This is a genomic window from Paenibacillus sp. Negev47 (assembly GCF_058313655.1).
Window position 1 is genome coordinate 1,672,473 of sequence record NZ_CM177754.1, and the last position, 115,343, is coordinate 1,787,815.

Consider the following 115,343-nt stretch of genomic DNA (forward strand, 5'->3'; position numbering starts at 1 on the left):
ATAGATGCGTTTCTTCAGCCTGGTGCTGCCACCGATGGCATTCTCGCAAGCGATAATATGCAGTGGAGCCTGATTATTGTTTTTCATGCGAAGTTGAATGCCTTTGGCGATCGGCTCGGCGATATCTCCGAGTGCAGATACGCCCACGGCGGTTGTGATCAGATCGGCTGAAGCGATCTCTTCAGCAACCAGATTTTGATCACTTACATTGATAGCCGTCACGTTGTTAACAATCGTTGTATCCTGATCGCTATTGGCAAGTGTAATCGGATATTCCTGTCTCTCTTGAAGCAAGGAGATTTTCTTCGGGTTACGTGCGACAAAGCAGACTTCGTAATCGGAAGCGGACAACATATGACCGATAAAACCGCGGCCTATATTGCCCGCACCAAAATGTACAGCTTTCATGTGTGAACTCCCCCTTTAAGGATTGAATCGCGAAATTCGTGCAGGACCTTAGACGGTAGTGACGAGTGGCTTCGAAATCAAATCATTAAATGTAAGGTCAGTCAAGCAAGACAGCCGTTGGTGAGGCATGTCGAATTCCAATGTTCCTGTAATGGTATTCGAGATGACTACGCAGTGTATACCAGCCGCAGCAGCTGCACGCGCGCCGTTAGGTGAATCCTCAATCGCTACGGCTTCGTCTGCAGTTACTCCAAGGGCTTCAAGCGCTTGATTGTAGAGTTCCGGGTCAGGCTTCACGTTCGCAACATCATCTGCCGTACGGATAACTTCAAAATAATCTTTCAGTTTCAGTTGTTCCAGATGCTGTTCTACCCACTCTCGTTTGGAGCTGGATGCTACAGCAAGTTTTAGTCCAGCTTTACGCGCTTCATCAAGATAGTTCTGAATACCCGGACGAATCACCTCTTTGTTCATCAATGCAGCGTGCTGCAACTGAACGGATTCCCTGAACGCTTCCCGATCGATCGGAAGATTCAAATCTGTGATGAGGTACTCATACGGATTAAATGTTTTCAGACTGGTACCGATGCATTGTGAATACATCTCCAGGGTTAAATCCACGCCGTGTTCCTTGTAAGCATCACGAAAAGCAATATACCATGCTGTTTCTGTATCAATAATCGTTCCGTCGAAATCAAACACCAGTGCCTTAATCATAAATTTGTTCCTCCTGTTTCAGAATTAGTTTTGGGATAAAAATGAAAATTTTCTGCAAATTCATTCCCGTGCATTCATTAACCTGCGGGATATTAGTTGACGCAATAAACCGGAAATGAATATTGATTTGGGAAAAAATAAGCGTTGAAGCTAATAAAACCGTAACATAGGACAAACTGAAGGGTCAAGCACGTCATGATAGTTTACATTGAAAATTTTCAGATGGATGACGTTTTTTCTGAAAATGATGGACGTTGCAAACCGTTAACCCCTTTACATGTAAGCGGTGTACTGAATAAACTGTTTTTTCAGCATAATAAAATAAAACTTTTTTTATGAAAATTGGATGATTTGACCGTTCAACAGCTTTCGACACTTTTATAATAGAAGAAACCATGCCGTGTGCTTTTGTTTTTATTAGCTTTACGCAGGATTAGAGCATGTGGGAAAATGGAGTAAAAGATCTTGAAAATCAATGAAATAAGGGGGGATATCGTCATGCTTCAAAGGGATCGTTTCGATGGATGTTTGATCGGGCTTGCAGTAGGTGATGCGCTGGGAACTACTGTAGAATTCAGTAGCCCAGGAACGTTTGAACCTGTTACCGATATCGTGGGAGGCGGTGTATTTGAGCTGGAAGCAGGACAGTGGACCGATGATACATCCATGGCTCTGTGTCTGGCAGAAAGTTTGGTGCGCCAGGCAGACTTTGATCCTGCAGATCAGATGCGCAGATATACCAATTGGTACAAAGTCGGGTACATGAGCAGCACAGGTAATTGCTTCGATATTGGTGGGGCTACACGAAGCGCCTTGGAGAGGTTTGGCTTAACCGGAGAAGCCTATAGCGGGTCAACCGACCCGATGACGGCGGGCAATGGATCTATTATGAGGCTTGCTCCTGTCGCGATGGCTTATGCCAATCGTCCCCAAGAGGCAGTTCATTATGCCGGGCTTAGCTCCCGAACAACACATGCCGCAACGGGAAGTGTGGAGGCCTGTGAAGTGCTGGTCGCTATACTTGTTGCTGGCCTAAGCGGAGCGGACAAGAGCGTCATGCTGATGCCGGAAACATGTCGACAGTGGAGGGAAGATCCTGCTTTTTCACCCGCAATTGAAGAGGTTGTCATGGGTTCGTATCAGAGCAAAGAGCCGCCCGAAATTAAGGGCAGTGGCTATGTGGTTCGTTCACTTGAAGCCGCATTATGGGCTTTCCATAAGTCCTCAAGCTTCGAGGAAGGCGCGTTGTTAGCTGTTAATCTGGGTGATGACGCGGACACCACGGGAGCCGTATATGGACAAATCGCAGGTGCTTATTATGGACTCAGCGGCATTCCGGCACACTGGCGGGACAAGCTGGCCATGCGTGAAACGTTCGATCAACTAACCGATGCATTGTGGTTGAAAGTGACAGGAAATCATTGATAAAGAGACAGAGGAGAAGAGAACATCTATGAGCAGGGCAGAACACATAACAGAATCAAAAGCTTCGCAGTCTGGTAAACGAGGGGCGTTTCCATTATCCCTGTTTTGCCTGACGATTGGGGCTTTTGCGATTGGTATGACTGAGTTTATTATTATGGGCTTACTGCCCAATGTAGCGACAGACCTGAATGTAAGTATTCCACAGGCGGGACAACTCATTACGGGATATGCGCTTGGTGTAGCAGTAGGTGCGCCGATCTTGACCGTGTTCACGCACAAGATTCCGCAGAAAAAACTGCTAGTGCTGCTGATATGCATTTTCATTATCGGTAACGCCTTGTCTGTCATTGCTCCTACCTATGGACTGCTGATCTCGGCACGGATTCTGACGGCATTTGCCCATGGTACGTTCCTAGGTGTAGGTTCGATCATGGCAACACGGCTCGTTGCACCTGAGAGAAGGGCAGGAGCGGTATCGGTTGTTCTCGCAGGGCTCACGATTGCCAACATTATTGGCGTTCCATTTGGTACATTTATCGGGCAACAGCTTGGATGGCGGTCGTCCTTCGGGGCAATCACCATTCTAGGCATTATCTCGTTGATTGGTATCATTCGTTTCATTCCCGTTATCCCGCAAGGCCCACCAGCGAATCTCGGGCAGCAGTTCCGAAATCTGGTTCGTCCACAGGTATTATTGGTTCTACTCATTGGCGCGTTGGGCTGTGGAAGTCTGTTCGCCGTATTCACTTACATTACGCCGATGCTTGTAGACATTAGTGGTTTTGCCGAGCAGAATGTGACCTGGATTCTGGTGCTGTTCGGTTTCGGTGTGACACTTGGCAACATGGTTGGCGGTCGTCTGGCAGACTGGAAGCTGATGCCTTCCTTGATCATCAACTTCGGCATCCTGGCCGTTCTTCTAGCTGCACTTACGCTTACGCTGGACAATCCTTATCTGGCGGTAATTACCATATTCTTCTGGGGTGTTGCGGCTTTTGGCATTATGCCAGGATTGCAGATTCGAATCATGAACATGACCCGAGAAGCACCGCTGCTGGCGACGACCTCAAGTCACTCCGCGTTTAATCTGGGTAATGCAGGGGGAGCCTATCTGGGCGGGTATGCCATTACCCATACGGGACTTATATCCGTACCTCTGTATGCAGCAGTCATTGCCGCATTGGGGTTAGTGGGTTTGTTCGTCAGTTTGATGATGGACCGTAAAAAGCGTTTGCCGGAGATTCCGAACGTTGTGGAGCCAGTATCGGTGAACTAGAACATGGCATGTGAAGCCTTTGCTCCTGCATCGACATGTGGGAGTGAAGGTTTTTTTCTAATATCGATTCGTGTGATCTCATTGCCTTCTTTATCTGTTTCACTTCGGTCAGAGGTAAAATTCTTCAGATTGTTTCAAAGAGGGCAGATGTAATAGCATCTCAATCTTTATAACAAGAGTATTCCTGCCTGCTTAGAACGTGATTCTATAGGTTATTGTGAGTATATTGGTTAAAAAATATAGTGACTGAGATTTTTAAGAACCGCTTGTTCACTTTTGTTTATAAGTTATCTCTATTAGGGAGTCGGTGACATGTTTTATTATAAAGGTGCGTTTCGGGAAACGGATAATTTCATCTACTTCAAAAGCGATGTTCCATTAGCTGAGAATGATGTCGTCATATTCGGTGAGAAAACATATTTTATTCAAAGTGTAGAGAAGGAATTCCTCCTTCTTCAGAAGGTGGGCTCGATTGTTTCCGTAAATGTGTGAAATCTTCACAAGAGTATTTCCTTTTTCAGGTGTACGTGCACTTCTGGGCCCCTGCCTACATACAATAGATCGACCCTGTTCCCCCACACGTGCTCAGGCCAGATCGTTGTAAAACTGCAGGAGGTGTCATCTGTGCCCGGATTGTTTACCGCTATTGCTCTATTCATTAAGGAGTTAACGTTACTCGTCTCGTATGTCAAAAATAATGCGTTTCCCCAGCCCCTGGCTGAGGATGATGAAGCCAAACATTTACGCCTTATGGCTGAAGGCAATGCTCACTCCCGCAATCTGCTCATTGAACACAATCTGCGCCTCGTCGCGCATATCGTCAAGAAGTTCGACAATACGGGTGAAGATCAGGAAGATCTGATTTCCATCGGAACCATTGGTTTGATCAAAGCCATCGAAAGTTTTCAACAAGGCAAAGGAACCAAACTTGCCACATTTGCAGCGAGATGTATTGAAAACGAGATACTTATGCATCTGCGTTCCCTGAAGAAAACACGCAAAGACGTATCCCTGCACGATCCCATCGGTACGGACAAAGAAGGCAACGAAATCACACTGATCGATATCCTCGGAACAGAAGCCGACGACGTTGTAGATAAAGTGCAGCTCAAGATCGAAAAAAGCAAAATTTATCGCAATCTCGATATTCTTGATGATCGGGAGAAGGAAGTTGTGGTTGGTCGATTTGGTCTGGAAGCGGGCGGGGAAGAGCGTACCCAGCGCGAAATTGCGAAAGAACTTGGAATTTCACGCTCTTATGTATCGCGAATTGAGAAGCGGGCGTTAATGAAGCTGTATCATGAGTTCTACAAGCAAAAATAGTATAGCTTAACAGATCAGGGGGCACCTTCATCGGGAGCCCTTTTTACTATACAATGAAGTATTCTTAATAATAATTTAAGTTGGATCTAACTAACATTAAATCTTTTGATTTATAACCTAAATAAAGGAATTTATCTCTGAGTTGAAGAATTTCTTATAAACATAACAATTTAATACATAAGGAGTATAAATTATAATGAAGCAGCTTTTACAGCAGATGCCACTCTGGTATTGGTTGGTCTGAATCGTTGGGATGATTATGATCACGTTTAACATGTTTCAATCGAACTCGGGTATCATTAACTCGCTTGCGCTAATCATTATTAACGTTGCTAATGCTATTCGAGTTTGGAAAAAAGAACGTTCATTAGCGATTGCCTTTTTAGTTATTGCTGCTCTATGCTTAGTCTTAATTTTAAAATATTTCTATAGATATGTATCATAAACATGATATGAGATAGCATGAAAATAACGAAAGATCGTACATAAGCGCTGTATCAATTCCACTAGTACAAGCTTACAAGTACACCAACAAGAGCACAAAACCAGGAGGGCGCCTTGCACAAAGGTGCCTTCTTTGCTGTGCAAAAAAATATATAAAAGAGGGATATGTATTCTGGGCAGATTATTATATGATGAATAATAATATTTTGCATCGTAGAGAGCATGTGCAGAAAGAGAGTGGTGGTTTATCATGCAGCAAGAAACGTTAACAAGGGGATTAAAGAACAGGCATGTGCAGCTGATGGCCATTGGAGGGGCGATCGGAACAGGTCTGTTTCTCGGAGCAGGCAAAACGATCCAACTGACAGGGCCATCCATCTTGCTGGCCTATATCATCACGGGTGTTGTATTGTTCCTGATCATGCGTGCATTGGGGGAACTGCTGCTTAGCAACTTGAAGTATCATTCCTTTGTCGATTTCGTGCGCGATTACCTGGGAAATATGGCGGCATTTATTACAGGGTGGACTTACTGGTTCTGCTGGATTTCCATTGCTATGGCTGACATTACCGCCGTTGGATTGTATACGCAGTTTTGGTTTCCGAATGTACCTCAGTGGATGCCGGGGTTAATTGCGTTGGTCATATTGCTAATCATGAACTTGGCGACGGTCAAGCTGTTTGGTGAAATGGAATTCTGGTTTGCCCTAATTAAAGTCGTGGCCATTCTGGCACTTATTGTTGTTGGTTTATATATGATCTTCAAAGGTTTTACCACGGATCAGGGTCCAGCGAGCTTCAGTAATCTCTGGAGTCATGGGGGATGGTTCCCGAATGGACTGCATGGATTCATCATATCGTTCCAGATGGTGGTATTCGCCTTTGTAGGCATGGAACTGGTGGGGCTGACAGCGGGGGAAACCGAGAACCCGGAGAAGGTTATTCCGAGAGCGATTAACCAGATTCCGATCCGGGTACTGCTCTTCTACGTTGGCGCATTGCTAATTATTATGAGCATATACCCGTGGAACGCCATTGTGCCTACGGAAAGTCCGTTTGTACAGGTGTTTGCCGCTGTAGGTATTGCGGCCGCTGCAGGGATTGTGAATTTCGTTGTGTTAACATCAGCGGCTTCGGCGTGTAACAGTGCCATTTTCAGTACAAGCCGTATGGTGTTCTCCATGGCAAAAGATAACAACGCGCCTGAGTCGTTTGCACGACTGAACAAGCGAAAAGTCCCTTCCAATGCGCTGTATTTCTCTACAATCGTTATTCTGATCGCGATTGTGCTGAACTATGTGATGCCGGAGGGCGTATTTATACTGATCACGAGCGTGTCGACTGTATGCTTCATCTTTGTCTGGGGCATCATGGTGATCTGTCATCTCAGATATCGTCGTACTCAGCCGGAACTGGCGAGTCGCAGTCGCTTCAAGCTGCCACTATATCCGTTCTCGAACTATTTGATTCTGGCGTTTCTGGTATTTGTGCTGGTGGTGCTGGCATTGGCCGAGGATACACGTGTTGCACTGTTTGTTACGCCGGTGTGGTTTATTCTTGTTGCGGGGATCTATCTTTTTAAAAAGAGAAATTTGAGTAATAACAGACAGTAGGTCTTACCATCATTGCAAAATAAAGCCGCCCAATGATATTGGGCGGTTATTCGTATTTAAATTCTTGCAGCCTCGTTGCCTTCACGAATGCTCGCATAGATGGCATCACAGATATCGGTGGTATACTGGCCCGACATCCCTTCAAGTGCCGTGTTGGTGAATGCTGCAACAGTAAGTTCTTCTTTTGGATCAACAAACCAGGAATGACCGTACGTTCCACCCATTCGCCACGTACCCGCTGATTCCGGTGTACCGGCTGCGATAGGATCTTTAAGTACGGTAAAACCAAGGCCAAACCCTCTGCCTGGCCAGTATGGCATCACGAGATCACCGATTTGATTGGTAGACATCTCAGCCGCAACGGCTTCTGTAAGGAGAGGCTGTCCTCCTTGTCGCAATGCTTCAAGTAAAGTAAGAAAATCTCCGGTACTACCAACCATACCCGCTCCGCCTGATAAGTAAGCAGAAGTATGATTCGCACGATTGGGTGCCAGTCGGAAGCCAGCAGTACCCTCAATAAAAGGAATCAGCTCCAACTCGTTATGAAGGAGACGCGGTTCTTCAGAACCATCAGCGTAAGCGGCTGTCAATCGATCCGAATCCACCGCAACAAAGTCAGTGTCGGTCATGTGGAGTGGATGAGTAACCAGCGTTTGAACAGCTTCTCGTAGTGACATCCCAGTTACCTTTTCGATAACGGCACCAAGTACATCTGTCGCAATGGAATATCTCCACATGTTTCCTGGCTCATACAGAAGAGGAGCAGAAGCTATCCTTTGCAGATTCTCCTCCAGACTAATTTCAGACCAATCCATTCCGTCCGATACTCCTGCAAGCTCATAGGTTCCCTGGCCTTCTTGGAAGAAACGGTATGTTAAGCCTGCGGTGTGCGTCATCAACTGATGTACTGATATTGAAGCGTCCTGACCATTGGCAAGTTTGGGCCGGAATGCAGGAAGCCAGCGGGTCACCGGATCATGCAGACTCAGCTTTCCTTGTGAGATTAATGCCAGAGCTGCTGTCGATACAATAGGTTTGGTTACGGAAGCAAGTCGAAACAGAGCGTTTTCCGACATGGTGCGCTTTTGCTCCCTGTCTGCGAAACCAGCAGCCCGGCTGTATACCAGTTCCCCTCCTAATGCAACCTGTACAACTGTTCCTACGATTCTTTTTTCGCTTAGAGCGCGGTCAATGGCTTCATCCACATAAGTATGCAATGTCGTCATGTCTTCTTTTCCCATGTTTATCTTCCTCTCACCAACTGATGTATTTGATTTCTCGTGTTAACTGTGTTTATTATATAAATGATTGATCTTGTATTACATGGTTTGTTAAAGGCATTATAATGAATTAACGAATATACTTAAGGTAATTTCTGAATATATCTTATGTAATTAAAGGAGTGGATTATATGGATGAAATAGATCAGCATATCCTGTTTCACTTGGAGAATCAGGCGAGATTATCCATGACCGAACTAGGCAAACTGGTGGGGTTATCTCAGCCGGCCGTTACTGAACGAGTCAAACGAATGGAAGAAAAGGGAATCATCGAGGAATATCGAACCGTGATCTCCCCCTCCAAATTGGGCAAGCAGAGCACAGCCTATGTACTTTTTCGTACCCGGGATTGTTATCCTTTCCTGGATTTCTGCCGTGCGTCACCTGAAGTTGTGGAATGTTATCGGATAAGCGGGGAATACAATTACTTGCTGAAAATCCTCACAGACACCATTCAAGGACTCGAGGAGTTTGAGAACAAGTGTGATCCGTACGGCACTTACATGACTTTAATCACCATGTCTTCTCCAATTGCACATAAGAATCTCGTGGAAGGACCAAATTTGCTGGCACAGGCAGAATAAGATTCTGGTCTTTATAATGAAAAACAGAAGAGGAGTGCACATCAAGTGCACTCCTCTTTCTCCTGCTGTAACACATGCAACATGTCTTCCTGTTAATTTGCTCTGGTAAATCCATATTTATAAGCACGCATAGCTACAAGCAACGCAGGAATGAGCAAGATAAACAGCGCCCCAGAAAGGTATCCTGCTCCAAATACTTCAAGAAGGATGCCCCCGATGATGCCTCCTCCGCCAATCGCCAGGTTCCATGCTGTAACCAGCATCGATTGGGCGACATCTGTGCTTTTGCCTCCGGCTTGAGCGATGGCAGTTTGTAACAGTGTCGCGGCTCCGCCAAACGTAAGTCCCCAGATCATGACGGCAAGAATAATAATGACAGGTTGATGAGTACCGATTCCCATCACGACAGAGGCCAGAGCGAATGATGCCAGGCTGATGATAACCAATCTCCTCAAAAACCGGTCAATGAGCATTCCGGTTAACCAAATCCCCACAATGGAAATAATACCGAAAATGAGCAAAATCAAGTCTACTCTGTTAGCAAATACGGTCTGGGTAAGGTAGGGAGAAATATAGGTGTAAAGGATATTATGCGCAAGCATCCAGGCCAGAACAACAAACAGAATGGGCCTAACTCCCGGAATTAAAAACACCTTATGCAGCGGAAGACGTTCCCCAGCGGGCTCTCCGGCAAAATCCGGCATTTTCCAGAGAACCCATACGATTAAAGCTACGGTCAGAAGAGATACTATCCCGAAGATGAGGCGCCAGCCGATATAAGAACTAAGAAAACTACCGATTGGAACACCAAGAGCTAGTGCCACGGGGGTGCCGACCATAGCCACAGCCATGGCTTTACCTTTTAACGAGTCGGGGACCATTCGACGTGCATAACCTGCTGTCATTCCCCATAACACACCCGCAGAGACCCCGGCCATGAAACGAGCGGCAAGTGTCAGGATATAATCCGAAGATAAGGCGGTAACGGTGTTAAAGACAAGAAAACCGCTAATGCATACCAGCAGAAGAGGCCGGCGTCTCCATCCGCGTGTAGCAGCAGTCAAGGGAATGGCAGCAACAAGTGATCCAATGGCATAAAGAGTCACCAACTGTCCGGTAAGAGCCTCTGTGATCCCCAAGTCTTTTGCAATTTGCGGTAGCAGTCCCGCAGGCAGACTTTCAGTGAGGATGCAAATGAATCCCGCCATGGCTAATGCAAGAAGCCCAGCCCACGGAAGGCGTTTTGAAGATATGGAAGGAAGCTCCCTTTGGTTTGGGAGGGTTGTGTGAGCGGTCATGAACAAAACCTCATTTCTTATATTTTAATCCTATCCAGAACTATGCATATAAGCTTATCTGAAAAAATCAAACTTTTGCATACAGGATTAAAGGTAAGAAGGAGGTTTTAACATGATATTTAATTTATTTATTGAGTTTATTTGTTAATTCAAAGGAATGTTGTCTGTGTAACCATTCAAGGGTGATATCGACAGCTTCCATGTACCGTTGGCCTACCAGTATGCCCGTATGGGTCGTATCCCACAGTCCGGCATATTCAGCATCCAGCTGCTTGGCAGTTAATTTGCCTCTCAGATCTTCGTCTTCGCAGGATACAGCCTTGATCACCAAGCTGGGGCAATGGATCAGGTCGCCATTAATGGATACACCGCCATCTGCTCCAAACATAACGGAAAAGGTGCTAAATGCTTTCGAAGACTCCATCTGAAGATATTTACGCTGAAATGCAATGTCATCTGCCGTCTCATCTATACTGGTCAGTTCATCACGGACAGGTGCAGGAATGATGATCCCAGGTGTGATACGATCGCTTTCCGGGTAGGGTATTAACCCATGAACTTCCTTGCTCAGACTGCTGTCAATTACAATCAGGCTTGCCAGAGTAGCGGTTTCTGCAATCTTTTGACTGAGAATCCCACCCATGCTAAAGCCGATAAGAACGGGAGATTCGTTGAACTCAGCTAACACTTCACGAATATCCTCCAAATAATCGTCAAACGTAATCTTTGTCATGTCCATGACCCGACTCTTGTAATGACTTCTCAAGTTCATGACATAACAGGTCCAACCGTGCTGGGCAAAGTGGGGGATGTATTTGCTCCACATCCAGCTGCCTGTGTATGCACCATGAACAAACAGGAGTGGTGGCTTCTTGGTCTCTGTTTCTTCGTCATGAGGTGGGGTTCCTTCGAAAATTTCCAAGTGTAAATCATGTTCTCCGATCTTCTTCACCTCATGTTCAGGTAACAATTGGATGTAGTCCGTCATACCCAAAACCTCCTCTAATATATTGGTTTGATGTCAAACTATTTCTCCAAAAAAAATTAGAAGTTACCATGAATTTTCATTAAAATTCGAAGCAGTTCTTTTTTCTCCGCTTCCGTAACGTCCGCATAAAATGTGTCTAGCACGCGCTGCGATATATCTTCGAAGACCGGTTTTAAATCTTCGCCTTTTGCAGTCAAAGCCACATGAACAACTCGCGAATCTGTTGCATCACGCTCCTTGTCGACGTATCCTGTCCGCACCAATTTGTCCACAAGTGCGGTCACCGTGGATTTATCCTTGCCAATTTTTTTGGCGATCTCGGCCATGGTCATCCTGTGATTGTTATACAGGGCATAGATAATATCCCCATGGGACGTAGCGAGTTCCTGGATTCCCTGCTCAGCCATCTCGGCCAGGATGAAGCGGTTGGCCTTCTCTTTAATTTTGGATATGAGTGAAATAGCGTCTCTTGTTTTCATATGTGTAATATAGTTTGTTATCAAACTAATGTCAAGCCTTGTTCCGTGACGATCTGCCCAAGTTGTGCAATATCGCTGTACAGGCTATCGAGTGTGCCTTTGTGATTCGTCGTTTGCAGGAACGTACGTATATTCATGTCATTCAATCCATCGACGGTACCCACGCCCCAGTCTGCATCAGCGAACAGGTCGCCCCGTCCGAGTACCAGATCCGGACTTGCACCTACAACCAGCTCTTTACCTACATGAAATTCTCAATCGTGAGCGGGTACGTTGTTTTATTTGTATTCTCAGCAGGAGCAGCTGCTTATGGATGTGAATTTAATTGCACGATGAACCTCTTTTCTATGTGTTTTTTTAATTGACAAAGATAATCATTCTCAATTATAATCCGAGAAAACACATTGTAAATAGCTAAATTCAATTTATTTTACATTTTACGCGAATTAATGGGGGAAGAGATGGCACAGACAGTTCAGGTTCAGACACATCGTATGGGGAAAAGAGAGTCTCTGGTTCATAGTAAAGCCGGGTTTTCTTTACTGATTGCAGCTTTAATCATTATTACGATTATTTCTGTAGGGATCGCGGTTTCGATTGGACAGGTCCGTATTCCGCTTGCGGAGTCATATCGTATTCTTTTAACCAAATTAACGGGATTTCAGTGGGGGGCAACACCCATTGAGGCAGGCTCATTTACCGATATTATCTGGCAGATTCGTTTTCCACGTGTGCTGATGGCGATGTTTATCGGTGCAGGGTTGGCCTTGTGCGGTGCTGTTATGCAGGCTGCTGTGCAGAATCCGCTAGCTGATCCTTACATATTGGGTATATCCTCAGGCGCCTCACTCGGAGCAACCTTTGCAATTCTCATTGGATTTGGCGCGATTGGCTGGCTGGGTCAGACCGGTGTGGCTTTCTGGGCATTTGCCGGAGCGATGGGAGCTTCTTTGCTGGTACTCACCCTTGCGGGGATTCGGGGGAAAATGACGTCGGTCAAGCTGGTGCTTGCCGGAATGGTCATTAACGCGCTGTGCAGCGCCTTCTCCAATTTTATTATTTATTTTGCCAACAACGCCGAAGGAATCAAAACGGTGACGTTCTGGACCATGGGTAGCCTGGCGGCTTCCGGATGGAACAAGCTTCCGTTGGTTGGTATCGTCGTGTTAGTAGCGATTCTATTCTTCCTGTTGCAGTCAAGAGTTCTCAATACGATGTTATTGGGGGATGAAGCAGCCGTTACGCTGGGCATTAATCTGAGTGTGTATCGCAGGCTGTACATGCTGTTAACGGCTTTGGTGACAGGTGTCATGGTGGCAAGCTGTGGCATGATTGGTTTTGTCGGATTGATCATTCCGCATATTGTTAGAGGTCTGGTGGGTTCGGACCATCGTAAAGTGATGCCTGTATCTGTGCTGTTCGGAGCCATTTTCCTCATCTGGACGGACGTGATCGCACGATCCCTCATATCCAGCGTGGAGTTGCCGATCGGTATCATTACGGCCATGATTGGCGCGCCGATGTTTATGTATATGCTGGTCAAAAAAGGCTACGGCTTTGGAGGAAATTAAACATGAAGCTGAACGTAGAAAATGTATCCATTTCTGTGCTGAACACGGAGATCATCAGGGACATTTCCTTACAGGTGAACGCCAAACAGTTCGTTGGGCTCATCGGGCCGAATGGTTGTGGCAAATCAACGCTGCTCAAGAGCATCTATAAAGTGATCAAACCGCAGCAAGGCAAGGTTTTTCTGGATAATACAGATATCCTCAAATCCAGCCCGAAGATCGTTTCCAGACATATGGGCGTTGTCGGCCAATTTAATGAATTGAGTTTTGATTTTACGGTGCGCGAGATGGTCATGATGGGTCGTACTCCACACAAAAAAATGCTGGAGACAGATAATGAACGGGATCACGAAATCGTGGAGCAAGCTCTGGAAAAAGTACATCTGACTGGACATGCGGATCGCAATTACGTGTCCCTGTCTGGTGGAGAGAAACAGCGTGTGGTATTGGCTCGTGTCCTGGCACAGCAACCTGAATTCCTGATCCTGGACGAGCCGACCAACCATTTGGACATCAAATACCAACTTCAGATTCTAAATATTGTTCGTGGACTCGGCATTGGTATACTTGCAGCGCTTCATGATCTCGAACTCGCCGCAGAATATTGCGATTATCTCTATGTGGTGAAAAAGGGCCAGATTGTGGTGCATGGCAAACCGGCTGATATTCTGACTCGTGAGATGATAGGTGAGGTATTTGATGTAGATTGTGAAATCTATAAGAACCCGGTAACGGGTGGATTGGGTATTGCTTACCTGAGTACACGGTGATTAGGACCGTACCTTGTTTAGAGCACTGTTGATAAGTGCTTACAGGTGCGGTCTTTTTTTTTGTAGTGTGAGGACGTAGCTATTGAAGTTTCGGATCGACGGGCTGAACATGAGCACCTTTGCTGACTTCTTCGAAAATATCTGAGGAGTTATCGCTGGAAGACTTGCTGCTGTTCTGGAGATGGAGGAATTATGCAGTTGGCTGAATCCGTAGCTTTCATTACGCCTACCGGATCGTATACAATAGGGTATTGATTGAAGTGAACAAAGGAGCGGGTCACAGTGGCGAAACAGAAATACTATGTTGTCTGGGAAGGTAAGAAGCCAGGCGTGTATAGCACATGGGCAGATTGCAAAGCGCAAACGGACCATTATACCGGAGCAAAATATAAATCCTATGAGTCCAAAGCGGCCGCTGAAGAGGCGTATCGCGCCGGATGGAAAGGGAACTGGGGATCGAGTGCCGGCGGCAGTGGGTCGAAGACGAAATCGGTTAGTAGCGGAAGAAGCGCAGGTATGGAAACGTCGGAGGAAGTGGATTATGACAGCATCTCTGTTGATGTGGGTACACGCGGTAACCCTGGACCTGTAGAATACAAAGGGGTGGACACCCGCACAGGTGAGATTATTTTCTCCGTTGGACCGATCTCCAAAGGCACGAACAATCTGGGCGAATTTTTGGCCATTGTACATGCCCTCGCACATCTGAAGAAAGAAGGCAGTACCAAAACGGTGTATACCGACTCGGTCAATGCCATGAAATGGCTAAAGCAGAAAAAAGTAGCTACGACATTAGCACGGGACAACTCCACGGAAGAGATCTGGCTGATGATTGACCGGGCGGAGCAGTGGCTCCAGACCAATACGTATAGCAATAAAGTGTTAAAATGGCAGACAAAACAGTGGGGCGAAATCAAGGCGGATTACGGCCGAAAATAAGTATTTTTCTATAATATGAGCCCTTAATTTCTTGTCTATTATAATCGATATTTACAATTTCCAGTTTCCGCTCTATAATCATCTGAATATGATTAGTTAAACATATGGAGGAGCCTGTCATCTGCAGGCCCTCTTTATCTTTTTGGTCCATTGATTAGCAAGTCCATTCACTAGAATAAGTTATTTGAGTATATATTGCAGGAGGCAGACATGAGTTCCATTTATAGAAGTGAAGAAGGCAAGAGTAGCATTCTTGAAGAGTATGAGATTTATTTGAATGAGTTGGGTGAGGGATTTACACGGGAGTATGTGGAGACACGTTTTGGGAAGACGCATGTTTTATTGACAGGTCCTCAAGATGGCAAACCCTTATTTATTCTACAGGGCGGTAATTGTGTGAACCCGATGACGTTGTCATGGTTCTCTTCCTTATTTAAAGATTACCGAATTATTGCTCCTGATACCATCGGTCATCCCGGCTATAGTGAGGAAGCCAGCATCTCGACACGGTTTGATAGTTTGGCATTATGGGTATCGGATCTGCTGGACCACTATGATATTGAAAAGAGTGCGTTTATTGGTCCATCCTTTGGAGGAGGCATCATCCTCAGACTGGCTACCTATATTCCGGAACGCATTTCGTGCGCCGTATTGGTTGCTCCTGCGGGTCTCGCGGTCAATTCCAAAATTAAAACTGCTCAAGATATTACACTGCCGCTCGTCAAGTACCGTATGACTTCTTCACCCTCTTCTTTGCAAAAAATTACGGACAACATGTCTTGCAACTGCATGAAGGAAATGGATAAAAACATTATCGGCAAACTTTTCAAGTATGTCAGTATCGAGCAGGATCTGCCTAAGCTCACGGATCGGGAAGAACTGGTGAACTATACATCACCAACCTTGTTATTAGTCGGAGAGAAGGATGTCTTTTTCCCCGCGGATAAGTGCATTGAACGGGCTCAAAAAATTATTCAGAATGTTCAAGCCATCAAGTATGATACTGGACATTTTCCTTCACAGGACGTATTGGTTCAGATGAATGAGGAAATACAGCAGTTTTTACAAAAAAATTATTAAAAAAATCTGCAAGAGCTGGACGGAGAAAATGTTTTTTTCCAGTTTAATAAAGTAATTCGCTTTATCTGTCGATAGAGTATATAAGAGATATTTTCTTCTATAGAAGAGCTTGATATGGATTAAGGAACAGATCATAGCCAGTGTGGTATGATTAATATTTAAATATTTCGTGTTAAGGTGTTTCAAATTGCATCATTTGGTTTATATGTATAGTTGGCGATGAATTGCTTACGGGTTGAACCAGATGATGCATTTATGCGGAAAGTCTTCCGATCGACAAGGTTGAAAAGAGGTCTGTTATGAGAAAAGACAATTGCAAAATGGCATTGCAGCGCAATGTGATTATAAATGATACATATCAGGTAAGACAGGTATTAGCCAGCAGTGAGTTGGCTATCGTATATGCAGGACGAGATCGGAACACAGGCGCCAAGGTAGCCATTAAGGAATTTTTCCCCCAGAGAATAGCTGAACGTCAGGCAGACAAGCGGGGTGTATTTTGCTCTTCGCGTGGATACGGTGGGCAATACCAGGAATTGCTTGATGTATTTCTACTCGAAGGTGAACTGTTATCGAAACTGAATCATCCTCATATTGTTTCGTATATGGATCATTTTGAAGCGAATGATACGGGTTACCTCGTTATGGAATACTGCACGGGCATTACGCTAACCGAGTATCTGAATGAACATAATCATGCTCTTGATGCTGCCTTCATTACAGAAACGCTGCTTCCACTGGTGGATACGCTGGATTATATACATAAACAAGGAATTCTTCACCGGGATGTGAAACCTTCCAACATTATGGTGATGGAGGACGGTACTCCGAAGCTTCTCGACTTCGGCTCGGCTACCCGCTGGCCTATGCAATCTGGTGAGAAACAGGCGATATTTACATCGGCAGGTTATTCCCCACTGGAGTTCTATTCAGAGAAATCCAGTCAGGGACCCATGTCGGACATCTATAGCCTGGCGGCACTGCTCCATTATTGGACATGTGGGCAACCTCCCATGGATGTGAAGCAGCGGTTATTCCAGGATGAATTGCCATCTGTTCGCTCACATAACGAGTATGTAAATCCTTGGCTCGCTCGTGTTATTCATTGGGGGCTGACGGTGCGTTCCGAGAAACGCTGTGCTTCCCTGGCCTGGGTCAAAAGCTCGCTGCGAGTTCAAGCCTGGGTGTGGAAAGTGCGCAAACCAGGTACAGTGGAATGGTCTTTTGCCGAGAATGAACACACACAGGTCTATGAAGCGCCGAAGAAGCAACATGAGACGGCATAAGCAGGCGTGATTTTTCTAACGAAGAAGAGTTTATTTTATCGATGCATATCAAGTGAAGGTGAGCCAAATCAACTCGTGATCGGGGGATTTGGCTTTTTCTTATCCTAGTCTAAACAGCAGGCCGAAGTGAATCGATAGAATTTGATACGAATACCCTATCTCCGATACAATGTTCTCATAGAGTATGAGAGATGAACCAAATACGGTGCAGGAATGGAGAAATACAATATGACTGATTTTATCAACGCTGACGATATTAATGACGTAATCCTGGCTGCCGCGGCAAATGAGCTGGAGCAGATGGTGGACAAAATGTGTGAGCTGATCGGCACACCCTTGGAACAAACGACGGAACTGGAGCGTCAGGTGATGGCTGCTTTTGGGTTTGGTGCGGTGTATGGCATTACGAACAGGGATCAGCTGGCGGAGCCACAAGCGCATGCACTAAGTATCCGGATGCTGATTAAGCCGTTTAACTACAGTGAGCAGCAGGCCGTCGACTTTGCCGACGATCTGATTCGGGTGGCTTCCGATCGGGAGGTTCATCCGGTGATGAATACGATTATCCAACGTGGGATTGATGGACACCGCCAATTCAATCAGGAAGACGATGAGGGATTGGCACGTAACATTCAGGAGATTTTAACAGCGGTTCAGTCGCAGCAATAGACGAGTTTTATTAGATTGGGGAGATGATTGCATTGGATCTGATGAAACTAAGCAAGGAACTCTCATACGCTCTGCGTCACGCCCCATGGGAATATGGGCTGGAGCTGGACGAAGAAGGTTGGGTGGAAATCTCGCAATTGCTGGTGGCTCTACATGAAAGTCCACAGTGGAAGGAAGTAACGGAAGCCGATCTGGAGCAGATGATCCAAGCTTCGGAGAAAAAGAGACATGAGATCCATTCTGGCCGTATTCGGGCATTGTATGGACATTCGACTCCGCATAAGATATCCAAGTCATCTGCTGAGCCACCGGAAACCCTTTACCATGGTACCCCGGCACGCGCAGTAAATTCTATTATGGAACATGGCTTACAGCCGCGGCAAAGGCAATATGTACATCTGTCCGCAGATATCGATACGGCCACTCAGGTGGGACGAAGACGTGATGATCAGCCTGTTATTTTGAAAATTAATGCTGCCCAAGCGGCTATAGACGGAATCCTCTTTTATCATGGAAACGAAAATATCTGGCTAGCCGATCATATTCCCGCACGTTATATTCTTGAGCCATGAACTATTGATCGTTAGCTACACCAAAAAGGGACGCATCCAACATTCGTTGGTGTGTCCCTTTCTCATATCCAAAACTTACTTGCCTACCATCGCTTTAATACCTTCGCTCAGTGGCTGAGCCGGACGGCCAAGCAATGTCTCCAGTGTATCACTCTCTACAGCCAGTGCGCCTTCACGGATGGCACCTTGCATATCAACGAGCATTGATACGACAAAGTCCGGTAGACCTGCGCCTTTCATGATGTCAGCATAAGCGGCATCGTCCACGTTTTGCACGCTGATATCCTGTCCGAGCACTTCACCAACAATGGCGGCCAGTTCAGCTTGAGTGCGCAGTTTGCCGGACAACTCATATACGGTATTTTCATGTCCTTCACCTGCAAGTACAGCTGCAGCAGCATGAGCATAATCACTGCGGGTAGCCCAGCCTACTTGGCTATCGTTGGTGGCATGAACCCAAGGTGCGCCTTGCATAGCCGCTTGAACGCTACCTGCTTCATTTTCCAGATACCAGTTGTTGCGCAGGAAGGAATAAGGGATGCCGGATTCACGAATAGCTTGTTCCGTAGCGCGATGAACTTCAGCCAGGGAAAGGGTGTTTTTCTCTGTATTCACAACGCTTGTGTATGCGATGAAGCCCACGCCTGCGCTCTTGGCAGCGTCAATGGCAGCCTGATGTTGGCGAATACGCGTTTCATTGTCACCATCGGTGGAGATGAGCATCAGACGATCTACACCCGCAAAGGCTTTTTCCAACGTCTCCGGTTGATCGAAATCACCGTGACGAACGTCAACACCTTGAGCGTGGAGAGCTTCCGCTTTCTCCGGATTACGTACACTTACTGCCAAATCCTTGGCAGAACCCGTTTTTAACAATGCTTCTACGACCAGTGAACCCAATTGACCTGTTGCCCCAGTAACCAAAATTTTCATCTTCTATTCCTCCTATAATATGTGTTGTGGTTGGATACGCCTTACTTAACCCAGCCCGTATCCGTATATTGCATATGGATGTAATCAAAGGTGTTATAACAGGTGTGATTACAACGAAAAGGTTAAAAAAAGCTCGCAATGAGCTTTTTTTATTCAGAGACATGAACCTGATCCATCATCTGTTGTATCGTTACACGATTCAAACGCTGTTCCATAGCTTTCTGAGCCTCAATGAGTTCGGCGCGCAAGGTGTGTTCAATCATATTACCAACCGGACATTGCGGGTTCGGGTGTTTGTGGAAGTTAAACAGTTCTCCATCCTCCACGACCTCAAGCGCTCGATATACATCGAGAAGGGTAATATTCGCCGGGTCTTTCAACAAGGAAGCACCGCCCACACCGGGTCTGACGTCGATCAGACCAGCCTGTTTCAGCTTGGACATAATTCGCCGGATAATTACGGGATTCGTATTCACACTCTGAGCGATAATATCTCCGGTGCATTCATTGGGCATAACAGCGATCAGGGACAGGGTATGAACCGCGATGGAAAAGCGACTGCTGATTTGTTTCATTGATGATCACCACCGTTGTAACCATAATAGTTACAAAGTGATCTTTTGTCAAATCCTATTTTTATTTCTTCTTAAGTGAAATCGGGCATGCTTTAAAAACTTTATAGCTGGCTTTTCTAAGTGAATCTAGCGATAGAAAAATAGAAAAATATGTTTTAATTGACAATTAAAAATAGAGTTATATAATCTGGCTAGATGTCTCGTAGTGAAATGAATTGCGTTGGTTTGGAATAACCTTGTATGAAAGGAGCTGGGCATGTATTTTGCCAGATAAATAGGAACAACTTGTAGATGAGAGGAGCCATGTCCGTTTATGCTGCTACGAATGCTGAGAAACGATATAACGAGAAAAAAAGGGATTACGGCTGCGTTATTTATTTTTGTACTGCTGGCCGCCTTGCTGGTATCTTCGGGGTCACGAATGATTATGGAACTGACGAGTTCCATCCAATATCTATTTTCTGAATCCAAAACACCACACTTTGTGCAAATGCATGCCGGAGAACTCGATCAGGTCAAAGTGAACACATGGGCTGAAGAAAATGCCATGGTCCAGCAGCATCAGATTGTGGAAATGGTCAACATTGACGGCTCTAATCTGTTTCTCGGAGCAGAGTCCGAAAAGAACAGTGTTATGGACATTGACTTTGTTACACAGAATCAGGGTTTCGACTATTTGTTGAATCTGGACAGTGAGATTATTCAGGTTAACGATGGCGAGATCGCGGTTCCGGTATATTACATGCAGCAAAATAAATTAAGCGTGGGCGATCAGGTTCGGATCGATAATGGTCAATTTGAGCGTTCTTACACCATCGTTGATTTTGTCCGTGATGCTCAGATGAATCCATCGGTTGTGCACTCCAAACGTTTTATTGTGAGTGATGGGAATTTGCAGGAATTGAAGCAGAGCATCGGAGAGATGGAGTATCTCATCGAATTCCGGTTGACCGATCCCGGACTGACGAGTGAATTTACTCAGGCTTACCAAAATGCTGGACTTCCAAACGCGGGTCCAGTCGTAACCTATGGGCTGTTCCAGGTACTGAATGCCATGACCGACGGAGTCATTGCAGCCGTTATTATTCTGGTCAGTCTTGTACTGATTCTGATCGCGATGCTCTGCATCCGATTCACGATGCTTGCGACCATCGAAGAGGATTATCGTGAGATTAGTGTCATGAAAGCGATTGGGATCGCAGAGAAGGATATTAAGAGACTGTATCTGATGAAGTATGTATTTATGGCCGGATTCGCATCCGTGCTTGGTTACATTGCATCACTTGGCGTTAACAGACTATTTGTTTCCAACATCATGTTGTATATGGGAAAAGCACCTGCAACCCTGTTGCATTTCGCGATTCCGTTATTAGCCGCTGGAATAATATTTGCAATGGTTGTTCTGTTCTGTCGAACGGTACTGCGACGTTTTCGTTCCATCTCCGCGGTGGATGCTCTCCGTACCGGGAGCCTGGGAGATACACAGATCATTCGAAACCGGCTCAGTTTGTCCCGCAATCGCTGGTCTTCCGTACCTGTCTTTCTTGGTCTGAAGGAAGTGATACAGCGAATCAAGATGTTCCGATTATTGTTGTTCGTCTTTGTAGTCAGTTCATTTATCATGATTGTGCCGGTCAATTTCCTGAACACTTTGCAGGCGCCAAGTTTTATTTCTTATATGGGTGTTGGACAAAGTGATATTCGCATTGACTTGAGGCACACAGACGATGTGGAGCAGCGTTATGACAATCTGGTTGCCCAGATCCAAAAAGATAAAGACATCAAAACGTATTCCCCATTGGTAACAAGCCAGTTCAAGATTAAAAATGCGGAAGGAAGTTACGACAATCTGAGTGTAGAAACTGGGGATTTCAGTGTTTTCCCATTGTCTTATGTTAGCGGTAATGCGCCAACTACCGAAAATGAAATTGCGTTATCTGATGCAAACAGTAGCGAGCTGCGCCTGAAGACTGGTGAGCAACTTACCTTGCTGGTTAATGGCAAGGACCAGATGATGACGGTCAGCGGAATATACCAGGACGTTACGAATGGTGGGAAAACGGCGAAGGCCTTATTGCCCTACAACGAGGATAGTGTGTTGTGGTACGTGGTCAGTTTGGATCTGAATAATCGTGGGGACATGGCTACCAAAATTGCTGAATATGAGGTTGCTTTCTCGCCAGCCAAAGTAACCGATCTTCAAGGTTATCTGGATCAGACGTTAGGCGGAACCATCCAACAATTGAAATTGGTGACGATGCTGGCCTTGGTCATCGGTGTCTTCATATCTATTTTAATTACAGCACTGTTCCTTCAGATGTTAGTAGCCAAGGACAACAACGACATTGCTGTACTGAGAAGTCTTGGGTTTGCCTTGTCTAAAATCAAGTTCAAGTATGTCGTGATGTCACTTGTCATATTAATCTTAGGGGTTGTTACTGGAACGATATTGTCCAATACGTTGGGTCCGTTGCTGGTTAGTGCCATTATGTCGACGTTCGGAGCTTCCAATATTGTTTTTGTTGTTAACCCGTTACAGGCATATATATTGTGTCCATTGTTACTTGCGGGCACGATTGTTCTGACAGCATGGATTAGTATCCAATCGATCAAGGAAACGAGCATATCCAAAATGATTGTGGAATAGGGAGGATCAACGATGACAACTATACTTGAGGCTAAAGACGTGAATAAATCCGTAGCGATCGGCGAGAATGAAGAACATAACATCTTGAAAGATATCAACCTTCAATTAAAAAAGGGAGAATTTGTTTCCATCATGGGGCCGTCTGGCTCAGGCAAGTCTACCTTACTGTACAACATAAGCTGCATGGATCAGATTAGTGCTGGAAGTGTCTATTTTAATGGTAAAAAAATATCGGCATTTCAGGAGAGCGACCTGGCAAGTCTACGTTTGACCAAGATGGGGTTCATCTTTCAGAATATTCATCTGCTCAAGAATCTGAATCTGTTAGACAATATCGTACTTTCCGCGTATCTGGCCAAGAATAGCAGCAGAGAAACGATTAATACACGGGCGATGTCATTAATGAAAAAAATGGGGATTGATGAGCTGGCTGGGCATAACATCACCCAAGCCTCAGGGGGACAGCTTCAACGTATTGCCATCTGCCGTGCGCTGATTAATAATCCGGATATTTTATTCGGCGATGAACCAACGGGGGCGCTGAATTCCAAATCAACGTATGAGATCATGGATATTCTGGGCGATATTAATGCAACGGGTACAACCATTCTGCTTGTGACCCATGATGTGAAAGTCGCTGCCAGATCGGAACGTGTACTGTTTATGATGGACGGTAAGCTGGTTGCAGACAAAAATATTGGAAAATATGCAAGAGAGGGTCAGGATCTAAAAACTAGGGAAAGCCATTTGGCGCAATGGTTGACTGAAATGGGGTTCTAAAAAAGGAACCTCATGACTACAATAGACCGACAGTCGGTCGATGTATTGGAGGCCAGAATATGAGATTGATAAAGAACCCGGAAGAACGCAGGAATGAGATTTTGAATGCAGCCGAGATTCTGTTCGTGACAAAGGGATATACCAAAGCTACGGTCATGGATATCCTTCGGGTATGTAATATCGCGAAGGGCACATTTTATTATTATTTTCAGTCCAAGGAAGAGGTTATGAACGCCATTGTCATGCGTTTTATTCTGAGCGGGGAGGCATCAGCCAAGGCCATAGTGTTAGATCCCAAACTGAATGCCCATGACAAAATTTTTCGCATCATGATGGCGCAGAATCAGCCAGACGACAGAAAACATGATCTCATCGAGCAATTGCACAGTGTTCATAATGTGGAGATGCACCAAAAGAGTCTTGTAGAGACGGTAATTCGATTAAGTCCCATCTTGGCCGAGGTGGTAGAGCAGGGCATTCAGGAAGGGGTATTTCATACGCCTAACTCAAAGGAATCCATCGAATTCCTGCTCGTATCGTCACAATTTTTGCTGGATCGAGGCATCTTTCAATGGGAGGAGGAAGAACTCCAAAAAAAGGTTGAAGCATTCACAGATATTTTGGAACGTGTTCTGGGAGCAGAAAAAGGAAGCTTCGCCTACGTCACTCGTCTTTATTTTCCGAATCAAGCTTAGCCGAGAAAGGAGTATCATCCATGGAACATACCGTTCAAAAATCATTTAAAAAGTTTCTGGTAGTATGGTTCGGTCAGCTCATCTCCATGATTGGGATTGGGCTTACAGCCTTCTCCCTGGGGGTGTATGCCTTCGAAAAAACGAATACGGCAACAAGTGTTGCACTGATTACCTTATTCACGTTTCTGCCGAATATCCTGCTTCGACCTATTGGAGGGGTACTGGCAGACCGATTCGACCGTCGAACGATGATGATTATCGGCGACCTGGGGGCGGCAGCCGGTTTGATTTTCATTCTGTCCATTATGCTCACAGGTGATATCCAGTTATGGCATATCTATGTGGGAGTGGCCTTTAGTTCCGTGTTTTCCGCGCTGCAGAGCCCGGCATATAAGGCCTCTGCTACAGACTTGCTGGATAAGGATCAATTCTCAAAAGGAAGCGGTCTTGTACAACTGGCTGAATCCTCGAAGTTTCTGTTTTCACCCATCATTGCGGGCATTCTGCTTAGTATAACAACCATTGAAGTCATTCTGGTCATTAATATTCTGACATTCCTGGTTGCCATTCTGGCTGTGCTGGTTATTCGGAAGAGCATGAAGGTGGAACGAGAGGATCAAGAAGACAAAAATTGGATCACTGATATTCAAGAGGGCTGGAGGGAAGTTGTAACCAACAAGGGAGTACTGTTGCTGGTGGTGATTATTTCACTTGTCACCTTTTATCTAGGATTCCTGGAGACACTCATTGGTCCGATGCTTCTGTCATTCACGGATGCAAAGACACTTGGAACGTTTCAGTCTGTTAGCGCTATCGGCATGCTGATTAGCAGCTTGTGCATCGGCATATTTACAATAACAAAGAGATACGCAAGTGTGCTTGTGATGGGTCTGATTTTGTGCGGTTTGTCCTTTTCGCTTCTGGGGATATCCACCAATATTTATTTTATTATCTTCGCAGGCTTTCTGTTCCTGTCATCGCTGCCGTTTGTCAACATGAGCGCAGATGTGCTGGTGCGAAACAATATCGCCAACGAAAAGCAGGGCAGGGTATGGGGAATCATTGGTATTCTGTCACAACTCGGGTTTATTATTGCGTACAGTTTGGCTGGATTTCTGGCCGACCATGTGTTTAATCCGTTGCTGATGGAGGGGGGAGCACTGGCTTCGTCTGTTGGTCAAATTATTGGAACTGGGCCAGGCAGAGGTATTGCCTTTCTGTTTATCATCGCGGGTCTGTTTGTTATTCTGATCGCAATAATCACATCCCGCTTGAAAATGATCAAATCTCTGGAGCAGAGCCCAGATATAACGGCTCCATCCGATGTTGGCGGGTTGGCGCACGATTAATTCGAATCCAACAGCGTAGGCCCTTGTCCGCAGCAGCGTGCAATACTTCTTCTGTACGAAGAAGTTATTCACACTATGAGCAGACAAGGGCTTTTAGTGCTGAGGAGTCAGCAGATGTATTTATACAAGATGCGTTTGTGAATTTGGATTGTCGGTGGAGCTTACCCTTTAACCGCCCCTGAAGTTAGGCCTCCTACAATATACTTTTGCCCAATGAGGAACACAATCAACACAGGCAATGACGTAAGTACAATATCTGCGCTGACCAGATTCCACTGGGCACTGAATTGTCCGAAGAAGTTATACACAGCAAGGGTCATCGGCCACATCTCCACTGTATTCAGCATATAGAGTGGGGCAGTAAACTCATTCCAGACACTCAGGAAATTAAGAACAAATACCGTTACCAACACCGAGGTTAACAAAGGTACAATGATTCTCAGGAACAGCTTGATCCCATTACATCCGTCCATGATCGCGGCTTCATCCAGCTCCTTCGGGATGTTAGACACGAATGCATACGTAATGAACAGCGAGATCGGAATCCCCATAGCCGTATAGAGCAGAATCATGCCGAGATGTGAATTGATCATGCCCATCGACTTCATCACTTCCATCAGCGGAATGTAGTTAAGCGGTAGGGTGATGCCAAGAATCAGGAAGAAATACAGGAACTTGCTGAGCCTCGAATGGTTACGGGATAACGTGAAGGCCGAGAAAGCCACAACAAAGACCAACAGCAAGGAAGAGGCCCCGGAATGCAGCAGACTGTTGAAAAAAGAACCTCCCAAGTGTCCTTGTTCATAGACGATTTTGTAATTTTCGAAGATAAACTTCTCGGGCAGCGTCAGCTTCAGCACTTTGGCCTCGGCGTCCGACTTGAATGAATTCAGTACAATGACGACAAAAGGAATCAGGACCACCAGGCTAAGCAGCCAGGCGAGTACATTTAACCCGATGGAAGCCAATCTTTTTTTCAATCGCATGTCAGTATTCCACCTTTCGGTTCATCAAACGGATGATGAAGAAGGAGATGATCGCCATGATGACAAACAGAATGGTAGATAGGGCGCTACCCAGTCCCCAATACCCTTTGGCAAAAGAGGAATAGACCGCCGTGTTAATCACATCTGTGGCATTACCAGGCCCACCATTAGTCAGCACGTATACGGCATCGAATACCCGTAATCCATACGTAATATTGAGCACCGTGGCAATGGTAATCGTAGGCATCAGCATCGGAATCGTGATCCGGAACAGCTTTTGCCCGAACCCGGCGCCGTCAATGGACGCTGCCTCGTAATAATCGCGGGGGATGGCGAGCAGTCCGGCGATGAACAGCACCATGATGTACCCCATGCCTTTCCACGTGTCCACTGCCATGATGGATGGCATGGCCCAGGTTAGGGAGCCCAGCCAGTTCTGGGCGAGAACATCCAGCCCTAATGAACGCAGGGTCACGTTAACGAACCCGTTGTTGGGGTCGAGCAGACTTTTGAACACAAGCCCAACAATGAGGAACGACAGCACCTGCGGGGAGAAGATGATCATCCGGTGCAGATTGGCGGCCTTTACACCGCTAACCAGGAGTAGAGCCAGGAACAAGCCCAGAACGGTCTTGGCGATGGAGGTAACGAGGGTGAACAGGACTGTGTTTTTAATAAAAAGCAGATAGGTCGGATCACCCGCCAGAATGGTGCGGAAATGCTCCAGACCGATAAAGTTCTTCTCCGAACTGTAGCTGTTCCAATCGGTGAAGGAGTAATAGATGCCCAACAGGGCGGGAGCGACGATGAACAGCAGATATAATACAATCGCTCCGGATGAGAAATACCAGGGATAGATTTTGTTCGCATTCATAATCCGTAACACCTTTCCTTCCTGCCAAAATACATGAGCGGGCATGTGCCCGCTGCATGTAACGCTGTTCAGCGTTTATGTTTATCTGAGATTTGCGCTGTTATTGCCACGCTTCATCCTTCAACACTTTGGCTTGTTCAGCCCGGCGTTTATCAATATTTTGCAGAATCTGATCCGGTGTCATTGCGCCAGCGAACATGCCTGACAGGTCCTTGCCGATATCCATCCATTGTGGATCAATGTATTTCACAGCGGCCTGCATGACCGTACCTTTTTCATGATTTTTCTCATAATCAATATAATCCTGTGTCAGCTTGGGTTCGATTTCTGGCCAGCAGATTGTCAAGTTACCTTCACCTTCATCGAACACACGTTGAAGATGATCATGCTCGGTGATCCAACGGAAGAATTTCAGCACTTCTTCGGGATGTTTACTGTTTTTGTTACCGAACATGGCAGCAGAACCACCCGGGTTCACCCCAATCGTCTGATTGTCTCCCCAAGGCATGACGAAGAATCCCATATTGTCTTCCATCGCCGGATACGCTTCGGACACTTCTTTTTCAGTACCTGGCACCCGCAGCAGCATAGCCGCTTTCTCCTGACCAAACGCTTCAATTCCCGCTTCTACCGTATTGGACAAGAAGTCTTTGCCGAAATAACCGAGATCCGCAAATTCCTTCAACTGCTCAATGACCGTCTTGAGCTGTGTCATATCGGCCACTTTCATCTCATTATTGTTCAGTTTCTCGTACGTTCCCGCTGTCGTTTGCTCATAGTTAGGTCCCGTTTCGAACAAAGGCAGAACCTGATACCATCCACTGGCCGGTGCCTGATAGAACGGAATGATATCTTTATCCTTGATTTTCTGGCTGATTGCCTTGAATTCCGCATAGGATGTAGGAGGCTCAATGCCTAAGTCTGCGAAGATACGTTTGTTATAGTACACATACCAGATTTTCGACGGGGCAAAAGAAACCCCGTACACCTTGTCATTGTGACTGACAGTGGGCAAAATCTCTTCGGACATCCGACCTGTGAATTCCTCATTGGTCAGGTCAATGGCATTTTCCTCCGGTCTTACGTTGGCCGGCATGCTCAGTGGGTCCACATCGACATTGAAAATGTCAGGTGCTTCGCCAGAAGCGAGCTTCACCTTGATCAGGTCACGCCACTGTGCGTCAGGTACAACCTGAAAGTCAATTTTGACACCCGTCTCCTGCTCATATTCCTTGGCCATTGTCTGCATGATGCCTGTACGCGGAATACCGGATTGGCTCGTTCCAAACGTGAGTGTCACCTTACCCGAACCTTCCGCACTTTTCCCTGAGTTGCACCCGGCAAGTAGCAGGGTGGAGAGCAGGAGCACACTTGCAAGCGAAAATAGAAATCGTTTTCTCATCATTGAACCTCCCGGAATATAAAGAAAATTGTCACTTGCCGAATCGCTTAATGTAAGCGTATTCTTATGTGGATAACTTTACGGCGAACAAGGGATGCGCTCAATAGACAAAAGCGTTCTGTTGGGTGGACATTTTCGATGGATGTAACAGATATGATCATAGGACGAGGTGTGTGGGGATTGAGGTATCGATTTGGAACGCTTCAGCAAAGCCTGTTTGCCTATTACTCTGCGGTATTTATTATCTTTTCTCTCATTGTGGCGGGGCTTCTGTACGTATTTCTTGCGAGTGACATTCGTCATCGAAGTGAAGAGCAGCAGAAGCAACTGGGAGTATCGATTGTCGGCAATCTGGATCAGGAAGTGGTGAAAATGAATAATTTCTCCATGAATATCGTGTACTCCAATCTGGTGAAGGAACACTTCAGTCATTATTTGGCACCAGCGGAGGACAGTGAGCGGACAATGACGAGTGATCCGGCACTGTACAAAGATACAACCACACTGATTGACGTCATTCTGGCGATCATCAGCAGCTCCAATACAGCCAAGCAGGCCAATATCTATGACGTGAATGGCAAGATGTTGGGAGCGGGTGCATTCAACGGTCAACTGTCGGTGGATCTGACTCAGCGACCGTGGTACAAGGAAACATGGGAGCGGAGTGGCTGGCGGGTGATCCGTCTGTTAGAGGGGGGAGCTTTGCCCATGCCAACAGGAAAGGGGAAATCGGATCAACCCTACATTTCACTTACCCGGGTATACAAAGATGGCAATTATGTCAGCCAGGGTGTAGTTGAGATTTTGCAGGATGCCGGAACTCTGTTCCAGCATTTGAATGATTTGCAGGCGAGTAACGACGATCTTCGCATCTATGTGATGGATGAACAAAATACACGGTTATATCCACTTTCTTCGGGTGCCGATGCTTCCCAAGCAGGCTATTTCGATGATGTGGATTTGATTCAAAATCGTACATTTCCGCCCGATACCATGCAGGAAGTGACTGATCCTCTGAATCATTCCAAGCAAATGATGACCTACATGACTTCACAGGAGACGGGATGGACCGTTGTTGTCATGCAGTCCAAGCAGTCCCTTTTCGCCAATCTGAATCGGATGGCTGTGATGTTTATCGGTGCCACGTTAGCTACCCTGATGTTGATCTTGATCCTTTCGTATCTCATCTCCAAACGGGTCACCTTGCCACTGCATCGCTTGCAGCGCATTATTCAGAAAACGGGTGAGAACGATCTGGTATCGGGTCAGGATTCCGGCCAGTTATTCAAGCTAGAGCATCCCGGTTCCATCCGGGAGATGGATGAGCTGAATGATACGTTTATCCGGTTGAATCAACAGCTTGTACAGTCTTTTCAGGACAGGCTGGCGATGAAATCTCAGGAGACAGAAGCGAGATTGCTGGCGTTGCAATCCCAGATGAATCCGCATTTTTTGTATAACAACATCACAAATATTAGCATCATGGCGGAAGAAGGCATGAATAAACAGATTGTCGCATTCTGCGGAAATATTGCGTCCATGCTTCGTTATATCTCTACTCCGGGCAAGAATGGCGTTCCACTGTCCCAGGAATTGGATTATAGTGAGCGGTATCTGGAGTGTATGAAGATTCGGTTTGAAGATGACCTGCACTATGAGTTCCATATTCCGCCTGAGATGCAACATATTCAGGTTCCAATGTTAATGGTACAACCACTACTCGAAAATGTCATGAAATATGGACTGAGTGATACGCCCCCTTGGAAACTGGTCGTTACTGGAGAGTTGGATACGGCAGAGGAGACCTGGCAGATCCACGTGGAAGACAATGGGCCTGGCATGGAACCCGAGGCACTTGCCAAAATGCTGCATTATATCGAACAGTCACAGGAGTGGGAGCGTATGCCTGAGCTTGAGATTAACGGGATGGGCCTCAAGAACATCTGGGTCCGCTTGAAATTGTGGTATGGCACGGCAGCTCGGATGCAGATTACGAACAAGTCCTCCGGCGGTGTCCAGATTACAATAGGTGGTTCCATTCGAAAGGAGCATGACTGAACCCGTGACGAACAAATATAGAACGATTATTGTGGAGGACGAGGCCTTGATTCGCCGTAATGTCTCGCGCAAATTCAGAGAGCTCGACAGCCGTTTCGAAGTGATTGGTGAAGCGAGGAACGGTCAGGAAGCTTTACAATTGATCGAACATTCCGTACCTGATCTGGTCGTAACCGATATTCAGATGCCGGTGATGAACGGATTGGAACTGGCCAAATATCTGTATTTTGCCTATCCGCATGTGAAGATTGTGATTCTAAGTGGTTATCATGAATTTGAATATGCACGGCAGGCGATCAGTTACAAAGTGGAGGATTATCTGCTCAAACCATTGTCCGAAGAACAGCTTCGTACACTGCTGGATGCGATGGAACTGAAGCTCGGGAGCGCTACGGATTCGCTTGCCCATGTCAGTGCTGTGCTGGATGAGCAGGTGAAGCCAGAGGATATTGCCGAGGCCGTTAAGCTGTATCTGAAGCAGAATTACATGCATGAGATTACACTCCAGGATATGGCGGGGCAGATGCATTTTAGTGTGGACTATGTGGGGAAGTGCTTCAAGAAGGTGACGGGGGAGACTCCGCTGAAATATATGACAGGCTTGCGAATCAATGAAGCGAAACGCATGCTCGTTACACACGAGAATATGGATATCAAGACGATCGGCGGAGCGGTAGGGTATAGTGATTCCCATTATTTCAGCCGGATTTTCAAAAACAAAACGGGGATGTATCCTAGCGAGTATCGATTGAGCTTACAGCAACGAAAAAAAGCCCTGTCCATGGATGATGGGGATCCAGATGACCTGAGCTAATTTATTGAAGTAAAGCTTCTTCAGTTATTTTGCGAATATCAAACGGGGATCGAATACCTTCTTCGATGATATCAGGCAGGATGTGATTGAGGAAATAACGGACACAGTGGAGATCGATGTTTTTGATCTTGACGAGAGCGTAACGGTACATGACGATGAACTCTTTCTCCGTGTTACCCCGTTGCAGTTCCGCAAAAGCTTCATACACTTGATCCATCTTGTCTGCAACTTCGAGAATCAGTCCTTCGATCGATTGGTCTTTGCCTTCACGCAGTTGTCTGCGGAAAATTTCTTTGAACTCTTCCGGGATATTCTCGTTAATAAAATGTTCAACCATACCTTCTTCCACCTGCTGAAGCATGGAACGAAGTTCAAGTGAATAATGTTTGACCGGGGTCTTGATATCACCGATGAAGATTTCGCCATAGTCATGACTGCTGGTAATCTCGTATAGCTTTTTCCAATCAATGCTTACGCCTTGCTGTTCTTCAATATCGGCCAACGTTTTGGCGTACTGAACCACTTTCCAGGAATGGGCGGATACACAATGTTCTTCGAACTTGAATTTGCCAGGGGTCCGAATAATGCGTTCAAGATCATTCAGTGATCTGAAGTACGTATGAATTCCCATAAGAAGAGATCATCCTTTACAAGTTTAAGTGGTCGTATACACTGACTATACTTCAGTTATATTAACCACGGATTAACGATGTATGCATTGAATGTAAAATGAAGCCAGAAAGCCACGATGGATGACTAAACGTGAGTTCGTCATCCATCGTGGCTTCATCTGTGCAAATGTTATGCTACCTAACGTAGATAAGTGCAGTTGGGTCAACGATTCATGCTTTTTTTCGCACCGGCGAAGTGTACCAGTACGCCATTCCGACAAAGAGGGCACCACCGATGATATTACCAAGTGTCACCGGAATCATGTTGTGGAACCAGCCTGCCATAGTGATCGTATCCGGGTGGTTCGGCAGTAGCCAGGATAAAGACAGTAATGTCATATTGGCAACACTGTGTTCATAGCCACTTGCGATAAATGCATACAGACACCACCAGATGAGAACAAGTTTGGCGATATCCTCTTTGGAGCGAGCGGCCATCCAGATTGCCAGACAGACGAGCCAGTTACAGAGAATGCCGCGGAAGAACAGCTCAGATACGGGAGCGGCCATTTTTTTGGCAGAGACGACAAACAGCAGATGTTCCGGCGTAGCCGTCTTGAACAGGCCGCTACCGACTATAAGCAAACTTAGCAGGATGGCACCGAGCAGGTTACCGATAAAGACGAGCCCCCAGTTCTTCAACGTTTCGTTAACTGTGGTTCGGCCTGCCAGCGTACTCATGGTGAAGAACATATTGTTACCTGTAAACAGTTCCGATCCGGCAAAGATGACCAGTGTGAGCGCGAGTCCGAAGGACATGCCCATCAACATGGTTTGCAGTGGTGACTGCGCCGCAAGGAGCGGAGCACCAATACTGAAGATCAGAACGATGCCAAGTCCTACATAAGCACCAGCCATCAAGGCAGCAACCATGTACCGTGGCAGGCTTGCATTCATTTGATCCCGTTTTTTAACCGCAGCTTCAATAATTCCCTCAACACTTGGTGTATACATCACGGTTTCCCCCATTATTTTGCATCAATCTGTGAATGTTTCAATGGAGCTATATTGCAATCCAGACCTGGCCGTTCTCTACTTTCACTGGATACATCTGTACTTGACCGTTGTCCGGTGCTTGCACAAAACCGGTAGTCAGGTCGATTTTCCAATCATACAGTGGATCGTACAGATAGTGTCCGGACACGATACCTTCAGCCAGCGGCCCACCCTTAGGGTGGGGGTTGTGATTATCCGCAGCGAAGATGGTGCCATCCGATGCCAGAAAGACAGCAAGCTGATGATCCTTAATTTCAACTACTCTTCCAATGCGTGGCAGGAAGTCTTCAACTACTCCGGCAGGGAAGTAGGTACCTGATTGTTTTGTCGTCATCTTGAACCACTCCTTTTATCTAATTAACATTGATCCCGATTCATCTTGCCAACTTGCTTATGGACGAGCTGACACTTCGATGCCGTGGAACATTTTACTTTGGCCTTCTTCATTGCGAATCGCTTTTTGCCAAGGTTCTTCAACATGCTCAAGTGCAAACTCAATCCGCTCCATCAAAGCTTTTCGTTCTTCGAGGTTATCCACGACAACCGAGCGAATATGTTCCAGACCCATGCGTTCCACCCATTCGGAAGTCCGTTCCAGATAGTTACCTGTCTCGCGGTAATATTGCATGATGGCTCCGCACAGTTCGATCAACTCTTCATCCGTTTTTACTTTGCATAGGGAATCAGCAAGTCTTGCTTTAATACCGCCGTTGCCGCCGATAAAGATTTCCCAGCCCCCGTCGTTACCAACGATACCGATATCTTTTGTACATGCTTCGGCACAGTTCCGCGGACATCCGTTGACGGCATATTTAAACTTGGCTGGCAGATCCAGACGTTCGAATTTGCGTTCGATTCTGGCGCCCATAGCCATGGAATCCTGTGTACCGAATCGGCAGAATTGGGAGCCGACACATGTTTTGACCGTGCGCAGCGATTTGGCGTATGCATAACCTGAAGGCATATCCAGTTCAGCCCAGACTTTGGTCAGATCTTCTTTTTTGACACCAATCAAATCGAGACGCTGACCGCCAGTCACTTTGACTGCTTTAACATCATATTTGACGGAAACGTCAGCGATGCGTTTGAGGTCTGCCGGTGTAGTCACCCCGCCATACATCCGAGGTACAACCGTATACGTTCCATCTTTTTGAATATTCGCGTTCATGCGTTCGTTAACAAAACGGGATTCCTTCTCATCTTCGTGCGTATCTGGTGCAATCATGCCAAGGTAATAGTTGATTGCCGGACGACATTTGGAACAACCTTCTGGCTGACTCCATCCAAGTACATTCATGACCTCTTTGGTCGTTTGCAATCCTTTTTGACGGATCTCGGCTACAATCTCATCCCGACCCATAGATGTACATCCGCAAATGCCCTGTTTGGCTCCAGTACTGAAGTTGTCTCCAAGTACATATTGCAAAATCTGTTCCACAACCGGTTTACATCCACCACAAGAGCGGGTTGCACCGGTACAGGCTTTGATTTCATCTACAGTGGTCAGGCCCTGGTTTGTAATTACATCGACAATAGTTCCTTTAGTCACCCCGTTACAACCGCAGACGATCTCGTCCTCGGGCATCGTTTCAACAGAGGTAGCTTTCTTATGACCACCACAGCCTGTGCCCATGAGCGAACCGTACAATTCCTCGGTCATTTCGGTTTGATTTTTGATCAACTTTTGCAATTCGGCAGAATCCGTAATGTCACCGAAGAGCACGGCACCAACCATTTTATTGTCACGAAGCAGAATTTTTTTGTAAGTCCGTTTCCAGTCATCTTTGTGTGAAATGACGGTATGCTCAGGACTGTCGATGAATTCACCAGTTGAAAAGACGTCCACACCGGAAATTTTCAATTTCGTGGATACAACAGAACCTTCATAAGGAGCCGTCTCAACCCCGCAGATATGTTTCGCCAGAATCATGCCTTGTTCGAACAATGGGGCAACGAGGCCGTAACATACCCCGCGATGCTCTGTACATTCCCCGACCGAGTACACATTCTCAAGTGAAGTCTGCATATAGTCATTTACGACAATGCCCCGATTCACTTCCATACCGCTTTCACGGGCTACATCTGTATTGGGTTTAATCCCTACAGCCATGACAACAAAATCAACATTCAGTACGGAATCATCAGCAAAACGAATCCCTTCAACCCGTTCGCCGCCCAGCAATTCGGAAGTCTGCGCACCCATCTTGAACCGAATACCCTGACGTTCCAATTCAGCTTTCAACATGGCTGAAGCTTGCGGATCGAGCTGACGTTCCATCAGATCTTGCATCAAATGCACTACGGTAACTTCCATGCCGAGCTGTACCAACCCTTTGGCAGCTTCAAGGCCAAGCAGTCCGCCCCCGATAACGGCCGCTCGTTTATACTGTTTAGCAGCTTCCAGCATGACATTGCAATCGGCGATATCACGGAAACCGACGACACCTTGTTTGTCATGTCCAGGTACGGGGAGAATAAAGGAGTTAGAGCCAGTCGCAATGATGATTTTGTCATAAGGGAAGCGAGTTCCTTCCTCCGTCACGACCTCATGGGTCTCCGAATCAATGCGGGCTACGGTTGTTCCTGTATGGAGGGTAATACCATAATCCTGATACCAGTGGAGATCATTCAGTACGATGTCATCCAGTGTTTTGCTTCCTTCCAATACATAGGACAACATAATGCGGTTGTAGTTAGGGTAGGGCTCTGTGCCAAAAACGGTAATATCAAATCGCGATGTTAATTTCAAAATTTGTTCTACAGTACTGATTCCTGCCATTCCGTTACCAATGATAACGAGTTTCTCTTTTTTTCCGTTCATGAGTGTATGCCTCCTTGGATAGACGCTGTACATTACCAACAATTTTAGTGGTTTATATTTGAAATTATACAAGTAGTTGAGGACAGTTTATGTGATTTAATTCACTAATAACGATAGAAGAGTCATAAATATAATGATGTGAGCCCCATCACAGAAAGTGATATTTATTTTCATGTAAATAAGAAATACGAACTATTGTTCTTGTTTTGGTTTCGTTGTACTATCAAAAGTGGGCTATGTATGTTCCCTATTTCTTCGAAAGGAAGTTTTTGCACCATGATGGGAAGATCCCACCTGATGATCGGGACAGGCGTATCACTTTCTGTACTTCAGTTGGCTGGTATGCCGGTGACTGCACCGGCAGTTACAGTTGCTCTGATTGGTTCCTTATTGCCTGACATCGATGAGCCGAATTCGCTGCTGGTATCGAGAGCATTGCCTAATAGCCTGATCAGGCTGTTACAGACCATTCTTTTGCCGACAGCTGTATTTGTGTACTTTTATGTTCATGCCAAACCGTGGAACCTGTTGCTTGCGATCCTCATTGCACTTGTGTCATTTCTACCCTCGCGTTCACTACGCAAAGTGCTGATGTTTGCGATTGGACTCGGGCTCGTTTTCTATGGTCACTCATTTGCGCCATGGAATCTGATTGCAGGCAGTCTGTTAATGCTCTGCACCACCCTAACTCACAGGGGGCTGACACATACCCTATATGGAACCGCAATATGGGCTGGCTTACTTTACAGCACGACCCAGCAGCAGGGACCGGAGATTTGGGTAGCGGGAGGTACGGCATATGCGATGCACTTGTTGGCTGATTCTTTGACCAATCGGGGCATCCGTCCGTTACCACCGCTCAAGTGGCGGATACGAGCCAATCTGATGAGTACAGGAACCAAGCGTGGAGCCATTGTAGAGAATGTCTGCATTGTGCTTACTCTTATTTTGGCCTGGATTGTATTCTCACCGCTATTTTTATAGCCACCAAAAACGCCAGCCCGCATATTGTGGACTGGCGTTTATAGTTATGCATTTCATAATGAATGGAGCGTAATACGTACGCCAATTCAGGATTGAGAAGGTGAATCGGTTAGATCGTCAATATCGGAAGAACCAAATACAAATAAAACAACAAGAATGACAATGATTAATAGTTCAGCGAACCCATTTCCGTCAAAGTCAGACATCACTTCAACCTCATTTCTTGGCCTTAAGAATTGATTCTCTGTTGGAAAGCACGTATAACATCATTCAACGTCATATCCCCACCAATCTCATTCAGGAATTGCACCAGTTTGTCTTGATTCGACGGTGTAATATTTTGTAACGTTTTATATTGACCGACCAGTTCAACGACCAAAGTAGCTTCTCGAAACAATGTGACCGCATCCACTCTTAACTTCCCGCTTACCAGTAATGCTGCAACGATAAGTTCCAGATTTCTCCCTTTAAGGTTGCCATTGAGAAGGGTGTTGGCGGCATTTGTTTTCTTGGAACCTTTATTTGATTTTCCATTCCTTCTCACTGCCATAAACAGGTCCCCCACTGCTTGGTGTTTGAATCATCTACCGTTATTGTATCTTATGTGTAATTCCCTATAATGTTCGGCCTATTAATCCTCCGTGTAAATGTGTTCAACTGATATCGTTGTGAACATAAAAAAGAGACCTCCCGATATAGTTAGGAGGTCTCTTATCAACTGCTACGCGTTATTAATGATGGTATTCATCGTTGTCCGATCCAGACCTTTCACCAGCTTCACAATCAGCTCCTTGGCAGCATCATAGTCATCTGTGTGAATGATGGAGGAAGAGGTGTGAATATAACGGGCACAGATACCAATTACCGTTGAAGGTACACCAATTCCACTCAGGTGAACTTGACCTGCATCGGTACCGCCTGGCGAGATGAAATACTGCATTTTGATCTGATTGGATGAAGCTGTGTCTTGCACATACTCCACCATTCCGCGATGGGTGAACATACCCGGATCAAAAATACGAAGTAATGCCCCTTGTCCGATATGTCCAAATGACTGTTTATCCCCTGTCATATCATTCGCGGCGCTACAGTCGAGTGCGAAGAAGATATCCGGTTGAATCAGATTGGCTGCTGTACGTGCACCGCGAAGCCCCAGTTCTTCCTGAACCGTTGCACCAGCATAGAGCGTATTAGGCAGTTTTTCCTTGTGCAGCGCTTCAACCAGTTCAAGGGCAAGTCCAACGCCATAACGATTATCCCACGCTTTAGCCATAATTTTCTTCGGATTGGCCATGGGTGTGAATTCACAGATCGGCACGATCTGCATCCCCGGATGAATGCCCCAGGATTCTGCTTCGGCCCGGTTGTCCGCTCCAATATCGAGATACATGGTGTTCAGATCTACAGGTTTGCTCCGTTGGGATTCGTCGAGCAAGTGCGTAGGTGTAGAACCAACAACCCCCATAATTCGGCGATCAGGTGTGATAATTTCCAGTCGTTGAGACAGTACAGCCTGACTCCACCATCCACCGAGTGGACGGAATTTGACCATACCCGTTTCCGTAATGCCCGTAGTCATGAAACCCACTTCGTCAAAGTGTCCGGCTACCATAACTTTAGGGCCGGATTCCTCCCCGCGTAATACACCAAAAAGACTCCCAAGACGATCCTGTACGAATTCATCCGTATAAGCGGACAGTTGCTCTTTCATCCAGCCCCGAAGCTCACGTTCAAAACCGGATGCGGAAGGGAACTCCGTTAACGTGCGGAACATATCCATCGTTTTTTCATTCATGTGTCAACAACTCCTCTGTTGGTATGTAAATCAGGTCACAGTAGAACGGCTACCCGCCTGTTGTCCTTTAAATGTAGTTCATAAAGTCCACTTTTGATTACGAATCATGCCTAACGGCATGATCAGCATCGAATATGAAATTCAGCCGAAATGTCCGTTGCTCACGTAGTTTTCCTACGCTCCGCTACTCCATTTCTATCTTCATCCCATCTTCTTGGTACTGAAAACTAGACTTTTTGAACATGCACTTTAATATGCTGAGGACTTGTTATTTAACCACTGGTCACATTACAGTATGAACCTTGCGCAAGTGATTGTCCATGTTTATGTCACGTATTTAAGGCATGTTTTGGGCGCTTACCTTTCCAATTTTCATGACTCTATCCGCTGTAGTCGTAACCCTGATGCCACTTCAATGAATATGAATATATGGAGGAGATGTCATCATTTTGTGATGTTCTTTTTGTTCAATATTTGTTGGTCTGTTTATTAGGAAGGAGCTATATATCCAATGAAGCCTCCAGAAGAGGGCACGGAAAAAGTACTGTTTATCGTTCTTTTTATCTTGCTCGTGATTGTTCTTCTTTATTTATAGAACGTATCTAAACGTCCTCAGCACCGGCGTATTCCCATCCTGCTTCCACAACATGATCTTGTTGGAAACATATGCTGTCTGTCGCCGGATACATAACCTTCTGATTATTAACAAACAATGAATATAGGATTACACACATAGGCATTCATCAGCCGCAGCTGTTGATTCATTCACATAAAGGAGGTCTTGTATTTTGCCAGCTCAATCTGCATCCGGAAGCTCAAAAAAATCATCGTCTCTGTCCATGGATGAAAAGGAGTACAAGAAAGTCGCGAAAAAACATGAGCCGCCTCGGCCGATCCTGAAAAACTGCCTCAAGGCATTTCTGGTTGGTGGAACCGTCTGTTTGATCGGACAGGCCATTCAGGAGGCTTTTATGGCTGGCTTCGACATGACATCGAAGGAAGCATCCAGTCCAACGGTTGCTGTCATGATCCTTATAGCGGTTATTCTGACCTGTCTGGGCGTTTACGATAAAATGGCTCAATGGGCAGGAGCGGGTACCGCTGTGCCGGTTACCGGATTTGCCAATTCCATGTGCTCTGCCGCACTGGAACATCGTGCTGAAGGACTGGTGCTCGGTGTAGGGGCCAACATGTTCAAGCTTGCTGGTTCCGTTATCGTGTTCGGTGTCGTGGCAGCATTTGTCGTGGGCATTGTTTACGCCTTTTTAGGATTCGGAGGTGGGCACTTATGAAACGATTGGGTCGCCAGACGTGGCAGTTTGAGAATCGTCCGCGGATCATCGGTAAAGCTGCAGTTGTAGGACCAGAAGAAGGCGAGGGTCCATTGTCATCTGATTTCGATTATGTCTATGACAACCTCGAGATCGGCGAGAAGACGTGGGAAAAGGGAGAACGCAAACTGCTCGAACAGGCCTCCCAACTGGCTTTGGTTAATGCAAATATCACCAAGGAAGAGCTTCACTTTTTTGTTGGTGGAGATCTGATGAATCAGATTATCAGCAGTTCCTTTTCAGCACGAAAACTGGGAGCACCTTATCTGGGTGTCTTTGGTGCTTGCTCCACATCCATGGAAACATTAGCTTTGGCCTCCATGATTGTTGACTCGGGAGCTGGAGATTATGTCCTTGCAGGAACGGTGAGCCACAACTGTACGGTGGAGAAACAATTTCGGTATCCGACGGAGTATGGCTCCCAAAAGCCGCCTTATGCGCAATATACCGTCACAGGATCAGGGTGTGGTGTGGTCTCCCGTACGGGTGACGGTCCCGTTGTTACCAAAGCCACAATTGGACGAATTATGGATTTGGGCATCAAAGATCCCTTTAATATGGGTTCAGCCATGGCTCCAGCAGCAGCCGACACTATAATCTCTCATTTCAGGGATACGGGATTGGAGCCCGGCTATTATGATCTCATTGTGACCGGGGACCTGGCTTCCGTCGGTCTGCCGATTACGAAAGAACTCCTACAAAAAGAAGGCATTCCCATGGAACAGACGGTTTTTAATGACTGCGGCCTGATGATCTATGATCGGGAGAAACAACCTTATGTTGTTGCCGGGGGAAGTGGCTGCGGATGTTCTGCCACCGTAACCTATGGTCATATTTTGAACCGAATGCAGAAGGGTGATCTTAAGCGGGTGCTCGTCGTTGCTACCGGGGCACTGTTGTCTCCAATTTCGTACCAGCAGGGTGAAAGTATTCCCTGTATTGCTCATGCCGTAGCCATAGAAAAGGAGGGATAAAGGTAATGCAGTTCTTGTGGGCATTTATTGTTGGCGGTTTGATCTGTGTTGTCGGACAGCTTCTAATGGATGGGGTTAAACTGACGCCAGCTCATACCATGAGTACACTTGTTGTAACAGGTGCGCTTGCGGATGCATTTGGCCTGTATGACCCCTTGGTTAAATTTGCAGGTGCGGGTGCTACCATCCCCATCACAAGTTTCGGTAATTCCTTGGTGCACGGGGCATTGACGGAGCTGGAAAAAGAGGGATGGCTGGGTGTGATTACAGGGATTTTCGATCTGACTGCGGCGGGGATTTCGTCAGCGATCATCTTTTCTTTTCTCGCGGCATTGGTGGTTAGACCAAAAGGCTAACATAGAATGGGGAAATCTACTTGAACATATTGCGATTCAGCAGAGGCTTCGGATAACTCTATCCGGGCCTTTTTGTCGTATTCATGCGTGAACTGCGGTGAATCTGACGGGTTGGAAACAAATTGTGAGTTCCTTCGAGTGTACTCGTGACCCCGGATCATGTACAATAAAAGGAAATCTGTATGCTTTTTTAGGAGGTTAGACCACATGCCTGTGCGCAAAGAGTCGATCCAAATCATATCCGCAGTTCGTTCGAATCTGGAATCCTGCATTATGGGGAAATCCTTTGAAATTCAACTTTTACTTACAGCTTTGCTTGCAGGCGGGCACGTTCTGATTGAAGACGTACCAGGAACTGGCAAAACGCAGTTGATCAAGGCATTATCGAAATCCATGCGCGGAGAGTATCGACGCATTCAATGTAATCCTGATATTTTACCAAGTGATATTACGGGTGTATCTGTGTTCCATCCGAAGGATGAGCGTTTTTATTTCCGTCCAGGCCCCGTCATGACCAACATCTTGCTTGCTGATGAGATTAACCGGGCAACAACGAAAACCCAGTCAGCTCTGCTCGAAGTCATGGAGGAGCGCAGTGTAACCGTTGATGGCGATACGTATGATCTGCCACACCCGTTCATGCTCTGTGCAACTCAGAATCCGATTGATTTTGAAGGTACGTACACATTGCCGGAAGCGCAACTTGACCGGTTTATGTTGAAAATAAGTCTCGGTTATCCCGATAAAGAAATTGAGAAAACCCTGCTGAAGACGCATCAGTTGGGCCAGCCTGTAGATCGGCTTGAATCCGTAACCCATATGGATCAGATCTCGGCAATCCAACAGGAGATCAAGGAAGTCTTTATCGGTGATCCTGTCATGGACTACCTGCTGGATGTTGTTCGTCAAACCCGCTCCCACCCATCTGTATTGCTGGGTGCCAGCCCACGGGCAGCCATATCCTTTATGATGGCCGTGAAGGCCTTTGCTTTCTTGCAAGAACGTGATTATGTGCTTCCGGATGATGTGAAGACGATGGCCCCTTATGTGATCTCTCATCGTATTGTGCTCCGTCCCGAATCGAGATTGGACAGTATGAGTTCCGAGGCCGTTCTGAATGCCGTACTTCAGCAGGTTCGCGTGCCCGTCTCCATGGGGCAATAGTTCATGAAGCCGCTTTTGAGTACAGTGAACAGAGGACTGCGCCACCCACGCGTATGGAGCATCGCAATGGTGTGGATGTGCTGTCTGGCTTATGTTTTGTTTCAGGGCGGGAAGACATCCCTCATGTTGCTGTCGATGGTGACCCTGCTCTGTGTGTATCTTGCCATTGCCGGATTTAGCGGAGTGAGACGTGCTCAAGGAGTGCGAAAGCTATCCTCTGGCCCGGACCACGAAGGATTATTGCATGCAGGTGATCAGGTTCAAGTACAGCTGAGTCTGACTATTCCGGGATTCCTCCCGCTTCCTTATGTTGTAGTACGTGAAATGCTGCACCGGCATAACGGGGAATCCTGGTCGTTCAAGGAAAGTTTGATTCCCAATATGCGAGGAAATGGCGAGTTGTCTTTCCAGACACCACCACTTGAGCGGGGCAAGTATTTTTTTTCAGAAACAGAATGCGCCAGCGAGGACATATTTGGATTGATTGAACATCGAGGAAAGTTTAAGGCCAAAGGTGAGTTTCGAGTACTGCCAAGAACGGTATTTATTCCATATTGGCAGCTATACGACCGCAAATCACGGTTATCCGGTCCTCAGACGGCTCTAACCCGCTCGCGAAGAGAGACGACCCAGATTAATGGTGTGCGTGACTACGTATACGGAGATCGACTTTCCCGCATTCACTGGAATGCAACGGCGAAGACGGGGAACTGGAAGTCCAAGGAGTTCGAGCATGAGTCGGTACCCAAAACCATTCTGGTTCTCGATGGGCTAACATCAAGTTATGAACATGGGGATGCATTTGAGATTGCCGTGTCCACAGCTGCCTCTCTGCTGGAGTATGGTGCCAGAGAACGAATGGGAATGGGTTTGTTGACATTGTCAGACGAGACATCCTTCATGGCCCCCAGTGAAAGTCTGTTGGAACGGCAGAAGATGATACATCATCTGGTGGATATTCAACATAACGGGCAGGATACGCAGCTGTTGCCTGGCGTGGAAAGAATCGCACGTCAACTGCCTCAGGGAGCTTACTTTGTCGTGATTTCTCCCCAGAAGGATGAGAAAATATTAGAACTGTTGCGCTGGGCCGATACGCGGGGCATGACTCCATGTCATATTCTGATCGATACCAGTGAATCCCGCCGGAGTGCCGAGTGGAATGCCATGTTGCGTGGAAGAGGCACGAGGTCATTCACTGTTTCTCATTTGCAGGAGCTTCCAACGGTGATGGGGGGAGGTTCTGTATGAGTACAAAAGGAAATGAAAGTGTTACAGGCAAACGATCCTGGTATCATGCAGCATCATTGCTCTGGATTTTCCTCATTGGAATGCAGTGGATTTCATTTACACAGGAATCGTGGTATACAGAAACGACTTCTCTGGTGTTATGGACACTTGCAGCGGTCTGTGTGCTGGAGGTCATTCTGCCCATCAAAACGATATATCGCACGATCATCAAGGCGGTTGTCGTCGGTTACATTTTGCATAAAACACTAATTGATTATACGGTATACATCCCTTATGGCTCTTTAACGGATCGAGCGGAGCAATTTATATTGCATATGGCGCCGTACATCTGGTTCTCACTGTGTGCATGGGTGATGCTTGAAGTTGCCCTTCGCCTCGTGACCACCACACGTCGCATTCTTGTTTTTCTGGGTGTCAACATCATTTCGATGGGCATTCTCGATTCTTTCACCCAGATCCCACTTTGGATTGAAATCGCGTGGGTGATGTTTGCAGGGATGGGATGGCTCGTATGTCAGCATTTCCGCAATTATCAGCTACAGTATCCACAAGGTTGGAAGCGAATCATCCGTCATCCTTATAAAGTCCTAGCCAATATTGCCATTATCTTTTCTTTAATTATTGTGGCCAGCGTCAATATGCCGGAGATTCCACCCACCTTGACAGACCCATATACGGCGTGGCGTAACTATACCGGTACTTCCACAAGTCAGGCTGGTAACGGCAACCTTGATATTCCGGCGGCTACCGAATCGGGATACAGCAGGGAAGACAATCAGCTTGGTGGAGGGTTCAACTTCGACTATACTCCTGTCATGTCTGTCACCACCAATGAGCGTAGTTACTGGCGCGGTGAGACACGTGCAGAGTATACAGGTACGGGCTGGGATGACCGGGGACGGGGTGCGACAGAGAATGTTGAAGCAGGACAGCCTCTGGAGAATGATGAATCCGGAAACGTGAATACCAAACAAGTAACCCAGAATGTAACGATGCTGAATGATAATGTTTATCCGATACTCTTTGGTGCGTATTCGATCGCTGAAGTGAGTTCGATTAACGGTGAGGACAGAGCAGAACGTATGTTGTGGAATGCTGAACAGGCTGAACTGCATGTGGTGACAGACCGTCAGCAACCACAGTATCCCAAGACGTACACCATCGTATCGGAAGCTCCTGTGATTGTGGAGGATGAGCTGCGTACAAAGTCTTTTGAAGATCTGTACAACAGTAATCCGGCAGACGATATGTACTTGCAGTTACCATCCCGTTTCCCTGACCGGGTGTCAGATTTGGCAACTGAAATAACGGCATCTGCGAATACCCCGTATGAAAAAGTAGCATTACTGCAAAACTATTTACAAACCAATTTTGAATACACGAACAATCCGGATTTATCTCGAAAAGTAAGCAGCGACTTTGTGGAAGGCTTCCTGTTTGACATTATGGAAGGCTACTGTGACTATTTCTCCACTGCGCTGGTAATGATGGCGCGCTCGGAGGGCATCCCTGCAAGGTGGGTTAAAGGTTATGCGCCTGGACAATTGTCCCTGAATTCGGACATGCAGGCTCCACGTCAACCTGGCGCGGAGATTGAGACGACTTACACCGTTACGAATGCAGATGCACACTCTTGGGCAGAGGTCTACTTTGGTGAGTATGGCTGGATTCCTGTTGAAGCAACGCCGGGCTTTGATATGCCTTTGCTCACGGAACAACCTGATGTACAGCCTGTAGATGAGCCTGAAGAACAGCCAGAAGAGGAGCCGGTACAAGAGGAAGAGCAGACTCCTGCACCAGAGCAGGCCTCGTCCACCATCCCGACTTTTGTCATCTGGGCTGCAGGAGCCATCATCGTATTGTGGATAGCATATATGTTCTGGCGTAATCGCTTCTCCTTACGATTCCTCCTGCTTCGTTTACGGACAGGTGGACCGCTCACCCCTGAACAGAAGGTGGTGGCAGAGACCGAGCGTTGGATACAATATGTGAAACGCAAAGGTCTGACCCGGAGCGGAGACGAGACACTTCGTGAATCGGTAAACCGCTGGAGCCAGGCCAAACCAGCTGCAGAAGCTACATTGCATGAGCTTCTCATGAAGTTTGAACAGACTCGCTACAGTCCGGCTTCCGTAACTGTTGACGACTGGAAGGGTATCTATCAGACAGCCTTGAAGCTGCGGAAGGAACTGAAAGCGGAACGGGCATAGTTGCAGCCCGTCCCGTTTTTCCTTTTTTCCTACGCCATCAGGCGCTGTATGCATTTTCAGGAAAGACGGATTTGTGATATAGTGTGTCGTATGAAACTGAGGTGACTTCTTTGTTTAAAATGTTAATGCCCAAGCTGCGTGTAGACACGGTTTTTGACATTAATCTGGAAGAGCTGTACGCTCAAGGCTACCGTGGAATTATAACTGATCTGGATAACACACTCGTTGGAGCCAAAGCCCCTGACGCTACGCCCGAACTGATTGAATGGTTTGCACGTGTGAAAGAGGCAGGTTTCAAGCTGATGATTGTGTCCAATAACAATTTGAATCGTGTATCCCTGTTTGCTACCCCGCTGGATATCCAGTTTGTGCATAGTGCACGCAAACCATCGAATGTACCGTTTCGTAAAGCAATGAAAATGATGGAGTTATCTCCTGAAAAAACGATTGTAGTAGGCGATCAGATGCTTACGGATGTCTATGGAGGGAACCGAATGGGGCTATATACCGTTCTGGTACTGCCAATCTCCATTGGGGACGAAGGCTTCATGACCCGCTTCAATCGACGCGTGGAACGAATTGCTCTAACGAGTTTACGCAGGAAAGGCTTATGGCTTGAGGAGGAAAAGAAGAAATGACAGAACCGCATAACGGCAACCTTGCCGTAAGGTGCAGCGGATGCGGCGTGCATCTGCAAACAGAAAATTCGGAATTACCAGGGTTTATCCCCGAGAAGGCACTGGATCGTGAACCGGTTATATGCCAGCGCTGTTTCCGTATCAAAAACTACAATGAGTCATCATCCGTTACGGTGGATCAGGACGAATTCCTGGCTCTGCTTAGCAAAATCGGGGATAAGGATGCACTTGTCATCCATATCGTTGATTTGTTTGACTTTGATGGCAGTATTATCTCCGGTCTGCAACGTTTTGTAGGTAACAATCCGGTCTTGCTTGCTGTGAACAAAACGGACTTGCTTCCGAAAGTAACTAACTGGAACAAGGTTCGGAATTGGGTACAAAAGCAAGCCAAAGAACAAGGTTTGCGTACAGTGGATGTAGTCTTGTGCAGTGCGAAGCAAAATCAGGGATTCGACCGACTGCTTGAGTTAGTTGGAACCTATCGCGAAGATCGTGATGTGTACGTGGTTGGCGGTACCAATGTGGGCAAATCCACACTGATTAACCGTCTGATCCGTGATTACAGCGATCTGGAGCAGGAACTGACCACATCCCGTTATCCGGGAACGACTCTGGATATGGTGAACATTCCGCTGGATGATGGGAAATATATTATTGATACGCCTGGGATCGTGTATCCATGGCGTTTCAGCGAGATTGTTTCCCGTAAGGATCTCGCTGCCATCATGCCTGAAAAACCGCTTAAACCGGCTGTTTATCAGTTGAACTCTGGTCAGACGCTGTTCTTTGGCGGCATGGCTCGATTTGACTTTGTTGAAGGAGATCGCCAATCGTTCACTTGTTTCATCAGCACTGCGCTTGATATTCACCGGACGAAGCTGGAGCGTGCAGATGACCTGTACCGCGACCACTTGGGGGAATTGTTATCTCCGCCAACCCGTGAAGATGCAGCAGAGATGGCTGAATGGACAAGACATGAATTCCGTATCAAACGCGGCAGTCAATCGGATGTATTTATCTCTGGTCTGGGCTGGATTAAGGTGAATGGCGATATTGGAGCACTTGTTGCTGTGCATGCTCCAAAAGGTATTCGTGTACAGATCCGCCCATCCTTAATCTAATGTAATCTCAGAACCTGTACATCAGAGCGGATCGGAGGCGGACCTATGTTTGAGGAAAAAAAGTTCGACCCTTCACTTCCCGTGTTGCTTGGCGTTATGGGTAATCCTATTGCTCATTCCAAATCACCGGCAATGCACAATGCGGCCCTGCAGGCTGCTGGAGTGAATGGAATGTATATGCCACTGCATGTTCATCCTGATCAACTGGAAGCAGCAGTTCGGGGAATTGTGGCATTGGGCTATTGTGGTGTCAATGTCACCATCCCGCACAAAGAGCAGGTGATGCAGTACCTGGATGTGATCGATGAAAGTGCTCGCCTGATTGGTGCGGTGAATACCATCGTCAATGAAGGTGGAACACTGACAGGGTACAATACGGATGGTATTGGCTATGTCCGATCCCTGAAGGAAGAGGCTGTGCCGGAGCTTGCGGGCAAACGTATTGCTGTCCTGGGAGCAGGTGGAGCGGCGAGAGGTGTTATATACGCACTTGCATTGGAGAAGCCTGAGCAGATCCATATTCTGAACCGTACAGCGGACAGGGCTATTGCACTTGCTTCGGATTTACGGGGCCATGGCTTGGGAGAAATCTCGGGCGGTGGCATGGAAGACGCTGCGACGGTCTTGGCTACGGCTGATATTGTGATTAACACTACGGCTGCCGGAATGCATCCCCATGTTGATGACGTACCGGTTGATCCTGCACTAATTCGTGAAGGCGCAGCTGTGAGTGATCTGATCTACAATCCGCTGGAAACCCGCTTGCTTCGGGAGTCGCGGTTACGTGGATGCACAGTGCACGGTGGTCTGGGAATGTTTGTATACCAGGGCGCTGTAGCCTTTGAACATTGGCTCGGCATTCCGGCTCCTGTGGAGACGATGAGACGTGCAGTGTTAAAAAGTTTTGAAATGTGAAAATATAATTGAACGGTCAGGTCCGGACAGTCTTTGAACTGTCAATCAGGGCCTGCTCAATATAAGGAGTATGGAGTATTCATGTTAAACGGTAAACAAAAGCGCTTTTTGCGGTCACAGGCACATCACCTGACCCCTGTATTTCAGATTGGTAAAGGTGGAACAAACGAGCACCTGTTCCGTCACATCGAAGATGCGATTGAGAAGCGCGAATTGATGAAAGTGCAAGTGTTGAACAACAATGACGAGGACAGAAAAGAGATGGCAGAAGAAGTTGCCCGTGAAACGGGAAGCGAGCTTGTACAAGTCATCGGTAACACAATCATCCTGTACAAAGAATCGCGCGATAACAAACAAATCGAACTACCTAGATAAGGGAGCGTGACGCGGGTGAAGATCGGCATCATGGGTGGTACGTTTGATCCGATCCACATGGGACACCTCCTGGCAGCTGAAGCGGCAAGGGATTCGCATGCACTGGATGAGATCTGGTTCATGCCCTCCCATGTTCCACCTCACAAGCGCGGAGCCGGAGCTTCGGGACAGCAACGTCTCGACATGACGGAAGCGGCTGTGAAGGGTGTGCAGCAATATGAGGTGCTCGGCATCGAGATGGAACTTGGAGGAGTGTCTTATACCATCGATACGATGAAGGAACTGTGGCGTCGCTATCCTGAACATGAGTTCTATTTCATTATCGGGGCGGATATGGTGAACTATCTTCCCAAATGGGAGCAGATTGAAGAGCTTGCAGAACGCTTAACCTTTATCGGAGTTGGTCGGCCGGGCTTCCAGTTACATCTGGATGATTTACCAGACGAGTTACAGGATCGGGTCCTACTGGCCGAGATGCCCTTGGTCGATATTTCATCGACAGCCGTGCGCAGACGTCTCGCCAAAGGACATTCGGTACGCTTCATGATTCCTGATGAAGTGCACCAATATATTGTAAGGAGCGGTTTATATGGGACTAAGCCGTGAGGAACTGATTCAAGCCGTATCCGGACAAATGCCGGAGAAACGCTGGAAGCATACACTGGGTGTAATGGAATCGGCAGTGATGTTGGCTGAAAAATACGGTGCTGATCCTGTAAAAGCGGATCTGGCAGCGATTTTGCATGATGTGGCGAAGTACTGGCCCGTATCGGAGATGGAAGCGGTCATCCGTGATAATGGATTAAACCAGGAACTTCTGCAGCATGACAAGCAGCTCTGGCATTCCGAAGTCGGTGCTTTTGTAGCCGAGCGTGATTACGGTGTTGAAGATTCTGAAGTTATTCATGCCATCCGGTGGCATACCTCGGGTCGGGTGGGCATGAGCCTGCTGGACAAAGTGGTATGCCTTGCCGATTACATTGAACCGGGACGAGATTTCCCGGGAGTGGATCACATTCGCGAACAGGCTGAACATAGTCTGGAGGAAGGTTTAATTGCCGGATTCGACTCGACGATCAGCTTGTTGATCTCGCAGCGCCGTGTCATTTATCCTTTGACCATGCTGTCGCGGAATGACTTAATTGCACAATTATAGAGGTTGTTCAAAAAGTCCACTTTTGATTACGAAGGATGCCTAGCGGCATCATCAGCATCGAATATGAAATTCAGCCGAAATGTCCGTTGCTCACGTAGTTATCCTACGCTCTGCTACTCCATTTCTAGCTTTATTCCATCTTCTCGGTACTGAAAACTGATCTTTTTGAACACACAATTATAGATTATGGAGGTTGGTTCATGACAGTATCATCGAAAGAACTTATGAATATGGCGGTTGCTGCCGCTGACGACAAAAAGGCATCCAATATTGTAGCTTTGGATCTGATTAATATTTCCCTGGTGGCTGATTATTTTGTTATTTGTCACGGGAATTCCGATACACAGGTACAAGCCATTGCCACTGAAATTCGCAAACAGGCTCATGCAGCCGGAGCGACGATCAAAGGTATCGAAGGTATGGATTCCGCACGTTGGGTACTGATGGACATGGGCGATGTCGTTGTTCATATCTTCCACCGCGACGAGCGTGAATACTACAATATTGAACGTCTATGGTCTGATGCCAAAGTGGTGGAAACCGTATGAGTTTGATTGCTGGAACAGTCGTCTCTTTGCCGGTTTCACGTGAAGTGTCTCCGTTTGGCTTCTTTTTGACGACAGGATCGGAAGATGTACTTCTTCACTATACCGAGTTAACGCGGGATGTTAAGATTGGCGAGACGCTTGAGGTCTTTGTATTCTTTGATACAGAAGACCGTCTGGCCGTAACGATGAAAAAGCCTTATCTCATGCTCGGCGAAATGGCACGACTGGTTGTGGCTGATGTTCACCCACGACTGGGCTGTTTCCTGGAAATGGGACTTGGCCGGCAATTGCTGCTTCCTATTCGTGAACTGCCTGAACTGGAAGAACTGCGTCCTCAAGTAGGGGATGAAGTCTTTGTAATCATGGAACATGACAAGCAAGGACGTCTGCGTGCCAAATTGGCCGGGGAACGTGAGCTTTCACCACTGTCTTTCCATGCTCCAACTTCATGGTTAAACGAGTGGGTTGAAGCGACGGTATACAAGCCACTGCAGATGGGTACTTTTGTACTTGTAGAGGGCGGTGTACTGGGCTTTGGCGCGATTGGTATGATTCATTCATCTGAACGCAGTCATATGCTGCGTCTTGGTGAGAAAGTTAAATGTCGGGTGACACTGGTACGTGAAGACGGACGTGTGAATCTGGCCATGACTCAACTAAAACAAGTTGGACGTAACGAAGATGCAGACAAGCTGCTCGCCTTTATGAAAGAACGTCCTATGGGCGGCATGCCATACTCGGATGCAACTCCGCCGGATATCATCAAGCAGCGCTTTGGCATCAGTAAGTCTGCTTTCAAGCGTGCCTTGGGCAAATTGATGAAAGACGGACTGATCGTGCAAAAGGAAAGCTGGACGTATTTGTCCGAATCTGCACCTGCGGATCAGAATGATTCGAAGTAATTGAAATGGATTAAGTGTATGTCATATTGAACTCGCAGAAGGCAGGGTTAGGCTGGGTAAACACCGGATGCCCCTGTCTTTGCTTTTGTTATATAAATTGAACTAAACATTTACGCGAAACGGAGAGGACAGAAAGAACCTGAAGAAGCGGAGCGTTCGCCTTTATCCCCGGATTTACTCCTTTATAAAAGGAATCAAAAAAATCTGGGGATAACAGCGATCGGAAGGTTGTTCTGTCATTGGAGTGTCCAGTGTAAATAATCCTTAGTGCAACTTGTATAGACCAGGATTGAAAAATGAAATTGAAAGTGCGGTGCCTGACATGTCTTACCGGAAATTTGCCTATGTCTATGATGAATTAATGGAAGATATGCCTTATCCGGACTGGATAAGGTTTGCAAGAACAGCCTGGGAACATCATGGAATGCCCAAAAGTGTTGCTGAACTTGGCTGTGGAACGGGCTCGATTACGATCCCGCTCGTGAACTCCGGTTTTGAAGTTACAGGCATTGACCTCTCAGCAGATATGCTGTCGGTTGCGCGCAGTAAGATGGAGGCCACGCCTCAGGGTCATCGCTTGTACCGCGAAGGCAGTGTACGTTGGGTGCAGCAGGATATGCGGGATTGGCGAGTTCCGGAGCCTGTAGACTCCGTTATATCTTTCTGTGATTGCGTCAATTATCTGCTCGAACAAGAAGATGTCGTTCGTACATTCCAGCGCACATATGAGATGCTGAAACCTGGTGGAACGTTCCTGTTTGATGTTCATCATCCCAATACCCTTATTCGTTATGATGAGGAACAGCCTTTTGTGCTGGATGAACGCTCCGTATCGTATATTTGGACCTGTGGATTGGATCAAGATCGATGTGAGATTGAGCATCATCTGAGTATCTTTTCGCGTGTGGATGATGGTAGCAAAGATATGTATCAGCGTTTTGAAGAAGTCCATGTCCAGCGTGCATATCATCCGGACTGGATGAAGCTGGAGTTATCCAAGGCAGGCTTCAGAGACGTAAAGGTATATGCCGATTTTGAATGGGAAGAAGCCGGAGACAGCGCACAGCGCTTGTTCTACGTTGCTGTGAAGTAAGAGCGAATGATGGGAGCTGTCCTTATGGTACATAAGGGCAGTTTTTTGTTTGATTTTCCATGGAGCATGAATAACAAGCTTCTGTAATAGGCAAAAGGAAATGCGAGGAAGACTTACGAGCGTGACAAAAAGTATTGCTAGTTATAGGGAAGGAAGCCATAATGGTTGGATAGAAAGCGTTTTCTAACCGAATTAATTGTCAAAGTGAGGTGCAGTAATGGAAAGTACATATAAAACAAGACTCACGCCGGAACAGCTGAATGCCATAATCAAACAACATTTCTCTACAAGTATACAGGATTATAAGGAGATGGTGGATGGCTGGGCCAATCATGCATATCTCATTACCCTAAGTGATACACAGCGGGTGGTACTCAAAATTGCCCCGTCGGCTTCGACAAATCTGATGCGCTGTGAGCAGGACCTCATGATTGCCGAGGTTGAGGCATTACGCCTCATTACGGAATTACAGGATGTTCCCGTACCGCAAGTGCTGGTTTATGATGATTCGTTAACCATTGCTCCAGCGCGTTATTTTATCATGGAGTATATGTCTGGAACACCCTACAATCAGGTCAAGGATCAATACGCGCCGGAAGAGCAGGAAGCTATTGAACAGCAGCTAGGTCGTTATAACCGTCGGATTAATGAGATCAAAGGCGAGAAGTTTGGATATTTCTCGGAGCAAAAACAGCGTTATTCCACTTGGAAAGAAGCATTTATCCATCTGATGGATGACATTCTTACCGATGGGGAAGAAGCTGGTATTACATTTTCGATTGAATACGCTGAATTGAGACGCTTGGTTGAAGAAAAATCGGATGTGTTGGACGATGTAAAAGAACCTGTACTTGTCAGTTGGGATCTGTGGGATGGCAATGTTCTGGTAGACGCAGGTCGTATCACAGCTATTATTGATTTTGAACGTTCTCTGTGGGCAGACCCTTTGATGGAGCATTACTTTAGTCATTTTAACTATACTCCCGGATTCGTGAAGGGATACGGACAAACGATTACGACTGAAAGTGAGCTGATAAGAAGAAGTCTATACGACTTGTATTTTGATCTGGTATTACGCATTGAGTGCGCTTATCGCCAATATGATAATCAGGAACATGTGAATTGGGCCATTCATAATCTGGAGGAAGGCATCGAGCGTTTTCGTTTATCCTGAACAGCAACGAGTGTCATTGATCGGTACGAACCGTGTGCCTCAAAAGGGTGATTATAATGTATAACATTGACTTTGGGCTTGCTTTTTTATATAATGTTCCCGATATTGTATACATATTTCGATGATAAGGATCAGTAGTAATTCCTGTACATAACAGAGAGCCGGCGGTTGGTGCAAGCCGGTTGACAGTGATTTGCGAACTCGCCTTGGAGAAATGCGGTGATTACACCATTCTGTTTAACCTACTTGTAAAAGCTTGGGCTCAGGAATGGAAATCCGCATCGGTTAACCGCCGTTACAGGTCCAAAGGGAGTGGATGACGAAGCACGTTCGTCCGCTAACTAGGGTGGTACCACGGGAATTCAACCTCTCGTCCCTAGCGCTGCAAACGCTACGGGATGCTGAGGTTTTTTTGTTGCAATTAAAATGCGAATAACCTGAAGGAGGAACAATAGATGAGTGAGAATAACCAGCCGAAACACGGCTATCAGCCACAAGTCATGGAAAAAAGTTGGCAGCAATACTGGGATGCAAATAAAACGTTTAAAACGGGTGAGGACCCTGCTAAACCGAAATTTTATGCACTGGATATGTTCCCTTATCCATCCGGTTCAGGTCTGCACGTAGGCCACCCGGAAGGATACACGGCAACGGATATCGTATCACGTTACAAGCGTATGCGCGGTTACAATGTATTGCACCCAATGGGTTGGGACGCTTTCGGACTGCCTGCTGAGCAGCATGCACTGGATACAGGTGAACATCCACGGCATATTACATTCCGCAATATTGATAATTTCCGTCGTCAGATCAAATCGCTCGGGTTCTCTTACGACTGGGATCGTGAGATCAGCACAACGGACCCTGAATACTATAAATGGACGCAATGGATCTTTATCCAGCTGTACAATAAAGGCCTCGCTTATGTGGATGAAGTGGCAGTTAACTGGTGTGAAGCACTTGGAACGGTACTGGCTAATGAAGAGGTTATTGATGGCAAGAGTGAACGTGGTGGACATCCGGTTGTACGCAAACCGATGCGCCAGTGGGTCCTGAGAATTACCGAGTATGCGGAGCGTTTGTTGGAAGACCTGGAAGAGCTGGATTGGTCTGAAAGCATCAAGGATATGCAGCGTAACTGGATCGGTAAATCGACAGGTGCAGAAGTTGTTTTTGCCATTGAAGGTCACGAAGAAGTTATCAAGGTGTTCACAACCCGTGCAGACACATTGTTCGGTGCGAGCTTCGCGGTTCTTGCTCCGGAACATGAACTGGTAGAAGCAATTACGACCGATGAACAACGTGAAGCTATTCAGGCTTATCAGGAGCAGGCTTCTCGTAAGAGTGATCTGGAACGTACCGACTTGGCCAAAGATAAAACGGGTGTATTCACAGGAACCTATGCCATTAACCCGGTTAATGGTGCAAAACTGCCAATCTGGATTGCCGATTATGTCCTTGCTGGTTACGGTACAGGTGCAGTTATGGCCGTTCCAGGTCATGATGCACGTGACTGGGAATTTGCCAAGCAGTTCGGTCTGGATATCATCGAGGTTATTCAAGGTGGAGACGTTACACAAGAGGCGTATTCTGGTGATGGCGCGCATGTAAATTCTGACTTCCTGAACGGACTGAACAATGAAGAAGCGGTTGCCAAGATGATTGCTTGGCTGGAAGAGAACGGCAAAGGACAAGGCAAAGTAACCTATCGTCTGCGCGATTGGCTGTTCAGCCGTCAGCGTTACTGGGGTGAGCCAATCCCAATCCTGCATCTGGAAGACGGAACGATGAAGACCGTACCGGAGGATCAACTTCCACTGCTGCTGCCTGATATCGACCAGATCAAACCTTCGGGTACTGGAGAATCACCACTGGCGAATGTTACGGAGTGGGTGAATACGGTAGATCCGGAAACGGGAATGAAGGCACGTCGTGAGACTAACACTATGCCACAATGGGCGGGAAGCTGCTGGTATTACCTGCGCTTTATCGATCCGCACAATGACAAGGAACTGATCTCCAAGGAGAAGCAGCAACAGTGGCTGCCAGTTGATCTGTACATTGGCGGAGCAGAGCACGCCGTGCTTCACTTGCTGTACGCTCGTTTCTGGCACAAAGTGCTGTATGATCTGGGTGTTGTGGATACCAAAGAGCCTTTCCATAAACTCGTGAATCAAGGTATGATCCTGGGTACGAATAATGAGAAAATGAGTAAATCCCGTGGTAATGTCATTAACCCGGATGAAATCGTTAATGAATTCGGTGCAGATACTTTGCGTCTGTATGAAATGTTCATGGGACCATTGGAAGCAACAAAACCGTGGAATGCTAACGGGGTTGAAGGCATGCACCGCTTCCTGTCACGTGTATGGCGTCTCTTCATCAATGAAGACACAGGAGCCATCAATGACAAGATTACGGTGGACGGTGGAACAGACGAGTTCAAGCGGACGGCTCACAAAACGATCAAAAAAGTTACGGAAGATCTGGAGCATCTGCGTTTCAACACATCCATCAGCCAGCTGATGATCTTCATCAACGATGCATACAAAGCCGATACACTGCCTCGTGAAGCGATGGAGAACTTTGTGCAGCTGTTGTCACCACTGGCACCGCATATGGCAGAGGAACTGTGGAGCCGTTTGGGTCATGAAGGTGGAATCTCTTACGTGGCTTGGCCTGAATATGATGAGTCCATGACAGTGGATGCGGAAGTAGAAATCGTTGTTCAGGTAAACGGTAAAATCGTAACACGTGCTACAATCGCGAAGGATCTGGATGCACAGGGTATGCAGGACTTTACGATGGAGCTGGCACCTGTTAAGCAGGCGCTGGAAGGCAAGACCATTCGCAAGGTCATTGCCGTTCCAGGCAAACTCGTTAATATTGTTGCCGGTTAATCTCACCGGCTCGGAATAGTTCATCCAGCTTTAACAAATCTTCATCATACTTGTCATGCGTTGTGTGGATCAGGCTGTCGAAAACGCCGTCGAGGCTAACCTTCAGCAGTGCAAGTGCCTGAGCGGTTATACCGCCAGGTACAGCGACACGAGCCTGAAGTTCTTGCGGCGTGTAACCTCCTTCGGTGAGCAGCTTGCCTGTTCCCAGGAGCATTTCGCCAGCCAGAGCACAGGCATCTGCCCTTTTGATGTCTGTCAGCTTCACTGCACTTTCGATCCACTGTTCCAAGAAGAACGATATGAATGCTGGTCCGCAGCTGGAGAAGTCGGATGTAATTCGTGTACAGGCTTCATCCACTTGGTACGGCCTGCCTATATGACTGAGCAGACTTTCTAACACAACACGGTCTTCACTGGTCATTCGTTCACCGTGTATGCACAGGGACGCTCCGCTGCCGACCTGGTGTGTGACGCTGGGAATAACCTTGGAGACTTTGCAAGGAAGTGAAGATTCCAGATGGCGCAGCTGCACGGGACTGGTGATCGAGACAATTATATGATTGGGATTCACGACAGGCAGGATGTCTTCAATGACATGTTTGAATTCAAGCGGTTTCACGCACAGGAAGATGATATTGCTTCGGATCACCGTTTCCCGATTACTCTGGGATTCATGCAGACCAGGGTAACGGAGGGATAACTGACGTACTTTGGACGGGGTTCGATTGCTGGCGGCGATCTGCCGGGGCTCGAGTGCACCCGATTGGATCAGGGCATAGATCAGCAGGCTGCCCATGCTGCCGGTTCCGATAAATCCAACCTTCATTGTTTCAGGCCTCCTTTCATGCTTTACGGTACTGGCGCAGTTCATTCCCTCTATATCTATGCGTGAGGACCTGTTTCACATGACATGAAAAATGCACAACTTGTTTCATCAGGAAAGTTCAACGGTTCGGAAGCACCGCCCGTATTCGAAATGAATGATTTTGAATTCAGGGAGAGGTGTGGAAGAATGAGATGGAATAAAGGAATGACCATCGCTGCAGCGGTGGTTGGAAGTATACTCATATTATGGTCGGGCAAAAGTGAACAACCACCTAGTGGCTGGGAACCCTTGCAGCTCGGCACCGAGAAGCCGACGATAGAGCAGGAACTCCCTGCTGTACAGTCGGCTACTTCGGTTCAGGGCAATACAGGAGCATCTTCGGGAACGGATGCAAGTGGGATGCAGACTGGGAAGGATGCACAGGCAGGAGAATCTAAAGAGCTTTCGAACGCAGGAGTTGAAGGTGATTCTGTATTTCAAACTACAAACCAGACGAATGATAATGCAACGGATGCCTCTGGTTTGACTGAACCGATTGTACCAAGTACGAATTCGAATCCTTCAGTTAACTCCGAGACGGCTTCAAACAGTAATCCATCTGTAGTTCGTGAGGAACCTGGAGACAATGGCAAGATTGATGTGAATACTGCACCTGTCTCCAAGCTTACAGAGCTTCCCGGAATCGGGGAGAAGAAAGCTCAGGCCATAGTGGACTATCGGAATGCACATGGTCCTTTTGCGAAAGTGAGTGATTTGACGAAGGTCAAAGGAATCGGCATGAAGATGCTGGAGAAGATGGCACCGTATGTGCAGATCCGGTAATATTAGAATAAAATTTGTATTGAGCGGGAGGAAAGCAGCATGAGTACAGAGGTACGCAAGGACTGGGATACGTATTTTATGGACATCGCATATATGGTCTCAACCCGTTCCCGCTGTTCGCGTCGTCATGTGGGTGCCGTGCTTGTTCAGGGGAAGAAACTGCTGGGAACAGCCTATAATGGTGCACCCACGGGCGTCCCGGATTGTTCTGAAGCAGGTTGCATGATATCGGAAGAATATGAGTTAGTCGTGACCGATGGGCAAGAAGAAATGGTCAAAAAGCAACGCTGCATTCGCACAATCCACGCGGAGCAAAATTTGCTTTTATTCACAGACCGAATTGACCGCGAAGGCTCGTCCGTGTATGTGACCGACGAACCTTGCTGGACATGTGCCAATATGCTGGCGAATAGCGGGATTACAGAGATCGTATTTCATCGCCCTTATCCTAAAGATACCGGCAAGGTTACGAATATGATGCAACAGAAGGGCATAACGTTTCGCAGGTTGGAGAATTACCAGCCTCCGCGGGAAACGATGATGACCGTGAGCAACTAATACGAATATGGTCTAATATGCGAGGGAGAACCTCCGGCAAGCCTGAATCGGCTTTCCGGGGGTTTTTCTGCGTTCAATGGGTGAAATGAAGGAGGGGAAGGAATGAAAGGCAGACCGTTACTAAGTTTTACGATTTGCTGGTTATGCGGGAGCGGGATGGCATGCGCATTAACAGGCTGGGCTTTGATCTGGGGGTTCATTGGAGCGCTGGCATGTCTGCCACTTCTACTTCGTTTTCTGGATGTGCGTGGATGGTCTGTTTTATTCTTACTCGCTGCCTTTATTGGAGGTGCTGCATATTGGGAGTGGAATGACACACGCAATCACAGCAGTCTGCCGGAGACCATGCACATCGCTGTTGATGCGCTGGACGGTTGGCCAGCCGAAATTCAGGGTGAGCTAGTGTCAGATGTACGCATTGATGGAGACCGGGCTGACTTTAAGATACAGATGTCTTCAATATTACCCATATCGAATTCATCAACAGATGCAGATCTGGCAACATTATCTGGATTCAAAATAGATGAACAATTGATGGTGCAAGTCAGATTGGCGGAGGAAGAAGAACAGCAGGTAGCGGCAGGTTGGAAGAGGGGCGATTCAATCACGCTTAATGGTTCTTTTGCCCTTCCTGGTGAAGCCAGGAACTTTGGCGGGTTTGATTATCGCAGCTATTTGCGAACCCTGCACATCCACTGGTTGTTCAAAGTGAAGGGAGCCAGTTCAGTAACAGCAGCTCCCCCTGAAGGGGTTGGACAATTTAACGTACTACGGTGGACGGATTGGACGAGGCATACGTTGGGTTCAGCGGTCGAACGGTTATTCCCCGAGCCTCATGCAGGGTATATGAAGGGTCTGATTATCGGAATGGCTAATGATATCGATCCAGGTACCTATGGTCAGTTTTCACAACTGGGTCTAACGCATATCTTGGCAATCTCCGGAACTCATGTCGCTGTATATGTAGCTTCTCTTCTCCTTATTCTATCCTGGCTAAGGCTTACCAGAGAGACGGCACTCACGGTTGTTCTGATACTGGTACCAGCTTATGTTTTGTTGTCCGGTGGTTCACCTTCAGTGATTCGGGCAGGGATTATGTCCATGATTGGGTTGTATATGGCTCGTCGTGGTCTTGCCAGAGACGGCCTTCAGATGATTAGTGCAGCTGCGCTACTGATGATGTGGTGGGATCCGTACTTTTTGCTAAGCGTTAGCTTTCAATTATCTTTTCTCGTGACCGCAGGTTTGATGATCTATATGCCTTTGATTAACCGACTGTTCAGCAGTTTGCCGAAATCTCTGGCTGCAACAGCATCCGTTGCGGTGACAGCTCAACTGATTTCGTTTCCGGTAACCATCCTGTATTTCAATCAGTTCTCATTGCTCTCATTTGTGGCTAACTTTCTGCTTGTTTCTTTGATTAGTACCATTGTATTACCTCTGGGGACGGTCGCCATGCTGTTGTCTTTCATATGGGTTCCCTTGGCGAACCCCCTTGCATGGGTTGCAATTCAACTGAATCAGCTGACATTTACAAGCGTAGAGTGGATGAACAGCCTGCCGGGTTTTGTACTGATCTGGGCTACGCCTTCCCTGTTGTGGATTGCTGCGTATTACGCCGTGTTGTATGCTCTTTTGTATCTACTTCATCAGGGCAACGGTACACAGCAAGAAACAGTGGTTACTGAGGAGGATACGGCTCCTCTTGTCATGCGACAGCCTTCTGTTGCAATGGGGAATGTGGGTATTCGCTCTTCGATGTCTACCGGGGAACAGTATCAAGGTAAGAACCGTCTAGATAGAAAAGAAACTTCATTAACAACTTTAGGAGCCAGTATCGCATGGCCGGAGTATACGAGTGCATTTACTGCACGAGGTGCAGGTTATTATGCGCATCAACGAATGAGTAAAGTTCAACGATGGTTGTGCGGCTTGCTCGCGATCAGCTTTGTTGCTGGATTGTGGTGGGCATACCAGACTCCGAAGCCTGCTGGAACCGGCATTGTGCAATTCTTGGACATTGGTCAGGGAGACAGCACGTTGATTACAACGCCAGAAGGCAAACATATTTTGGTGGATGGCGGAGGCACGGTGAGCTTTGGGAACACCGAACAATCATGGAAAACAAGGCGTGATCCTTATGAAGTGGGAGCTAAGGTCGTTGTTCCTCTATTGAAAAAGAGAGGCATCCATCAACTTGACGCTGTAATTGTAACGCATGCTGACCAGGATCATGCTGGAGGACTACAGGCTGTGCTGGAACAGATTCCGGTTAAACGATTCATGTTTAATGGCACAACCAGTGGTAAGGAAAACTTTGATAAATTACTGAACACAGCCATGGAACGGAAGATTCCACTTTACGCCATCCAGCAGGGCATGTCTTATAAGGCTGACAAGGAGACGGTTTTACATTTTATAGCTCCAGACCTGGAACACATGGTAGCAGAAGCATCTGGCAGTTTGCCTGTGTCTGAACATCAGAATCATGATTCCGTTGTCTTTTTGCTGGACATGGCTGGGACATCCATGTTGTTCACTGGGGATATGGATGCAGCGGCCGAACAGGACCTGCTCTATACGATTCAAGATGGCTCGCTCGCTGAAGCGTTTGAACAGAGAGGTGCAGATCTTGGAGTTACAGAGGGCGTTGTACAAAGGGTACTTACACGCCCGTTGCAGGTTAATTCAAATAATGTTTCATCAGCATCTGTCTCTATTGACGTGTTAAAGGTCGCACATCATGGTAGTAAAACGTCGTCCACCGAAGCCTGGCTTCAATACTGGAACGCCAAAACCGCGGTCATATCTGCGGGTGTTAACAACACATATGGTCATCCCAACTCAGGAGTGATGGAACGTCTGGAAGCTACCGGGTCAGAGATCTATCGAACAGATCAGATGGGTGAGGTCCAGATGAGAGTGAGAGATGGGAAGATTGATATTCGGTACAAGTTGGTTGACAAGGAGGGATGAGTTTTGGCTGGCCTAAATCGTTTTTCTGAATGCCTTTGACTATTATGGATTGATATCCTGTATAAGATCGAATTCAAAGTGCCCATCACCTATAGCATGATGGGCACTTCTTCTTTAGGAAATTTCTTTACCGTATCTAATTGAATTCGACGATCTGATTGATATCTGTTCCTTCAGTATTTTTGCCCAGTAGTCGACGGAACAAGAACTTGGCCATCTTGAACTTGTTGCCGGTATCCCAATACTCGGCAGTTTCGGCTTTGACCTTGATGAGAACGAGGTTCGGATCATCATACGTGGTTTCTAGTACGTTCTCGTAGACCGGGCTCCAAAATTCCTTTATCTTCTCAGAGCTTTCCACGAGTTCGGCTTCGCCACGGATGGAGACGAAAGATTTACCCGCATATGCGATGTTAACTTGCTGGTTGTGAAGCAGTTCATGAAATTTGCTCGTATCTTTCTTGGTCAGGAACCACAGGTTGCTGTCGAACTCGACATCCTGGGTTTTCATTGGGCGTGAAACTAGCCCTTCTTCTGATACCGTTGTAAGCATCGCAACGTCGATGTCTTTGATCAATTCCTGAATTTTCTCGATTGCTTCTTGGTGATCTGAAGTTGGATTCATCGTGTGATTCATCCTTTCGATGTGTAGTATTATCACTATTTCCCTCGCTAGGCTTCGCCAAACCTGAGGGCTTAAGTTAATACCCCGTTTACATGGCGGTGATACCAAACGAATATTAAAGCTTTATCATTTAAGATGACAAACGAGGGAATGAGGACTAAATCATGAAGAATTATCCCATCATCGCCTCCATTACGGTAGACGAGCAAATTTCTCAAGCTATAGCAAGCGATGTGAAGAGAGTTATTCTGATGACAGGCAACATCACCAATCTTGGTTCAATCATAGACAGTCTGCATCAAGGCGGCAAACAGGCTTACGTGCATACCGAGATGGTCTCCGGGATTGGACGAGATGCCTCCGCCATTCAATATCTTGCTGATGTGTTTAAAGTCGATGGGATCGTGACGACGAAGAGCAATGCGGTTTCAGCGGCAAAGCAAGCAGGCATATTAAGCATTCAGCGCATATTTGCCATTGATTCAGCTGCAATTGAGACTGCAGTTCGGATGATTAAGAGCTATAAGCCTGATGAGGTTGAATTGATGCCGGGACTTATGCCCCGAGTTATCCAAGAACTGAAAGAACGCATCACGCAGCCGTTGATTGTTGGAGGACTTATCCGGCATGAGGAAGAAATTCAGGAAGCATTAAAGAGCGGGGCAGATTTTGTTTCGATAGGCCATGAGAAATTCTGGACTTAATTTCATACATTTATCCTTGGGTGGAGACGACGAGAAAACCCGGTGGTAAGTAAATCGATAGAACCTTGATGTTGAAGGAGGGTGATTTGCTGCTGGGTTTTTTGTGTTGTCCATAAAATACAACGGGAGGTAACTTTAGCATGACCATTCAAGCAGTTGCTCATCGCGGATACCCAAAGAAATATCCTGAAAATACGATGTCTTCCTTTTTAAAAGCGGTGGAGCTTGGGTTCACACATCTTGAACTGGATGTACATCTCAGCAAGGATGGAATCCCGGTTGTCATTCATGATCATACGCTTGACCGCATGACAAATGGGACGGGCAGGGTAGCCGATTATACAGCTTCGGAGCTGCAATCTTTTAAAATAAAGCAAGATGAGCATATTCCAACCCTTGAAGAGGTGCTGCGTGCTTTAAAGGGTAAGATTGGGCTTAACATTGAGCTTAAGCAAATGGGTAACTATTACCCTCAGCTGGAGGAAAAGGTACTTGAAGTTATCAAAGAATTCAACCTGCTGAATCAGGTAGTCATTACGTCATTTGATTTTGATGCCTTGGAGAAGATCAGGCAATTATCTAGCGATGTACGCATCGGTCTTATTACTTTTGGGTGTTCGAAGGCTATTCTTGACTGGTCGTTAGAGATGGGGGCGACATTCTTGTCCATGCACCATGCCTTCGTGACCGAAGATTACATTCATCGATGTCAAGAGCTAGGAATTCAACTGATGGCTTGGACAATAAATGAGACTTCCATAATGGAGAAATTTCAGGAATATCCGTCCGTATGGGTCTGTACAGATGAGCTCGAATGCTTCATGAATGTATTGGAGTTGTCCAGCTCAGTGTGAGTGGGCAGGGTTAAGGTCATGGAGGATTTGTATGCTTACGATGCGTATTGCTTCGATTTAGACGGGACGATTTATGTCGGCCAGATGATGCTCCCTGGCGTAAATAACTTAATTAGTGGCTTGCGATCACGAGGCAAGCGTCTCTTGTTCCTTACGAATACTCCCGTTCATACCAGGGAGGATTGCTACAAGCGGCTGCTGAATTTGGGTGTTTCGTGCCAGCTTGATGAAATTCTGACCGCAGGCTACGTGTCAGGAATGTATTTTACAGAGCATGCCCCGGACGCCAAGGTGCTGGTTGTCGGTGAGGAGGCTTTGCAGAGAGAACTTCGTGCAATCGGGATAGTCATTACCGAAGATCCGTATCGATCAACGCATGTGTTAGTTGGCATGGATCGGCAGTTTCATTACGATAAGCTTCATTTAGCGGCAAAAGCAGTTCGTCATGGGGCGGTTCTGCTCGCAACGAATCCGGACAACTGCTGTCCTGTGCCAGGAGATATCATTCCGGACACTGGAGCCATTCTAAGCTCGATCGAGGCAGCTAGCCAGCAGAAAGCATCGGTCGTGATTGGCAAGCCTTCCCGCTATTATGCAGAGAAGGCGCTCGAGCTTTTGGATGTGGATAGCAGCAGATGCCTCATGATAGGTGATCGGCTGGAAACGGATATTTTATTTGGGCAGCAGAATGGAATGAAGACTGCGCTCGTGCTTACGGGTATCTCCTCAAGAGAGGATATCGGAAAGACCGGTATCATTCCGAATTATATATGGCCTTCCTTCAACGAATGCATCATGGAGCAGGATGACCATTTAAAGCCTTCAGATGTGTTGCAGGTGGAGAGAGCTTGAGCAGCAAGGTGTCCAAAATAAAGATGGAGGTGGCGTTTAATGCGTCTGGCGTTACTAGGTGATTTTCACTATTCAAGTATGAGTCACGGGACCGAGGAAATGAAGGCTGCGAGAGTCCGGGCATACGAGCATATGCTCGAGGCTTTTCTGAAGGAAGAGGCGGACGTTCATATCTCTATTGGCGATTTAACGCATGAAGGAACGGCTCAGGAACTTCGATCGATTTACTCCATTCTTGCAAGAAGTGAACGGAACTTTATTCATGTACTGGGCAATCATGATACCTATTCGATACCAAAGCATGAAATTTCCACGCTAACAGGTCAGGATCGCTATCGAACGATTGACACGCCTCATGCCAAGCTGGTTTTTCTGGATACTACCCAGGAAATGAACCGTGAAGATTGGGGAGGAGAACTGGACGGAGAGCAACTGGCATGGCTCAAAGACCAGCTTGCCGATTCGCATAAGAAGCAAGTACTCCTCTTCGGGCATCATCCGGTATTCGATACAACTGCGCGTTCGACGCTCGATAAGCTGTATGTCCGTCCGGAGGATGAACTGAAGAGCATATTCAATAGTCAGCCAGAAGGAGGCATCTATTTTTGCGGGCATAATCACATAAACTCCATCGTTAAGCAAGGAAAATGGCATTACGTACAGACCGCAGCTTGTCTCGATGTACCCGCCTACCGCGTTATTGAAGTTCACGAGGGAAAAGTAGCGATAACTCACCGGCTTATACAGGGTGCCGGTCTCATCGACGATATTCAGAGCTTTTGTAGTGATATGCCGGGCTTTGGACCTGTCGCTGATGCATTGGGAGAAGAAAGCGACCTTGTCTTATCCATTCAATTAGCATCGGCCGCTCAGTAATGTAAAGAGAAGGAGGGAATGTCATGGCACAAATTGTGTTGAAGCAGATTGAAAAAAGCTTCAAGCAGGATAAAGTCATCGAGGGTCTCGATCTGACCATTGAGGATGGTTCCTTTACCGTATTGGTAGGCCCGTCCGGCTGTGGAAAATCGACGACACTCCGCATGATCGCAGGACTTGATAAGGAGTCGGGCGGTGAAATTTGGATCGGAGACCATTCTGTCAATGGATTGGAGCCGGGCAAGCGCAATGTCGCCATGGTATTTCAAAACTATGCATTATATCCAATGATGACGGTCAAGGAGAACATCGAATTCGGATTAGTGAATCGCAAGGTTCCCCGGCCCGAGCGAGAGCGGCTCGTTAAGGAGATCACCGAGGTCGTCGGCCTAGCCGAGTATTTGCACAAGAAGCCGCAGGCTCTGTCCGGAGGTCAGCGTCAGCGGGTTGCCTTGGCTCGGGCCATGGTGAAGAAACCCGCAGTCTTCCTGATGGACGAACCATTGTCCAATTTGGATGCCAAGCTTCGCCATCAGATGCGAACGGAGCTAATCCAGCTTCACAAACGACTAGGCGCAACCTTTGTCTTTGTTACGCATGACCAGGTTGAGGCCATGTCCATGGGAGATCGTATCGTCATCATGAATAAAGGGCGTATTCAACAAGCAGATCGTCCAATGAAAATCTACGATGATCCGGATAATGTTTTTACAGCCCAGTTTATCGGTACACCGCCGATGAATGTAATTAATCGTGAACGTATCCTGCCTTATTTGAATGGGCAGCTTCATGACGACATTGGGCAGATTGGCTTTCGACCAGAGAAAGCAACGATGACACTTGAGAATAGACCGCAGACGGGACATGTTCAATTCACGGCCCAGATCATGACACGCGAGACTCTAGGTGCAGAAATTATCTATCAACTGGATTCGGCGCTTGGACCTGTTGCCGTGAAGAGCTTTTTGAAGCCTTTGGAGTCAGCCTCCGAGGTAAACATCACGGTCTCTATGCAGGATCTGTACTATTTTGATCGGAACGGAGTCCGTGCTCGTCAGCATGAGCGGTCTGAAGCTAGAGAGCTCATTGTCCTGGGAGGGAAATCTTCATGACCGTTTGGTCCAGATTCCGTCCTTATGTGATGGTGGCTCCTTCCATCGTGGTGTTCTCCATTTTTTTCATTTATCCGATCTTCTATATGATCTTCCTAAGCTTTTATAACTGGGATTTCATTAATCCGGTTAAGGAGTTCGTGGGCTTCAACAACTTTGTTGAGTTATTTAAGGATAGTGCATTTCTTCAGGTGCTGAGCAATTCCTTGAACTATACGCTTCTTTCCGTATCCTTATCCATTGTGATTTCGCTACTGCTAGCCATATGGCTGAATCGGGAAGGAGCATGGTATGGGTTTGTTCAGGGTGCACTATTTAGTCCACATATTGTTTCGCTTGTATCTGTATCCCTGGTGTGGATGTGGCTAATGGATCCCAAATTCGGTTTGCTTAACGGTTTGTTGGATATGGTTGGCTTGCCCAGGCTGGAATGGCTGAGTAGTCCCGACAGTTCATTACTGTCGCTAGTACTTGTTTCGGTCTGGAAAGGCGTGGGCTACAACGCTCTCATCTTCATCGCTGGTCTCCAAAGCATTCCGAAGGATGTGTATGAAGCCACAGCTCTGGACGAGGCCAATTGGTGGCGGAAGTTCTACAAAATTACGCTGCCCATGCTTTCGCCGACTCTGTTTTTCTTAATTATCATTAATCTGATCAGTTCATTCCAGGTGTTTGAGACCATTGCCATTATGACCAACGGGGGGCCGATCAATTCAACTAACACGCTCGTCTTTTACATCTACGAGTACGGATTCCGCTACTTCAAGATCGGTTACGCTTCTGCAGCGGGAGTTATATTGCTCGTTGTCGTCGGTTTGCTTACGTTAATCTACTTCAAGTTGCTGAGCCGCAAGGTTCACTACCAATAGAAAGGAGAAGGGAAATGTCATGGCAAGGAAGCCAGTGCTGCGTATCCTGAATGTTACTGCCACGGTCGTATTGGTTGCGATTTTTGCTATCCCTTTTCTATGGATGATTTCAACATCATTGAAGTCTTACCCGGAGACAGTGATCTTTCCACCCAAATGGATTCCCTCCAAGGTGATGTGGAGCAACTTCCAAGCGGCGTGGGAATCGGGGCCTTTTTTGAAATATCTAATGAATAGCGTTGTTGTATCGGTCAGTATACTCCTTCTTCAATTTACAACCATTATATTGGCTGCCTATGCGTTTGCAAGGTACTCCTTCAAAGGAGACAAGCTGTTATTCGGGATAACGATGGTGACCTTGATGATTCCTGGTCAGCTTATTTTCCTGCCTGTGTATTTGTTGCTCAGCAAGTGGGGACTCATTAACAATTTGTTGGCACTTATTCTTCCTTTCTCTTCCAGTGCCTTTGGCATATTCATGCTCCGGCAGTCATTCAAGCAAGTACAGGAAGAGCTCATTGAAGCGGCACGGCTTGACCAAACACCGGAATGGAAGATCATTCTCAAAATTATGGTGCCCATGGCACGGCCAACGCTGGTGACCTTTGCATTGTTCAGCTTCATTGCACACTGGAATGATTATTTCTGGCCGCTCGTAATGACGACCTCCGATGCAGCAAGAACGCTTCCGATTGGGATCTCTAAGCTGCGCGAGGTCGACGGAGGAGCCGCCTGGCACATTTTGATGGCTGGAAACATGATTTTGGTCGTTCCGATTCTGATTGTTTTCTTATTTGGACAACGGCAAATTATTAAAGCATTTGTCTATTCGGGTGTGAAGTAATCTAATTCATAGGGGGCTTTATCCATGAAAAAATTTGGGTCAATTTTGTTAGCAGCAACGCTTGCACTTGCAGTAACTGGTTGTGGTGATTCCAATTCCGCGGGTTCAACCGATAATGCTGCTTCAGGTACTTTGAATGGCACGGCCAATAAACCGATAGAGATTACATATTGGTACTCATGGGGGGACAAGATCGCCGAGAACAATGAAAACTTGGTTAAAATGTTTAATGAATCCCAGGATGAAGTCATTGTGAAGGCGGAATACCAGGGATCGTATGCAGATCAGCATTCCAAGGCACAGGCTGCTTTTGCAGCAGGCAATGCCCCTGAAGTTTGGCAAAATGAAATTGCTTCAGTTGGTGTCTTTGCTGAATCTGGCATGACTCAGGAATTGACTTCATTTGTTGAGAAAGATCAACTTGATATGAAGGATTTTATTCCAGGACTAATGGGAAATTCTTACGTGAATGACAAGCTGTATGCACTTCCTTATTTACGAAGTACACCAATCCTGTATTTGAACCGTACAATGCTGAATGAGGCGGGACTTGATCCTGCTGGACCGAAGAATTGGACGGAATTTGAAGATTATGCACGCAAGCTAACAGTTAAGGATCAGCGTTACGGTATCTCGATGCCTGTTGATATTTGGTTCTATGAGGCTTTTGTTAGACAGAGCGGAGGAACAATGATTAGCGAGGATGGGAAAAGTGCAGCATTCAATAATGAAACCGGAATTGAACCAGTGAAGTTGTGGCTGAAGATGAAGAATGAAGGCATCATGAGCATCGGTACGACTGATGATGCAGGTACACAAGCGAAGACGGATTTCCACAATCAGCGTGCTGCGATGCTCTTCTCCTCAACTGCGGACTTGACCAATAATATGAAGGTTGCAGAAGAGCAGGGTTTTGAACTTGGGACGACATTTATGCCTGCGAATGATACGTATGGAGTGCCAACAGGTGGTGCCAACCTGGTGATGACTTCCGGACTGTCTCCAGAAAAGCAGGAGGCAGCGTGGAAGTTCATTAAATGGATGACCGCCAAAGAGCAAACGATATACGCAAGCTCCTTCACGGGATATTTGCCTAGCCGAGTCAGTGCAGTGGAAAGCGATGATATGAAGAAGCTTTATGAGGAAAAGCCGTTGTTTAAGGTGGCGGTAGATCAACTGGAATATGCAGGTCCGCGACCAATGCAGAAGGTGTATCCAGAGATTGGTGAGATGATCAAGGATGAGATTCTTCGCGCGGTTGTTGATTCGTCCATCACGGCAGAGGCAGCTATAGCTGAAGCAGCGAAGAAGGCCGATGCCCTACTGAATAAGTAAAATGATAAGACTAAGAGGCTAGGCGGTATAATTTCCGCTTAGCTTTTTTGTTGTATGAGTCCATGGAAAGTCGCTATTTAATTTGTACTTAGCAGCCCCTAACTTGCTTTCAGGAAATGAATTATGCTACTAGTAATTTGTCCATTGCAATTTTACTGGAAATACATATACTATTCAGATCTTTGATCATTTGAACACCAAAGGAGGGCTAAGTGCGTGTCTAAGGAAAAAAAACTCATTATAGAAATGCTCTTTAATAACTGGGGGGGGACATCGGACCGACTCACCAAACAATGGATAGAATACAGAATAGATATATTCATGAAATATACACTCAAGAGCCTGCTCCTTCAATCTTCTCAGGATTTTACCTGCTACGTGCTATATGATCCGAAGTCTGAGAACCTCGTACAAGGGACACTAAAAAACTACCCTCCCCTGCCTTCCAATATCTGTTTTGTTACACCTATATATTACAAAGCTCATGTATTCCAAGATATTGAGGAGTTCAAGTATTTGTACCGTGTCTATCTGTCCAGCGACGATATGTACCACAAAGATTTTATTAAACAACTGCACGTCTATGAACCACAAAAGGGCACGGTTGCCTTGATACCTCAATACGGTTACATCTACGATTCAGTACAAAAGCGACTGGGGAATTTTTTTTTCTGGCTTCCCAGCTACGGTGTAACACTTATCCATGTAGATGAGTGTTTAAAAGGACAAGCAGCCAGTTATACCTGGCGCGATGCACTAAAGGTACCCAGGGAATTTATTCATATCAAAGAACCCATCTGGATCAATCATATTCATGGACAGAATACAGGAACGACTTTTGACAATGTACTGGATTGGAAAATAGCTAATGTTCATGATGCTTGTACGTTGGAGCCTTGGAATAACAGTAAGCAACCTAGAGCAGTTTTTGGTCCTGAAATTACAAAGCCAAATGAAATCGAACAGATATTGAACAACTTTTTCTGAATATACGCTTCTTTCCCGGAAGAGGATCCAACAAGCAAAGCCCGCTTTCCGTTACCCTCCACGAGGGAGAATATCGGAAAACGGGCTATTTCTTTAAATGGTTGAAATAATATAAGAACTACTCAATGCCATCCTTAAAGTGTTTGTTCCAGTGTTTGTCGCCTTTATGCAGCAGATCTTCTACCGTTTTCTCAAGAGTCATCAACAGCTGTGCTCTAACATCAAGTACGGTTTCTCTGTACAGGCGTTCTTCCGATCCAACGATTTTATCGCCGTATAATGCCTGTGCAGCAACGTACTTCCGATGTTCCTCGACCAGAGTATCAATGGATTCCAATGCATGTTCCACAAAATGGGAAATGCTTTGATATTCTTTGGGCATTTGTTCTTTTAAAGCTTGAATTTTCGCAAGAGCTGGCATGCTCATCACCTCGTGTTTATGAATGTAAATTTACAATACACTATTTTCATGAAAGTTACATTAAAAATAGCTTAAATTTGGACTTTATTTATTTTTGGGACCAAAAAAGTGTTTAGCTATAATGTATGCCATTGCATTAGAATTGAGTCGTGTAAGTAATGGAATCCCTTTTGTACTCGTTTGGTGACTCGTTATGCGATTTCTGTTATTCTAAGAGAAGATTTCAGCGGCCCTAATACATACGCCGTTATTTTGTTATGGCAAATTAAAAAAATACTTAACTTTGCAACAATTTTATTGATGATCACGTCTGTAAGGTTGCAGGGAGAGGGGGATCCTTTGTGGTAGAGCCGGAACTCATCAGAGCCGCTCAATCGGGCGATCGCGACGCTCTAATTACCCTATTGCGGGAGATTGAACAACATGTCTATCGGACCGCATATTACATTCTAAATAATGAACAGGACGCTTTGGATGCTGCTCAGGAAGCGTTGATCCGAATTTACACCAAAATCAACTCATACGAAGAAAAGGCCCAATTTAAAACATGGGTACAACGCATCGTCACGAACATCTGTATTGATAAATTCAGAAGAACCAAGCCGTCTGTCTCCATTGACGAACATGACATGGTTTTTCAGGATAATCAGGATGTGGAGTACGAGGTCATGTCTACATATGTGGCCCAAGACATTCAGGATGCGATCAACAAGCTTCCCGAGCATCATCGTACCGTTATTGTTCTAAGATATTTGCAGGACTTATCCTACAACGAAATTGCGGATTGTCTCGATCTTCCGTTAAATACGGTGAAATCTTATCTATTTAGAGCCAGACAACAATTACAGAATCTACTACAGGAATATCAGAAAGGTGGTGTGACAGGATGAAATGCGAAGAGGTGGTGGAATGGATGCACCGCTATCTGGATCATGATCTGGGCGAGGCGGAAACCGCACAGATGCTACAGCATGTGGCGAAGTGTCCGGAGTGCGCCGAGAATTTTAGTTTACTCAGAGCTCTTTCCAGAGAACTGGAGGAGTTACCGCAAGTAAGCCCGAAGTTTAGTCTGGTGGATGCGATTATGCCACAGCTTGATGCCATTGACGAAGCGCGGAGGGAACAAAGTAGCACCATACAAGAAATGAGTCCTGTCCCCGCTGCATTTGAGAATTTACAACGTTCAAGTGAGCGGAAAACGAAGCAAAAATGGCTTAACTCGATGGCAGGACGTATGTCCATGGGTGCAGCGGCTGCGGCAGTTATATTGGGATTCGCCATCTGGGGAAATCCGCCTGAACAGATTGAGAATGCCGATTCCATGCTGATGAGCTCTGGAGCTTCTCAAGAGAGCGGTAATGTGGATGAGAATCCATTAAGCAAGAATATTGAAAATTATGATCCTGCCATTTCGTCCCAACCAAGCAGCAACGATGTGTTTGTGGATCAATCGAATGTTTCACCAACTGAACCAGATAACCAAGACGTAGAAACAATTCCTGAAGAGAATGGTGGAGATAAGGTAGAGGAGCCTGAAGTTCAGGTAGATCAAACACCTAAACAACCGGCAACCGAGCCAACGCCTGCTCCAAACAAAGGAACGCAAGATGATTCGTCCAATTCTCCTTCGACGGATAGTCAGAAGGACCTGACGCCGAATCCGGATTCCGAGCCGCAAAATCAGGATTCGGAAAGTGCTCCTACTTCTTCAGCAGATGGAAAAGTGAATCGGACAACGCAACCAGATAGCGAAGATGATCAAACCTTCACTTCTCAGGATACAGCACCTAATATGACTGAAGATGCTCCGGTAGAAGGCGATGCAGCTACTGATTCCGGTACAGGTGCAGACTCCTCTGGAGGTAACAAAGGATTCGCAGGACCAGATCAGGGGATCACCTCAACGGCAGCATCCAAAGAATGGAAATCACCTGACGGCTCTTATGTGGTTATGCTTATTGGTGATCAAATCAGCATATACTCCAAACCTGTGAATGAACCCGATGTTCTGAATCTGGTTGAACAGCGAAATATAGAGGGGACACTGAAGTCAGCGAGTTGGTCGAAGGATGGCACCCTGTTTAATTACGAAACGGACAAGGACGGAACAATGGCGAAGAACTCGTTTAGTGTACCTTCTGTTTCAGGTGGAGCTTCTGCCAAATAAGTGGAGTTAGGGATTCCAATCCTATAAAACAAAAGAACATCTTCAGTATGACAAGCATATATTGGAAGTAACAAAACGTCCTATCTCAGTTCAACCAACTGACGTCGTATGACCGCACACCAGCTTTTTCTAGAACTGCTGGTATCTGCGTTTATATAGATGTAGGACAGGGGACCTTCATCCGTAACTGGATGTAAGGTCCCTTTGTTGTCTTGCGCTTTTTCTGGTAGGATAAGAGGGATAAGGAGGCACCGTGAATGGATGTGAAAAGTGCAACAAAGGCAATACGTAGTGGAGAACCAGCTCCGATCTATGTGCTGTATGGAACGGAGAAGTATCAAATACAGCAATTTACGGATATGTTAAAAGAGCAGGTTATTGAAGAAGAACATCGCGATTTTGCGATTATTCCATATGATTTGTCTGAAACGGCTGTGGAGGTCGTTATTGAAGAAGCGGAGACCGTACCATTTCTGGTTCCCCGCAAATTGATTATTGTACGCGATGCCAGCCTGTTTACTGCAGGTAAAGAATCCAAGATTGAACACCAGGTTGATCGTCTGCTTACATATATGGACAATCCAGCAGAATACAGTACGATTGTTTTTCTGGCACAGGGGGACAAGCTGGATGAGCGTAAGAAACTGGTGAAGGCTGTCAAGAAACAGGCAGTGGTTCTTGCTTTTGCTCCATTAAGTGGAGATGAGCTGTTGAGTTGGATTGTAAAACTGGCGAAGCAGCGCGATGTCTCTTTTGAAGCTGGTGCGGCGGACACACTTGTTAGCTATGCGGGAACAGGGCTTCAGACGTTATCTGCTGAAGTAGACAAACTATGTTTGTTCGCGGGTAATGGGGGGACAATCAAGCGTGCTGATATTGAATCGCTGGTTGCCCGTAGCACAGAGCAGAATGTATTTTCCCTAGTGGAAGAACTCGCCAATTTGCGATTAGAGAAAGCATTGGCTCTTTTCTATGAGTTATTGAAACAGCGGGAAGAACCGATCAAAATTGCAGCTTTAATCGCACGCCAGTTTCGGATCATGATTCAGGTGAAAGAGTTGGGCCAACAAAGTTACTCCCAGCAGCAGATTGCCAGTCAGCTTGGTCTGCATCCTTACGCTGTTAAGATTGCAGGTGAACAAGCTCGTAAATTTCAGCCGGATCGTCTGAGAATGATCCTGAGTCACCTCAGTGAACTGGATTACCAGATGAAAACTGGAGCTGTGGATAAAGTGCTTGGTCTGGAGTTGTTCCTATTAAGACTTGGTGCGTGAAGTGATTCGTACACCTGATAGAATCATAGTATGAATAACAAACAAAGCGACCTTTGCTCCATGATGGTTAGATCATTGGAATAAAGGTCGCTTTGTCTGTGTCTTATACTTATCGAATCAGATACTAAAAAATCCTGAAAGCCTATGCTGTTCAGGATTTTTCCATTGGATCGTATAAGTAACGCTTCTTACGCTTGTGCGGAAAGAGCGTTCAGTTTTTTCGCCAAGCGAGACTTTTTGCGTGCTGCAGCATTTTTATGAACCAGACCTTTAGTTACAGCCTTGTCCAGCTTTTTGGAAGCAGCTTGAATCGCAGCTTTTGCAGTATCAACTTCGTTACTTACCAGAGCAGCATCAGCAGCTTTAACAGCTGTACGGAGTGCAGACTTCTGGGAAGCGTTGAGTGCGCGGCGCTTGTCGCTCGTTTTTACGCGTTTAACAGCGGATTTGATGTTTGGCATTACATTCACCTCCTGTAAGGCATTTGCATGAATACAAACGTTTCACAACTTAAAATATTCTATCACGCTAGCATGTAAAATGCAACAGATATTCCTACGATGTTCGACATGCTGCATAAAGAAACTCTTTTCCCCACACAATATGCTCAAATGCGGTAAGGGAGGCAGGGACAGAATGACACTGGATTTGCAAAACTATACAGTTCGTACCGATTTGGCAATCGACTCCAAGGAAATGGCGCAAGGTGGACAGAAACAGACGATTCCCGGACTACGGGAAGATGTAGAGAAAAAAGAGGGTATTACGATTACACGTATTGATGTACTTAATGATGAAGCAGCCCAAGCCATTGGTCGGGTGAAAGGCCACTATGTCACTTTGGAGGTGCCGTCACTACGGAATGGTGATACCGTGCTACAGGAGCGTGTTGCCGCTGAGTTCACGCGTGAGATGGAAGACTTTATGATTAAGGCCGGGATCAACAAAACATCCAAGATCCTGATTGTGGGTCTCGGTAACTTGCATGTCACCCCGGATTCACTTGGTCCGCTTGTGGTGGAGAATCTGATGGTGACCCGTCAGTATTTCGAATTGGTGCCGGATCAGGTCGCACCAGGGTATCGGGAAGTCAGCGCGATTGCTCCCGGCGTGCTGGGTACAACGGGCATTGAATCCAGTGACATTGTACAGGGTATTGTTGACCGTACCAAGCCGGATGCCATTATTGCGATTGATGCCTTGGCCTCCCGTTCTCTGGAACGTGTGAATACAACCATTCAGGTAGCGGACATCGGTATCCATCCTGGTTCAGGTATTGGGAACAAACGGCGAGGCTTGACCCGTGAGATATTGGGTGTTCCCTGCATCGCCATCGGCGTACCGACCGTATGTTATGCGTCCACCATTGTGAACAATGTCATTGAGATGATGCGCTCACATTTCAACCAGGAAACGGATCAGACGAAGCAAATTATGGGCATGCTGGACGACATCGGTGAAGAAGATCGCCTGAGTCTGGTGAAAGAGGTACTGGAGCCATTGGGTCATGACCTAATCGTAACCCCGAAGGAAATTGATGAGTTTATCGAAGGCATTGCCAATGTTATTGCTACAGGGCTTAACGCCGCACTTCATGATGCAGTGAATCCGGATAACGTTGCTGCCTATACACATTAAAACTAAAAACTACTCAGAAGAAGGTCCGAATCTATCGGACTTTCTTTTTTTTTGTTCCTGGAATCTTTCATTTTCCTGTTCTATCAAATCTTGCAGGCTCATAGAGTTGAAGTATAAGAGTTGTCCAGCAGGGAAGGAGACAGCAGAATGAACAAGATATTGGCCTGGAATATTGGGAAGTGGAAAAAAAGATGTCTGCACGTGCTGGCCATGGGCCGTACGTTGTTGTTGCTTATGATCATATCCGCTTTGTTTTTTGTCGTACTTGGTCTCGGGGGAATGGCAGAGAAACGCCTAAATAATTCACCCGTTTCTTCCATGAAAGGATTTGCGAGCGCCGTATCAAGCCGCTTTTTCGTCGATATGCTCGGTATGGAGATGCCCCATCTCACCCAGAAAGAACAGACTTCTGCCATATCAGGAGAGAATCTCACCTCTTTTGTCTTCCAATTACTGACGAATGTAAACCCTCAAGACCCCAAGAGCCTGATTGCGAGAGAAATGCCCGGCATGGGTTCCAACCAACCTGTACTGCTCCGGCCTGGCTCTGGTAACGAAAAGGCCGAGGCTCCCGAAGATTATCAGCCCGGTCCTGGTCTTACGGATACGGCATCTGCGGGTGGAGGGAAACCCGGTAGTGAGCTGCATGTTCCACCAGGTCAGGACAACACGGATCCGCCTGATTCGAGGGAGCCTGGAGATGGAGAAGTTAAAGAAGACCCCCCAGCGAAGGATGGCGAGAAAGACAATAGTGGCTCACCGACATCAGGCAGAAAATCAGTTCTTATCTATCATTCCCATCCACGGGAAGGCTACAATCCACTGCTAGGTACGAAGAGTGACAATCCATCATCCGGCAAATCAACAGGCAATGTGTTTCAAGTGGGAAGCTATCTTTCAGACAGTCTGGAGAAGCTGGGAATCGGCGTAGAGCATGCAAAAGATGATTACCCTACCAAAGTAAAGGATTATAACTGGAACTATTCCTATAAATACTCCCGTCAAACCGTAAAAGCGGCACTTGCTCAAAATGACGATCTGACGTACCTCATAGACATTCATCGGGATTCACAGCGTCATGGCAAAACAACGACTACCATTAACGACTTGGGTTATGCCAAAGTGTATTTCATTATTGGACATGAAAATCCGAATTGGCGGCAGAATGAAGCCTTTGCAGCGAAAATTCATAAGAAACTGGAAGCCAAGTATCCAGGGGTATCCCGAGGTGTGTGGGGCAAGGATGGCGGAGGAGCCAACAACGGAGAGTATAACCAAACACTTTCACCCAACAGCATTTTGATTGAGATTGGCGGCATTGACAATACAGGAGCTGAGCTACAGCGCACATCCAAGATTCTCGCTGATATGATTGCCGAGGTGTATTGGGAAGATCAGAAGGTGGACAAAGCCAGTGCAGAGAACTCGTCGCAGGGTGGATAGGAACTATATATGTAAGAAGACAAAAAATAGTAGAGTGACGGGAGGCAAAGCATATGTCCAGATTCGGTAAAAGACTGTTATCCATTGCTGTATTAATGTTGCTGGGTGTTTTGTTCGGAATGCAGCTGGCTGGCAGTAACTTTCATATCGGTAATCCATCAGGTGCCACACCAACCGCCGTGACAACAGAGCGAGCGACATCGGTTACCGAATCTGTTCAGACTGCACCTGTCCAAAAGGAAGTCAAAGAACCACCATTTGTACCTGTACAATCACCAAGCCAAGTGCTTGGGGCAGATCAGAATAAAGCTCCGGTTGATGTACTGGCAGACAAAACGGCTGGACTATTGCAAAATCTGTCTCACAGTGGAATCAAGTGGGTGGTCTCTCTTTTTAGCGGAGTTGCTGAATAAAATACCATGATTTAAAGGTACAATATAACCTCTGGGAGTGAATGATTATACTTTATTATAAAAGTTAGGACATCACGGGATTGATGCACTCTGCATCAACTGTTATAATGAAGTGATTGACACTAGGCTGTTTCTGGGGGTAAGGAATGACTGATATTCGGGCAAGACAACGTAAAATTCGTAACTTTTCTATTATTGCACATATAGATCACGGCAAATCAACACTTGCGGACCGGATCTTGGAGTACACAGGTGCGCTCACTTCACGTGAAATGCAGGATCAAGTTCTGGATAAGATGGATCTTGAACGCGAACGTGGAATAACGATCAAGCTACAGGCAGTTGCTCTGAGCTACAAAGCTGATGACGGTGAAGAGTACTTATTGAATCTGATTGATACACCGGGACACGTAGACTTCACGTATGAAGTATCACGCAGTCTTGCTGCATGTGAAGGTGCTCTGCTGGTTGTGGATGCGGCTCAGGGAATTGAAGCCCAAACACTTGCCAACGTGTATCTGGCATTGGATAACAACCTTGAAATTTTACCGGTTATCAACAAAATTGACCTTCCGAGCGCTGATCCTGAACGGGTGAAGCAGGAAGTGGAAGATGTTATTGGTTTGGATACGAGCAACGCTGTTCTGGCTTCGGCCAAGTCGGGTATCGGGATCAAAGAGATTCTGGAGCAAGTGGTGCAAAGTGTTCCGACACCTACTGGTGACCCGGATCAACCGCTGAAAGCGCTGATTTTTGACTCGCATTATGACCCGTACAAAGGTGTAATCGTATACGTACGTGTTGTTGATGGCAAAATCAAATCCGGTTCCAAAATCAAAATGATGGCAACAGGTAAATCATTTGAAGTCATTGAAGTTGGCGCGTTCAAACCTCGCATGACCATCGTGGACGAGCTGAACGTGGGTGATGTTGGATTTATTGTTGCCGGTATTCGGCATGTAGGCGATACACAAGTCGGGGATACGGTGACAGATGCCAAAAATCCAACACCGGAACCTCTGCCGGGTTATCGTAAAATTAACCCAATGGTGTATTGTGGTCTCTATCCGATCGAAACATCGGACTATGTTGATCTGCGTGAAGCGTTGGAGAAATTGCAGTTGAACGATGCGTCTCTGAGCTTTGAACCGGAAACATCCAGTGCACTCGGTTTTGGATTCCGTTGTGGATTCCTTGGACTGCTTCACATGGACGTTATCCAGGAGCGGATCGAGCGGGAGTTTAACATTCCGTTGATCACAACGGCCCCAAGTGTAATCTATCACGTCACCTTAACCAATGGTGAAGTGATGAAAATCGACAACCCATCCAACTATCCTGAGGTGGGACGGATTGATTACGTCGAGGAACCATACGTCAAGGCAGATATTATCGTACCGAATGATTATGTAGGTACCATTATGGAACTGTGTCAGAACAAACGCGGTGAATATGTGAATATGGAATATCTGGACACGACCAGGGTTACCATTACGTATGAGATTCCGTTGTCCGAGATTGTATATGACTTCTTCGACCAGTTGAAATCCGGTACCAAAGGATATGCATCCCTGGATTATGAGCTGTCCGGTTACCGTCAGTCCAATCTGGCGAAAATGGATATTGTACTCAATGGCGAACAGGTTGATGCTCTGTCCTTCATCGTTCACCGGGACCGTGCCTATAATCGCGGACGCATTGTCTGTGAGAAACTGCGCGAGCTGATTCCGCGGCAAATGTTCGAGGTGCCAATTCAGGCATCCGTGGGTACCAAGGTCGTTGCTCGTGAAACGGTAAAAGCAATGCGTAAAAACGTACTTGCCAAGTGTTATGGTGGTGACATCTCGCGGAAACGGAAACTGCTTGAGAAGCAGAAGGAAGGTAAGAAGCGGATGAAGCAGGTTGGTAACGTTGAGGTGCCGCAAGAGGCGTTTATGGCGGTACTGAAAATTGATGACTAATAATTCAATTTCGGGTACATCACAGAGTGTGTGTATCGAAATTGAATTGTTGCAAACATGGTTACAACACAAAATATTAAATAACTAAGCTGAAAGGGAAGCCGGATGGCTTTCCTTTTTTCAAATAGAGGGGGACTTGCCATGACATTGGCAGCACACAGCCGGAAGACAGGTGCGCCCCAAGCGGTGTATCTTCACATTCCCTTTTGCACGAATAAATGTTTTTATTGCGACTTTAACTCTTACGTTCTGAAAGATCAGCCCGTGATGCAATATCTCGAAGCGCTGGAACGGGAGATGGAACATACAGTTAAGGCCAATCCACCGGGTGAGATCAAGACCATATTTGTAGGTGGTGGTACGCCAACGGCTCTGAAATCGGATGAGATGGCGGTATTCCTTCGTTCAGTCAAAACGTATTTCCCGAATTGGGCGGACGACATCGAATTTTCGATGGAGGCCAACCCGGGAACAACGGATGCAGAGAAGCTCATTGCGATGAAAGAAGGCGGAGTCAATCGCGTCAGTTTTGGCGTACAGGCTTTTCAGAATGATCTGTTGACAGGCATTGGCCGTATCCATAATACGGATGATGTATATCGCAGTCTGGAGAATGCTCGCAAAGCAGGCTTGAATAACCTCTCCATTGACCTGATGTTCGGGTTGCCGAACCAGACCGTAGAGATGTTGAATGAGAGCATCGACAAAGCGCTGGAACTGGATCTGCCGCATTACTCCATCTACAGCCTTAAGGTAGAAGAAAATACACTTTTCCATACACTGTATCAGAAGAACCAGTTACCACTTCCTCATGAAGATGACGAGTTGGAAATGTATCTTCTATTAATGAAACGGATGAAAGAAGCAGGCTATGGACAATACGAGATCAGTAACTTTGCCAAGCCAGGCTTCGAGAGTCGTCACAATATTACCTACTGGCGTAATGAGGACTACTACGGTCTCGGTGCAGGTGCACATGGATATGTGGGCCGCGAACGGCATATGAATATTAAAGGTATAAATCCTTATGTTGAAGCTTCACGTGCAGGACTGCCTCGTCTGGATCATTTCGAGATCGCTCGCCCGGAAGCCATGGAAGATTATCTGATGGTTGGACTGAGAATGCTGGAAGGGGCTTCAGCCTCACGGTTCAGCGAACAGTTTGGAGAGTCCATGGAAGAAGTGTTTGCGAAGCCTTTGGGCAAAATGTTAAACGCCGGCTTGCTTGAGCGGACGGCAGACGGCTTCCGACTGAGCGAGCAGGGTATCCTGTTCGGAAATGACGTTTTTGCGGAGTTTATCGGGTCCATATCGCTGAATTCGTAGCTTGAAATTCTATACGCTCTGTTGTATATTTATTCATATTGATTTTACAGAGCGTGTTATTTTAACAACTACGAAGTCAGCTTTCCTCTGGAAAGCTTGGTAATAGGAGGAGAGCAGGATGTCGGTAATATGCAGAAAAGCCGTGCCGGAAGATGTTGAACCACTGTATGAAATGATTAAGGGCTATGCAGAGCGTGGGATCATGCTTCCGCGATCACGGGAAATACTGCACCGACAGCTGGAACACTTTGTTGTAGCCGAAGTCGATGGTGAAGTGGTGGGTTGCGGATCGCTTTGTCGTCTGGGGAATGATCTGGTGGAAGTCAGATCACTAGGTATTTCGGAAGGGCATAAAGGGCTAGGTATTGGCTCCCGATTGCTGGACCGGCTGGTAGAAGAAGCGGAGAAACAACAGATTCCGAAGGTTATGGCGTTAACCTATGAGGTGTCCTTCTTTCTCAAAAACGGATTTGCCGTGGTGGAAAAAGAGATTTTCCCCGAGAAAGTATGGACCGACTGTGTTCATTGCAGCAAGCAGGATTGCTGTGATGAGATCGCCGTATTAAAAGAGCTTAACGTATCGGCCTAACAACAGAATGGACTGCATGGATCGAGCCGAGTCAACCTCTGCCGAACATGCAGTCCTTTTTACTTCAAACTATCTTCAGTAAAGTTGTTAGTACACCACGACATTGGTCTATACTATAAATAGATGAGCCCACTCATCAAACTCACTTGACAATGTTCACGTCAGTTTGGTATTTTTGTATTACCGCTTAGCACTCATCTAACCGGAGTGCTAACGACATGGGACAGTACAGTCAGAAGGAGGGAATACTCACCATGTTAACAGAGCGTCAACGAATGATTCTGAACGCTATAGTGGATGACTATATCCGTTCAGCTGAGCCCGTAGGGTCCCGGAGCATTTCCAAAAGGGGAGATGTTGGATACAGTCCGGCGACGATCCGTAATGAAATGGCGGACCTTGAAGATATGGGTTTCCTGGAACAGCCGCATACATCGGCAGGACGCATTCCTTCCCATAAAGGCTATCGATATTATGTCGATCATTTGGTTCCTTGGAATCAGGTGGAGCCCCAAGAGTTGGATGATCTGAAGTCGTTCTTCGCCGAAAAGCTGAACGTCATGGAACAAGTTATTCAGCATGCATCCAATATTTTGTCACATATGACAAATTATACTTCGATCCTGCTTGGACCGGAAGTATTCCATACGTCCCTGCGACACTTCCAATTGCTTCCGCTGAACGAGAGTGAAGCTGTGGCAATCATTGTGACCAATACCGGTCAGGTGGAGAACAAGACGGTCCAGATTCCGCCAGAAATCTCGGTAGCCGAGATGGAGAATGTGGTTCGACTGTTGAACACCAAGCTGGTTGGGGTGCCAATTTACAAATTGAAATCCCGTCTCTATACCGAACTTGGGCAAGAGATGGAACGGCATATTACACGTTATGAGGAAGTTATGCAGGTGCTGAACAGTGCCTTTGACAATGAACATGATAATCGTCTGTTCCTCAGCGGTGCCACCAACATGTTGACTCAACCGGAGTTTAAAGATATCGAAAAGGTAAAAGATATTCTTGATCTGCTTGAGGAGACACCAACACTCATGAAATTGATGATGCCCGTGCCGGGTGGATCTGGTATTCAGGTGCGAATAGGCACCGAGAATGACCATGAAGCCTTTGCAAACTGCAGCCTGATTACAGCATCCTATTCATTGGACGGCGAGGCTTTGGGTTCAATCGGTATTCTGGGACCCACGCGGATGGATTACGCACGTGTCATTCATATTCTAAATACACTATCCCGTGATTTGACGGCGATGTTGACGCATCGTTTCAAATAAGAGACGGGAATGAACCATTTCATTCGCATAAGGAGGTGAACATCTTGAAAGAGGAGCAATCATTTACAGAAGAACAAGAGGTAACAGCAGCTGAGCAGGAGCCTGTCAATGAAGCTGGCGCTGCAGAAGCACAAGCTGAAGAGATCGCTGAGCAGGAGCAGGATGAGCTTACACGTCTGAAGGCAGAAGCTGAGGAACAACAGCAGCGTTATGTCCGTGCACAGGCTGATTTTGATAACTTCCGTCGTCGTACACAGAAGGAAAAAGAGGAATTGGCTAAATACGCTTCGATGAAGCTGGTCACCGAACTGGTACCGGTTATTGATAACTTCGAGCGTGCAATGGCTACTGTACCGGAAGGAACAGAGTCCGAATCTTTCTCCAAAGGTATCCAAATGATTTTCCGTCAATTGGAAACTGTGATGACGAATGAAGGTCTGACGGCGATGGAATCGGTAGGACAACCGTTCAATCCTGAATTCCACCAAGCAATCATGCAAGTGGAGAGCGACGAGTACGAAGAAGGTATCGTTGTTGAGGAAGTCCAAAAAGGCTACATGCTGAAGGATAAAGTGCTTCGTCCGGCTATGGTTAAAGTTAGCTCATAATTTCCATACAGGAAAGAATGAGTCAGCTCCATGGTTGAATAATGTGGTCGAAGCTTAATATAAAGGTTTGTACACATAGAGCACGATTAGCAACATGAACATCCAATAAGGGTCATACCTGACCCATTCATTTTAAATTGTCGAGGAGGAAATTTTTCCATGAGTAAAGTAATCGGTATTGACTTAGGAACCACAAACTCATGCGTAGCGGTAATGGAAGGCGGCGAGGCTGTCGTAATTCCAAATCCCGAGGGCGCACGTACAACCCCATCCGTAGTAGGTTTCAAAAAAGATGGAGAGCGTGTTGTTGGTGAAACAGCAAAACGTCAAGCGATCACGAATCCGGATCGTACCATCATGTCGATCAAACGTCACATGGGTACTTCCCACAAAGAAACAATCGATAGCAAAGACTACTCCGCACAAGAGATCTCTGCAATCATCCTGCAAAAATTGAAATCCGATGCTGAGGCTTATCTGGGTCAAACGGTAACTCAAGCAGTTATCACTGTACCAGCTTACTTCAATGACAGTCAGCGTCAAGCGACTAAAGATGCGGGTAAAATTGCAGGTTTGGAAGTTCTGCGTATCGTCAACGAGCCAACAGCAGCAGCTTTGGCATACGGTATGGAGAAATCCGAAGACCAAACCATTCTCGTATATGACCTGGGTGGCGGTACGTTCGACGTATCCATTCTTGAACTGGGTGACGGCTTCTTCGAAGTTAAAGCAACTAGCGGGGACAACCAACTGGGCGGGGATGACTTTGACCAAGTGATCATCGATTATCTCGTAAGTGAATTCAAAAAAGATCAAGGCATTGACTTGAGTAAAGATAAAGCAGCGGTTCAACGTTTGAAAGATGCAGCGGAAAAAGCGAAAAAAGAACTTTCCGGCGTATTGACTACAACGATCTCCTTGCCGTTCATCACTGTTGCTGATGGCGTTCCTCAGCATTTGGAGTTGAACCTGAGCCGTGCGAAATTTGAAGAAATCTCTGAAGGTCTGGTTGAGCGTACGCTCGAACCAACTCGTCGTGCATTGAGCGATGCGGGTATGACGGCTAACGATATTGACAAGATTGTATTGGTTGGTGGTTCCACGCGTATTCCTGCAGTACAAGAAGCAATCAAAAAACTGACTGGTAAAGAGCCTCACAAAGGCGTTAACCCGGATGAAGTTGTAGCTTTGGGTGCTGCTGTACAAGCGGGTGTACTGACAGGTGATGTGAAAGACGTTGTATTGCTTGACGTAACTCCATTGTCCCTGGGTATCGAAACAGCGGGTGGCGTATTCACTAAAATGATCGAGCGTAACACAACGATCCCTACAAGCAAATCTCAAGTATTCTCCACATATGCAGACAATCAACCAAGCGTTGAGATTCATGTTCTGCAAGGTGAGCGCGAGATGGCAGCGGGTAACAAATCGCTTGGACGTTTTATGTTGGGTGATATTCCACCAGCTCCACGTGGCGTTCCACAGATCGAAGTTAGCTTCGATATTGATGCCAATGGTATCGTTAACGTATCTGCAACAGATAAAGGTACAAACAAAACTCAAAAAATCACAATCACTTCTTCCAGCGGTTTGAGCGATGCTGAAGTTGAGCAAATGATGAAAGATGCTGAGCTGCACGCTGAAGAAGATAAAAAACGCAGAGAGCTCGTTGAAGCGAAAAACAGTGCAGATCAATTGATCTACTCTGTTGACAAAACGATCAAAGATCTTGGCGAAAAAGCTGATGCTGGCGAAGTTGAAAAAGCAAATGCAGCCAAAGAAAAACTGCAAGGCGTTTTGGCTTCCGACAACCTGGAAGACATCAAAGCCGCTACAGAAGAACTGACAGAGATCGTTCAACAACTGTCCGTGAAGCTGTATGAGCAAGCACAGGCGCAAGAGCAAGAAGCACAAGGTGCTGAAGAGCAACAAGGTTCCGCAAAACGTGACAACGTTGTAGACGCTGATTACGAAGTTGTGGATGAAGATAAAAAACAAAACTAATTCGTAGTTCTACGCGAATTAAACATCGGTGACGTTCGAATTAGAGGGAAAGTCATAGCCGGGGCTCCCGTGCTTTGGCTTTCCTTTTGTCACGATGTGCGATAAGGTGAATGATATGGGGGTGGAAGAGTGGCTGAAAAGCGTGATTATTATGAGGTGCTTGGCGTTAGTAAAACGGCTAACGACGATGAGATTAAAAAGGCTTACCGTAAGCTTGCCCGTCAGTATCACCCTGACGTAAACAAGGCTGCTGATGCGGAAGCCAAATTTAAAGAAGTTAAAGAAGCTTATGATGTCGTGAGTGACGGTCAGAAGCGTGCACAGTATGACCAATATGGTCATGTCGATCCGAATCAGGGTGGATTCGGTGGTGGCGGTGATTTTGGCGGCGGCGGATTTGGCGACATCTTCGACATGTTCTTTGGTGGCGGTGGCGGCGGACGACGTGATCCAAATGCTCCGCAACGGGGGAATGACCTGCAGTACACGATGACCATTGAATTCAAGGAAGCAGTATTCGGGAAAGAAACCGATATTACGATTCCACGTACCGAAGGCTGTGATACCTGTCATGGCTCAGGTGCCAAACCTGGAACGAAACCGGAAACATGCTCGGTCTGCCAAGGTAGCGGTCAGCAGGAAGTCGTGCAAAATACACCGTTTGGTCGTATGGTTAATCGTCGTGCATGTTCGAACTGTAGTGGTTCGGGCCAGATCATCAAAGAAAAATGTACGACGTGTAGCGGTAGCGGTAAAGTCCGCAAGCAACGCAAAATCCATGTTCGCATTCCAGCGGGTGTAGATGATGGCGCGCAACTGCGTATGACAGGCGAGGGCGAGGGCGGTCTGCGTGGCGGACCAGCGGGAGATCTGTATATTGTCATCCGCGTGAAATCACATGATTTCTTCGAGCGTGAAGGCGACGATATTTATTGTGAAATCCCACTCACCTTTGCCCAGGCAGCTCTGGGAGATGAAGTTGAGATCCCGACGTTGACCGAGAAAGTGAAGTTGAAAGTACCAGCCGGTACACAAACGGGAACGTATTTCCGTCTCAAAGGCAAAGGTGTACCACGCCTGCGCGGTATGGGGCAAGGGGATCAGCATGTGAAAGTGGTTGTGGTTACACCTAGTAAGCTGAATGACGAGCAGAAAGATCTGCTTCGCCAGATTGCTGCGCTGGATGGAGAGCAAACACATGAGCATGAGCAATCCTTCTTTGACAGAGTGAAACGCGCCTTCCGTGGCGACTGAGGATAAAATATAGCAAGCCTAAAAGGACACCGCAGCGGTTTTTACCGCAGGGTGTCCTTTTTTGCATGCCCTTTGGAGTGGCTATCCACTGGTTTTGGCAAAATCCATGGATTTAGGATACGAAGAACGGCAGCAAATTGTGGGAGCATTCGGTATATTCTGAGCGAACTTGCGGAAAGATAGCATGGCGAGAATGATATGCATAGCTGTTATGCGAGAAATTAGGGAAGCAGGTGAAGCGGATGACCGAGAAAAATATTTTGGCGTACTTTAACAGCCCGGAGCAAGCTCAAGGGGCAGCCAAAAAACTGGAGGCATTGCGAGTGGAGGACCTGTCGATTAATCGATTCAGCCGATATGCGGGTGTAGGACCAAGCGGGGCTTCCTACAAGCCGGGCGTTTCCGGCAGTTTTTCATCATGGGTGCCCGATTCAATGCAAACGAATGCCAGTGCTGGAATCATGGCTGCGGCGGACCCTTCTGCAAGCGGCATGAGTGATGGTGGACAGGGTGGACCTACAGGAAGAGACGTATTACTAACTGTCGTCGTAGATGAGTCGGTACATCACCGTGCTATGTCCATTATCGAACAAGCCGGTGGAATGATCTAGTTTCAGGAAATCTATATAAGATGAACAGAGAATTACACTTTAACACGTATTAGTTCATTTTAATTTGAGGGAGGAACATAACAATGGCAGAACACGAACGCCCAGGCAAGATTCTCACGAAAACGGAAAAGATGAAACGATTGCAGTCCGCCAAAAATGAAGACGTGGAATTCAGCGCTGAAGCTGCGGATCATGAAGATATAGAGGCACTACGCCGCAGTGAAGCGGCTGATCGACGTCAGGGACGGGAGCTTCATGACTGAAGATCGCTCGGCAGTGACCCTCGAAGCTGTTTTTACCAGCTGGACTGAGGCGGAGTCTGCACGCAGAGCCCTGGAATTGTTGCACCCGAACCAATTAAGTATCGAGAGCGTTAGCAATGAAGCGTCTGCATTGGACTCACACGATGTTACGGGCTCCGATAGTTCTCCTACGGCCGTCGTCGGAGGATTCAGTGGTGAACTGAACGTACTTGCCCTGATTAGTGATGAAACGGAAATGTTATCAAATGGTCAGGTCTATGATACGCCCGAAGAGGATTCGGCAAACAGGCTAAAACAAGAGATATTGCTGACTGTTTCCGTCTCCAACGATTCGTTACCGCAAGCCGCAGAGATGATCACTCAGAACGGTGGACGTTTTTGCTAAATGAGCATTTTGCATATATCCCGTGAGCGATATGATTCGAATTATGTCAAATGCTTAAGTGAGTGAAACTGATAATAATGAATACATGACAGGATATTCGTGCGGTCAAGCTGCGGATATCCTGTTTTGTTTTTCTTTTACTGATGCGGCTTTGTACTCCGGCTCGCTTGTGTAGTACAATAGTTGGGATGTTTGAAAAATGAGGAGGAAAAACCAAGTATGTTATGGCATGAACTAACAATACATACCACAGAGGAAGCTGTGGAGATGATTTCGAATTTTTTACATGAAGCGGGTGCTGGAGGGGTTTCAATTGAAGAGTCCGGTACTTTAAATAAAAAACGGGACACGACATATGGTGAGTTATACGACGTTCCTTTGAATGATATTCCTGAAGGCTTTGCGGTCATCAAAGGGTACTTCTCCGAAGGTACGGATATGGTTGCATTGCAGTCAGAAGTTAACCCGAGAATTGAGGAACTCTCTGAATTCGGAATTGATACGGGTGAGGTTCGTTATGAGACGCGTACAGTGGACGAAAATGACTGGGCAACGGCCTGGAAGCAATATTTCAAGCCGGTACGTGTATCAGAACGTCTGACGATTAAACCAACGTGGGAAGAGTATACGCCAGAAAGTCCGGATGAGAAAATTATTGAGCTTGATCCAGGCATGGCATTTGGTACAGGAACTCATCCAACGACTTCACTCTGCTTGCGCACACTGGAAACGGTTATTCAAGGCGGCGAGGAAATCATTGACGTAGGTACAGGTTCTGGCATTTTGGCAATTGGAGCGATAAAGCTTGGCGCTAAACATGTGTTGGCGCTCGATCTGGATCCAGTTGCGGTAATCAGTGCCAGGGAGAATGTGGAACTGAATGGGCTGGAGCAACAAATTACGGTTAAAGAGAGTGATCTGCTGTCCGTCCTTGGGAATCAGGACCCTGCACTTGGAGTACAACTGCCTGTTAAGGTTGTGGTTGCTAACATTTTGGCAGAAATCATTTTATTGTTCGTGGACGATGTCTATAATGCACTTGAGTCTGGGGGTACTTATATTGTATCGGGCATTTGGAAGAACAAAGAGCAGGTTGTGCATGATGCACTGGTAGCCTCCGGGTTTGAAGTGAGTGCCATCCACCGTGATGAGGATTGGCTGGCGTATGTAGCCAGAAAGGGGTAACGTATGGACTTTTGGAATTCGTTCTTTCGTTATCCGATCGATCAGCTGCCATTCTTCCTGCTGACCATTCTGATCGCATTTACGGTGCATGAATTCTCGCATGCATATTTCGCCAACAAATTCGGTGATCCGACAGCCAAGCTGTTGGGTCGGGTCACGCTCAATCCAGTTGTGCACTTTGACTTGTTTGGTGTGCTGTTGCTCATTATAGCCGGCTTTGGTTGGGCGCGTCCGGTTCCGGTTAATCGGGCTAACTTCGACAAGCCTAGATTGATGGGCATCATCGTATCCGCAGCAGGGCCTCTGAGCAATCTGTTGCTCGCGATCATCGGTACAATCATCTATGCTTCACTGGTTGGTTCGGGAGCACTCGGCGGCATTGATAATGAGCGGTTGCTGACAGCAATCACGACGTTCTTCGCTATTTTTAACCTGACAAACTTTTTCCTGTTCCTGTTTAACTTGATTCCGTTACCCCCGCTGGATGGTTATCGGATTCTAGAAGATGTACTGCCACCTTCAATCAGCCGCAAGCTGCAAGGTGTGGAGCAATGGTCCATTTTTATCTTCCTATTGATTCTTGTTATACCTCCGTTGCAAAATGCGACGATTCAACCTTTGTATGAGTTTGCGCAAACAATGTATGTGGATCTGGCAAAGCTGGTTATTGAATTATATCGCTAAAAGCGCATTGTGTTATGGACTGGAATACTGGTCAGAAACACGTAAAAGTTGTATGATCATCTGTGGCGATTGGATTCACGCCTGTCATCAGGTGGAGTGAATTCCAGTCATAACAGGACAGAATGGGTGGATTGACTAATGCAGCGATATTTTTTATCTGCAGAACAGTTTAATGAACATGCTGTGATCATCACAGGTGATGATGCACGCCATATCGGCAAGGTTATGCGTGGTAAACCTGGAGATAAACTGATTGTCAGTGACGGAGACTCCAGAGAAGCACTAGTGGAAATTGAAAGTATTGAAGCAGGCCAAGTGACGGCCAATATTGTAGAGTCTTTGGTTATGGACCATGAAGCGCGAATTCGCGTAACCGTTGCACAGAGCTTACCCAAAGGCGACAAGATGGAGACAGTCATCCAGAGATGTACCGAGATTGGGGCGGTATCATTTGTACCTTTCCTATCAGAACGTACGATTGTGCAATATGATGCCAAGAAAGAAGGCAAACGGTTGGAGCGGTGGCGGAAAATTGCCAAGGAAGCTGCTGAGCAGAGTCACCGGAATCGCATTCCATCCGTGGAGCAGCCACTTTCCTGGAAAGGGCTGTTATCTTCTTTTGAGGGCTATAGCCTGGTATGTTATTGTTATGAGAAAGAAAACGGTAAGCAGCTGAGAGACGCGCTGAAACCGTTTGTTGAGCAACTTGCACCTGATGCAAGTGCAGAAGTTTTGATCGTTGTTGGACCGGAAGGTGGATTTTCTGAGAAGGAGACGGCAGAGGCCGATCAGGCAGGTGCTGTATCTGTTGGGCTGGGCAAGCGCATTTTGCGTGCCGAGACAGCTGGAATGGCGGCACTCACTTGTGTGCTATATGAATCCGGAGAAATGGGAGGAATGTAATTATGCCATCCGTGGCGTTTTACACCTTAGGCTGCAAAGTTAATTTCTATGATACAGAGGCGATTTGGCAATTGTTCAAAAACGAAGGATACGATCAAGTGGACTTTGACGAACAGACAGCAGATGTATACTTGATTAATACTTGTACAGTAACCAATACCGGCGACAAAAAGAGCCGTCAAATTATTCGTCGTGCCATTCGGCGGAACCCGGAGGCCATTGTGGCCGTTACAGGCTGCTATGCGCAGACTTCTCCGGCAGAGATTCTGGACATCCCTGGCGTAGATTTGGTTATCGGTACACAGGACCGTGACAAGATTCTGCCATATGTCAATGAGATTCAGGAGTCCCGGCAACCTGTTAACGCAGTGCGTAATATTATGAAAACCCGTGTGTTTGAAGAGATGGATGTACCTGATTTTGCTGATCGTACCCGAGCTTTCCTGAAAATTCAGGATGGATGCAATAACTTTTGCACGTTTTGCATTATTCCGTGGTCACGTGGATTGTCTCGTAGCCGAGAATCCAACAGTATCATCCAACAGGCACATCAACTCGTACACGCCGGATATAAGGAAATTGTCCTTACAGGTATTCATACAGGTGGATATGGGGATGACATGGAGAACTATGATCTAACTGATCTGCTGTGGGATTTGGATAAAGTAGAGGGCCTGGAGCGTATTCGAATCAGTTCGATTGAAGCCAGCCAGATCGATGATCGCATGCTCGACGTGATTAAACGTTCGGATAAACTCGTTCGTCACTTTCATATTCCGCTGCAAGCTGGCGATGACACGGTATTAAAACGCATGCGTCGCAAGTATACGACAGAAGAGTTCTACAACAAAATGCTTCGCATTCGGGAAGCGATGCCAGATGTGGCGATTACGACTGACATTATTGTTGGATTTCCGGGTGAGACGGATGAAATGTACCGTAATGGCTATGAGTTGATGCGAAAAATCGGTTTTTCCGAAATGCACGTATTCCCTTATTCCAAACGTACGGGTACTCCTGCAGCACGGATGGAAGATCAGGTGGATGAAGAGGTCAAAAATGCACGTGTGCATGAACTCATTGAATTGTCTGAGCAGATGCAACTGGAGTACGCCAAACAGTTTGTCGGACAGGTACTGGATGTTATTCCCGAAGGTGAAGCCAAAGGCCGCGAGGGAAGTGGCAAGCTGCACGGATATAGCGACAATTACATTCAGCTGGTCTTTGACGGTACCATGGATATGGTCGGTAAAGTATGCCGAGTCAAATTGGTTGAAGCTGGCGTGAACGAAAGTCAGGCTACGCTGGTACGTGTATTGGAAGATAATCTCAAGTCCGCCGCGATGTAATCGAGGCGTCAGAAACAAGGATTTCATTTCCTTGGGGAGCTTACCCGTGGAGATGAGGTCCTTCTTTTGCGAAAAATAAGATACAGATATCGAAGTATGGGGGAGAGCACGATGAACAAAAAAGAAATTTCAGCAGGCGGAGTTGTTTATAGAATAGGGGAAGACGGACGTCTTCAAATTCAGCTTATCGTAGATCGTTACGGTAAAACGACTCTCGCCAAGGGCAAAATGGAAGATGGGGAAACGGTTGAACAGACCGCACTGCGCGAGATTCTGGAAGAGACGGGTATGGTCGGTCGCATTGTGGAGCCGGTTAATATTATCGCTTATACGTACCAACATGCAGAGTTTGGCCCGGTAGATAAGGAAGTTCATTACTATCTCGTTGAAGCCGAGAGTGGTGATTTACAGCCTCAGATTGAAGAAATCAAGGGTGTGGACTGGTATGCTCCGGAAGAAGCATGGTCCCTACAGCAGCAGAGTGGATATGATAATAACGATGACATCTTGCGTGTAGCACTGAACAAGTTGGGTGTTAACGTATAACAAATTATTGTTCTAGTCAGTTAGCCGCGCGGTTCTATAGGTTTGGAGGCAGATCATCAAGCCACGGGTGACTTCGCCGCGGGGGCGTGGACCGGTGGTTTTTTGTGCCAGATTGGCAAGTAACAGAACGGCAAAGCAAGCAGTGAACTGGTGATGTTAAAAAGGGTCTGGGCATGCGCGATCTGTGCCCCATTGTCCGCTGACAGCCAAGCCGAAGCTGCATGCAGCTGGCCGATCAGCGGCATGAACAACAGTGCTCCCGCAATGTTTAATACAACATGGGAGGCTGCGACAAATTTGCCTGCGGATGCTCCGCCCGCGGCAGCAATTACAGCAGTGATGCAGGTCCCCACGTTGGACCCGATCACAATGGCGATACCGATCTCCACAGGTAATACCCCTGTGGCTGCGAGCGTAATCGCCATGCTAATGACAGCCGCGCTGCTGTGAATGAGCGCCGTGAGACAAGCGCCTGCCAGGAAGCCCCACCACAAGCTGTCGGCCGAGCGGTCGAGAAACCATTGAAATACGCCCATGCTCCGCAGTGGCAAGGCAATGGATTGCATGACCTGAATGCCTGTCATGACAAGTGCAAATCCGGCAGCTGCGAGGAAGCTGTATTGGATGTTAAACAGAGTCTGCCGTGTGCGTTCAGGAGCGGCTAGATTGCGTTCACCAAGTACAACAAACATGGCCCAGCCCGTCAGCGACAGGACAAGCAGGGGCAGGGAAGCACGTCCGATCTGCAGACCTACCAGCTCCGTTGTCAGGCATGTCCCGATGTTGGTGCCAAGGATGATGCCGAGTGTGCGTCCATAGGTGATCAATCTGGCATTAGCCAGTCCTATGGTGAGTACGGTGACCGCAGTACTGCTCTGCAACAGGGCCGTTGCCCCTGCGCTGAAGGCCATGCCTTTCCAGGGAGCAGAGGTAGCCCGATTGAGCCAACCTGCCAGCATGGGCCCAGCCATGCGCTGTAAGGCGGTTTCCATCAACTTCATGCCACCAAAAAAGATAATAAGCCCATATAGTAGGGGCAATATAACATCTCTAAACATAAAAATATCATTCCTTCCGTTCCGGTTCCTTAACTCATCCTATGAGTAAATAAAGACAACCATGACAAGCCTAAAGGAATTCAGAGGGAAGCGAACCTTAATCCCCCCATTCGAAAGATACGGTGATTCGAGCAAACGTAGCGAAGAAGACGAAATTGTTACCGAGGAAGCGAAGCGCTCGCCTTTATCCCCGGATTTTCCCTTTGAGAAAAGGGAGTTCAAAAAATCTGGGGATAACAGCGATCAGAGGAACAATTCGTCGCCGTAGCGTCACTTAACTTCCGCACCCCAATTCGAAAGATACGGTGATTCGTGCAAGCGTAGTGGAGGGGACGAAATCGAATCTGAAGAAGCGAAGCGTGCGCCTTTGTCTCCGGATTTTCCCTTTAAGAAAGGGAATCAAAAAAATCTGGAGGCAACAGCGATCGGAAGATCGATTCGAACCCGGAACGCCATTTACGCGCCGCACCAAACCTATCTTTTCAACTAACTATGAAAGAAGTGGATCTACCTTGCCATCAGTTACACTCGAACGCAGTCGCAAAAAGCGGCTTGAACATGCACATCCATGGATATTTAACAACGAAATTGCCTCTGTTGACGGAAAACCGGAACCGGGAGATCTGGTCAATGTATTGAATCATCAAGGTCGCTATCTGGCGACAGGGTATTACAATCCCGCATCTCAGATCACAGTAAGGGTCGTAGCGTATCAACCGCTGGAGTCCGAACAGATGGACACCGCGTTCTTTGCAGCGCGATTCCGCGATTGCTTGCGTCATCGGGAACGCTTTATCCAGGATGGAGAGGCATATCGTCTCGTTTATGGAGAAGCTGATTTTCTACCAGGACTGATTGTTGACCGTTTCGGTAGCATCCTTGTTGTACAGTTGCTTACACTCGGCATGGATCGTTGCCGTGAAGCTATCGTACAGGCACTCATTGAAGTGATGCAGCCGGAAGGCATATATGAGCGCAGTGATGTCTCGATTCGTGAACTGGAAGGTTTGGAACAAACCAAAGGCCCACTGTACGGGGATTGCCCGCGGCATGTCACCGTTACAGAGAACGGACTACTCATTAAAGTGGATATCGTAGAAGGACAGAAGACAGGTTACTTCTTCGACCAACGCGAAAATCGTGCAGCCATCGAACCACTTATGAAGGGGTGGGGGTACAAGAGTGGAATCACACTCCAACAGACCGAGCAGGATGGCACAGAGCAGCTGTTGCCTGTGAATAAAAGCGGTAAAGTGGTTACATTCCCTTATTGGGATGGCGCCACCGTGCTGGAGTGCTTCTCACACACAGGCAGCTTCACGTTGAATGCTTGCAAGTATGGAGCCAAAAAAGTGACATGCCTTGATATTTCGGAACACGCCATTGAGAGTGCACGAACGAATGTGGAGCTGAACGGTTTTACCGATCGCGTAGAATTCGTTGTTGCTGATGCATTCCAGTACTTGCGTGAACAAGTGAAAGGGCTGGATGAACGTACCGCACGTGCACGTGCAGGCGAACAAAAAGTAGATACATCCAAAGCGCTTGCAGCTGGCGGTAAAACATTTGATGTAGTCATCCTCGATCCTCCTGCGTTTGCCAAAACGAAATCAGCAGTTAAAGGTGCATGTCGCGGTTATAAGGATATCAACCTGCAAGGAATGAAACTGGTTAATGAGGGCGGATATTTGGTAACAGCCAGCTGTTCGTATCACATGCGTCCTGATCTCTTCCTGGACACGATTGCGGATGCAGCGGAAGATGCAGGCAAGGTGCTGCGTCTGATCGACTGGAAAGCAGCAGGTAAGGATCACCCGCAAATTCTGGGCGTGGATGAAGGACATTACCTGAAATTTGCTATTTTCGAAGTGCGCAGTAAAAAGAATTAATTGTACGAATTAAGTTCCAATGAAGTATAGGTCAAGTCTAAAGTCCACAGTGTGAATAGCTGCGGGCTTTTTGCTGTTTTGCTGTGTTAACGGAGATGATCTCCGGTTTTACCGGATAGTGGCAAACGTATGTTCCGAACCAAGTCAGATATGTTATACTGGGAATTAAAATCTTGTACGTGTGGTTTGGAGGATTAGACATGTCCGTTCGTTTTGTTATTGGCCGGGCAGGCAGCGGCAAAAGCTCGCTGATTACCCGGGAAATTACATCCCTGCTTCAAAAGGAGCCGCAAGGTAAACCTTTGATTTTACTCGTTCCGGAACAGAGTTCCTTTCGAACAGAGCAAGCATTGGTGTCTTCTGGAGCAATTAAAGGTACGATGCGTGCAGAAGTGCTCGGCTTTCGCCGTTTAGCCTACCGCATAATGCAGGAAGCAGGCGGTTCTGCTCGTATTCCAATCGGAGCCGAAGGCAAAAAGATGCTGCTCTACAAAGTCATCCAGCGCCGTAAGGATGAATTGAAGCTATTTGGTGCATCTGGCAGCCAGCTGGGTTTTATAGGGGAATTAAATGACTTATATAGTGAATTTAAACGTTATGAAGTTGATCCATCATTGCTGGAAGAAGGGTTGTCTGGATGGAATACTTCATCCTCTTCGCCGATTCTGGAGGATAAGCTACATGACTTGAATCTGATATATCGTGACTATGAACAGGAACTGACCGAATTATATATTGATGATGAAGACACGTTGACCGAACTGACAGAGCGTTTGTCGGAAAGTTCATTGCTGCAAGATGCCCAGATCTGGATTGATGGTTTTCAGGGATTCACGCCACAGGAGATGAGTGTGATCGGTAGGCTCATGTTGCAATGCTCTTCCGTGACGATTGCCCTGACATTGGATCGCCCTTATGATCACGGTGCATTGCCTGGAGAACTGGAGCTGTTCTATCCCACGGCAAGTGCTTACGCGCGTCTCAAAGGAATGGCCGAAGAACTGGGTGTAACGAGCGATACAACTGTACTTGATCCGGAGACTCCACCGAGATACAAGGATCGTCCGGGACTTGCTCATCTGGAGGCAGGCTTTGATCGCCGAATTCGCTGGAAAAGTGAAGGCCTTGATTCCGGAATCCGACTAGTCGCAGCTGAGAACCGTCGAGCTGAGATGGAGGGAGCACTCCGTGAGATGCGGCGCCTGGCGCAAAACGAAGGTGCGCGTTATCGGGATATGGCCGTACTTGTTCGTCAGTTGGATACCTACGCTGATATAGCTGAACCGTTATTCAGAGATTATGGCGTGCCCGTCTTTCTGGACCGCAGAAGAAATGAACTTCATCATCCTTTATCCGAGTTTATCCGTTCCGCACTCGACATTGTTCGTCGACACTGGCGTTACGAGGATGTATTTCGCTGCGTCAAAACGGACCTACTGCTTCCGCGTGATGGTTCCATCACCCGTGAAGATATGGACCAGCTTGAGAATTATGTATTGGCTTGTGGTATTCATGGGTATCGCTGGACTGACGGCAAACCGTGGAAATATGTGCCAAGCCTTTCGCTTGAAGACAATGGTCAGGATGGCCGTAGTCGAGGACGGGATCAGATGCTGTCTTTAATGGAGAGTTGTCGAACGGTCATTACAGATTCCATGGGTGCTTTTGAGAAACGAATGAAAAAGGCAAAGACAGCCAAAGCCCAATGCGAGGCACTATACAGATTGCTGGAAGAGGCCGAGATTCCATGGAAACTGGAGAGTATGTCTGCTGAAGCTAAGGCTCAAGGTGACCCCGAACGGTCGAGAGAACATCGGCAGATGTGGGGAGCTGTGCTGGATTTATTGGATCAGATGGTTAATATGATGGGGAATGAACGGCTGGATATCACTCTATTTGCCGGGATGATCGAGACCGGATTGACCGAACTGAAGCTGGGTCTGGTACCACCAGCACTTGATCAGGTATTGGTCGGTTCCATGGATCGTACACGTCTTCAGGATATCAAATACGTATTTATTCTCGGTGCAGTGGATGGTGAACTGCCTGCTGTACCTCAGGAGGATGGAGTATTAACGGAGCTGGAAAGATCGTTGCTGACAGAAAGAGGCGTGGCGCTTGGACCAGGAGCAACAAGACAGATGCTGGATGAACGTTTTCTGATCTATACAGCACTTACAGCGGCAAGCAGCCAGTTGTGGCTGAGTTATCCGGTTGCTGATGATGAGGGAAAAACACTGCTTCCTTCCGAGATTGTCCGTCATGTACGGAAGATGTTTGGTTTACAAGAACAGCCATTGCTCGCTCAACCACCGGTTACGAACTCGGAAGAAACTCATTGGTCCTATGTCACCCATCCGGGTCAGAGTCTGTCTGCGCTCATTGGACAATTGCGCAAATGGCGCCGTGGAGAAGACATTCCAGAAATGTGGTGGGCGGTCTACAATTGGCATGTATCTCGGGAGACAAGCAGACCTCAGCTAGAGCGGTTGCTGGGATCGATCTTTTACCGTAATCGGGCATTGCCCCTACGTACAGCTACCAGTCGCAGATTGTATGGCACAGAGGTGAGAACGAGTGTTTCACGAATGGAGCGGTTCGTAGCTTGTCCGTTCTCCCATTTTGCTTCGCACGGGCTGCGCCTCAAAGAACGGCAATTGTACCGTCTTCAGGCTCCTGATATCGGACAACTGTTTCATGCTGCATTGAGCCAACTGGCTATGCGATTGCGTGAAGAAAATCGTAGTTGGGGCAGCTTGACTCCAGACCAATGTCGCAAGGAAGCCGAGCAAACGGTGGAGCAGATTGCACCGCAACTGCAAGGAGAGATTTTGTTAAGCACCAAGCGATACGGTTATATTTTCCGCAAGTTGAAGGACATTGTTAGCCGGGCATCCGTTATTCTCGGTGAACAGTCCAGGCGTGGAAGTTTTGAACCGATTGGGTTGGAGCTTGATTTTGGACCGGATAAAACACTGCCACCTCTGCGTTTTGAACTGGAGAATGGCTGTGTGATGGAGATTGTGGGTCGGATTGACCGTGTGGATGTGGCAGAAGGAGAGAACGGTCTGCTATTGCGTGTCATTGACTACAAGTCCAGCCAGACGGATCTCAAGCTGCATGAAGTGTACTATGGTCTGTCATTGCAGATGCTCACCTATCTAGAGGTGCTGCTTAGTGCTGCCGAGGAATGGCTTGGAGAAACGGCTATGCCGGGAGGAACGCTGTATTTCCATGTGCATAACCCGTTGTTGCAATCCGCAAATGGCATGACATCGGAGCAGGCCGGACAAGAACTGTTGAAAAGGTTCAAAATGAAAGGTCTACTGTTGGCGGACCGGGATGCAATTGCGCAAATGGATAATACCCTGGATAAAGGGTATTCAGCCATTATTCCGGTTGCCCTTAAGGCAGACGGCAGTTTTTATAGCAGCGCCGCAGTAGCTACGCCTGAGCAATGGGATACGCTGCTTGCTTCGGTTCGGAGTAATATCCGCGAGATTGGCACCCGAATTACGGATGGGGATGTGGCCATTGAGCCTTATCGTATTCAGCAGGAAGTGGCCTGCACGTTCTGTCCGTATAAGCCTGTTTGTCAGTTTGATGAGAATATTGAAGGAAATGAATATAACCTGTTGTCCAAACCGGGCAAACAGCAAATCTGGGATATGTTATCTCACACCAAGGGAGGGGAAACATCATGACGAATATGCCAAAACCGGAAGGAAGCTTCTGGAGTGATGACCAATGGAGTGCCGTCTCCGAAAGCGGAGAAGACATTCTGGTTGCCGCTGCGGCGGGATCAGGCAAGACAGCTGTATTGGTTGAACGAATTATTCGCAAGATTGCAGATCCCTCCCAAGGATTCAGTGTGGATCGCTTACTTGTAGCCACGTTTACCAAAGCGGCGGCCGCCGAGATGAAACAACGGATTCGGGAAGCGCTGGAACGTGCGCTGGAAGAACAGCCTGGAGAAGAACATTTGCGTAAGCAGCTGTCGCTGCTTGGGCGTGCATCTATTACAACATTGCATTCATTCTGTATGGAAGTCATTCGCCGTTACTATCAGCAAATTCCGTTGAACCCGGCTTTCCGTATCCTGAATGAAAATGAAGCGGAAATCATGCGGCAGGAATTGCTCGAAGAACTCTTTGAGGAAAAGTATGGCGAAGAAGATGAAGGCAGTACATTCCGTGAGTTGGTGGACTGGTTCAGTGGAGAGCGAAACGATGATGCCATGCATCGACTTGTGCAACGATTGTATGATTTCTCCCGCAGTCATTCATGGCCGGATCATTGGCTCTCAGAGATGGCATCCGCTTTTCAGGTAGAAAGCGTAGAGGAGCTTGGACACTCAGCATGGGTTCAGAGCATTTTGCGTGATGCGGCACTTGCCTTAAGTGGTGCAGCAGGACTGCTCCGTCAAGGCATCCATATTTCCATGCAGCCTGAAGGTCCGGCACCATATGCAGAGACGTTAAAAGAGGACCTGGTGATGGTGGAAGAGCTGTTGTCTGCGGTTGAGGTTATGCCATGGGAGAGGTTGCCTGAAGTGTTTCAACCCGCTGCATTTGGCAAACTGAAACCCTGCAAAAAAGATCAGACGGACCCGGCATTACAGGATCAGGTGAAGGAACTCCGTGAAGCTGCGAAAAAGGTAGTTTCCGACCTGAAAGGTTCATTGTTCGGAAGAACTGCGTTTTCGTTCTGGCAGGAGCTGGAGCAGGCGGCGCCACTCATGCAGGAACTGTCGAGGCTGGTTAGTACATTTGGAGAACGTTATCGACAGGCCAAACAGGAACGGGGGCAAGTTGACTTCAGTGATCTGGAACATTACTGCCTTCACATTTTGCGACATGAGGATTCAACGCCTGAACTGTCGATGCCTTCCGATGCGGCTATGGAGTACCGTTCGCGGTTCGATGAAGTATTACTCGATGAATATCAGGACACCAATACGGTTCAGGAAGATATTGTGAAGCTGATCTCCAGAGAAAATCCGGGTAACCGATTCATGGTAGGTGATGTCAAACAGAGTATCTACCGTTTTCGGTTGGCTGAGCCGGGTCTATTTATGAACAAGTATCGCCAGTATGGAGCGAGCACACGTGAGGATGGAAGTGTTGAAGATCGCCTGAATCGTACAGGTCAACGTATTGATCTTGCACGGAATTTCCGCAGTCGTGCAGAAGTCGTGCATTCAGTCAACATGATATTTCGGCAACTCATGAACGAAGGCGTGGCAGAGATTGCTTATGATGAACGAGCTGAGCTGGCATATGGGGCTACGTTCCCGTCAGAGACGCTTGGCGACGAGGCGTATACACCTGAACTCATGCTGATCGATCGCCAGGGCAGTGGTCCTGATCTGACAGAGAGTACGGATGAGAATGGGGATGCATCGGTCTCCGCAGAACTGGAGAGTGCCGAACTCGAAACAGCTCAGTTGGAAGCGCGGGCGATTGCAAGACGTATTCGTGAAATGGTTGGGGACACGGACAAGCCTGCGCTCCATGTGTATGACAAAGCCCTGCAAACGATGCGCCCGGCACGTTACGGCGACATGGTCATCTTGTTGCGTTCGACCTTGATGTGGGCTCCGCTCATGATTGAGGAATTCAGACAGCAGGGAATTCCTGCTGGAGGAGAACAGAGCAAGGGCTACTTCCAGGCTACAGAAGTGGAAATCATGATGTCTCTGCTTCAGCTTGTTGATAATCCAAGACAGGATATTCCGCTCGCTTCAGTGCTGCGTTCCCCGATTGTCGGACTGGATGAAGAGGAACTGGCACAGATTCGGCTCGGTGACAAAAGACAGTCATTCTATGATGCGGTTATATCGGCTGCTGGAGAATGGAACAATTCCTCCACGAATGCCGTACAACAATCCCGGCAGGATAACGATCCTGATTCCAATATGGTCCAGTTGCAGTGGCCGGAAGCCTGGTCAGAGATGGAACAGGGACAGCGGGAAACTGCAGCTTCTGTCGAGGCAGAGATCCTGGATGATGGATGTGAATTCGGTGTGCATACAGATGGAATTCAAGATGCTGGTTTTACCGGGAGCGCAAGCGAAGATATGGGCATAACGGAGATTTCAGGCTCGGAGCTTGAGCAAAAGTTGATCCGATTTATGCGTCAATTGGAGCAGTGGAGACTTGAGGCGAGACAAGGCAGTCTAAGTGAACTGATCTGGCGTATGTATCGGGAAACCGGGTATTTGGACTGGGTTGGTGGTCTTCCAGGAGGCCTGCAACGTCAAAGTAATCTTAAGGCACTGTACGATCGCGCACGACAATATGAGGAATCAACTGCGAATCGCGGCTTGTTCCGCTTCCTGACTTATGTCTCCAGACTGCGGGAAAACGGGGGAGACCTCGGAACTGTAGCAGGTAGTTCAGGTGAGCAGGACAACGCCGTACGTATTATGACCATTCACCGGAGTAAAGGTTTGGAGTTTCCGATTGTCTTTGTCGGGGGCATATCCAAAATGTTCAATCAGCAGGATCTGAACGCACCGTTTCTCATGCATAAGGAACTGGGATTTGGTCCGAGGTTTGTGGATCGTGAGAACCGGGTTGCCTATCCTACACTAGCCAATCTGGCGATTCGTCGTCGGGCCCAATTTGAACTGCTTGCTGAAGAGATGCGTGTGCTGTATGTTGCGTTGACCCGTCCCAAAGAGAAAATGATTTTGCTGGGTACCGTAAAAGATGCATCGAAAAAAGCACTGGCGTGGTCTCAGGTCAAGGATAGCCCTGATCTGGCATTGCCGGACTATCTGCTTGCTGCCGGACGGAGCTACCTGGACTGGATTGGGCCATCCCTGATGAGACATCCAGATGCGGCTGTGCTGCGTGAACTTGCAGGAAGCAATGATTCATTCTCAGCCTGTCTTGCAGATGATCAATCACGATGGGCGATTTCTATTATTTCTGCCGATCAGGTATCCCGTGACCATGTGGTGGATCAGACACTCGGAGAAGAAGACGGGATGACTGAGGTGCGGAAAGAACGAATTGCTGCGCTCAAAGCGGTTCAGCCTGTGAGGTTGGCTCCATCCTCAACTGTAAAAGAGCTGACGGAGAGTGCACAAAATGTAGCTAACCAAAACTTTGGAGATGAAGGTACAGATCCAGGAATCTCTCAAGCAGAAGAGACACACCTGATTCGCGAGGTTGATCAACGGCTTTCGTGGACTTATCCCTATGAAGCAGCAACTCAAGTAGCAGCCAGCACATCTGTGACCGAATTGAAAACGTTACTTGCGATGCAAGACATCCAGTCCGTAGAGGTGATGGAGGAACTGGGAGAACAGTCCGAGAGATTATTAGATCACAACACTTTAGGAATGAATTACATCAAGGGTGAAGCAATCCATGTACTACGTGGCGCATCCGTTGAATCTATCGAGCATGAGGCTGAATTAGGGTCAGTTTCAAACAGTACGGTGAACGTTTCGGGTGCGGGATCTGAGGGTGCGTCTTTCAAATTGCACCTGCGTCGTCCCAAATTTATGGGGGAGAAACAACTGACTGGGGCAGAACGAGGGAACGTGTATCATACGTTGATGCAGCATCTGCCTATAGATGGATCAGGCATTGATTCACAGCTTATTGAGCACACAATTGGGCGACTGGTGGAGCTTCAGATTTTGCTGTCCCATCACGCGGAGGCTATCGAACCTGAAGAACTGGTCGGATTCTTCGATACAGAACCAGGGAAAGAACTGTTGCGTGCAGAGTGGGTAAAACGGGAGATTCCGTTTGTGTATGGACTTCCGGCACATCAGTCCCCTGTGGAATGGCTCCATGAACGTGCAGCGAACTCAGATATGCAGATGCTAAATGAAGATCGCAAAATGCAGGCAACGATTGAAAACGAAACGGTGCTTGTACAGGGCATTATCGATTGTCTGTATGAGGTGGACGGCGAGCTTGTCCTGCTTGATTACAAGACGGATCGAGTATTGGAGCATCGTGGTGGTTTGGATCAACTCACCAAAAATTATCGCTTCCAACTGGATCTGTATGGACGGGCCATTGAAGATATACTGGGTCGGAAAGTTGACCGGAAATGGCTGTACTTTTTTGACGGTGGACATGCAGTGAAATTGTAAAAGAGACGGATTGGAATTCAGAACCATGGATCTCACATGGGAGAGGGGTGGTACGGACGATGCGTATTTTGCATACAGGGGACTGGCATTTGGGAAAAACGCTGGAAGGACGAAGTCGACTGCGTGAACAGGAAGATTTCGTTGATGAACTCGTCAGGTTGGCTGATGAGCAGCAGGCGGATGCCATATTGATGGCCGGAGATGTATATGATTCCGTCAATCCTCCGGCAGCGGCGGAACAACTTTTTTATGAAGCGGCTGCACGTCTGACGGAGCACGGAAGGCCTCTCGTGGTGATTGCAGGAAATCATGATCAGCCAGAGCGGGTGGCTTCTGTGACTCCGCTTGTAAACAGACAGGGGATCACACTCGTAGGCATGCCTACTTCAGAAGCAGTAACCATCCATGCACAGCGGACCGGAGAGACTGCACAGATTGCGGCATTACCTTATCCTTCTGAAGCAAGATTGAATGAATTGCTGACAACGGATGGGGATGAAAATGTGCTTCGTCAGGCATATAGCCACCGGGTAGGCATGTTAATGCAGCGTCTGGCAGCTTCTTTTCGCCCGGATACTGTGAACTTGGCCATGAGCCATATCTATGTGCTCGGCGGACTTGAGAGTGATTCGGAACGTCCGATTCAGATCGGTGGGGCCTACACGGTAGATCCTTCGTCTTTATCGACTGGTGCGCAATACACGGCACTCGGGCATCTTCATCGTGCACAGGCTGTCAAGGGAGACGGTGTGATTCGATATAGTGGCTCTCCGCTGGCCTACAGCTTCTCGGAAGCGGGGCAGAGCAAGTCTGTCACGATGGTTGATCTTGCACCAGGCGGAGCTGCACAGGTAGAGGAAGTCTTGTTAACGTCCGGGCGTCCGCTCGTTCGTTGGCAGGCGCGTGGTGGTCTGGCGGAAGTATATCGCTGGCTGGATGAGGGACGTGATCCGCAGGCTTTTATCGACATGGAAGTGTGGTTGGACGAGGCGATGTCTCTGAAGGAGATTCAGCAGCTGCGAAAATCACATGAGGGTATTATTCATATTCGACCCGTGTATCCCGAGATGGCTGCAGCAGGACTTTTGGAGCAACGATCTGAACTGCCGGTCCACGAACTGTTCCGTAAATTCTATCAGCGTCAGACGGGTGGCGCACAACCGGAAGACAGCCTGGTACAGCTTTTCCTGGAACTTGTCGATGAAGATGAGCCGGGTGTGCGTGAGGAGGTCGAGGAAAGATGAAGCCGATTTTATTAAAAGTCGCCGGACTGCAAAGCTATCGGGAGATGCAGGAAATTGATTTTACCGTGCTGACGGAGACAGGGTTATTCGGTATATTCGGTCCAACAGGCAGTGGTAAATCTTCCTTGCTTGATGCAATCACACTCGCCATGTACGGAAAAGTGGAACGTGCGGTGAACGGCACGCAGGGCATTATGAATCATGCAGAGGATTCGTTGTCGGTTGCTTTTACATTCGAACTGATGTCAGCAGAGGGGACTCGAAGATTTCGGGTAGAGCGACGTTTCAAACGAAACAATGAAGTATCCGTGAGTAACACGATCAGCAAATTCATAGAGACAGTTCATGGCGAAGAACAGGTACTTGCCGACAAATTGGCAGATGTTAATCGCTGCGTTGAAGATGTGATCGGTTTAAAAATGGATGATTTTACACGTGCAGTGGTGCTTCCACAAGGAAAGTTTGCCGAGTTTTTGTCACTCAAAGGCAGTGAACGTCGCCAGATGCTGCAACGCTTATTCCATCTGGAGAAGTATGGGGATCAGCTGGCCATCAAATTAAGTCGACGGGTCAAGGATAATGATATGGTTCACCAATCTCTTGCTGCCGAGCAACAGGGACTTGGCAATGCCAGCAAGGAGACACTGGAAGAGACCAAACGTCTTCTTCAAATCGCAGTGCAACAGTCTGAATTGTCTCGCAAAGCGCTGGATGAAGCGGCGAAGGAAGCCGAACAGCTGGGTAAAATACGTGAGCTAAGTAACGAACGGCAGGCCCGTTCAGATGAACAGCAGAAGCTGAAAGCACTGGAACCACAGATTGAGGCAGGCGAACAACGGCTGAAACAATCCGTAGCAGCAGATGCAATACTGCCTGCGTTGCAGACGGTTCGAGAGGCTATGGCTACGCAGAAGCAACGGCAGGCTATCGCAGAGACAGCTCATCAGCAAGCGTTGGAACATGAGCGTCTGTCCGTTCAGGAAGCGGAGAAGGCCGAGACCGCACGTACGCAAATGGCTGAGGAAGAACCGAAACTGCTGTTGCGCCTGGAGCAACTTGAACAAGCGAAAGAGCTGCAAAGGGAACGGGACGGTCTTCAAGTGGATTGCTCGCGCCTCATGCAACTTCTGGAACAGGGACAGGGCGAACAGAGTGCGTTGGGACAGCAGCTTGAGAAAGAAAAGGAGTTGCAGCAGCGCGGGCGCAAACGGCGTGAGGAGCTACAGGAGAGCCTCAAGGCGAATGAAGTGAAGTCAGAGGAACGCAGGCAGCTTCAGGCTGCACTTGAACTGAAGCATCGTGTGGATACTGCCGCGGAGCAGTTGCAGCAAAACAAGGCTGACATGCAATCCTACAAGCAGTCAGCAGAACATGGAGCCGACAAGCTGAAGGCGGCGGCTGAGGAAGAAAGACGCCTGAGCGATCAGCGTCAGCATCTGATAGAACAGGCGTCAGCAGGTCTTGAGGCCTTGCTTGCCTGTGAGCAGGACATTAGCCGCGAACAGAGCCTGCTGGCCCTTGCGGAGGAACAGCTGCGTGACACGATGCGTGAGCAGGAGCTGCACCGGCTGTCCTCCGCTTTGCGCGCCGAACTGAAGGGCGGCGAGCCATGCCCGGTGTGCGGCTCGCCGCATCACCCGCTCCCGGCTACGCCGCCGGGAGAAGGTCCGCACGCAGGCGATGCGGACCTGGAACTGCTGCGCAGCCTGCACGCGGAGCTGCAGGAGCTGCGCTTTGGGCTGCGCCAGCAGCTGCACGAACGTCGCAGCCTGCTGACGCAGCTTGGCGCTGCGGCCGGCGAAGCTCCGGCGGCCGCCGAGGCCGCGCCTGCGGCAGCGGAGCCCGAGCCCGCCGGGTCGCCCGAACACGGGCGATCCCCGGCAGCCTGGGCATCGCGTGCCGCTGCGCTACGCGAAGCCGCGCAGGCACTGGCTGGCGCAGCAGCGCCGCTCCAGGCGGAAGCCGCCGCGTTGCAGCAGGCGGCTGTAGGCGCGCAGCAGCGCCGCATGGAAGCGGCAGCAGCCCAAGAGGCCGGCCGTGCCGGTCTCGCCCAGGCGGAGCGCAAGCTGGCCGAGAGCGAGGCCGCAGCGGCTGCCTTGCAGGGCCGCTGGGCCTCGGAACTGCCGGGCATCGCTCAGGCGGAGGCCAAGGCCCTCTATCAGGCGATGCAGGAGCGCGACGCGCGCGCCGAAGACATCAAGGAACGTCTGAACAAAAGCGTGACGTTCCTTGAGGAAAAAGATCAGATCATCCAATCGCTCCAGCAGAAGCTGGTTGAATTGGACAAACAACTGATCCAGTGGCAAACGCAGTGGCAGGGTAACAGCAAACAGCTGGCCGAGAAGGAAGAACGCTTGCGTCAGTGGGTTGGGGAGCAGCGGGTAGAAGACCTGATTGCATCGGCTCAGGTTCGTCTGGATGGACTGCGAAAAGCAGCTGCCGAGTCGGCACAACGCTTCAAAGAAGCAGACACCCTGAAGCAGGAGTCAACCAAGAAAGATGTCATGGCACAGCAAGCCGCCGTCTCGGCCGCAGAACATTTGCAACAGGCACAGGAACGCTGGCGGCAATTGCTGGAACAATCTCCGTTTGACTCGGATGATGCTGTCGTGTCCGCGGCGATTCCATCCCAGGAGGCGGAACGACTGGCAGGAGAGATCCAGCAGCACCGTGAACGTGAGCGTGAACTGGCATCCCAATTGCGCGAACTGGAACAGAAGTTGGGTGGTGCTAATGTATCGGATGAACAGTGGTTCGCCTGTACCGAACGTTTGCAGCAAGTCCGGACTGAGGATGAGGCGGCTCTTCGTGCCAAAGCACGGGCAGAACGTGATCTCGAGGATGTAGAGCAGCGACATGTTCGCTGGACCGAACTGGAGAACAAACGGGTGGAGGTAGGCCGTCAAGGCGAACTGCTCAGCAAACTTCAATCCGCGTTCAGAGGCAATGCTTTTGTCGAGTATATTGCTGAAGAACAACTGATGCAGGTTAGTCATGCGGCTTCTCAGCGTCTGCGTTTCCTGACCAAACAACGCTATTCACTGGAGGTGGACTCCGGTGGTGGTTTTGTAATCTGTGATGATGCCAATGGGGGAGTCAAACGACCAGTATCAACGTTGTCAGGTGGCGAGACGTTCTTGACCTCATTGTCATTGGCGTTGGCACTGTCGGCCCAGATTCAGCTGCGAGGCCAGTACCCACTTCAATTCTTCTTCCTGGATGAAGGGTTCGGTACACTTGACCCGGAGCTATTAGATACAGTTATCACTTCTTTGGAAAAACTGCATGACGACCGATTGGCTGTCGGTGTAATCAGTCACGTTCCTGAACTGCGCGCACGCTTGCCGCGTAAGCTTGTGGTGATTCCGGCAGGTGAAGGCGGAGGCGGTTCGCGGGTGGTCTTGGAGACCTTGTAGAGAGCAAGATGTACTCTGTCTGAAGACTAGGGCTGTCGTGCAATTTTCATTTTTGATGAATCGAATGTTATTGTAAAAATATTTCTTTTCTTGCTTTTTATAACTTAGCGAAGTGAGTTACATCACAGATACAGGTTCATCCCGCTGTTATACTACAGTTAAGCCGACAAACTTTATTTTAAGTACCCCGGCGGACATCTGATCAGGACGCTTCCTGAATAGATGTCCGCGCAGCAGCCTTCCAAGGAAGCCGCTACGGGGTGCTTCTTTTTTTGTATTTTTAACGTTGTGTCAATTCGCCCAGATCTGAATACCATGAAAAGGTGATCAAGAGCAGATTCAGGGAGGCGTTGGCAAGTGGAAAAGGTGGAAGCGAAGAAAATATGCAAGGAACACATGCACCGATATGTATGTGTGCAGATGAATGACGGCATGCAATATGATGGCATTATGGAAAACGTGGATGATGAAATGATTTATCTGGCTGTTCCAGTTGGTCCTGAAGCTGTCGTACATCATGCGAACTGGGCTCCAAATGCAATGCCGGGAGCGAATTATCCTATAGGTCATACCCGCGGATTCTATCCAGGATACGGGTACCCTACGCCTTATCCTTATTATGGTTACGGCCGCAGACGTTTTAACCGACTCGTGCTCCCGTTATTTGCACTCACTGCATTAACGTTGCTGCCTTATTATTGAACCATGCACTGGCGTAAATTCTGATCAGTTGCCTAGATGGAGCGAAATGGGTTTCAACTGAATAAAAAATCTTATTATTAAAGAGATGGCTCAAGCATAGAACCTTTCTCATCTTCACGCACTTGAATGGAAATCATTGGGATGCAGAAAGGTTTTTGCTTTTAGATAATATCTGTTCATTATCTCCGGTTGATAAGTTCACTTGATTGGTATGGAAAGAAGAGTCTTTAACATGCTGAAACTTGTAAGCAAAAAAGATGTTCACCAGTAGTGAAGAAAATTGGACTAGACTTTTTACTTCGGGTATGATGTACAGGAATACATAATTTTGAAAACAAAAGGAGGGTATGAACTATGGATTGCTTATTTTGCAAAATTGTAGAGGGCAGCATCCCCTCCAATAAAGTACTGGAGAATGACCATGTTATTGTTTTTCATGACATCCAGCCCGCTGCGCCTACACATGTTCTCGTCATTCCGAAGAAACATATTGCTTCCATGAATGAAGTTACCGCAGAAGATCTGCCTTTGATCGGTGAGATTCATCTTGCTGCTCAAGAAGCCGCCAAACGTCTTGGCGTGCACGAAACAGGATATCGCCTGATCAACAACTGTGGTAAGGATGGAGAGCAAACTGTCCACCATCTGCATTACCATTTGCTTGGCGGCACCAGACTTGGTGTACTGACAAGTTTATCTGATTCTCACAAATAATCGAGCTAATGTGTGCTAATATCACGGATTTAGACATATGCTTAAATCTATGAATATGTGACCTAACGCTCGTATAAATGAATCAATTCATAATACCTTAGCTAACTCAATAAGGTTACAAAAATCTATTTTTAGTGAGTTATGAAATTGATTCAAATAAGTGATCATTACATTGAGGTTGACACCTTTATTACCTTTCGCCTATAATGAAAGATGATGAACCGTGTTATTGCTCTTGGACGGTCTGGTCGGAGGGAGGGAAAACTGGTGTCTGAAACTAAAGTTCGCAAAAACGAGACTATTGATGCTGCACTTCGTCGTTTTAAACGCTCCATCGCTAAAGATGGCGTATTGGCTGAGGTGAAGAAACGTAAGCATTATGAGAAGCCAAGCGTAAAGCGCAAGAAAAAGTCCGAGGCTGCTCGTAAGAGAAAGTTTTAGGAGGATTTTAACTACATGAATCTTAGCGAACGATTGAACGAAGATATGAAGCAAGCGATGAAGAGTAAGGACAAGTTCAGACTCTCCAACATTCGGTTGATTCGTTCGACGATCAAGAATCTTGAAATAGATTTGAAAAGAGATTTGGATGACAACGAAGTGCTTGATATCCTGAGTCGTGAAATCAAACAGCGCAAAGATGCCCTCCAAGAATTTGACAAAGCGGGCCGTGAAGACCTCGCGGCAAATGCAAAAGCGGAAATTGAAATACTTATCCAGTACCTTCCCGCACAGCTTACCGAAGAAGAAATTAAAGTTATTGTACAGCAGACCATCCAGGAAACCGGTGCTTCTTCGAAAGCCGAGATGGGGAAAGTCATGGCGGCGCTTATGCCGAAAGTTAAAGGCAAAGCGGACGGCAAACTGGTAAATCAAGCAGTTCAACAATTTCTGCAATAAAGCAAATCAATAAACACCTTCTGACTTGTCAGGAGGTGTTTTTTCCACTTACAAGAACGCATTATGTCCTTAATAGCAACTATTTCTTTTAAATGGTTAATATATATTATTATGGTTTTAATTCTTGCAATTGCTCCAGTTTTCAAATATAATTTTAAGATTTTGAAACGAAATGTTGCATTGTACGTAATAAATACCATAAGCTGGACAGTATAACATTAATGGAAAAGGGGGGACTATTGTGAAGGGAAAGCGCCGGAAGAAGCTTGCGGGGCCATTGATGCTCTTAATGCTGCTGACGCTGTTGCTTCCTGTCTGGATTGGATCACCGTCAGCGCATGCAGCTGAGAAGAGTGGCGCCGTATATATTATTCCGGTTGACAAACCAATCGAGCAGGGACTTGGCAAGTTCATGGAACGCGGGTTCAAGGAAGCGGAAAAGATGAACGCTGGCCTGATCGTTCTTGATATCAATACGCCGGGAGGCCGTGTCGACACTGCGGAAGCGTTGGGTACCCTGATTAAGGACAGTCCGATAGAGACTGTTGCATTTGTCCGTGGAGATGCTGCTTCAGCCGGAAGTTTTCTGGCTCTGAATGCAGATAAGATCGTAATGTCGCCAGGCAGTATGATCGGTGCGGCAGCAATGGTGGACAGTTCAGGCAAACATGTTGATGATCCGAAGCTTGTTGCGTTTTGGAAAAGCAAAATGCAGGGAGCGGCTGAGATTAGTGGCCGTGACGGCAAGATCGCGGCTGGAATGACGGATGTTAACATGGTTGTGGAAATGCCAGAGATCAATAAAACCAAGCAAAAAGGTGAAATTATTGCTCTCTCGGCTGAAGAAGCGCTGAAAGTCGGTTATGCCGACCACATCAGCAACACACCGGAAGAAGCGGCAACCTGGCTCGGTTACAGTCAGGATGATGTATTCAAGGTAGAACGGACGACAGTAGAGAATATCTCATCTTTTCTTACCGATCCTGTTGTCATGACCGTATTGTTGTTCCTCGGAATCGCGGGTGTAGCCATTGAACTGATCGTTCCTGGGTTCGGGGTGCCTGGTATTGTCGGTATTGTGTGTTTTGTCCTGTATTTCTCAGGAAATTACGTTGCCGGTTTTGCAGGAGCAGAGACGTGGGTATTGTTCACTGTCGGACTCATCTTGATGATTCTGGAGATGTTCATACCAAGCATGGGTATTTTGGGTATTCTGGGATCAATTGCGCTAGTTGCCGGTGTTGTGAGGGCTGCTTATGATACGAGTGATGCATTCGTTTCTTTGGGTATCGCTTTCGGAGCAGCATTGGTAGTCATTGCGATTATCGCAGTACTGTTTAAAGATCGAGGGATATGGAATCGATTCATACTGAGTGACAGTTTGTCTGCGGAACGTGGATACTCGTCCGCTACCGAACGTAAAGAGTTGATTGGACTGCAAGGCATCAGTCTGACACCGCTTCGACCTTCTGGAACAGCGATGTTTGAAGGGGAACGAATTGATGTTGTGACAGATGGGGATTTCATTCCGATTGACACGCCGATTATTGTGATTAAAGCGGAAGGTACCCGGATTGTGGTTCAGCAAGCTTTACCGGTGTAGCCCGCTCTGTTGCCGAAGTGGAATAACGCTTTGGTAACATACATAACCACCTAGCTGAAGCTGCCAGAGAGGTGGTGCATTTATTCATCCATTTAGCAGCTGACTCAGTAATGTCTTTTCTGATGTGTTTATCAAATTCAAATTGCAAATGGAGGAAATTAAACAATGGAACCAACCATGATTACGGTTTTGCTCATTGCGGTAGTTGCCATTATCGTATTGAGCGTATTCTTCAGCTTTTTCCCGGTAATGCTCTGGATCTCGGCAATTGCATCCGGTGTGCGTGTTAGTATTATTACCCTGGTCGCGATGAGACTCAGACGTGTAACACCTAGCCGAATCGTAAATCCGATGATCAAAGCAACTAAAGCAGGTATTCAATTGTCGATGAATCAACTGGAAAGTCACTTCCTGGCCGGTGGTAACGTTGACCGTGTGGTTAACGCTCTGATCGCTGCCCAGCGTGCAAACATTCCACTCGAATTTGAACGTGCTGCTGCGATTGACCTTGCTGGTCGTGACGTATTGCAGGCGGTTCAAATGAGTGTTAACCCGCGTGTTATCGAAACGCCTGTTGTATCTGCGGTGGCAAAAGATGGTATCGAAGTCAATGTTCGAGCAAGAATTACAGTTCGTGCGAATATCGATCGACTCGTCGGTGGTGCTGGTGAAGAGACAATCATTGCCCGTGTCGGTGAAGGGATCGTAAGTACCAACGGTTCAGCAGAAACGCATAAAGTGGTGTTGGAAAATCCGGATCTGATCTCTCGTACAGTCTTGTCCAAAGGGCTGGATTCTGGAACTGCCTTTGAGATCCTGTCCATTGATATTGCGGACGTGGATATCGGTAAAAATATTGGTGCTTTCTTGCAAACCGAGCAGGCAGAAGCTGACAAGCGAATTGCTCAGGCGAAAGCAGAAGAGCGTCGTGCGATGGCTGTAGCCCAGGAACAAGAGATGAAAGCGCGCGTTGTGGAAATGAGAGCGCGTGTTGTTGAGTCAGAATCAGCAGTACCACTTGCAATGGCAGAGGCTTTACGTAGTGGTAAGATTGGTGTCATGGATTACATGAATCTCAAAAATATTGAAGCAGATACTCAAATGCGCAATTCATTGGGAAAACCTGTTGAAGGTTCGAGTTCCAACGATCAGGGTGATTCCAAAAACGGAAGATAGGCGGTGAGTGCATATGGGCCTATTTGAATGGATTTTTGATAATCTGTATATTGTAGCCGTTATCGGCTTTATGCTCTTCTCCTTTTTGGGGAAAGCGGCCAAATCGGCTGATCCGAACAAAAAGCGTCCTGGCAACGGGATGCCTACGTTTGGAGGCAGTGGTGATTCAGACCGAGATGAACGCTCAAGAGACAACTCATCTCCGCAACAGTCTTCCGGACATACTGATCCCCGTTATGATGAACAGTATGACGATCGGTACGAAGACGAACAATATGAGAATCAGTATGATCAGCCATATTCGGAGCCTGCTGCTTCTTCTGGCACAGCCAGTAACCATAGAAGTGAGAATTCCTCAAGAGGAATGGAAAGCTCACTTGATCAACAAAAGAAAGACCTGGAACGACAGGAGCGTTTGATTCAAGAGAGGTTAAATCGCTTTTCTTCTGCAAATAAACCTGTTGTGTCTGATTCCAGTTGGGATATACCCGGCACAGGTGAACAAGTGTCTCCACTTCGTCCTGAAGATATTCGTACTGGTGTTATATGGGCAGAAGTACTGGGTCCTCCCCGTTCCAAACAGCCGTTTGGTACAAGAGGGAAACTGTAACCAAGTTTCATAATGAACAGAAATAGAGCCGTCTCTGGTGAGCAGAAAGCCGCCGGAGACGGCTTTTTTTGTGTTCTTTACTTTTTTCTCAACATTCGTCCCTAACACGCCCCGGAATTTTCATAAATTCTTGAATCTGCGCATAAGTTG

Annotated in this window: 104 protein-coding genes and 1 other annotated feature (1 of these 105 only partly in view); of the genes, 82 read left to right on the top strand and 22 right to left on the bottom strand. The window is 47.2% G+C overall.

Annotated features, from left to right (window positions below; translation table 11 throughout):
* Together AC4G47_RS07675 and AC4G47_RS07680 are read right to left on the bottom strand one after the other, a co-directional pair.
* Positions 1 to 408: the start of a mannitol-1-phosphate 5-dehydrogenase gene (locus tag AC4G47_RS07675; RefSeq protein ID WP_491105624.1), read on the bottom strand. The gene continues 765 nt to the left of window position 1, outside the view; only the first 408 of its 1,173 coding nucleotides appear in the window; it begins with the start codon at positions 406 to 408; its stop codon lies off the left edge, out of view.
* Positions 409 to 456: 48 nt separating this feature from the next.
* Entirely contained in the window at positions 457 to 1,125 is a 669-nt protein-coding gene (locus AC4G47_RS07680; protein WP_458123540.1) for an HAD family hydrolase, read from the bottom strand.
* Between the two features lie 498 nt (positions 1,126 to 1,623).
* Here AC4G47_RS07680 and AC4G47_RS07685 point away from each other — a divergent pair, with 498 nt between their 5' ends.
* The 5 genes from AC4G47_RS07685 (at position 1,624) to AC4G47_RS07705 (ending at position 7,205) form a co-directional block, all read left to right on the top strand.
* The gene (locus AC4G47_RS07685; RefSeq protein ID WP_491105625.1) at positions 1,624 to 2,550 is read left to right on the top strand and encodes an ADP-ribosylglycohydrolase family protein; all 927 of its coding nucleotides are present in this window, start codon (positions 1,624 to 1,626) and stop codon (positions 2,548 to 2,550) included.
* Between the two features lie 28 nt (positions 2,551 to 2,578).
* Positions 2,579 to 3,826, top strand: a complete 1,248-nt coding sequence (locus AC4G47_RS07690; protein WP_491105626.1) for an MFS transporter — start codon at positions 2,579 to 2,581, stop codon at positions 3,824 to 3,826.
* A gap of 312 nt (positions 3,827 to 4,138) precedes the next feature.
* Positions 4,139 to 4,318 (top strand): hypothetical protein, encoded by a 180-nt coding sequence (locus AC4G47_RS07695; RefSeq protein WP_491105627.1) that lies wholly within the window; start codon positions 4,139 to 4,141, stop codon positions 4,316 to 4,318.
* A 132-nt stretch (positions 4,319 to 4,450) separates the two neighbouring features.
* Complete coding sequence (gene sigK, locus AC4G47_RS07700; protein ID WP_145323447.1) at positions 4,451 to 5,149, top strand: RNA polymerase sporulation sigma factor SigK; 699 nt, start codon at positions 4,451 to 4,453, stop codon at positions 5,147 to 5,149.
* Positions 5,150 to 5,843: 694 nt separating this feature from the next.
* Positions 5,844 to 7,205 carry an amino acid permease gene (locus AC4G47_RS07705; protein ID WP_491105628.1) on the top strand — a complete coding sequence of 454 codons (1,362 nt, stop codon included), beginning with the start codon at positions 5,844 to 5,846 and terminating at the stop codon, positions 7,203 to 7,205.
* A 56-nt stretch (positions 7,206 to 7,261) separates the two neighbouring features.
* Here AC4G47_RS07705 and AC4G47_RS07710 read toward each other — a convergent pair whose 3' ends face one another.
* Entirely contained in the window at positions 7,262 to 8,446 is a 1,185-nt protein-coding gene (locus AC4G47_RS07710; protein WP_491105629.1) for a serine hydrolase domain-containing protein, read from the bottom strand.
* 170 nt (positions 8,447 to 8,616) lie between these two features.
* On the opposite strand from AC4G47_RS07710, the gene AC4G47_RS07715 reads away from it, so the two are divergent.
* Complete coding sequence (locus AC4G47_RS07715) at positions 8,617 to 9,069, top strand: Lrp/AsnC family transcriptional regulator (protein ID WP_145323415.1); 453 nt, start codon at positions 8,617 to 8,619, stop codon at positions 9,067 to 9,069.
* Positions 9,070 to 9,161: 92 nt separating this feature from the next.
* Here the strand turns inward: AC4G47_RS07715 and AC4G47_RS07720 are convergent, their stop codons facing one another.
* The 3 genes from AC4G47_RS07720 to AC4G47_RS07730 form a co-directional block, all read right to left on the bottom strand.
* On the bottom strand, positions 9,162 to 10,367 hold the full coding sequence (locus tag AC4G47_RS07720; RefSeq protein ID WP_491105630.1) for an MFS transporter: 1,206 nt from the start codon (positions 10,365 to 10,367) through the stop codon (positions 9,162 to 9,164).
* Positions 10,368 to 10,491: 124 nt separating this feature from the next.
* A complete protein-coding gene (locus AC4G47_RS07725) occupies positions 10,492 to 11,355 on the bottom strand; it encodes an alpha/beta hydrolase (protein ID WP_458123531.1) in 864 nt (287 codons plus the stop codon).
* Between the two features lie 56 nt (positions 11,356 to 11,411).
* A complete protein-coding gene (locus AC4G47_RS07730) occupies positions 11,412 to 11,858 on the bottom strand; it encodes a MarR family winged helix-turn-helix transcriptional regulator (RefSeq protein ID WP_491105631.1) in 447 nt (148 codons plus the stop codon).
* A gap of 470 nt (positions 11,859 to 12,328) precedes the next feature.
* Between AC4G47_RS07730 and AC4G47_RS07735 the strand changes: the two genes are divergently transcribed.
* The 7 genes from AC4G47_RS07735 (at position 12,329) to AC4G47_RS07765 (ending at position 18,721) form a co-directional block, all read left to right on the top strand.
* Positions 12,329 to 13,405 carry a FecCD family ABC transporter permease gene (locus AC4G47_RS07735; protein WP_491106664.1) on the top strand — a complete coding sequence of 359 codons (1,077 nt, stop codon included), beginning with the start codon at positions 12,329 to 12,331 and terminating at the stop codon, positions 13,403 to 13,405.
* A gap of 2 nt (positions 13,406 to 13,407) precedes the next feature.
* Positions 13,408 to 14,175, top strand: a complete 768-nt coding sequence (locus AC4G47_RS07740; protein WP_491105632.1) for an ABC transporter ATP-binding protein — start codon at positions 13,408 to 13,410, stop codon at positions 14,173 to 14,175.
* 282 nt (positions 14,176 to 14,457) lie between these two features.
* Positions 14,458 to 15,114, top strand: coding sequence for a ribonuclease H (rnhA, locus tag AC4G47_RS07745; RefSeq protein WP_491105633.1), 657 nt, complete (start codon positions 14,458 to 14,460; stop codon positions 15,112 to 15,114).
* A gap of 210 nt (positions 15,115 to 15,324) precedes the next feature.
* Positions 15,325 to 16,194, top strand: a complete 870-nt coding sequence (locus tag AC4G47_RS07750) for an alpha/beta fold hydrolase (RefSeq protein ID WP_491105634.1) — start codon at positions 15,325 to 15,327, stop codon at positions 16,192 to 16,194.
* Positions 16,195 to 16,493: 299 nt separating this feature from the next.
* Entirely contained in the window at positions 16,494 to 17,480 is a 987-nt protein-coding gene (locus tag AC4G47_RS07755; RefSeq protein ID WP_491105635.1) for a serine/threonine protein kinase, read from the top strand.
* A gap of 228 nt (positions 17,481 to 17,708) precedes the next feature.
* Positions 17,709 to 18,149, top strand: a complete 441-nt coding sequence (imm48, locus tag AC4G47_RS07760; protein WP_491105636.1) for an Imm48 family immunity protein — start codon at positions 17,709 to 17,711, stop codon at positions 18,147 to 18,149.
* 32 nt (positions 18,150 to 18,181) lie between these two features.
* Positions 18,182 to 18,721: an RNA 2'-phosphotransferase gene (locus tag AC4G47_RS07765; RefSeq protein ID WP_491105637.1), complete on the top strand. Its 540-nt coding sequence runs from the start codon at positions 18,182 to 18,184 to the stop codon at positions 18,719 to 18,721.
* Positions 18,722 to 18,796: 75 nt separating this feature from the next.
* Here AC4G47_RS07765 and AC4G47_RS07770 read toward each other — a convergent pair whose 3' ends face one another.
* Both AC4G47_RS07770 and AC4G47_RS07775 read right to left on the bottom strand, forming a co-directional pair.
* Positions 18,797 to 19,654 (bottom strand): SDR family oxidoreductase, encoded by an 858-nt coding sequence (locus AC4G47_RS07770; RefSeq protein ID WP_491105638.1) that lies wholly within the window; start codon positions 19,652 to 19,654, stop codon positions 18,797 to 18,799.
* A 149-nt stretch (positions 19,655 to 19,803) separates the two neighbouring features.
* Positions 19,804 to 20,229 (bottom strand): Rrf2 family transcriptional regulator, encoded by a 426-nt coding sequence (locus AC4G47_RS07775; RefSeq protein ID WP_458123521.1) that lies wholly within the window; start codon positions 20,227 to 20,229, stop codon positions 19,804 to 19,806.
* A 313-nt stretch (positions 20,230 to 20,542) separates the two neighbouring features.
* On the opposite strand from AC4G47_RS07775, the gene AC4G47_RS07780 reads away from it, so the two are divergent.
* The 4 genes from AC4G47_RS07780 to AC4G47_RS07795 are packed head-to-tail and all read left to right on the top strand — an operon-like array spanning position 20,543 to position 25,700.
* The gene (locus AC4G47_RS07780) at positions 20,543 to 22,876 is read left to right on the top strand and encodes an ABC transporter permease (RefSeq protein ID WP_491105639.1); all 2,334 of its coding nucleotides are present in this window, start codon (positions 20,543 to 20,545) and stop codon (positions 22,874 to 22,876) included.
* Positions 22,877 to 22,888: 12 nt separating this feature from the next.
* Entirely contained in the window at positions 22,889 to 23,656 is a 768-nt protein-coding gene (locus AC4G47_RS07785) for an ABC transporter ATP-binding protein (RefSeq protein WP_491105640.1), read from the top strand.
* Positions 23,657 to 23,715: 59 nt separating this feature from the next.
* Positions 23,716 to 24,351 carry a TetR/AcrR family transcriptional regulator gene (locus AC4G47_RS07790; RefSeq protein ID WP_491105641.1) on the top strand — a complete coding sequence of 212 codons (636 nt, stop codon included), beginning with the start codon at positions 23,716 to 23,718 and terminating at the stop codon, positions 24,349 to 24,351.
* 20 nt (positions 24,352 to 24,371) lie between these two features.
* Positions 24,372 to 25,700 (top strand): MFS transporter, encoded by a 1,329-nt coding sequence (locus AC4G47_RS07795; protein WP_491105642.1) that lies wholly within the window; start codon positions 24,372 to 24,374, stop codon positions 25,698 to 25,700.
* Between the two features lie 161 nt (positions 25,701 to 25,861).
* Here AC4G47_RS07795 and AC4G47_RS07800 read toward each other — a convergent pair whose 3' ends face one another.
* The 3 genes from AC4G47_RS07800 to AC4G47_RS07810 form a co-directional block, all read right to left on the bottom strand.
* Positions 25,862 to 26,686 carry a carbohydrate ABC transporter permease gene (locus AC4G47_RS07800; RefSeq protein ID WP_491105643.1) on the bottom strand — a complete coding sequence of 275 codons (825 nt, stop codon included), beginning with the start codon at positions 26,684 to 26,686 and terminating at the stop codon, positions 25,862 to 25,864.
* A gap of 1 nt (position 26,687) precedes the next feature.
* Entirely contained in the window at positions 26,688 to 27,560 is an 873-nt protein-coding gene (locus AC4G47_RS07805) for a carbohydrate ABC transporter permease (protein ID WP_091028318.1), read from the bottom strand.
* Positions 27,561 to 27,660: 100 nt separating this feature from the next.
* Positions 27,661 to 28,962, bottom strand: coding sequence for an ABC transporter substrate-binding protein (locus AC4G47_RS07810; RefSeq protein ID WP_491105644.1), 1,302 nt, complete (start codon positions 28,960 to 28,962; stop codon positions 27,661 to 27,663).
* Between the two features lie 138 nt (positions 28,963 to 29,100).
* Between AC4G47_RS07810 and AC4G47_RS07815 the strand changes: the two genes are divergently transcribed.
* Both AC4G47_RS07815 and AC4G47_RS07820 read left to right on the top strand, forming a co-directional pair.
* Complete coding sequence (locus tag AC4G47_RS07815) at positions 29,101 to 31,020, top strand: sensor histidine kinase (protein ID WP_491105645.1); 1,920 nt, start codon at positions 29,101 to 29,103, stop codon at positions 31,018 to 31,020.
* A complete protein-coding gene (locus AC4G47_RS07820) occupies positions 31,013 to 31,834 on the top strand; it encodes a response regulator transcription factor (protein ID WP_491105646.1) in 822 nt (273 codons plus the stop codon). Before AC4G47_RS07815 ends, AC4G47_RS07820 begins: the two co-directional genes overlap by 8 nt.
* A 1-nt stretch (position 31,835) precedes the next feature.
* Here the strand turns inward: AC4G47_RS07820 and AC4G47_RS07825 are convergent, their stop codons facing one another.
* The 4 genes from AC4G47_RS07825 to nirB all read right to left on the bottom strand — a co-directional run bounded on the left by AC4G47_RS07825 (position 31,836) and on the right by nirB (position 36,322).
* Complete coding sequence (locus AC4G47_RS07825; RefSeq protein ID WP_458123512.1) at positions 31,836 to 32,465, bottom strand: YfbR-like 5'-deoxynucleotidase; 630 nt, start codon at positions 32,463 to 32,465, stop codon at positions 31,836 to 31,838.
* 211 nt (positions 32,466 to 32,676) lie between these two features.
* The gene (locus AC4G47_RS07830; RefSeq protein ID WP_145323377.1) at positions 32,677 to 33,459 is read right to left on the bottom strand and encodes a formate/nitrite transporter family protein; all 783 of its coding nucleotides are present in this window, start codon (positions 33,457 to 33,459) and stop codon (positions 32,677 to 32,679) included.
* 49 nt (positions 33,460 to 33,508) lie between these two features.
* Positions 33,509 to 33,835 carry a nitrite reductase small subunit NirD gene (nirD, locus tag AC4G47_RS07835; protein ID WP_491105647.1) on the bottom strand — a complete coding sequence of 109 codons (327 nt, stop codon included), beginning with the start codon at positions 33,833 to 33,835 and terminating at the stop codon, positions 33,509 to 33,511.
* Positions 33,836 to 33,892: 57 nt separating this feature from the next.
* Positions 33,893 to 36,322, bottom strand: a complete 2,430-nt coding sequence (gene nirB, locus AC4G47_RS07840) for a nitrite reductase large subunit NirB (RefSeq protein WP_491105648.1) — start codon at positions 36,320 to 36,322, stop codon at positions 33,893 to 33,895.
* Positions 36,323 to 36,598: 276 nt separating this feature from the next.
* On the opposite strand from nirB, the gene AC4G47_RS07845 reads away from it, so the two are divergent.
* A complete protein-coding gene (locus AC4G47_RS07845) occupies positions 36,599 to 37,306 on the top strand; it encodes a metal-dependent hydrolase (protein ID WP_491105649.1) in 708 nt (235 codons plus the stop codon).
* A 229-nt stretch (positions 37,307 to 37,535) separates the two neighbouring features.
* On the opposite strand, the gene AC4G47_RS07850 is transcribed toward AC4G47_RS07845, so the two are convergent.
* Both AC4G47_RS07850 and AC4G47_RS07855 read right to left on the bottom strand, forming a co-directional pair.
* The gene (locus AC4G47_RS07850) at positions 37,536 to 37,856 is read right to left on the bottom strand and encodes a hypothetical protein (RefSeq protein WP_490205219.1); all 321 of its coding nucleotides are present in this window, start codon (positions 37,854 to 37,856) and stop codon (positions 37,536 to 37,538) included.
* 171 nt (positions 37,857 to 38,027) lie between these two features.
* Complete coding sequence (locus AC4G47_RS07855; RefSeq protein ID WP_491105650.1) at positions 38,028 to 39,101, bottom strand: M42 family metallopeptidase; 1,074 nt, start codon at positions 39,099 to 39,101, stop codon at positions 38,028 to 38,030.
* A 788-nt stretch (positions 39,102 to 39,889) separates the two neighbouring features.
* Between AC4G47_RS07855 and spoVAC the strand changes: the two genes are divergently transcribed.
* The 17 genes from spoVAC (at position 39,890) to leuS (ending at position 57,212) form a co-directional block, all read left to right on the top strand.
* Positions 39,890 to 40,393 carry a stage V sporulation protein AC gene (gene spoVAC / locus AC4G47_RS07860; protein ID WP_458123507.1) on the top strand — a complete coding sequence of 168 codons (504 nt, stop codon included), beginning with the start codon at positions 39,890 to 39,892 and terminating at the stop codon, positions 40,391 to 40,393.
* Positions 40,390 to 41,406: a stage V sporulation protein AD gene (gene spoVAD / locus AC4G47_RS07865; RefSeq protein WP_336762046.1), complete on the top strand. Its 1,017-nt coding sequence runs from the start codon at positions 40,390 to 40,392 to the stop codon at positions 41,404 to 41,406. The genes spoVAC and spoVAD overlap by 4 nt, the downstream gene beginning before the upstream one ends.
* A 5-nt stretch (positions 41,407 to 41,411) precedes the next feature.
* Positions 41,412 to 41,762 carry a stage V sporulation protein AE gene (gene spoVAE / locus AC4G47_RS07870; RefSeq protein WP_458123506.1) on the top strand — a complete coding sequence of 117 codons (351 nt, stop codon included), beginning with the start codon at positions 41,412 to 41,414 and terminating at the stop codon, positions 41,760 to 41,762.
* A gap of 207 nt (positions 41,763 to 41,969) precedes the next feature.
* Positions 41,970 to 42,926 carry an AAA family ATPase gene (locus AC4G47_RS07875; RefSeq protein ID WP_062835567.1) on the top strand — a complete coding sequence of 319 codons (957 nt, stop codon included), beginning with the start codon at positions 41,970 to 41,972 and terminating at the stop codon, positions 42,924 to 42,926.
* A gap of 3 nt (positions 42,927 to 42,929) precedes the next feature.
* Positions 42,930 to 44,177: a DUF58 domain-containing protein gene (locus tag AC4G47_RS07880; RefSeq protein WP_491105651.1), complete on the top strand. Its 1,248-nt coding sequence runs from the start codon at positions 42,930 to 42,932 to the stop codon at positions 44,175 to 44,177.
* A complete protein-coding gene (locus AC4G47_RS07885) occupies positions 44,174 to 46,387 on the top strand; it encodes a DUF4129 domain-containing transglutaminase family protein (RefSeq protein WP_491105652.1) in 2,214 nt (737 codons plus the stop codon). Before AC4G47_RS07880 ends, AC4G47_RS07885 begins: the two co-directional genes overlap by 4 nt.
* A 110-nt stretch (positions 46,388 to 46,497) precedes the next feature.
* Positions 46,498 to 47,025, top strand: coding sequence for a YqeG family HAD IIIA-type phosphatase (locus tag AC4G47_RS07890; protein ID WP_458123503.1), 528 nt, complete (start codon positions 46,498 to 46,500; stop codon positions 47,023 to 47,025).
* Positions 47,022 to 48,149 carry a ribosome biogenesis GTPase YqeH gene (gene yqeH / locus AC4G47_RS07895; RefSeq protein WP_017687184.1) on the top strand — a complete coding sequence of 376 codons (1,128 nt, stop codon included), beginning with the start codon at positions 47,022 to 47,024 and terminating at the stop codon, positions 48,147 to 48,149. Before AC4G47_RS07890 ends, yqeH begins: the two co-directional genes overlap by 4 nt.
* 45 nt (positions 48,150 to 48,194) lie before the next feature.
* Entirely contained in the window at positions 48,195 to 49,064 is an 870-nt protein-coding gene (gene aroE, locus AC4G47_RS07900) for a shikimate dehydrogenase (protein WP_491105653.1), read from the top strand.
* An 81-nt stretch (positions 49,065 to 49,145) separates the two neighbouring features.
* Positions 49,146 to 49,439 (top strand): ribosome assembly RNA-binding protein YhbY, encoded by a 294-nt coding sequence (gene yhbY / locus AC4G47_RS07905; RefSeq protein WP_063567269.1) that lies wholly within the window; start codon positions 49,146 to 49,148, stop codon positions 49,437 to 49,439.
* A gap of 15 nt (positions 49,440 to 49,454) precedes the next feature.
* Positions 49,455 to 50,045, top strand: coding sequence for a nicotinate-nucleotide adenylyltransferase (locus AC4G47_RS07910; RefSeq protein WP_433745630.1), 591 nt, complete (start codon positions 49,455 to 49,457; stop codon positions 50,043 to 50,045).
* A complete protein-coding gene (yqeK, locus tag AC4G47_RS07915) occupies positions 50,029 to 50,595 on the top strand; it encodes a bis(5'-nucleosyl)-tetraphosphatase (symmetrical) YqeK (protein WP_491105654.1) in 567 nt (188 codons plus the stop codon). Before AC4G47_RS07910 ends, yqeK begins: the two co-directional genes overlap by 17 nt.
* A gap of 200 nt (positions 50,596 to 50,795) precedes the next feature.
* The gene (gene rsfS, locus AC4G47_RS07920; RefSeq protein WP_458123500.1) at positions 50,796 to 51,143 is read left to right on the top strand and encodes a ribosome silencing factor; all 348 of its coding nucleotides are present in this window, start codon (positions 50,796 to 50,798) and stop codon (positions 51,141 to 51,143) included.
* The gene (locus tag AC4G47_RS07925) at positions 51,140 to 52,045 is read left to right on the top strand and encodes a CvfB family protein (RefSeq protein WP_491105655.1); all 906 of its coding nucleotides are present in this window, start codon (positions 51,140 to 51,142) and stop codon (positions 52,043 to 52,045) included. The genes rsfS and AC4G47_RS07925 overlap by 4 nt, the downstream gene beginning before the upstream one ends.
* Positions 52,046 to 52,367: 322 nt before the next feature.
* Positions 52,368 to 53,138, top strand: coding sequence for a class I SAM-dependent DNA methyltransferase (locus AC4G47_RS07930; RefSeq protein WP_491105656.1), 771 nt, complete (start codon positions 52,368 to 52,370; stop codon positions 53,136 to 53,138).
* Positions 53,139 to 53,355: 217 nt separating this feature from the next.
* The gene (locus AC4G47_RS07935) at positions 53,356 to 54,312 is read left to right on the top strand and encodes a phosphotransferase family protein (protein ID WP_491105657.1); all 957 of its coding nucleotides are present in this window, start codon (positions 53,356 to 53,358) and stop codon (positions 54,310 to 54,312) included.
* A 112-nt stretch (positions 54,313 to 54,424) separates the two neighbouring features.
* Positions 54,425 to 54,693: a binding site (T-box leader), on the top strand.
* A 74-nt stretch (positions 54,694 to 54,767) separates the two neighbouring features.
* Positions 54,768 to 57,212 (top strand): leucine--tRNA ligase, encoded by a 2,445-nt coding sequence (leuS, locus tag AC4G47_RS07940; RefSeq protein WP_491105658.1) that lies wholly within the window; start codon positions 54,768 to 54,770, stop codon positions 57,210 to 57,212.
* Here leuS and comER read toward each other — a convergent pair.
* Positions 57,193 to 58,038, bottom strand: coding sequence for a late competence protein ComER (gene comER, locus AC4G47_RS07945; protein ID WP_491105659.1), 846 nt, complete (start codon positions 58,036 to 58,038; stop codon positions 57,193 to 57,195). The two genes, leuS and comER, sit on opposite strands and share 20 nt — an antisense overlap.
* A 186-nt stretch (positions 58,039 to 58,224) precedes the next feature.
* Here comER and AC4G47_RS07950 point away from each other — a divergent pair, with 186 nt between their 5' ends.
* The 3 genes from AC4G47_RS07950 to AC4G47_RS07960 all read left to right on the top strand — a co-directional run bounded on the left by AC4G47_RS07950 (position 58,225) and on the right by AC4G47_RS07960 (position 62,394).
* A complete protein-coding gene (locus AC4G47_RS07950; RefSeq protein ID WP_491105660.1) occupies positions 58,225 to 58,860 on the top strand; it encodes a ComEA family DNA-binding protein in 636 nt (211 codons plus the stop codon).
* 39 nt (positions 58,861 to 58,899) lie between these two features.
* Complete coding sequence (locus AC4G47_RS07955; RefSeq protein WP_491105661.1) at positions 58,900 to 59,418, top strand: deoxycytidylate deaminase; 519 nt, start codon at positions 58,900 to 58,902, stop codon at positions 59,416 to 59,418.
* Positions 59,419 to 59,520: 102 nt separating this feature from the next.
* Positions 59,521 to 62,394 carry a ComEC/Rec2 family competence protein gene (locus AC4G47_RS07960; RefSeq protein ID WP_491105662.1) on the top strand — a complete coding sequence of 958 codons (2,874 nt, stop codon included), beginning with the start codon at positions 59,521 to 59,523 and terminating at the stop codon, positions 62,392 to 62,394.
* Positions 62,395 to 62,530: 136 nt separating this feature from the next.
* Here AC4G47_RS07960 and AC4G47_RS07965 read toward each other — a convergent pair whose 3' ends face one another.
* Positions 62,531 to 63,019, bottom strand: coding sequence for a pyridoxamine 5'-phosphate oxidase family protein (locus tag AC4G47_RS07965; RefSeq protein WP_145323335.1), 489 nt, complete (start codon positions 63,017 to 63,019; stop codon positions 62,531 to 62,533).
* Between the two features lie 164 nt (positions 63,020 to 63,183).
* Here AC4G47_RS07965 and AC4G47_RS07970 point away from each other — a divergent pair, with 164 nt between their 5' ends.
* The 9 genes from AC4G47_RS07970 (at position 63,184) to AC4G47_RS08010 (ending at position 71,452) form a co-directional block, all read left to right on the top strand.
* Positions 63,184 to 63,723, top strand: a complete 540-nt coding sequence (locus AC4G47_RS07970) for a glycerol-3-phosphate responsive antiterminator (RefSeq protein ID WP_458123493.1) — start codon at positions 63,184 to 63,186, stop codon at positions 63,721 to 63,723.
* Positions 63,724 to 63,863: 140 nt separating this feature from the next.
* Positions 63,864 to 64,577, top strand: a complete 714-nt coding sequence (locus AC4G47_RS07975; RefSeq protein ID WP_458123492.1) for a glycerophosphodiester phosphodiesterase — start codon at positions 63,864 to 63,866, stop codon at positions 64,575 to 64,577.
* A gap of 18 nt (positions 64,578 to 64,595) precedes the next feature.
* The gene (locus tag AC4G47_RS07980) at positions 64,596 to 65,429 is read left to right on the top strand and encodes an HAD-IIA family hydrolase (RefSeq protein ID WP_491105663.1); all 834 of its coding nucleotides are present in this window, start codon (positions 64,596 to 64,598) and stop codon (positions 65,427 to 65,429) included.
* A gap of 39 nt (positions 65,430 to 65,468) precedes the next feature.
* Positions 65,469 to 66,305 (top strand): metallophosphoesterase family protein, encoded by an 837-nt coding sequence (locus AC4G47_RS07985; protein ID WP_491105664.1) that lies wholly within the window; start codon positions 65,469 to 65,471, stop codon positions 66,303 to 66,305.
* Between the two features lie 23 nt (positions 66,306 to 66,328).
* Positions 66,329 to 67,417: an ABC transporter ATP-binding protein gene (locus tag AC4G47_RS07990; RefSeq protein ID WP_458123489.1), complete on the top strand. Its 1,089-nt coding sequence runs from the start codon at positions 66,329 to 66,331 to the stop codon at positions 67,415 to 67,417.
* Entirely contained in the window at positions 67,414 to 68,286 is an 873-nt protein-coding gene (locus AC4G47_RS07995; RefSeq protein WP_491105665.1) for a carbohydrate ABC transporter permease, read from the top strand. The genes AC4G47_RS07990 and AC4G47_RS07995 overlap by 4 nt, the downstream gene beginning before the upstream one ends.
* 19 nt (positions 68,287 to 68,305) lie before the next feature.
* Positions 68,306 to 69,130, top strand: a complete 825-nt coding sequence (locus AC4G47_RS08000; protein WP_458123487.1) for a carbohydrate ABC transporter permease — start codon at positions 68,306 to 68,308, stop codon at positions 69,128 to 69,130.
* Positions 69,131 to 69,154: 24 nt separating this feature from the next.
* Positions 69,155 to 70,465, top strand: a complete 1,311-nt coding sequence (locus AC4G47_RS08005; protein ID WP_491105666.1) for an ABC transporter substrate-binding protein — start codon at positions 69,155 to 69,157, stop codon at positions 70,463 to 70,465.
* A gap of 216 nt (positions 70,466 to 70,681) precedes the next feature.
* On the top strand, positions 70,682 to 71,452 hold the full coding sequence (locus tag AC4G47_RS08010) for a glycosyltransferase (protein WP_491105667.1): 771 nt from the start codon (positions 70,682 to 70,684) through the stop codon (positions 71,450 to 71,452).
* A gap of 118 nt (positions 71,453 to 71,570) precedes the next feature.
* Here AC4G47_RS08010 and AC4G47_RS08015 read toward each other — a convergent pair whose 3' ends face one another.
* Positions 71,571 to 71,873 (bottom strand): hypothetical protein, encoded by a 303-nt coding sequence (locus AC4G47_RS08015; protein WP_211080831.1) that lies wholly within the window; start codon positions 71,871 to 71,873, stop codon positions 71,571 to 71,573.
* A gap of 341 nt (positions 71,874 to 72,214) precedes the next feature.
* Between AC4G47_RS08015 and AC4G47_RS08020 the strand changes: the two genes are divergently transcribed.
* The 3 genes from AC4G47_RS08020 (at position 72,215) to holA (ending at position 75,314) form a co-directional block, all read left to right on the top strand.
* The gene (locus AC4G47_RS08020) at positions 72,215 to 72,763 is read left to right on the top strand and encodes an RNA polymerase sigma factor (protein WP_017687205.1); all 549 of its coding nucleotides are present in this window, start codon (positions 72,215 to 72,217) and stop codon (positions 72,761 to 72,763) included.
* Positions 72,760 to 74,040: a zf-HC2 domain-containing protein gene (locus AC4G47_RS08025; RefSeq protein ID WP_491105668.1), complete on the top strand. Its 1,281-nt coding sequence runs from the start codon at positions 72,760 to 72,762 to the stop codon at positions 74,038 to 74,040. Before AC4G47_RS08020 ends, AC4G47_RS08025 begins: the two co-directional genes overlap by 4 nt.
* A gap of 257 nt (positions 74,041 to 74,297) precedes the next feature.
* Positions 74,298 to 75,314: a DNA polymerase III subunit delta gene (gene holA / locus AC4G47_RS08030; protein ID WP_458123483.1), complete on the top strand. Its 1,017-nt coding sequence runs from the start codon at positions 74,298 to 74,300 to the stop codon at positions 75,312 to 75,314.
* 188 nt (positions 75,315 to 75,502) lie between these two features.
* On the opposite strand, the gene rpsT is transcribed toward holA, so the two are convergent.
* Positions 75,503 to 75,775 carry a 30S ribosomal protein S20 gene (rpsT, locus tag AC4G47_RS08035; protein ID WP_024628504.1) on the bottom strand — a complete coding sequence of 91 codons (273 nt, stop codon included), beginning with the start codon at positions 75,773 to 75,775 and terminating at the stop codon, positions 75,503 to 75,505.
* Positions 75,776 to 75,950: 175 nt separating this feature from the next.
* Between rpsT and gpr the strand changes: the two genes are divergently transcribed.
* From gpr to AC4G47_RS08125, 18 genes are all read left to right on the top strand, one after another.
* Positions 75,951 to 76,952, top strand: coding sequence for a GPR endopeptidase (gene gpr, locus AC4G47_RS08040; protein WP_458123482.1), 1,002 nt, complete (start codon positions 75,951 to 75,953; stop codon positions 76,950 to 76,952).
* A gap of 147 nt (positions 76,953 to 77,099) precedes the next feature.
* Positions 77,100 to 78,395 (top strand): stage II sporulation protein P, encoded by a 1,296-nt coding sequence (locus tag AC4G47_RS08045; RefSeq protein ID WP_491105669.1) that lies wholly within the window; start codon positions 77,100 to 77,102, stop codon positions 78,393 to 78,395.
* A gap of 53 nt (positions 78,396 to 78,448) precedes the next feature.
* Positions 78,449 to 78,808: a hypothetical protein gene (locus AC4G47_RS08050; RefSeq protein ID WP_491105670.1), complete on the top strand. Its 360-nt coding sequence runs from the start codon at positions 78,449 to 78,451 to the stop codon at positions 78,806 to 78,808.
* A 146-nt stretch (positions 78,809 to 78,954) separates the two neighbouring features.
* A complete protein-coding gene (gene lepA, locus AC4G47_RS08055) occupies positions 78,955 to 80,769 on the top strand; it encodes a translation elongation factor 4 (protein ID WP_491105671.1) in 1,815 nt (604 codons plus the stop codon).
* Positions 80,770 to 80,910: 141 nt separating this feature from the next.
* Positions 80,911 to 82,095, top strand: coding sequence for a radical SAM family heme chaperone HemW (hemW, locus tag AC4G47_RS08060; RefSeq protein ID WP_458123479.1), 1,185 nt, complete (start codon positions 80,911 to 80,913; stop codon positions 82,093 to 82,095).
* A 118-nt stretch (positions 82,096 to 82,213) separates the two neighbouring features.
* Positions 82,214 to 82,684 (top strand): N-acetyltransferase, encoded by a 471-nt coding sequence (locus tag AC4G47_RS08065; RefSeq protein ID WP_017687214.1) that lies wholly within the window; start codon positions 82,214 to 82,216, stop codon positions 82,682 to 82,684.
* 254 nt (positions 82,685 to 82,938) lie between these two features.
* The gene (gene hrcA, locus AC4G47_RS08070; protein WP_036615092.1) at positions 82,939 to 83,970 is read left to right on the top strand and encodes a heat-inducible transcriptional repressor HrcA; all 1,032 of its coding nucleotides are present in this window, start codon (positions 82,939 to 82,941) and stop codon (positions 83,968 to 83,970) included.
* A 35-nt stretch (positions 83,971 to 84,005) separates the two neighbouring features.
* Positions 84,006 to 84,578 carry a nucleotide exchange factor GrpE gene (grpE, locus tag AC4G47_RS08075; protein WP_491105672.1) on the top strand — a complete coding sequence of 191 codons (573 nt, stop codon included), beginning with the start codon at positions 84,006 to 84,008 and terminating at the stop codon, positions 84,576 to 84,578.
* Between the two features lie 159 nt (positions 84,579 to 84,737).
* Positions 84,738 to 86,582 carry a molecular chaperone DnaK gene (dnaK, locus tag AC4G47_RS08080; RefSeq protein WP_062835522.1) on the top strand — a complete coding sequence of 615 codons (1,845 nt, stop codon included), beginning with the start codon at positions 84,738 to 84,740 and terminating at the stop codon, positions 86,580 to 86,582.
* 129 nt (positions 86,583 to 86,711) lie between these two features.
* The gene (gene dnaJ, locus AC4G47_RS08085) at positions 86,712 to 87,836 is read left to right on the top strand and encodes a molecular chaperone DnaJ (protein WP_062835521.1); all 1,125 of its coding nucleotides are present in this window, start codon (positions 86,712 to 86,714) and stop codon (positions 87,834 to 87,836) included.
* A 242-nt stretch (positions 87,837 to 88,078) separates the two neighbouring features.
* On the top strand, positions 88,079 to 88,447 hold the full coding sequence (locus AC4G47_RS08090; protein WP_336761977.1) for a hypothetical protein: 369 nt from the start codon (positions 88,079 to 88,081) through the stop codon (positions 88,445 to 88,447).
* Positions 88,448 to 88,530: 83 nt separating this feature from the next.
* Positions 88,531 to 88,710 carry a YfhD family protein gene (locus tag AC4G47_RS08095; protein WP_062835520.1) on the top strand — a complete coding sequence of 60 codons (180 nt, stop codon included), beginning with the start codon at positions 88,531 to 88,533 and terminating at the stop codon, positions 88,708 to 88,710.
* Positions 88,703 to 89,095 carry a hypothetical protein gene (locus AC4G47_RS08100; RefSeq protein ID WP_458123477.1) on the top strand — a complete coding sequence of 131 codons (393 nt, stop codon included), beginning with the start codon at positions 88,703 to 88,705 and terminating at the stop codon, positions 89,093 to 89,095. Before AC4G47_RS08095 ends, AC4G47_RS08100 begins: the two co-directional genes overlap by 8 nt.
* A gap of 219 nt (positions 89,096 to 89,314) precedes the next feature.
* A complete protein-coding gene (gene prmA, locus AC4G47_RS08105; protein WP_458123476.1) occupies positions 89,315 to 90,280 on the top strand; it encodes a 50S ribosomal protein L11 methyltransferase in 966 nt (321 codons plus the stop codon).
* 3 nt (positions 90,281 to 90,283) lie between these two features.
* On the top strand, positions 90,284 to 90,964 hold the full coding sequence (locus AC4G47_RS08110) for a site-2 protease family protein (protein ID WP_458123475.1): 681 nt from the start codon (positions 90,284 to 90,286) through the stop codon (positions 90,962 to 90,964).
* Between the two features lie 138 nt (positions 90,965 to 91,102).
* Positions 91,103 to 91,867, top strand: coding sequence for an RsmE family RNA methyltransferase (locus AC4G47_RS08115; RefSeq protein WP_491105673.1), 765 nt, complete (start codon positions 91,103 to 91,105; stop codon positions 91,865 to 91,867).
* A gap of 2 nt (positions 91,868 to 91,869) precedes the next feature.
* A complete protein-coding gene (gene mtaB / locus AC4G47_RS08120; protein WP_491105674.1) occupies positions 91,870 to 93,216 on the top strand; it encodes a tRNA (N(6)-L-threonylcarbamoyladenosine(37)-C(2))-methylthiotransferase MtaB in 1,347 nt (448 codons plus the stop codon).
* Positions 93,217 to 93,327: 111 nt separating this feature from the next.
* A complete protein-coding gene (locus AC4G47_RS08125) occupies positions 93,328 to 93,762 on the top strand; it encodes an NUDIX hydrolase (RefSeq protein ID WP_491105675.1) in 435 nt (144 codons plus the stop codon).
* 56 nt (positions 93,763 to 93,818) lie between these two features.
* Here the strand turns inward: AC4G47_RS08125 and AC4G47_RS08130 are convergent, their stop codons facing one another.
* The gene (locus tag AC4G47_RS08130) at positions 93,819 to 94,820 is read right to left on the bottom strand and encodes a Na/Pi cotransporter family protein (protein WP_017687227.1); all 1,002 of its coding nucleotides are present in this window, start codon (positions 94,818 to 94,820) and stop codon (positions 93,819 to 93,821) included.
* A gap of 512 nt (positions 94,821 to 95,332) precedes the next feature.
* Here AC4G47_RS08130 and AC4G47_RS08135 point away from each other — a divergent pair.
* The 12 genes from AC4G47_RS08135 to AC4G47_RS08190 all read left to right on the top strand — a co-directional run bounded on the left by AC4G47_RS08135 (position 95,333) and on the right by AC4G47_RS08190 (position 115,193).
* Entirely contained in the window at positions 95,333 to 96,709 is a 1,377-nt protein-coding gene (locus tag AC4G47_RS08135) for a class I SAM-dependent rRNA methyltransferase (RefSeq protein ID WP_491105676.1), read from the top strand.
* Positions 96,710 to 96,909: 200 nt separating this feature from the next.
* On the top strand, positions 96,910 to 100,413 hold the full coding sequence (gene addB, locus AC4G47_RS08140) for a helicase-exonuclease AddAB subunit AddB (protein WP_491105677.1): 3,504 nt from the start codon (positions 96,910 to 96,912) through the stop codon (positions 100,411 to 100,413).
* A complete protein-coding gene (gene addA / locus AC4G47_RS08145; protein WP_491105678.1) occupies positions 100,410 to 104,828 on the top strand; it encodes a helicase-exonuclease AddAB subunit AddA in 4,419 nt (1,472 codons plus the stop codon). Before addB ends, addA begins: the two co-directional genes overlap by 4 nt.
* A gap of 59 nt (positions 104,829 to 104,887) precedes the next feature.
* Positions 104,888 to 106,072, top strand: a complete 1,185-nt coding sequence (locus AC4G47_RS08150; protein ID WP_458123468.1) for an exonuclease SbcCD subunit D — start codon at positions 104,888 to 104,890, stop codon at positions 106,070 to 106,072.
* On the top strand, positions 106,069 to 109,488 hold the full coding sequence (locus AC4G47_RS08155) for an SbcC/MukB-like Walker B domain-containing protein (protein ID WP_491105679.1): 3,420 nt from the start codon (positions 106,069 to 106,071) through the stop codon (positions 109,486 to 109,488). The genes AC4G47_RS08150 and AC4G47_RS08155 overlap by 4 nt, the downstream gene beginning before the upstream one ends.
* Before the next feature lie 357 nt (positions 109,489 to 109,845).
* Complete coding sequence (locus AC4G47_RS08160) at positions 109,846 to 110,190, top strand: hypothetical protein (protein WP_145323265.1); 345 nt, start codon at positions 109,846 to 109,848, stop codon at positions 110,188 to 110,190.
* A gap of 354 nt (positions 110,191 to 110,544) precedes the next feature.
* Complete coding sequence (locus AC4G47_RS08165; RefSeq protein ID WP_145323263.1) at positions 110,545 to 110,904, top strand: histidine triad nucleotide-binding protein; 360 nt, start codon at positions 110,545 to 110,547, stop codon at positions 110,902 to 110,904.
* Positions 110,905 to 111,171: 267 nt separating this feature from the next.
* Positions 111,172 to 111,345 carry a 30S ribosomal protein S21 gene (rpsU, locus tag AC4G47_RS08170; RefSeq protein WP_005547957.1) on the top strand — a complete coding sequence of 58 codons (174 nt, stop codon included), beginning with the start codon at positions 111,172 to 111,174 and terminating at the stop codon, positions 111,343 to 111,345.
* Positions 111,346 to 111,360: 15 nt separating this feature from the next.
* Complete coding sequence (locus tag AC4G47_RS08175) at positions 111,361 to 111,804, top strand: GatB/YqeY domain-containing protein (RefSeq protein ID WP_458123466.1); 444 nt, start codon at positions 111,361 to 111,363, stop codon at positions 111,802 to 111,804.
* Positions 111,805 to 112,084: 280 nt separating this feature from the next.
* Positions 112,085 to 113,407 (top strand): NfeD family protein, encoded by a 1,323-nt coding sequence (locus AC4G47_RS08180; protein ID WP_491106665.1) that lies wholly within the window; start codon positions 112,085 to 112,087, stop codon positions 113,405 to 113,407.
* A 165-nt stretch (positions 113,408 to 113,572) separates the two neighbouring features.
* Positions 113,573 to 114,583, top strand: a complete 1,011-nt coding sequence (gene floA, locus AC4G47_RS08185) for a flotillin-like protein FloA (protein WP_491105680.1) — start codon at positions 113,573 to 113,575, stop codon at positions 114,581 to 114,583.
* A 13-nt stretch (positions 114,584 to 114,596) separates the two neighbouring features.
* On the top strand, positions 114,597 to 115,193 hold the full coding sequence (locus AC4G47_RS08190; RefSeq protein ID WP_491105681.1) for a YqfB family membrane protein: 597 nt from the start codon (positions 114,597 to 114,599) through the stop codon (positions 115,191 to 115,193).
* Positions 115,194 to 115,343 lie beyond the last annotated feature (150 nt).

Excerpts from the sequence above, each read along its gene's own strand:
- AC4G47_RS07680 (WP_458123540.1), bottom strand. The coding sequence starts at position 1,125 with ATGATTAAGGCACTGGTGTTTGATTTCGACGGAACGATTATTGATACA.
- AC4G47_RS07685 (WP_491105625.1), top strand. The coding sequence starts at position 1,624 with ATGCTTCAAAGGGATCGTTTCGATGGATGTTTGATCGGGCTTGCAGTA.
- AC4G47_RS07690 (WP_491105626.1), top strand. The coding sequence starts at position 2,579 with ATGAGCAGGGCAGAACACATAACAGAATCAAAAGCTTCGCAGTCTGGT.
- AC4G47_RS07695 (WP_491105627.1), top strand. The coding sequence starts at position 4,139 with ATGTTTTATTATAAAGGTGCGTTTCGGGAAACGGATAATTTCATCTAC.
- AC4G47_RS07705 (WP_491105628.1), top strand. The coding sequence starts at position 5,844 with ATGCAGCAAGAAACGTTAACAAGGGGATTAAAGAACAGGCATGTGCAG.
- AC4G47_RS07710 (WP_491105629.1), bottom strand. The coding sequence starts at position 8,446 with ATGGGAAAAGAAGACATGACGACATTGCATACTTATGTGGATGAAGCC.
- AC4G47_RS07715 (WP_145323415.1), top strand. The coding sequence starts at position 8,617 with ATGGATGAAATAGATCAGCATATCCTGTTTCACTTGGAGAATCAGGCG.
- AC4G47_RS07720 (WP_491105630.1), bottom strand. The coding sequence starts at position 10,367 with ATGACCGCTCACACAACCCTCCCAAACCAAAGGGAGCTTCCTTCCATA.
- AC4G47_RS07725 (WP_458123531.1), bottom strand. The coding sequence starts at position 11,355 with ATGACGGACTACATCCAATTGTTACCTGAACATGAGGTGAAGAAGATC.
- AC4G47_RS07735 (WP_491106664.1), top strand. The coding sequence starts at position 12,329 with ATGGGGAAAAGAGAGTCTCTGGTTCATAGTAAAGCCGGGTTTTCTTTA.
- AC4G47_RS07740 (WP_491105632.1), top strand. The coding sequence starts at position 13,408 with ATGAAGCTGAACGTAGAAAATGTATCCATTTCTGTGCTGAACACGGAG.
- AC4G47_RS07750 (WP_491105634.1), top strand. The coding sequence starts at position 15,325 with ATGAGTTCCATTTATAGAAGTGAAGAAGGCAAGAGTAGCATTCTTGAA.
- AC4G47_RS07755 (WP_491105635.1), top strand. The coding sequence starts at position 16,494 with ATGAGAAAAGACAATTGCAAAATGGCATTGCAGCGCAATGTGATTATA.
- imm48 (WP_491105636.1), top strand. The coding sequence starts at position 17,709 with ATGACTGATTTTATCAACGCTGACGATATTAATGACGTAATCCTGGCT.
- AC4G47_RS07770 (WP_491105638.1), bottom strand. The coding sequence starts at position 19,654 with ATGAAAATTTTGGTTACTGGGGCAACAGGTCAATTGGGTTCACTGGTC.
- AC4G47_RS07775 (WP_458123521.1), bottom strand. The coding sequence starts at position 20,229 with ATGAAACAAATCAGCAGTCGCTTTTCCATCGCGGTTCATACCCTGTCC.
- AC4G47_RS07780 (WP_491105639.1), top strand. The coding sequence starts at position 20,543 with ATGCTGCTACGAATGCTGAGAAACGATATAACGAGAAAAAAAGGGATT.
- AC4G47_RS07785 (WP_491105640.1), top strand. The coding sequence starts at position 22,889 with ATGACAACTATACTTGAGGCTAAAGACGTGAATAAATCCGTAGCGATC.
- AC4G47_RS07790 (WP_491105641.1), top strand. The coding sequence starts at position 23,716 with ATGAGATTGATAAAGAACCCGGAAGAACGCAGGAATGAGATTTTGAAT.
- AC4G47_RS07795 (WP_491105642.1), top strand. The coding sequence starts at position 24,372 with ATGGAACATACCGTTCAAAAATCATTTAAAAAGTTTCTGGTAGTATGG.
- AC4G47_RS07800 (WP_491105643.1), bottom strand. The coding sequence starts at position 26,686 with ATGCGATTGAAAAAAAGATTGGCTTCCATCGGGTTAAATGTACTCGCC.
- AC4G47_RS07805 (WP_091028318.1), bottom strand. The coding sequence starts at position 27,560 with ATGAATGCGAACAAAATCTATCCCTGGTATTTCTCATCCGGAGCGATT.
- AC4G47_RS07810 (WP_491105644.1), bottom strand. The coding sequence starts at position 28,962 with ATGAGAAAACGATTTCTATTTTCGCTTGCAAGTGTGCTCCTGCTCTCC.
- AC4G47_RS07815 (WP_491105645.1), top strand. The coding sequence starts at position 29,101 with ATGGATGTAACAGATATGATCATAGGACGAGGTGTGTGGGGATTGAGG.
- AC4G47_RS07820 (WP_491105646.1), top strand. The coding sequence starts at position 31,013 with ATGACTGAACCCGTGACGAACAAATATAGAACGATTATTGTGGAGGAC.
- AC4G47_RS07825 (WP_458123512.1), bottom strand. The coding sequence starts at position 32,465 with ATGGGAATTCATACGTACTTCAGATCACTGAATGATCTTGAACGCATT.
- AC4G47_RS07830 (WP_145323377.1), bottom strand. The coding sequence starts at position 33,459 with ATGTATACACCAAGTGTTGAGGGAATTATTGAAGCTGCGGTTAAAAAA.
- nirD (WP_491105647.1), bottom strand. The coding sequence starts at position 33,835 with ATGACGACAAAACAATCAGGTACCTACTTCCCTGCCGGAGTAGTTGAA.
- nirB (WP_491105648.1), bottom strand. The coding sequence starts at position 36,322 with ATGAACGGAAAAAAAGAGAAACTCGTTATCATTGGTAACGGAATGGCA.
- AC4G47_RS07845 (WP_491105649.1), top strand. The coding sequence starts at position 36,599 with ATGATGGGAAGATCCCACCTGATGATCGGGACAGGCGTATCACTTTCT.
- AC4G47_RS07850 (WP_490205219.1), bottom strand. The coding sequence starts at position 37,856 with ATGGCAGTGAGAAGGAATGGAAAATCAAATAAAGGTTCCAAGAAAACA.
- AC4G47_RS07855 (WP_491105650.1), bottom strand. The coding sequence starts at position 39,101 with ATGAATGAAAAAACGATGGATATGTTCCGCACGTTAACGGAGTTCCCT.
- spoVAD (WP_336762046.1), top strand. The coding sequence starts at position 40,390 with ATGAAACGATTGGGTCGCCAGACGTGGCAGTTTGAGAATCGTCCGCGG.
- spoVAE (WP_458123506.1), top strand. The coding sequence starts at position 41,412 with ATGCAGTTCTTGTGGGCATTTATTGTTGGCGGTTTGATCTGTGTTGTC.
- AC4G47_RS07875 (WP_062835567.1), top strand. The coding sequence starts at position 41,970 with ATGCCTGTGCGCAAAGAGTCGATCCAAATCATATCCGCAGTTCGTTCG.
- AC4G47_RS07880 (WP_491105651.1), top strand. The coding sequence starts at position 42,930 with ATGAAGCCGCTTTTGAGTACAGTGAACAGAGGACTGCGCCACCCACGC.
- AC4G47_RS07885 (WP_491105652.1), top strand. The coding sequence starts at position 44,174 with ATGAGTACAAAAGGAAATGAAAGTGTTACAGGCAAACGATCCTGGTAT.
- yqeH (WP_017687184.1), top strand. The coding sequence starts at position 47,022 with ATGACAGAACCGCATAACGGCAACCTTGCCGTAAGGTGCAGCGGATGC.
- aroE (WP_491105653.1), top strand. The coding sequence starts at position 48,195 with ATGTTTGAGGAAAAAAAGTTCGACCCTTCACTTCCCGTGTTGCTTGGC.
- yhbY (WP_063567269.1), top strand. The coding sequence starts at position 49,146 with ATGTTAAACGGTAAACAAAAGCGCTTTTTGCGGTCACAGGCACATCAC.
- yqeK (WP_491105654.1), top strand. The coding sequence starts at position 50,029 with ATGGGACTAAGCCGTGAGGAACTGATTCAAGCCGTATCCGGACAAATG.
- rsfS (WP_458123500.1), top strand. The coding sequence starts at position 50,796 with ATGACAGTATCATCGAAAGAACTTATGAATATGGCGGTTGCTGCCGCT.
- AC4G47_RS07925 (WP_491105655.1), top strand. The coding sequence starts at position 51,140 with ATGAGTTTGATTGCTGGAACAGTCGTCTCTTTGCCGGTTTCACGTGAA.
- AC4G47_RS07930 (WP_491105656.1), top strand. The coding sequence starts at position 52,368 with ATGTCTTACCGGAAATTTGCCTATGTCTATGATGAATTAATGGAAGAT.
- AC4G47_RS07935 (WP_491105657.1), top strand. The coding sequence starts at position 53,356 with ATGGAAAGTACATATAAAACAAGACTCACGCCGGAACAGCTGAATGCC.
- leuS (WP_491105658.1), top strand. The coding sequence starts at position 54,768 with ATGAGTGAGAATAACCAGCCGAAACACGGCTATCAGCCACAAGTCATG.
- comER (WP_491105659.1), bottom strand. The coding sequence starts at position 58,038 with ATGAAGGTTGGATTTATCGGAACCGGCAGCATGGGCAGCCTGCTGATC.
- AC4G47_RS07950 (WP_491105660.1), top strand. The coding sequence starts at position 58,225 with ATGAGATGGAATAAAGGAATGACCATCGCTGCAGCGGTGGTTGGAAGT.
- AC4G47_RS07955 (WP_491105661.1), top strand. The coding sequence starts at position 58,900 with ATGAGTACAGAGGTACGCAAGGACTGGGATACGTATTTTATGGACATC.
- AC4G47_RS07960 (WP_491105662.1), top strand. The coding sequence starts at position 59,521 with ATGAAAGGCAGACCGTTACTAAGTTTTACGATTTGCTGGTTATGCGGG.
- AC4G47_RS07965 (WP_145323335.1), bottom strand. The coding sequence starts at position 63,019 with ATGAATCCAACTTCAGATCACCAAGAAGCAATCGAGAAAATTCAGGAA.
- AC4G47_RS07970 (WP_458123493.1), top strand. The coding sequence starts at position 63,184 with ATGAAGAATTATCCCATCATCGCCTCCATTACGGTAGACGAGCAAATT.
- AC4G47_RS07975 (WP_458123492.1), top strand. The coding sequence starts at position 63,864 with ATGACCATTCAAGCAGTTGCTCATCGCGGATACCCAAAGAAATATCCT.
- AC4G47_RS07980 (WP_491105663.1), top strand. The coding sequence starts at position 64,596 with ATGGAGGATTTGTATGCTTACGATGCGTATTGCTTCGATTTAGACGGG.
- AC4G47_RS07985 (WP_491105664.1), top strand. The coding sequence starts at position 65,469 with ATGCGTCTGGCGTTACTAGGTGATTTTCACTATTCAAGTATGAGTCAC.
- AC4G47_RS07990 (WP_458123489.1), top strand. The coding sequence starts at position 66,329 with ATGGCACAAATTGTGTTGAAGCAGATTGAAAAAAGCTTCAAGCAGGAT.
- AC4G47_RS07995 (WP_491105665.1), top strand. The coding sequence starts at position 67,414 with ATGACCGTTTGGTCCAGATTCCGTCCTTATGTGATGGTGGCTCCTTCC.
- AC4G47_RS08000 (WP_458123487.1), top strand. The coding sequence starts at position 68,306 with ATGGCAAGGAAGCCAGTGCTGCGTATCCTGAATGTTACTGCCACGGTC.
- AC4G47_RS08005 (WP_491105666.1), top strand. The coding sequence starts at position 69,155 with ATGAAAAAATTTGGGTCAATTTTGTTAGCAGCAACGCTTGCACTTGCA.
- AC4G47_RS08015 (WP_211080831.1), bottom strand. The coding sequence starts at position 71,873 with ATGCCAGCTCTTGCGAAAATTCAAGCTTTAAAAGAACAAATGCCCAAA.
- AC4G47_RS08025 (WP_491105668.1), top strand. The coding sequence starts at position 72,760 with ATGAAATGCGAAGAGGTGGTGGAATGGATGCACCGCTATCTGGATCAT.
- holA (WP_458123483.1), top strand. The coding sequence starts at position 74,298 with ATGGATGTGAAAAGTGCAACAAAGGCAATACGTAGTGGAGAACCAGCT.
- rpsT (WP_024628504.1), bottom strand. The coding sequence starts at position 75,775 with ATGCCAAACATCAAATCCGCTGTTAAACGCGTAAAAACGAGCGACAAG.
- gpr (WP_458123482.1), top strand. The coding sequence starts at position 75,951 with ATGACACTGGATTTGCAAAACTATACAGTTCGTACCGATTTGGCAATC.
- AC4G47_RS08045 (WP_491105669.1), top strand. The coding sequence starts at position 77,100 with ATGAACAAGATATTGGCCTGGAATATTGGGAAGTGGAAAAAAAGATGT.
- AC4G47_RS08050 (WP_491105670.1), top strand. The coding sequence starts at position 78,449 with ATGTCCAGATTCGGTAAAAGACTGTTATCCATTGCTGTATTAATGTTG.
- lepA (WP_491105671.1), top strand. The coding sequence starts at position 78,955 with ATGACTGATATTCGGGCAAGACAACGTAAAATTCGTAACTTTTCTATT.
- hemW (WP_458123479.1), top strand. The coding sequence starts at position 80,911 with ATGACATTGGCAGCACACAGCCGGAAGACAGGTGCGCCCCAAGCGGTG.
- AC4G47_RS08065 (WP_017687214.1), top strand. The coding sequence starts at position 82,214 with ATGTCGGTAATATGCAGAAAAGCCGTGCCGGAAGATGTTGAACCACTG.
- hrcA (WP_036615092.1), top strand. The coding sequence starts at position 82,939 with ATGTTAACAGAGCGTCAACGAATGATTCTGAACGCTATAGTGGATGAC.
- dnaK (WP_062835522.1), top strand. The coding sequence starts at position 84,738 with ATGAGTAAAGTAATCGGTATTGACTTAGGAACCACAAACTCATGCGTA.
- AC4G47_RS08090 (WP_336761977.1), top strand. The coding sequence starts at position 88,079 with ATGACCGAGAAAAATATTTTGGCGTACTTTAACAGCCCGGAGCAAGCT.
- AC4G47_RS08095 (WP_062835520.1), top strand. The coding sequence starts at position 88,531 with ATGGCAGAACACGAACGCCCAGGCAAGATTCTCACGAAAACGGAAAAG.
- AC4G47_RS08100 (WP_458123477.1), top strand. The coding sequence starts at position 88,703 with ATGACTGAAGATCGCTCGGCAGTGACCCTCGAAGCTGTTTTTACCAGC.
- prmA (WP_458123476.1), top strand. The coding sequence starts at position 89,315 with ATGTTATGGCATGAACTAACAATACATACCACAGAGGAAGCTGTGGAG.
- AC4G47_RS08110 (WP_458123475.1), top strand. The coding sequence starts at position 90,284 with ATGGACTTTTGGAATTCGTTCTTTCGTTATCCGATCGATCAGCTGCCA.
- AC4G47_RS08115 (WP_491105673.1), top strand. The coding sequence starts at position 91,103 with ATGCAGCGATATTTTTTATCTGCAGAACAGTTTAATGAACATGCTGTG.
- mtaB (WP_491105674.1), top strand. The coding sequence starts at position 91,870 with ATGCCATCCGTGGCGTTTTACACCTTAGGCTGCAAAGTTAATTTCTAT.
- AC4G47_RS08125 (WP_491105675.1), top strand. The coding sequence starts at position 93,328 with ATGAACAAAAAAGAAATTTCAGCAGGCGGAGTTGTTTATAGAATAGGG.
- AC4G47_RS08130 (WP_017687227.1), bottom strand. The coding sequence starts at position 94,820 with ATGTTTAGAGATGTTATATTGCCCCTACTATATGGGCTTATTATCTTT.
- addB (WP_491105677.1), top strand. The coding sequence starts at position 96,910 with ATGTCCGTTCGTTTTGTTATTGGCCGGGCAGGCAGCGGCAAAAGCTCG.
- addA (WP_491105678.1), top strand. The coding sequence starts at position 100,410 with ATGACGAATATGCCAAAACCGGAAGGAAGCTTCTGGAGTGATGACCAA.
- AC4G47_RS08150 (WP_458123468.1), top strand. The coding sequence starts at position 104,888 with ATGCGTATTTTGCATACAGGGGACTGGCATTTGGGAAAAACGCTGGAA.
- AC4G47_RS08155 (WP_491105679.1), top strand. The coding sequence starts at position 106,069 with ATGAAGCCGATTTTATTAAAAGTCGCCGGACTGCAAAGCTATCGGGAG.
- AC4G47_RS08165 (WP_145323263.1), top strand. The coding sequence starts at position 110,545 with ATGGATTGCTTATTTTGCAAAATTGTAGAGGGCAGCATCCCCTCCAAT.
- AC4G47_RS08175 (WP_458123466.1), top strand. The coding sequence starts at position 111,361 with ATGAATCTTAGCGAACGATTGAACGAAGATATGAAGCAAGCGATGAAG.
- AC4G47_RS08180 (WP_491106665.1), top strand. The coding sequence starts at position 112,085 with ATGCTCTTAATGCTGCTGACGCTGTTGCTTCCTGTCTGGATTGGATCA.
- floA (WP_491105680.1), top strand. The coding sequence starts at position 113,573 with ATGGAACCAACCATGATTACGGTTTTGCTCATTGCGGTAGTTGCCATT.
- AC4G47_RS08190 (WP_491105681.1), top strand. The coding sequence starts at position 114,597 with ATGGGCCTATTTGAATGGATTTTTGATAATCTGTATATTGTAGCCGTT.